This window comes from Akkermansia sp. AE01SA01 (assembly GCF_036417395.1).
Lineage (GTDB): Bacteria > Verrucomicrobiota > Verrucomicrobiia > Verrucomicrobiales > Akkermansiaceae > Akkermansia.
Genome location: NZ_CP143890.1, coordinates 806,079 through 921,421 on the forward strand (window position 1 = coordinate 806,079; position 115,343 = coordinate 921,421).

Here is a 115,343-nt window from a genome sequence, read left to right on the forward strand (position 1 = left end):
GCCGGAGCGGCGGCTTCCGGTTCCGGAGAGAAAGAGGAAACGGGCAGCGGCTTCTGCGCGGTAGCGCCTACGGTGGGGGCGCCTACGGTGGAATGGCCGATGAAGATGGCTCCCGCTTCAATCGCCAGGGAGGCGGCCTGAATGTCGCCCACAAGTTCCGCCGTGCTTTTCAGTTCCACGCGGTCCGTAACGGTGACGTTGCCGATGACCTTGCCGTGGATGATGACGGACTTGGTATTGATTTCCGCGCGGATGACGGCGTTCTGGCCGACGGAAAGGACGCCTTCGGAAGAAATGTCGCCTTCCACCGTACCGTCAATCAGCAGGTCGTCGGAGAAGCGCAGGGAGCCGACGACTTCCACGTCGGAATTCAGCACGTTGCGTGTCAATTGCTGGACGCGGGTGGTGGGAGCGTATGATTCGGGAGCGGAAACGGGGGGCGCGGCCGGTTCCGGAGCGTCCTGCCCTTTGGCGATGTCCATCCAGCTGGGGGAAGGTTCCGCGTTCTTATTGCCCTTGGGGGCGGGGACGGTAGTGAATGATCCAAACATGGTGTTTAAGAGGGGGGTAAGATTAGGTAGGAGCTCTTGAAACTCGTCGCATCCAATGTACATCACCGCCCCGGAGAAGTGAAACAATTTTCACCGGAAGGGATAAAAAAATGTGTCTGTTTTTTATCGTTGCGTTGCCCCCGCCGTTCCGGTAGTGTTTGGGCATTCTTCCGCAGGGGTTTCTTGCGGATATTCCCGGTTTGCAATGAGTGATTTATCTGAAAATACCCCGGTTACTTCCAGGATGAAGGAGGGGCGCGGGCGTCCAGGCGGAACGTCCGTGAGCCGCATTCTTTCCGTGATCTTTTTCCTGGCGGCGCTGGGCGTGTTTTTAGGAGGAGCCTTTTTCTGGCTCCGCAAGCATCAGGCGGCGAAGGATTCTTCTGAGGCGGCGCGGATTTGCGCCACGCCGGAAATGCTTTCCGGAAAGGTGAATATCGCCTTGAAGGATAAAGTGGATTACAGTTTCTGGCCTCCTCATTACGTTCCTCCCATGGAGCGGCAGGACTTGCTGCGCCAGTGCCTCCAGACGGCCCAGCAATACTTGAGCTCCGGCGACATGGTGCAGAAATCCTCTTTCGTGTGGAATTCCCTGGAAGCGCTGCCCCTCATGGTCAAACATTATGCCGTGACCAAGCCGGAAGTCATGCTGAGCCGTCCCGCAGGCCCTAAAAAATTTGTGCTGCTTGAAGTGGAGGGCTACCCCTGCGCCCAGCTTCTGGTTGCCTTTACCGATTCCCCCGACATGGAATTCTGCTTTTTCCAGGATGAAAAGGACGGGCTCTGGAAGCTGGACTGGCAGCAGTTCGCCCGCTACCAGCCGCAGAACTGGGAGGACTTTGTCCGCGGCAAGGGGGAAGAGATGGGGGAATTCCGGGTCTGGATGATCCGGGACCGCATGTCGGAATCCAGGGATGATTACGCGTACAGGCTGATCGCTCCCGGCATGAACGGCACGAATGACCGCAGCATTGCCCGTCCCATGGTGTACGTACCCAAGAAGTCGGACATGGGCAAGCGCCTGTTCATGCTGTTTAAAATGGATGAGGAAATGCTTAATTCACCGTACAAGGTGCTCAATGCAAACGATGACCGTGGCGCCCTCCGCGTCCGCGTCCTGCTTTCCCGCAGCAAGGAGCCCAACCGCAAGGGGGAATATTCCTTCACGCTGGTAAAACTGCTGGGGGAAGGGTGGTATGGACTTTCCGCGGCAAAATAGGCGGAAATGGAAGATCCGGGTGTCTGACAAATGGTGGCGCTTGTAAATGATCCCTCCTTCAGGGTATCAGGGTGAATTTGATTCTGTCGGAGTTGCTTTCTTTCGTCCCGTCCTTGAAGTATAGCGTCACCATGCAAATAACATATCCTCCGGGCCAGGTTTCAGGGTCGTCCGGCATCTTGGCGCCGTTCAGGTCATGCATGGTGACGCTGGCCACGGAACTGCTTTTGTCCGTCTTTTTGGCGGTTACGGCTTCGCCGACGATCGTCCAGTGGTACTCGACTCTTTCCAGATTCTTGTGCCTGTTGGTTTCATCCAGAGTGTAGCTGGCCCTGTAATCATATGTTTCACCCTTCACGGGATACGACGGGCCGCTGAGTGTGACGGACCAGGCAAAGACATTCGCGCTGCAGAGGGAGAACAGGAGGATTAAAATAGAGAAAGGTTTCATAGACTAACAAATTTATTATTTTCTAAAGGAATTGATTGTCAACTGTTTTTTTCTTGATTCCTATTTCTAGGAATCCCGGATTTTGTAGCGGGAAAACTGTTATTAATCCCTATTTTATGAAGTCAAAGATGCGATGTATTCTTTAATTTCTTCTCTTGTTTTTTTGTCGCTTGAATGAAGAAGTTCATGGAATATGCTTGTAACGTCAAATGATAAAATCAACATCTTGTCGTCTTTGTTGAATGTGGCGCAAACGAGTACGTATTTACCGTTCTCCTTCTCTCTGATCAGGCCGGTCCCCCGGTGTATTTGGCCTTCATGATTTTTCCTGATATAATCATCAATCAAACTTTTCATTTCCTCACAGGTTTTAACGTTCCTGTAATCCAGCGAGATTGGATTTTCCATATTCTTGACAGACTCCTTCAATTCTTCTGTCACCAGGTGAATGTCGGAGGCTGGAGTCTGGTCTGAATAAGATAAATTCATGAGGCTGCAGGAAATGCATGCCGTGATCAGTGTTTTTATGTGGAATCTTTTCATGGGTCTATTGTTTTTTGTTTTTCTTCTCTGAATTTTTATAACGTGCATGTTTTCATTGTTTTACGGAATGGATGGGCAGGAAAATGGATTGTTGATCATGCGCTCATGAAAACAGTGGTGCGGATGCCGGGAAGGGGGGGAATGCCGTTGAGGATTTTTTAAGGAGAAACATTACCGGAGCCTGTGGAAACGGGACGGATGTACGATGGGGCGGGGCCTGGGGCTGCGGGAACGGTAGCGGGGCCCCGGAGGAGGAAGCGGTCTTGCATGCCTGCGGGGCGCCGGCGGAAAGTACTCGCGGCGCACGTCCACGGGCCAGGAGTGGCCGCGGTAGTGCGGGCGGGGATTCCATGCCGGGACGAGGCACCCGCTGTGAATGCCGCTGATGAGGAAGATGGGCTTTCCTCCGGGAGAATAGGCGTAAATGGGGCGGCCGCATGGGTTGTAGCCCCAGATGGGGAAGCCTGCAGAATCGTACCGGATGAATATTCTGTCTCCGGCGGGAGTGCGCAGGACCTCTCCGGCATGGACTCCCGCGGCGGCCTGTCCGGCGGAAAAAGCGGCGAGGGCCAGCAGGGCGCTTCCGGCACAATAGGAGAGGATATGGCTTTTGGCTGATTTGTTTTTCATAAGACGTACAGGGTAGGAGCTTTTAATGGAAAGCGGATGAATCCGCCGTTTTTGTTTAAAATATGTTGGAGAAGGGTTTTCACAAGCGGCGGTAATCCCTTCTTGACCTGCCGGGGTGTGCCGGGGCAAAGTGGCCGCGTGACCAGATTCAGACCATGCATTGACCTTCACGACGGCAGGGTGAAGCAGATTGTAGGCGGTTCCCTGACACGGGATGAAGCGGGTTTGCGTACCAATTTTGTTTCCGACCGGGATGCGGCGTGGTATGCGGATCTCTACCGTCGGGACGGCCTGACGGGAGGTCATGTGATCAAACTGGGCCCCGGCAATGAGGAAGCCGCCCTCTCCGCCCTGGCCGCGTGGCCGGGGGGGCTCCAGGTGGGGGGTGGCATTGTTCCGGAAAATGCGGAACAATGGATTGAAGCGGGAGCCAGCCACGTCATCGTCACGTCCTGCCTGTTTAACGCGGAAGGAAAATTTTTGCAGGAAAGGCTGAAGGACCTTGTTTCCGCCGTCGGCGCGGAACGGCTGGTGCTGGATTTGAGCTGCCGCAGGGTTTCCGGCGGCTGGGCCGTAGCCATGAACAAATGGCAGACCCTGACGGAACTCCGGGTGACGGAAGCCACGCTGGACATGCTGGCGGAACATTGCGCGGAATTTCTCGTGCATGCCGCGGACGTGGAGGGACTGTGTTCCGGAATCGACCTGGAATTGGTGGAATTGCTCGGCGCATGGCGGCGCATTCCCATGACTTATGCGGGCGGAATCAGCCGGATACAGGACTTTAAAGAAATAGACGCCTTGAGCGGAGGCGCTCTGGACGCCACCGTGGGGAGCGCCCTGGATTTGTTTGGAGGCCGTTTGATCAGGTATGCGGACCTGGTGGAAAGGCAGCGGGGGGAAACGGAAGCGGAAAAGGCATGAAACTGGCCCTGAAAGTCATCCCCAACGCCAAAAAGAGCGAGGCCGCAGGCTGGGAGGAAGACCCGCGGACGGGTCGCACCCTGAAATTGCGCATTGCCGCTCCCCCCGTGGAAGGGAGGGCAAACAAGGCCGTCATTCTTTTTCTGGCCTCCTGGCTGGGCATTCCCAAAACCTCCGTCATCCTGCTGCGCGGAGAAACGGGGCGGCTGAAGGTGGTGGAACTGCCGGAGGAATGCGCGGAAAAGCTTTCCCGGCTGGTACTCTGAACGCGCCTTCCGGCCATGCGGGCAGCCCGTTCGGAGGGAATGTGTTCCCGTTTCTGCATAGAGGAGTTGCATTGCATGCGCATCATCACGTGTCAAACGTCAGACATGTCTTAGCAGGCCGTTGACGCAAACCGTAAAAATATTTAGAGTGCCCGCATGAGCGACGAAGAACAGAATCAGAACGCGGATGCCGGGGAAAAGGAAATCCTGGAACAGGCGGAAGGAGCGGCCGCAGAGGAACAGGAAGCTGTGTCTTCACTGGAAGAGGAACTGTTGAAATGGCGGGATTCCGCCATGCGCACCGCAGCGGAATACGACAACTACCGCAAGCGCATGGTGAAGGAAAAAGAAGAGTGCGCCAAGTTTGCCAACCAGCGCCTGCTGGAGGAACTCCTGCCCGTCATCGACAATTTTGAAATGGGCATGGCCGCCGCCAGCGCGGATGCCTCCTCCATGATCTACGTGGGCATGAGCATGGTGAAGAAGCAGTTGGACGAATTCCTCGCCTCCAACGGTGTGCAGGCTTTGGACCCGGTTGTGGGCAGCATGTTTGACCACGCCACGGAAGAAGCCATCCAGCGCGAGCCTTCCGACCAGCCGGAGGGAACCGTCCTGCGCGTTATCCGCAAAGGTTACACGTTGAAAGACAGACTTCTGCGCCCGGCAAACGTCGTGGTGGCCCATGCGCCGGAACCCGAGCCCGAAGTTTGACCGTTTTCCAACATTCACGCCACATGGCTAAAAAAGATTATTACGAAATCCTGGGCGTTTCCAAAAGCGCCACAGATGACGAGATTAAAAAGGCCTACCGCAAGCTGGCCCTGAAATACCACCCCGACCGCAACCCGGACGACCCCTCCGCGGAGGAAAAGTTCAAGGAGCTGGGGGAGGCTTATGAAGTGCTTTCCGATGCGGACAAGAGAGCTGCCTACGACCGCTTCGGCCACGCCGCCTTTGAACAGGGCGGAACCGGGGGCGGCGGCTATGCCGGAGGCGGCGGGTTCCAGGACCCGATGGATATCTTCGCCCAGATGTTCTCCGGAATGGGAGGCTTTGCGGACATGTTCGGGGGCGGCGCCCGCGGCGGCCAGAAGCGTTCCAGCAAAAGGCCCGGCTCCGACCTGCGTTATGACCTGGATATCACGCTGGAGGAAGCGGCCCGCGGCTGCACCAAGCAGCTGGAAATCGAACGCTTGGTAACCTGCAAAACCTGCCATGGCTCCGGAGCCAGGGAAGGAAAGGAAGCGTTCAAAACCTGCCCGACCTGCCAGGGGCGCGGCATCATCACCCAGCAGAGTGGATTTTTTGTTCAGCAGTCTACCTGCCCGACGTGCCACGGCACCGGGGAAATCATTTCCGACCCGTGTCCCGTCTGCCACGGAGAAGGCCGCGTGAGGGAGGACTCCCATATCACCATCCGCATTCCAGCGGGCGTCACTACGGGCAGCCAGCTCCGCATTGCCGGGGAAGGGGACGCCGGTGTCCACGGAGGCCCCACGGGGGACCTGCACGTATTCATCGACGTGAAGCCGCACGACATTTTCCAGCGTGAAGGCAACGACCTGAGTTGCACCGTTCCGGTGCCTCTGGCTCTTGCCGTCACCGGCGGCAAGCTGAAAGTCCCCACTCTGGACGGAGCCGCTACCATCAAGCTGCCGGAAGGCACGCAAAACGGCATGATCTTCCGCCTGCGCGGCAAGGGCGTCAAGGCCCTGCGCAGTTCTGAAGTCGGGGACATGCTGGTGGAGGTGGAAGTGGAAATCCCCACCCAGCTCAGCAAGGACCAGACGGACAAGCTGAACGCTTTTGCGTCCACTCTGGATGAAAAGCGCAACCAGCCCGCCTGCGTGGCGTTTGCCGACAAGGCCGCCCGTTACCTCAAGAACAAATAAAGGCCGGAACAACTTTCCTCGCACATGGCGCGCTTCTTTCTCCCCCCATCGGAATGGTCCGCTCCTGTCTGGGAGCTCCGCGGGGATGAAGCGCACCATGCCGCCAAGGTGCTCCGCCTGAGACAGGGAGACGCCTGTGTGGTCTTTGACGGCCGGGGGCGCGCCGCCCATGCCGTGGTGGCGGAAACCCCGCGCAGTTCCGGCGTACTTCTGACGCCTGGAGCGGAGTGTCCCCCCGCTCCGGCCCTGGCTTCCGTGACGCTTTGCCAGGCAATCCCCAAGGGCGCCAACATGGACCTCATCATCCAGAAGGCGGTGGAACTTGGCGTTTCCGCCATCGTCCCCCTCATCACGGACCGGACCATCGTACGCCTGAACGCCCGCGAGGCGGAGGCCAAAAGGCAGAAATGGCAGCGCATCGCCTTGGAGGCCTGCAAGCAGTGCGGGCAGAACACGCTCCCAGCCGTGGAGCTTCCCGTGCCATTTGCGGAATGGCTTGGCCGCGGTGCGCCGAACGATCTGAATGTGATTGCCTCCCTGGTACCCGGCGTGCGTCCCGTGCGGGACGTTTTGGAAGAAGCGCGCGGCCGTTCCGTAAAAAAAGTCTCCCTGCTGGTAGGGCCGGAAGGGGATTTCACGGAGCAGGAAACCGCGGCGGCCCTGGAGGCGGGATTCGTTCCCGTGACGCTCGGCCCCATCGTCCTGCGGGTGGAAACGGCCGCCTTTTTCGGTGTGGCCGCCATGCGGTACGCGCTGGATTGAGTCTTCCCCTACACATACTCCCATGTTCAAGAATCTGATTTTCGATTGGTCCGGTACGCTGGTGGACGATCTGGCGCTGACGCTGGACGCCTCCAACTACGTCTTTTCCCAGTACGGCAAGCCCTGCATGAACAGGGACGAATTCCGGGCGGAATTCCAGCTCCCCTATCCGGACTATTACGCGCGCGTCCTGCCCCAGGCGGACCTGAACGAACTGGAAGACCATTTCCGTTACGCCTTCCGCGTTTCCACCGCCACGGTGGAGGTGCTCCCCCACGCGCGGGAATTCCTGGAATTCTGCCGCGCGCGTGGCGTGCGCTGCTTCATCCTGACGAGTGTGGACGCCAAGGAATTTGACATCCAGTGCCGGGAACTGGGAATGATGGAATACTTTGAGGCCATTCATGCGGGCATCCGCCACAAGGACACCCACATCCATACCCTTCTGGGCCAGCATGGCCTCCATGCTCATGAAACCGCCTTCATCGGGGATATGCAGCACGACGTGGAGACTGCCCACCATGCCGGAATCACGTCCATTGCCGTTCTGACCGGCTACAATGACGCCGCCCAGCTTTCCCGCGTAAAGCCGGACATCATCGTTCCGGATCTGCTCGTCCTGCGCACCCTGATGCGCCGCTACGCCCTGCCGTCGGACACGCAGGACTCCATCAACATCCACGGCCTGGAACTGGACTCCTTCATCGGCGTGCCGGATGAGGAACGCGCCTCCATGCAGACGCTGAAGGCGGACATTACCTTTTACCCGGATGAAGCCCTGTCCGGATTGAACGATGATTTTTCAAAGACCGTCTGCTACGATTCCATCGCCCAGGCCCTGAGGACGGAAGCTTTGGCGCATCCCCGCAAGCTGGTGGAGACGCTGGCAGAGGATCTCGGCAACGTCTGCCTGGAACAATTCGGCGCGCGTCATGTGGTTGTCACGCTGCACAAATTCATCCTGCCGCGCACGGACAGCGTTTCCGTGACGGTGCATGCTTCCCGGCACCGTTAACGGAGTGTTCCCCTCTTTGGGGCATAAAAACCGTGCAAAATTGTTGAGCCTGACCTGCATCATGGCTGGATAAAACGGCATCCTTTTCCGCGTCGCGTACGGAGACTCCCCTCTTCTTCCGGCTGCGGCCTGCCGTCTTGCACAGCCCCGTACAGGCATTTCCCAGCGGCGGATGCCGGACGCAAGCTCTGGAAAATGCGGTCTCTTTTCTGAACAGGAATATGTCCGGAAAAAAGTCCGTGAAAAACGGGTGCGAGCGACAGGGCGCGCTTACTTTTCATCCTTTTTCATCGGCCGGGACAGAAAGCCCACCAGCTTGTCGTAATAAGCCTTGGACTTGTCGTAGTATGACTGCGGGTCGATGTCCAGCTTGGTGCGGAACAGGAGCCAGAGCTTGTGGAAGGTGTTGACGCGGTAGCGGATGTCGAAGATGCGGAAGCCGCCCGCCTTCATCTTGTCCAGAATGGTGTGGTAGATGAGCGACATGGCCTGAGCGGGGACGAGGGCCGCCTTGTCCTCCGGGCTGAGCCGGCTGTATTCCTCTTCCGCATCCCGGAAGAACTGTTCCGCCAGGTCCGCCTCATATTGCAGCAAATCCTTTAATTGAGAAGAATATACGCCGTTGCGCAAATTCTCCAGAGTATAGCCGAAGCGGTCCATGTCCTCCCTGGGAAGGTAAATGCGGTTGGATTTGTTGCAGTCTTCCGCCACGTCCCGGATGATATTCACCATCTGGAGGGCGTGCCCCAGGGCGATGGCATACGGGTAGGATTTCTCGCTCGCGCCCATGATGCGGGCGGACGTCAGTCCTACGCAGCACGCTACGCAGTACGTATAGTCCAGAAGTTCGTCACGGGTGAGGGGCTGCTGCTGGTGAATATCGGAACGGCAGCCTTCAATCAGGTGGAGCATGGGGGTGGTGTCCAGGTCCAGGTCCTGGATCAGGGCTACGATGTCTTCTTCAAGTTCCGACAGTTCCAGCCCCTGTTCACCGTTGATGACTTTGATCCAGCGGTTGAGGGCATTGTGGCGTTCCTGGGGCGTCATTCCGGGCTCGTCCACAATGTCGTCCACGGTGCGGCAGAAGGCGTAGAATTCCGCCATGTGGCGGCGTTCCTCTTCCGGAAGGTCAATGAGAGCGAAGGCCAGGTTGGATTTGGCCTTGCTGGTAATGGTCTGGGCTTGGGTCATGTCTTGACGGAAAAAACTGCCTGGCGGCGCATGGCGGGGATCAGGGAATGAGTCCCCAGTGGGAAGTAAAGGGCCACAGGCAGAAACTGGCGGGGCCTACGATGTTGTATTGGTGCACGGGGCCCCAGTAGCGGGAGTCGAAGGAATTTTCACGGGTGGAATTGTCCCCCAGCGCCACGTATTCCCGCAGGTAGGGGCGCTTTTTGTCCTTGGACAGGTGCACGGTGGTCCCTTCCGTAATATAAGCCCTGCCGTCCAGCAGGCTCAGCGGAGCGGGAAGCGCCACGTAGCCGCAGGGCTGGTAGGGGGGCTTGCCGGAGGCCACCCGCTGAATGGTCCATTCCGTGGCGGGTTCTCCGTTTACGATTAATTGGGAGTCCTTGATGCTCAGGGAATCCCCCGGTACGCCGCAGAGGCGCTTCACGTAGTGGGTGCCTCCTTCCTGTCCGGTGCTGCTGCCCTTGTTGGCGATGCCTTCAATGCCGCGCGTGTCGAACACGAAGACTTCTCCGCGCTCCGGCTTGCGGAAGTGGTAGGCCATCTTGTTCACCAGAATCAGGTCTCCGGCGTCAAAACGGGCGTTGACGATGGTATCTCCGGGCAGGTAGGTTCTGAAAGGCGTGTTGCGCTCAGCCTCGAACCGGGGCTCCTGATTGAGGAAGTAACGGCGCGTTTCCGCCTCCGCCGCCGGGATTTCAAGCGTGGAACCGTCGTCGAACTGCACGTTGGTAACGGTCAGCAGAAGATATTTGGTACCGGGCACGAAGCGGACGATCTTCTTCTCCTTCTGGGCCGTTTCATGGACATAGGAGCCGCCGTAAAGGACCATGTCCCCTATTTTCTTCATCATGGAGGGGGCTCCCTCCTGAGGAATGGCGCGGATACCGTTCAGAGAAGGCTGCATGGAGCCGGTCGGGATGCGGAAGGGCTGGACCACATAGCAGCGCAGTCCCAGGAAAATGGCCAGAATCACGAACAGAACCTCCACATTCTCCGCCAGGCCGGAGGGCAGCGCGCCGGGAATGGCTTCCAGCGTGGATTCCAGTTTGGCTGTGACGAACTCCGTCTGCTGCCTGTCACCGCGCAACAGGGCGGTTTTCAGCAAATCCCGGTTTTCCTGGAATTCCACCAGCCGTTCGGGCGGCAGGATGTCGCGATTGTAATTGATGTAGCGGCGCACCGCTTTCAGGGCCATGCAGCCCTTCCTGCGCCATTTGGGCGTGAACCAGGCCAGGGGATGGTCCAGTATAAACACCAGGATGGCATCCGCTACCGGAAAGTGATCGAAAAGGTAGGCTAGTATGGACTTGTGCGGACTGTTCATGAAGTGCTGGTGCCATGATGCCCCGTCCGGGGCCGTCATGGAAGAATAATTTACGCTACGGAAGTCCCATTTTTCCCGGATTGAGCAAATTTCCCGGGTCTAGGGCGGATTTTACGAGCTCGTGCAGGTGGAAGGCGCCTTCCCCCACGGCTTCCCGGAACCATTTGGCTTTCGCCAGGCCGATGCCGTGTTCTCCGGTGATGGAACCTCCGCAGGCCAGAACCCAGTGGAACAGCCTGTCCACGCAGGCGTCCGCCAGGGCCTTTTTTTCCGGGTCCGCGTAATCGTCCACCATGATATTGGTATGGATGTTGCCGTCCCCGGAATGGCCGAAACAGGCGATGTCCAGCCCCGTTTCCCGGTGCATGGACTCGCAGAACTCCACCAGCTCCACCAGGCGGGACCTGGGGATGACGATATCCTCGTTGAGCTTGGTCATGCCGGTGGCTTTCAGGCTGTAGGAAAACTCCCTGCGGAGCTGCCAGACGGCTTCCGCCTCCTCTTCCGTATCGGCTCTCAGAATATCCGTGGCGTTGCATTTTTCCAGCAGGGCGCACAGGGAATCCAGTTCTTCCTTCACGGCGGCCCGCCTGCCGTCCACTTCCACGATCAGGTGCCCGCGGCTGCCGGAAGGGAGGGAACTCTCCCCCAGATAGGCCCGGGCGGCCTGGAGAGTGAAGCTGTCCGTGATCTCCAGCGCGGAGGGAAGATGTCCGCCGGCCAGTATCCGCTGTACAGCGGCGGCGGCCAGCGGAAATTGGGGAAAGCTGACGCTCAGTGCGCTGAAGGTTTCCGGATGGGGAATGATTCTCAGGACGGCACGCGTGATGATGCCCAGCATCCCTTCCGAGCCGATGAAAAGGTCGCCGAGGTCGAAGCCCGTCTTGTTCTTATGGGTGCGTCCCCCGCATTCCACCACTTCCCCGCTGGCAAGCACCACGGTGAGCCCCAGCACGTAGGCTTTGGTGACTCCATATTTCAGGCACCGGGGACCTCCCGCATTGGTGGCTATGTTGCCGCCTATGCTGCATTCCTTCCTGGAAGCCGGGTCCGGCGGGTAAAACCAGCCCAGGGCGCGGACTTCGCGCTGGAGGTCCGCCGTGATCACGCCGGGCTCCACCACGGCCACGCCGTCTTCCGGAGCTATTTCCAGAATGCGGTTCATCCGTTCCAGCGACAGGCTGATGCCGCCGCGCACGGGCACGCACCCGCCCACGTAGCCCACGCCCCCGCCGCGCGCCGTGACCGGAATGTTCATGGAGGAGGCATAGCGCATCAGCAGGGAGACGTCTTCCGTGCTTTCCGGGAAAACGACCAGTTCCGGCAGCACGGACGCGTACCATTTATCCCCGGCGTGAAGAGCCAGGACTTCCGGGTCCGCGGAGGTTTTTCCGCGGCCCAGAATGCGGGAAATGTCCTCTTCCAAAGACATGAACTATTTCAGAATGGGCGTGGAGAAGCAGTCCGGGCGGTGGAAATCAGGTTCTCCGGAAAGATCGTCCGCGGTGGTCAGGAAAATCTGGTCCGGGGTCTCCAGAATGAACGTAGCCGCCAGCTTGCAGTCGCGGATGTCCACGCCCCGCAATTCATTCAGCGGAATTCTCGCCATGGCGCACCAGCCTTCGTCCGTCAGGATGCATTCGGTATCCACGGCCAGTGGAGCGGGAATGTCTTCATTCGCGCGGCGCACATCCGTAAAGGCGCAGGCCCACCAGGCTCCGTTGGGGGCGAGGTTGAATTCCCAGTAATTGGTCCCCTCACCGGAGGCAAGGAACCATTCGGCCAGGTCATACCGCCACAATTCCGGCTGAAACTGGCCGGGCCGGGCGTCCGGATGCACGGTGGCTTCCCTGTTGCGGGCGGCCAGGAACCAGAGGTACTGGCCGTCCGTGGCAAAGGCGAATTCCGCGCTTGGCTCCACATCGTAGCCGAACCAGTCATTGACGAGTTCCTGCCGGGGCAGGGAGACGAGCTGGTCAAAGCTCCCGTTGAAAGCCCATTGATGAATGATTGCTTGCATATCATCACCTTTGGACAGTTTGGCGATTTTATCAAGCCAGATCGTCTTATGGGCTTGGATATTGACGCGAATTCTTCATGATGGGGGCTGTCATGCATTTTCAAAGGACCTTGAACTTGGGTTCCGGCGGCCGGACGCCGGATTACCTGGCCGTATTCATCGGAGGATTTGGGGACGTGATGCTGGGCTGTCTGAGCCGGCTGGAGGCGGCCTTCCCCGGTTTTCTGCCTGCTACGGCGCATGCCACCGCCTATTACCACTGGGACGGCGGCGGATGGGGTGTATTCAGGGACAGGTGCGGACGGATTGCGAAAGACCTGGAACGGATGCGCCGGGAACTGCCGGACGTGCCCATGGTGCTGATAGGCCACAGTTACGGCGGCTCCTGCGCCGTGGAAGTCGCAAGGCGGCAGGCGCCGTGTCCCGCCCCTCTCTGCCTGCTGACCATTGACGCTGTAGCGCGGCGGCAGAAAAACAGCCGTCCGGAATCCGTGGACTGGTGGGGCAACTCCTATCTGGGTGAAGGCGGAGGCTTCATGGATGCCGTTCCCAGGATGGGAGGACGTTGGGGCCATTGCAGCGGGGCGGACGTGAACCTTTCCTTTTCAGGCTTCCGCGCGGATCGTGCAGGCCATCCCTACTGCCACCGCAGGCCGGGTCCCATGCTGTACGAATCCCCGTCCGAAGAGGAGCGCAGCCTGTATGAAGAAGCCGCCTTCTGGCTGAGGGGCGCGCTGGGGCGCTGACCTTCCGGAACTCGGGTTCCTACCGGTCCAGTTCGTCCCACTGCACCAGTTTGGAAAGAAGCTGGCTGATCAGGCGTTCCGTCTGCTTCCGGGCATCCTCTTCCGGCAGGTTGACCAGGTCGCCGTAGGCGGTGGACACCTGGAAATAGGACCAGCGCTGGTCCATGCCATAAAGCACCCTGTCTTTCATGTCCGTCATGGTGCGTTTCAGGTGGTCTTCCGTCATGTGCCCGTGGCCGATGAAAACGTAGTAATGCATGCTGTCCAGGATGGTGGGCTTCGCCTGGCCCGGAGTCACGTTCTGCTGGGACTTGAGCTTGGTCATGGCGATCATGCCGCGGCCTTCCACGGGAACTTGCACCGTGCTTCCCGTCAGGTTGAAATGTCCCTGCGCCGGAAGGCAGCGTTCCGGGCGGTGGATGGAATTGTTCAGGTCATGTCCGGACTTGACGATGGAAACCCGGCACAGGGCCGGAGCCTTTTCCGGGGCCGCGACGCTGATGGGCAACTGCTGGAGGTAGTCCGCTTTGGAAAACTCCGTATCCGCGGCAAGAATGCTGCGCTCGTCTTCCGACTCCTGGCGGCGCGTGCCGTGCCAGCCGTCCGGATTCAGTCCCGTGGGCAGTTCCATGCTGATGGAGGAGTCGAAAACCTCCCCCTTGCGGGGCATCAGGTAAATGCCGGCGAGCATGGCGGCCAGCAGAAAGGGAAGAAGCAGGATGTTGAGCGTTTGGTATTTCATGGCGCGGGGAAAACGCTTATTGGGCCTTGTTCATTTTGACGACTACCTTTTTGCGGCGGAATGGGTTCCAGATCATTTCCCCGGCCAGCAGGGAATGGACGCAGGCCAGCCCCAGCAGGCAGATGGGGAAAAAGAAAAGCAGGCCCGACCAGTCGTGCCAGGTTTTGGCCGCAAACCGGGCGTCTCCGTATTCCGCCATCACCACGATGCTGGCGATGCGCACGCCGTTGCCGATCACCGCCAGCGGAATGGCGCTGAGAAAAAGCACGCACTTTTTCCAGAACTTCAGGTCTGAGAGATAGGCCCATGCGGCGGAAAGCATGATCAGGGCCATCAGGGAGCGCATGCCGCTGCATCCGCCGGCTATGTTGAACGCATCCCAGTGTCCTTCCGTGGAGCGGATATTGGTGCCCTGGAGGTAGGTGTCCACCCCGAAAAGGCTGCCGCCCAGGTGGCCGAACTGCGTGGCGATGATTTGCAGCTCTACCGTGGCCTGCTGGAAGGAAGGTAGCGGAATGCACAGCCAGAAAAAGAGCAGCGGGAAGGCGCATATCCTGGCCGTCTGGGGGCCGGCTAGGTACCATGCGCCTCCCAGCAGGATCAGGGGCAGGGCGCCCATGGCCACGCGGGGCTGGCCTACGCGGAAGGAAAGCATCAGCAGGATGCAGGCCGGGACAAACAGCAGGAGCCCGCGCCAGTCGATGCGTTTGGGCGCGCGGATGATGCAGTGCCTGGCATGGTACAGCATGAAGGCGATGATGGGGATCACCAGCCAGCCGTGTTCATAATCCGTCTCCGGGTTCCATGCGGAAAAAAGCCACTGGAAGCCGTTCTGGTTGCCGCCGGGGCCGAATTCGGCAATGGCCAGGTAGGGCCACGCGAGGAGCAGGCCGCTCGAAACAAGGGCGGCGAGCATGGGGACGGTCAGAAATTTCTCATGCGCGGCGGGGTTGGAGGAATCCATCATGCAGAAAAATCAAATTGTGAGAATTAAGTATTGCGATTATCCGGTCCTGTGTTCAGAATGCGTCCGCTTTTCAGTTTCCGGTATGAAGATTATCAGCGGTACAGCACACAGAGAACTTGCGGAGCGCATTGCGCAAAGCGTAGGTATTCAGTTGACGGACGTCACGGTGAACACTTTCCCCGATGGAGAAAGTTTTGTAAAGATAAATGAAAACATCCGCGGCAGGGATGTTTTCCTCATTCAGCCCACCTGCCCGCCTACCAACCATAATATCATGGAATTGTGCGTGATGGTGGATGCCGCCCGCCGCGCCAGCGCCGGGCGCATCACGGCCGTGATCCCCTTCTTCGGGTATGCCCGCCAGGACCGCAAGGACCAGCCCCGCGTTCCCATCACCGCCAAGTTGGTGGCCAACCTGCTGACCGCCGCCGGAGTGGACCGCGTGCTGACCATGGACCTGCACGCCGCCCAGATCCAGGGCTTCTTCGACATTCCCGTGGACCATCTGTATGCCGCCCCCGTGCTGATCCGCCACTTGCGCGAACACTATGTAAAGGACCTCAACAACCTCGTCGTCGTTTCCCCGGACGTTGGCGGCGTGAAAATGGCCCGCGCGTATTCCGACGCCCTGGGCGCGGAACTGGCCATCGTCGCCAAGCACCGCTTCAACGCCACGCATGTGGAAGCCATGAACGTGATCGGCGAGGTGGAAGGGCGGGACGTCGTCCTGATTGACGACATGACGGAAACGGCCGGCACCCTGTGCGCCGCGGCCAACATCCTGAAGGAGCGCGGAGCCCAGCGCGTGTTTGCCTGCGTATCCCACGGCGTTCTGGGGGATATGGCCCGCGACCGCATTTCCGGCTCCTCCATCGAACGCGTGCTCACCTCCGACACCGTTCCCATGGCCCACGGCCCCAAGGTGGACTGCGTGAGCGTGGGCGATCTGCTGGGCCACGCCGTGCAGCGCATTCATGACGGAGAATCCGTATCATCATTGTTTGACATTTAGCAAATTTTAGTGCAGAGTCCTGCGCCCTGACCTGAGTATCGGTTTACACGGGTTCAGAAATCCCGGCGGGGCCTCTGCCTGAACCCGATTAGGAAACATTATCAATCAACACTCAATATTGCCTCTATAAGACATGGCTACATCCCATTCCCTCAAGGCCGAAGCGAGAGCCTGCGGCTCCGGTAATCTGAAGCAACTTCGCAGCCAGGGACTCGTTCCCGGCGTGGTGTACGGTCCCGGTTTTGACAATGTCAATATCCAGGTTGACGCCCGCGAATTTTCCCGCATGCTGGCTTCCGCCGTTTCCGAACATATTCTGGTCGCTCTGGACATCGACGGCAAGGTTGTGAAGGTCCTCCTCAAGGAAATCCAGCACAACCCCATCACGAATGCCTGCCTGCATGTTGACTTCCAGGCTGTGAAGGACTCCACCGTCATCCACTCCATCGTTCCCGTGATTCTGGAAGGCGACCCTGCCGGCGTAGCCCTGGGCGGCGTGCTTGACCAGACCATTCATGAACTGTCTGTCACCTGCCAGGTCAAGGATCTGCCTGAATCCATCAAGGCTGACGTTTCCGGCCTGAAAGTCGGAGAAAGCCTGAGCATCGCTGATCTCAAGCTCCCTGCCGGCGTGAACACGGAACTGGCAGGCGATGTGATCGTGGCCATCGTGGAAGCCCCGCGCATTTCTTCTGACGAAGCCGCTCCCGCCGCCGCGGAAGCTGCTGCTGAATAAACGGGCATCAATCCCACTTCCGGGCCCGGAGCCGTTTTTACGGCTCCGGGCTTTTTTTTGTCGCAAACACGGCGTCTTCTGGTAAAGTGCAGGATAAGTATCCGTTAAATCAATTTGAAAAAATCCTCAGATTTATGAACAAGTCTCTTTTACTGGCATTGTCGGCACTGGTTCCGTTCTCCATGGCGGATGAAGTAAAACTTAAGGATGGAACCGTTTACAAGGATTGCACAGTAGAGGTGGAAACTCCGGAATCCATCAGCGTCATGGTCGTGGTATCCGGGGGAATCAAGGAATCCAAGACCATCAAGAGAGAGCTGATTGAGACTATCACGAAGGCTTCCCCGGCTGAATTGGCCGCGGCCAAGATTGACAAAAACTATGCCAATCCGGAAATCATGAGCGCCAAGGAGCTGGAAGCAGCCCAGAAAGAGCTGGACGCCGTGATCAAGAAAAATCCCCAGGGAGAGGTCCACGATGCCGCCGTGAAGGCCCGGGCTACGATCGTGGTCCTGCTGGAAGAGAAGAAACTGGTGGAAGAAGCCAAGGCAGTGCAGGAAGCCAAGGAGGCGGCGGAAGTGACGGTCCGTACCAAATACGATCATGAGGCCGGCAAGCTCCTGAAACGGTTCAAGGCGCTGAATACTGCACGCAAGCCCTACCAGGCAATGGCCGTTTATGACCGCTTGCGGCAGAATTACCCCGGTTCCGCCGCCCTGGCGGAGGCTTATCCGGACGCTGTGAGAATTTCCGCGCAGGTCAACCGGACGCTGGATGTCATGATTGCCGCCAAGGAAAAATCCTTGGAAAAGGAACGCCAGATGCTGAGCCGGGAGGAGGAAAAGCGCCGCGCGAATGCCAAGCTCACACAGGAGCAGCGCTCCGCCTTGCTGGATGCCTTCCAGAAAAAGCAGGTTGCTCTCAGGGAACGCGAAAACCAGTTGACGGAAGTGCACCGCGCCCACCGCAAAAAGGTCAGGGAGCGCGGGGACAGATGGTTTGAACCCACCGCCGGTTCCCTGGAAGCCATGCGCGACATCAAGCTGGTGGCCTCTACGGATGCGGAACGCCTGAAGAATCAGGAAAAGGAAACCGGAGCGGGTTCTGCCGCCCTGAAAAAGGCCTGGGAGTTGTGCGACGAGAAAAAATTTGACGAGGCTGAAGAGGTTCTGGCGGACATCCGTTCCGCCCAGGTTCCCAGGGAATATTATGAGGAACTGCGGGAAACGGTGCGCGTGGGGCTCCAGGAACAGCGTGCCCGTGAGCGCGCGGAACGCGCGGAAGCCGCAAGAAAGATCCGTGAAGAACGGGACAAGAAGCGCCAGGAGGAGCGGGAAGCCGCCAAGGCTAAAAAGAAAAAATAATGCGCCGCTTGCGGAAAATGCCCGCAGTCCTGTGAATTTGACGCCGCATGGTCCCTCTGCCTGGGCCGTGCGGCTTTTTGCCGCACGGACGGAGTACAAACTTTCCGCATGCGGTATTTCCTGCTTTCTTCCGCCGCCTCTTCAGTATAGAAGAGGCACATGAGGAATGCTTCTTGCAAACGAGTCACGGGTGAAACGGACATCAGCCTGGAACTGAATCTGGATGGCACGGGATGCGCCGCCGTTGCCACGGGCCACGCATTTTTTGACCATATGCTGGATTTGCTGGCACGTCATTCCTTGATGGACATGACCCTGCAGGCCAGGGGAGACCTGGAGGTGGACGCCCATCACACGGTGGAGGATGTAGGCATTGTGCTGGGAGAATGCATCAAGAATGCCCTGGGGGACAAGAAGGGCATCGTGCGCTATGGCTGTTCCCATCTCCCCATGGACGAGACCCTTACGCGCGTGGTCATGGACCTGAGCAACCGCCCGTACGTGGTATTCCGCCTTCCGGAAGGCGGCCTTCCGGACGCACCCAACTTCCCGCTGACCCTTTGCGAGGAATTCTGCCGCGCCCTGGCGAACAACCTGCGCTGCAATCTGCATGTGGAAGTGCTTTACGGCAGGGACGGCCACCACATTGTGGAATCTGTCTTCAAGGGAATTGCTCATGCACTGCGGCAGGCCGCCGCCATTGATCCCAGGGCCGCCGGAATCCTCCCGTCAACCAAGGGCATGCTGTAAGCCATGAAACTCGGTGTGATTGATTACGGGGCGGGCAATCTCCGCAGTGTGCTGAATACGTTTGAAGCCGCCGGAGTGCACGGCCATCTGGTCCGCACGCCGGAGGAGGCGGAGGGCATTACACATCTGGTGCTGCCGGGCGTAGGCGCGTTCGGAGACTGCGCTGAAAAGCTCCGCCGCCAGGGGCTGGCCCCCTTGATCCGGGAGTGGATTGAGGCGGACAGGCCTTTTCTGGGCATTTGCGTAGGTTATCAGGTTCTCTTTGAGAGCGGGGAGGAAAATGAAGGAGTGCCCGGACTGGCCCTCTTCAAGGGCCGTGTGGTGCGTTTCCCTGAATCTGAGCTCAAGGTGCCCCACATGGGCTGGAACCGCCTTTCCCTGTCCCATCCGTCGGATTCCGTCTGGCAGGGCATGGGGGAAGATCCCTATTTCTATTTTGTGCATTCCTACCATCCCGTTCCGGAAGACGGTTCCCTGGTTGCGGCCTCCTGTACCTACGGAGTGCGTTTTGCAGCCGCCATCAGGCGCGGAAACCTGGTAGCCACGCAATTCCACCCGGAAAAAAGCCAGAAGCTGGGAGTGCAGCTGCTGAAAAACTTTGTTTCCCTGTAGGCCGTTTTTCCTGCCTTGACGGGTGAAAATCCGTCCGCCGGGGGAGAATATTCCCGCAGGGGTGCCGTTCCCGAATGAACACAATGGAGGGAATCTGGTCTTATATGGAGGCGCCATGAATAATACTTCCTCTTTTGGATGGGGGCTCCTTGCCTGCGTGTGCATGGCAATGGGATACCCGGCCCTTGCGAATAACAATCCTGCGAATATGTCCCAAGATGATTCCATTGCCGTGCAACTCCCCTCGCGGGGGCGCGGAAATTCCCGTGTGGCCTATCTGGACCGGTCTATTGACCAGTTGATCTACGATTTCATGGAGGAGGAGAAAATTCCAGGCATGACGCTCGCCATTGTCCAGGCTCCCTACATCCCCCGTATTGTGGGCTATGGCGTGTCCAATGCGGAAACCGGACTCCTTGCCTCCACAAATACCCTGTGGCCCGCGGCGGAAATATCCCAGGGGTATGCCGCCATCGCCGCCTTCCAGCTGGTGGAACAGGGCGGCATGGAAATCACGGACAAGGTATCCCGTTTTGTCAAGGACATGCCGGAAGCGTGGAAAAACGTTACGATTCTACAGCTTTTGCAGCATTCCTCCGGAATTCCGGATTACAGGAAGTCCTCCCAGTATGATGCGGCGCGTGATTATGACCCGGCGGAGCTTCTGTCCCTGGTCAGGCTGGCGGATCTGGAATTTCCCTCCGGAACGGACGTACGGCAGAGCGCCACCAATTTTCTTCTTCTTTCCATGGTTGTTGACGCTGTGGCCGGAATGCCCTATGAGGAATTCGTCAGGCAGCGCCAGTTCCTGCCGCTGGGATTGAACCATACCATGTTCGGCAAGGACCTGGGAGCCGTGGAGCAGGATAACGTACGCGAACACGGCAACAGGCATACTCTGTTCAAATCGCGCGAAGCTTATGTAAACCCTGCTGAAACGGCCTCCGGATATGCCGTGAAGGACGGGAAGATTATTCCGGTTCCTGCGCCCGCCCGTTCTTCCCTGCGCGGTTTTGCGGACATCTGGTCCACGCCGGAGGAAATCAGCTTCTGGGATGTCTGTCTGGCAGGCTCCATCCTGGTGAAGGATGAAAAGCACCGGGACATGATTTACAAGCCCGTCCGCCTGGACAACGGGAAAATAGTTCCGGCCATGGCCGGCTGGCAGTTCCCGCACCACAAGGGGCTGATGGACATCAAAGGCGGAATTCCGGGATTTTCCTCTTACATCTGCCGGTTCACAGACCCTGCGGAGCTGGTGTGCGTGACGCTGACCGCCAACAGGGAAGGGGTGGACCTGACCAATCTGGCTCGCCGCATTGCCGGCGCCCTGGACTCCGGGCTCGGTTCCAGCCATCTGAATGACGACTCTCTGTACCTTTACGAAAGCGTATTCGGGGTGGATGAAACGATGGACCGTATTGAAAAGATATTGTCTGCCCGCTCCATTCCCGTTTTTGCCAGGATTGACCATGGAAAAAATGCACGGGAAGCGGGGTTGGAAATGCCGCCCTCCCGGGTTGTCATCTTTGGCTCCCCCAAGGTAGGAACCAACCTGATGCTGAAAAATCCAGGCATTGCCACGGAATTGCCCCTGCACATCGCCGTGTGGGAAGACGGCAAGGGAAGCACCTGGATCAGCTTTCCCCATATGGAGAAAATCGCTAAAGCATACGGTGTGGAAGACATGCCCGCCATTGCCGCCATTCGCCAGCTGCTCCGGGACATTGCCTCCCGGGCAGCCAATATTTATTGAGAATCCGTCTTCCCGTTGTGAATACAGTAGTTATAAGAAAGGAACCGCCTCCTTTCACGGAGGCGGTTCCTTTTGAAAAAAAGCAAGGAGCGGATGCTTCGTCCGCATGGACTGGATTTAGCCGATCAGCTTGTAGTACTGAAGGTGAATCTGGGGATTCAGGCGAAGACGTTCGCGGATGGTCTTGATGGCGGAGGGGTCCGCCGTGAAGGTGTAGGTCACGTACTGGCCGGCGGCGAGATGGTGGGATTCATAGGCGAATTCACGGCGGCCTACGTTTTCGGTGGCGGTGATGTCGGCACCTTCTTCCTTCATCGTGGCGGCTACGGAATTGATCAGTTCTTCAACTGTGGTTTCCGTACCTTTCATGTTGAATACGATAAGAGCTTCGTAATTTCTCATGGTCTTGTTATAATTAGAAATGTGTCGTGCGAACGGTACGCACCTTGCGGGCAAATAAGGTGCAATGATTGCCATCAGAAAGCAAGCCTATTTTTTACCTTGTCTTCTGAACAGGCCGTTTCCTGCATGCCACCCCTGCGGATGAAATGCCGGGGCGGTGCGCAGAAAGAGAAAATTGACTTTTGGATATGGAAGGAATCTGGGGCAGGAAAAAGAATTGATGCCGCCGACGATTTTATTATTCTGGGCAGTCATGATTTTTTTACGAATTATTTTCCTATGCTGGGCAGTATGCGGAATTCATGCGGTGGCAGGTGTCCGGATAGTGGATGTGATGACCAAAAATGACGTGTTTTCCCAAGCTTTGGAGATGATTGGAACCCGAATCAAGGATTCCACGTCATGCAGGGAAGTAACGGAAGAACTGAGCAGGGAGGCTGACAAGCAGGAAAAACGGTGGAGGGAGGCATTCATGTCCGGCGCGCCGACACCGCAGGAGTGGTGCCAAATAGCTGAATTTGAAGCGGAGAATTTTAAAAAATCTTTGACGGACAAGGGGAAGAAGGACCAGGATAAGCTTGTCTCCCTGGCAAGGCTGGAAGAGGAAGGCGTTATTTCCCATCAAGAAGCGGAAAAGGCAATGGCTGCGCTGCGCAGGCTGTTGTTCGTGTCCAAAACGGCTGTGGATTCCCTGGATGACTTCATCGCCGGGGCTTCGTTGCCCCTGCCGGCTTCTCCGGATGGAGATTCCTATGAAAAGCTGGTAGCCTGGAAATTGGACCCTGATAATTCCCTCTCTTATCAAATGAATCATGATCCCATCTGCGGCGGTTGCGTGGAAAAGACGCTGGAATATTGCCTGAATGACCGGGTCATGGAATTTCTGTACGGAACATTGGTCCGTGCCTGCCGGGAGAGGCGTGCTCAATTAATCCGGGAGCATGCGGACAGGAGATTGGAGGAAGCGGAACGATTCTCCAGGCTGCCTCCCCTGACGCCGGAGCAATGGTGCTGGATCGTGAAACAGGAGCACGGACAGGAGTTTCTGGAACGTTCGCTGGCGGATATGATCGTCGCAGCCATCTTCATGATGGGTGAAAGGAAGGAGGGAGAGGACGGGACTCCCGTTATTGATGAAACAAGCCGGTATTACTGGATAGAGACTCCTGAAAAAATCGTCCGGTTGTGGAAGGAAAAGGCGCTCCGGGAAAGCGGACGTTAACGCGCCGAAGCCATCCGGACAGCCAGTTGGAAGGCATGGATGGTGCTGGACGGGTTGGCTTTTCCTGTGCCCGCCAGATTGAAGGCGGTGCCGTGGTCCGGGCTCAGGCGGGGGCTAGGAAGGCCCAGCGTGACGTTGACGGCGGTGTGGAAGTCCACCAGCTTCAGGGGAATCAGACCCTGGTCGTGGTAGGGAGCCAGCACGGCGTCATAAAGTCCTTCCGCCGCCTCCCGGTACACGCAATCGGGAACGGAAGGGCCTTCAAACAGGGCTTCCGGGCATAATTCCTTCAGCCGTTCCACGGCCGGAGAAATGATGGATTCATCCTCATTGCCGAAGGCGCCGTGTTCTCCCGCGTGGGGATTCAGGGCCGCCAGGGCGATGCGCGGCCTTGAAATGCCCTTGCGGCGGCAGAAATCTTTCAGCAGCATTCCGATGCGGACCAGCTCCCCCGTATTCAGCAAGGAGGGCACGCTTTGCAGGGAGGTGTGGATGGTCGCCAGGCCCACCGTCAATTTTTTCCCGGCCAGGCACATGGCGTAATTCTCCGTTTCCAGGCGTTCTGCAAAAAATTCCGTCTGTCCCGGCCAGCGGAAGCCCGCCACGTGCAGCGTTTCCTTGCATACGGGGGCGGTCACGACGGCGTCGATTACTCCTTCCCGGAGAGCTTGGGCCGCCTGTTCCAGATGTTCAAAGGCATAGTTGGCGGATTCCGGATTCGGCCTGCCCACGGGAACGTTTTCCCGGCGTCCGATGAGCCGGTATTCCGCTCCCGCCGGAAGTTCTCCGGAGGACAAGGCGGCGGCGACCACTTCCGGGCCTATGCCCGCCTGGTCGCCCAGCGTGTATCCAATGACCGGTTTCATGGGAAAATGGGACGGGATGGAGATTATTCGGGAACGGGAACAGCCTCCGGAATAGACTCTTCCTCCGCCGGGAAAGCGGACGGGGCCGGAACGGCAGCCGGCTGTGGGGGGGCGGAGCGTTTTCCCATCTTGATCACCTTGGTGGTCTTTTCCGGTTCGTCCGGATGGCGGAGTTCGAATTCCAGATGGGAGTTGGTTGACCAGTGATAGTAGATCGTGGCGCCCAGGGCGGCCAGGACCAGAATCAGAAGAATGGAACCGAAGAAGGAACGCATGGCATTACTGTGTGATGCGTGCTGTGGAAATTCAAGAAATTATCGAGACCGTGCGCGCGGGCTGGATAAAAGCCGCAGGCCGCTGCGTCCGCTTTCGCCACAAGGCGCGCATTTCCATGCAGGGGGAGGCTTGCCGTCGCAGTGTATGCAAGCTCCTGGCCCGGAGCATGGGCCGCAGGGAAGAAGTCCCGGGCGGCGTTTGTATGAGCGCGGGATCAGGAAAGGATTTTCACCGCCGTAAACAGGATGATGAGCAGAATGATGAAGCCGATGATTTTCCCGGCCAGGCTAGCGGGCGTTTTTCCATTTTCGCACCCGTGGCATCCGCCGCATTCCATGCCGCAGGGGCCGCAAGAACCGCAGGATGATTTTCCGTCTTCGTCCACATGGTCGGCAAGGAGCAGTTCCAGTTCACGGACGGTAGGTTCCACGCCGGAGACCACGATGCGGCCGTTGACGGCAAGAGCGGGTAGCGGGCTGCCGTCATGTTCCGGTCCGGCCTCCACCTGTTCCACCGGAATGTCCCGGTCCAGATTCTCCAGCGCCCGGAGGGCATTGGCGTGCAGGATGTTTCCCGGACAGTCCCGGCTGTGGAATAATTGAATGCAGGCCATGGTCTCTGGGGCGGCGTGGAGGAAGCCGTTTTTAGGGAAACGGCTTCCTCCAACAAATAGGATAGCCGTTGAAAGGTCAATGCGTTTTTCCGTGTCATGACATATAAGTGATGGACGGAAAATATTTTAGACTTTTCAAACAGTGGGGGAACGGGCACTATCCCGCCGGTCCTGCCATGAAAAAGTTATTTGCATTCCTTCTGACGCTGGCCTGCGCGTTCCAGTTTTCCGCCCAGGCGCAGGAGAAGCCCAGCTACATCGCCATTGAAGCCAATTCCGGCAAGCTTCTTTTCAGTTCCAACGCGGAAGCCAGAAGGCCCGTGGCCAGCCTATCCCAGGTGGCTACCGCCATGGTGACCCTGGACTGGGTGGCCCGCACGCGCCTGCCCCTGGATACGTTCATTACCGTTCCCCAGGAAGCGTTTGGCCTCCGCGCCGGGAATCCCATGGACCTTCAGCCTGGCGACCGCCTGACGTTGCGGGATGCCCTGTATTCCACCCTGCTGGGGGCGGACAATGTCTCCGCCCTGACGATAGCCTCCTTTGTGGGCCGTGACCTGGTGTCCCGCCGGGGCAGCGGCACTCCCATTGCCGCCTTTGTGTCGGAAATGAACAATCTGGCCCGTTCCCTCAGAATGACCAAGACGCGCTTCACCGCCCCCCACGGCCTGGATGCCGGCAATGCCGTTTCCACCTCCTGCGCCCTGGACATGGCCCTGCTGGGCATGTACAGCATGCAGAATCCCGCCTTCTGCTATATCGTCTCCCAGGCGAGCCGCCGCATCGGCGTCCAGTCCCAGACCAAGGGAACGACGATGTATGATATTTCCAACAACAACAAGATGATGAGCACTTCCGGCGTGGACGGCATCAAGGCGGGCTCCTCCCGCGCCGCCGGACAATGCCTGCTGCTCAGCGCCACGCGGAACGCCATCGCCCGCCGCAGCCCCCAGACCGGGACGGAAGTGATTTATCCCCAGCGCATGATCATTGCGGTGCTTGGGACCGGAGAACGCTATTCCCTGGCACGCCAGATGCTGAATACCGGCTGGCGCGTGTGGGAAAACTGGCAGGCCTCCGGGATGGACATGAAAGATCCCAAGGAGTTCGTGCAGCTCCCTGTGAAATCTGGTACAGAAAAGCGATAGGAAGTAGACGCCCCCGGAATTTTCTGCTATAAGGGGCACCGCATATGAATATTGGTGTTTTGAATAGCGGCGGGGATTGTCCCGGCCTGAACGCAGTTATTGAGGGCGTTGTCGGTGCGGCATCCCGCCGTGGATGGAATGTCGTGGGTTTTTACGATGGGTTTGAAGGCCTTCTCTCCGAAGAGGGCGATGACCGTTTTGAATGGCTGACCCCTGCCGGGTGCCGCGGTCTGCGTGCCAAGGGAGGCACCATTCTGGGGACCGTGAACAAGGGGAACTTCGCCATCAAGGTGGGCGTGGGGCAGAAGGGGGAAATCGAACCGTCCGTTCTGGAAAAGACGAAAGCTACCGTCAAGCGCCTGGGGCTGGACGCCCTGATCGTGGTGGGCGGCGACGGCTCCCAGTCCACGGCTCTTCTTCTCGCTGAAATCGGCCTGCCTGTCGTCGGCGTGCCGAAGACCATTGACAATGACCTGGGCGCTACGGACGTGACCTTCGGCTTCAACAGTGCCGTGGCCATCGTGTCCGAATCCCTGGACCGTTTGGAAACCACCGCCAACGCGCACCAGCGCATGATGGTGGTGGAAGTGATGGGCCGCCATGCCGGATGGATTGCCTTGGAAGGGGGCATCGCGGGCAGTGCGGATGTGATCCTTTTGCCGGAAATCCCGTTCTCCCTGGAGAATGTGGTAGAATGCATCAAGGCCCGCAAGGCCGCGGGACAGCGTGAAATTCTTGTGGTAGTTTCCGAAGGCGCGCGCCTGGCGGACGAACTGGTGCTTCTGAACGAGAAAACCCAGGGGGAAGTGCGTCTGGGGGGCATCGGCAAGGTGATCTCCAAAAAACTGGAGGAGGCGACGGGCATTGAAACCCGCTCCTGCGTCCTGGGACACATCCAGCGCGGCGGTTCTCCCTGCGCTTACGACCGCATTCTGGGCGTGCGCTTCGGCAGTTATGCCGTGGAGCTGGTGGAACGCAAAAAGTTCAGCTACATGGTTGCCCTCAAGGGAACGCAGATGGTTGCCGTTCCCATTGAAGAGGCCGTGAAGACCCTCAAGCTGGTTGACCCGGACTGCCAGATGGTGCGTACGGCTCGCGACCTGGGCGTTTGCTTCGGCGATTGACGCCGCATTTCCCTTGTCTTCTTGTCATTCTTCAACCGTATCCTGGGTTTCAGGATACGGTTATTTTTTGCGGAAGGGTGCCGTACTTGTTCGGCCCGGTTGTTCCTTTGATCAGCATCATGGCCAGGAACAGGATGGAAAGCTGGTCCATCAGGTTGGAGCACAGCGTCAGGTAGGGCAGGTATGGGGTGATGTCACCCGGAATCACGCGCAGCAGGATGATGAGCAGGACGGAGATGATGAAAATGCAGACGGGTATGAGGATGAATTTGCCGCTCAGGTTGCCGTCGTGCAGGCGGCGCATGGCCGCTGCGGCGTTGAACATTATATTGAATCCCGCCACGCCGATCAGCAGTTCCAGGGAAAGTGTGCTCAGGTCTCCGGACTGGTAGAAGAAATAAAAAGTGGGATTGACGCAGGCATGGGCCAGCAGGATCAGGGCGTCCTGAGGCTGGGCGATGTAAAGCAGGATTTCACGGGAAGGGGAAAAATACGGATGCAGGACCGTGCTGTCGTAGTCCACCATGTTATACCCCAGTGGCAGGAACAGGAAGAGGGAGAGAAGGAAAAAGGACCAGAATTCCGCTCTGGAAGCCCGTCCCGCCGCCGTAGTCAGCTTCCGCAGGCTGATGAGCCAGTAAAGATAAAAGGGCGTCAACGGCTGCGCGGCTTGTTCCTGCGCCAGCCCCTGTTCCGCAGCGGCCGGAGCGGCGGATGCCCGTACGGAGGCGTTTCCGCAGTATTTATTGTTTTCCGTTTTGCTTTCGCTCAAAGTCAGATAGAAAAAGAGCAGGCGTCCGAAGCCGAGGGGAAGCAGAAGGACGAGTGCCCAGAACCCGCTTCTGCCCGTATCGTGCAGGCGCCTGAACGTGACGGCCACGCAGGGAAGCACCAGCGCAACCCACAGGAGAATGGTCAGGGCATCTCCGTAAACGCTCACCCTCCTGTTGGGAATATGCAGCCAGTCCGTAATGATATAGCCCGCCAGGGCCGGAACCAGGGCCAGAAGAGGGAGTGCCATGAACCACCAGAATTCCGGGCGAGAGGCGCATCCCCTGAATTCTGCGTAATGAAGAAATCCTTTTTTCCAGTATTCAAGGGGGGAAGCTGAAGCTTGCGCAGGGAGGGATGCGGGGGTGGGGGTGGAAATGGAGACGTCCGGCATGGATGAGAGGGGATACTGCCGTTTTTGACCGCCGGAAGCTCCCGAACGCTCAATGCCGGACTTGCAAAGACACGGAAAGGGGAGGAAAACGCGCTGGGTCAGACCAGGACGACGGCCATCAGCAGCATGCCGGCGATGATGCCTATGATGGACATGTGGTGGTGGCCCCAGCGTTCCGCCATGGGCAGCAGTTCGTCAAAGGAAATGAAGACCATGATTCCGGCCACGGAGGCAAACAGGACGGAGAGCACCGTGGGCGTCAGGAAGTGGAACAGGAAGATCATGGCAATCGCCGCGCCGACAGGTTCAGCCAGGCCTGACAGGAAGGAGTAGAACACGGCTTTCTTCCGGCTTCCCGTGCCGTAGTAAAGAGGAACGGCCACGGCGATTCCTTCTGGAATGTTGTGCACGGCCACGGCCAAGGCGATGGACGTCCCCAGAGTCAGCGAGTCCAGCCCCGCGGCAAAGGTGGCGATGCCTTCCGGAAAGTTGTGGATGCCTATGGCCAGAGCGAACAGGACGCCGGACCTTTTGATTTTGGCGGAGGAGAATTCTCCGCTACCGTTGCCGTGGATGTCTTCCGGTCCGCGCGCTTCGTGCGGATTTTCGTCTTCCGGCACCAGGTAGTCAATCAGCGCCGCCACGGCGATTCCTCCGAAGAAGGAGGCAATCGCGATCCAGGACCCTGCCGTGTGGCCTTTAAATTCGATCAGGCGGTGCTGGGCCTCCCCCAGCAGTTCCACCAGGGAAATGTACACCATCACGCCGCCGGAGAAGCCCAGGGAGAAGGTGAGCGCCTTCGTGTCCGTCTTTTTCATGAAGAAGGCGATAAAGCCTCCTATGCCGGTGGCAAGTCCCGCCAGCGTTGTCAGCAGAAAGACGGTGAGAATGTGGTTGGTGGAAAGGTCCATGGAAGGAGCTGCGGGAACGGCGAAACGGTCCGGCGCTCCCGCAGCGGAAATATTACTTCTTGGCGGCGGGCGGAACGATGCATTTGACGGCCGGAATGGCTCCGGGCGGCAGAGGCGGCTGTTCTCCCGGCTTCAAGTTTTCCCGTTCCTTTTTGATGGTAGGCAGGTTGGCCAGGAGCCTGCTGCAAGCGCGGCCGTCGTCGCTGTCCGGAAGAAGGGAGATGGCGCTTTTCAGGGGCTCTTCCACTTCATTCACCCTGTTCTGCTGGATGAGAAGACGCGCCTTTGTCAGCAGAAGGGACTGCCTGATCTCCGGGAGAAGACCGTCCTTTTTCAGGGAATTGTCCAGGATGGCGATGGCTTTGCCGGGCTCTTTGGCAGCCAATGCGTAAAAATTGTTTTCCCTGAGGTTTTGCACCATTTCCGTGGACTGGGTTTTAAGCAGGTCTTTCCGTTCCAGGGCGGCACGGATGCCGGTAGTATCCTGCGGGTCCAGCGTGCCCAGTTCTTCCAGGGCCGGCTTGTAGAAAGTCCGGATGCTGGACTGCGGCACTGTCTTTAAAAGCTGGACAAGCGTGTCCCTGCGCTCCTGGCTGGAGAGCTTCCCTTCCAGTTTGTCCGTCAACTCCTGCTGGGCTTTAAGGGCCTTTTCCGCCTGGGCCGTGTCTTTCATGACCTGTTCCGGACTGCCGTATCCCACGACGGAGTGGACGGGCCTGCCCTGCGCGTCCGTGAAGACCAGGGACGGGAAGCCGGTGATGCCATAGGATTTCTTGTAGGAATCAAAAGATGCCCTGGTCTGTTCGTCCTGTTGTTTTTTACGTGGAAAATCCAATTCTACGGGGATAAAGGCACGCCCGATGGCCTCCTGGACTTGCGGAAGGGAAAAAGCCTGCGTCTTCTGCGAGATGCAGGCGCCGCACCAGTCCGATCCGGTGAATTCCAGCATGACTCCCTTCTTTTGGGCGGCGGCCTGCTGCATGGCTTCCGCAGGGTTGGTGCTCCACGTTTCGGAAGCTACGGCCGCACCGGCAATGAGCGCGGCCACGATAGGCAATGCGAATGTATTCATGATGTTGAAAGAACGTTACATGGGGGGCAGCGGGGAATGAGCCGGGGGCACCCAGATGGCGCCGGAAGAAGGGGCGTCGGAATTTCCCGTGTTGGTGGGCGTTTCAATCCGGGGCGGCCCTGCGGGCGGATCCAGGTCCTTCACCACCACTTTCTTTTTCTCCGGAGCGGGTGCGGGGGTGGGGGGCGCGGGAGAAGGAGAGGCATCCCTGCGGATGATGGGGTTCTCCAGGGCTGCGTCCGACTGGTTCATGGCTGTGATGTTCAGCGGGTCCCCATAAGCCAGCAGTTCCCGGATGTCGTCGGGAAGGTCCCCGGCAGCGATGGACGTGGTGCCCTGTTCATGCAGGATGCGTACGAATTCGTTTTCCACTCGCGTGATTTCCACGTTCAGGTAGGTTTTCCCAGAATGGATGGTTTTCAGAATGTCGAACTTGCGGCCGCGGGCCTTGGCCCTGGCCGCCTGGCGGTAACGGTCGTAATAGGAGCGGATTTCCCCGCGGATGCCGGCAACGCGCATTTTCTCCTTTTCGATGGATTTCAGGGTGTCTTCCAGATCGGTCGCGGTCTTTTCGGAAATATCCAGCAGGCTGAGAAGCTGTTCCTTGGGGGCGGTCCTGTTCCGTATATCCCTGAGCTGTTCCTGCTTTTTCAGAAGCAGGGCATGGCTGGCCTCCAGCGCTTCCCGCGTATCTTTCACCGGGTTCGGAAGATGGGAGAATTTTTCATAAACAATATAGCCCGCACCGATGACGATCAGGGCGAATAGGCCCAGGCACAGGTTCCAGAACAGAGCGTCGCCCTTGGCCTTTTTGATCTCTTCTTCCTGCTGGGCCGTATTTTCTTCCGCGGCGTGTTCCGCAACGACGTCCAGAGAGGTTTTCAGGCGTTTTTTCGGGGTGCGGGGCGCATCCTTTTCCCTCTTTGCTTCATCCCGTTCCGGTTTGGGGGCGAAGCGGACTTCGTCTTCCTGGGAAACGGAGGGATCGGGGGAGGAAGGTTCGTGAGAGGAGGAATCAGTCATGGAGAGGGCAGGGGTTGGGGTTAGTCCACCGGGTGGGATTGCTTGAAGTCGGCCAGTTTGGCGGCGTAGGCGTTATATTGGTATTGCAGGGCGTGGAACTCCTGCTTGCGGTGCGCCAGGGTCTTGCGCATGTCTTCAATGTCAAAGCACAGGTGTTCGAAGTCCCGGCGCTTGGAGGGCAGGATGTCCATATCCTTTACCGTGAATGGCGTTCGGATTTTTCCGGGATTGGAAAGCCGCTTCTGCAGATCGTAATTCACGCGTGCGTCGTGGGATTCCGCCTGCCTGATTTCCTGGTCCATTTGGGCCAGGGCTTCCTTCGTCTGCTGGAGCTGTGCGTGGAGCTGCTGGTGTTCCGTTGTGGACCCGCCCGTAATCAGGGAGGTCAGGGCCGTGTTCGTGCCGTTGTCGCACGCGGAGAGGGTCAGTACAAGCGCCAGTGCCGGAAAGGCTGGCCTGGTGAATCGCACGATATTGAACATGCCGGGGATTATGCCCTTGATCGGGGGGGAAAGTCAAACTGTTCATGCGCCTGCAAAACAATGATTTTGCTCGCATAAAACGCGCGTGCGGCTACAATGCCCCCGGCATGATGCAATTATCGGAGATAGGAGGCCATCTGACGGCCAGGACCGGGATTGATGATTTGATGGAGGATTTGTTCAAGGCCCTCCATTCCGGAGATCCCGGCCTGTGCCAGTTGAACGGGGGGAGCCCCGCCGTGATTCCGGAAGTGACGGAACTGTGGCGGCGCAGCATGATGGAACTGGTCCGGGACGGGCGGTTTGACGTGCTCGTGGGCCATTACGCCCATCCGGGGGGCGACCCTGCCTTTATTCGTGCCCTGGCCCGCTTTCTCAATGACCGCTGCGGCTGGAACCTGAAGCCGGAGAACATCGCCATCACCCAGGGCGGCCAGATGGCCTGCTTCACGCTTTTCAATATGCTTGCCGGCCCCTGTGCGGAAGGCGGCATCCGTGAAATTCTCTTTCCCCTTTGTCCCGATTATGTGGGCTACCAGTCCCAGTCCCTGTGCGGCGGCGTGATGTTCCGCGGCATCCGCCCTGGAATCCGCATGCTGGACGAGCATTTGTTCAAGTACGTGATCGACTTTGACCGTCTGGACGTCCGCCCGGAAACGGCTGCCGTCTGCATGTCCCGCCCCACGAATCCGACGGGCAACGTGGTGACGGACGAGGAGCTGGACCGCCTGCGGGCGTTGACTTCCCGCGCCGGAGTGCCGCTGATGATCGACAACGCGTACGGCGCGCCACTGCCCAATATCTGCTTTGTCCCGGTCAAGCCCGTTTGGGACGAGAACATGATCCTGACCATGAGCCTGTCCAAGATCGGACTGCCAGGCACGCGCACCGGAATCGTGATCGCCCGGCCGGACATCATCCGCGCCGTGGTCAGCATGGTTACGACTTCCTCCCTGTGCCCCAACAATCTGGGGCAGGCGCTGGTGACTCCCTATCTGGAGGATGGCACGCTGGAGCACGTGTGCCGTGAAACACTGACGCCGTTTTACCGGAGCAGGGCTGACTTCGCTCTGTCCCTGCTGCCGGAACTTTTCGGGGAAGAGATTCCCTGGCGCGTGCACAAAAGCGAAGGGGCCATGTTCCTGTGGCTGTGGTTTGAGGGTCTCCCCATCACCTGCCAGGAATTGTATGAACGCTGCAAGGCTCGCGGCTGTTTCGTGAATCCGGGCCATCATTTCTTCTTTGCCCTGCCGGAGGGCCGGGAGCCGTGGCCCCACAGGCATGAGTGCATACGCATCAGCTTCACTCAGACTGAAGAACTGCTGCGCAAGGGGCTTTCCATCGTGGCTGACGAAGTGAAGCGCGCCTATACCCATTCCTAACCCAATCCGAAATCGCAATCCATGAACAGCATGACCGGCTTTGGTAGAGCCGTTGCCCAGACAGACCGTTACAACATTCCAGTTGAAATATCCGGAGTAAACCGCAAGCAGACGGAAATAGCCGTCAACGTGCCGCGCAACTGCGCGGAGTGGGATGCCCCCGTGCGCTCCATCGTGCAGGGAAGCGTTTCCCGTGGCCGCGTAGGTGTTTCCATCTCCCTGGAACGGACGGAGGAAGCGGACGGCTCCCTCCAATTGGACGAAAGGAAGCTGGCCTCCCTAGTGGGGCTGCTGAACCGCGCCTCCGATCTGGCGGCCCGGCCCATGACGTTGCAGGCGTCCGACCTGCTGAGGCTGGACATCATCGCCTCCGAGGCGGAAACCGCGCTTTCCCCGGAGGAAGCATGGCCTGCGGTGGAAGAGGCCCTCAGGGCGGCCCTGAAAGATTTCCTCGCCATGCGCGCGGCGGAGGGCGCCAACCTGAAGGCGGATGTGCTCGGCAAGCTGGAAACCCTGGAAAAGTACCGGAACAAGATCGCGGAACACGCCCCTTCCGTTCCCGTCAGGCTGAGGGAAGCCATGCTCAAGCGCCTGGCGGAAGCGGACCTTTCCGTCTCTGCGGATGACGAGCGCATCATCCGGGAAGTGGCCCTGTTTGCGGACAAATGCGACATTTCCGAGGAGACCACGCGCCTTTCCTCCCACTTTGACCAATTCCGCACCCTGTGCGATTCTTCCGCCCCCGCCGGAAGGCCATTGGACTTCCTTTGCCAGGAGATTTTCCGGGAATTCAACACCATCGGTTCCAAGGCGAACGACTCCACGCTGTCCCATCTGGTGGTGGCCGCCAAGACGGAACTGGAAAAAATCAGGGAACAGGTTCAGAATATCGAATAACAGCCATGAAACAGCATTTGGGAACTTTGCTGGTGGTTTCCGGTCCCTCCGGTTCCGGAAAGACGACTTTATGCCGCCGGGCGACGGAAAACGGACTGTGCGTGTACAGCATTTCCTGCACGACCCGCCAGCCCAGGCCGGGAGAGGTGAACGGCGTGGACTACCACTTCCTGACTCCCTCCGAATTCGCCGCCAGGGTGGAGAAGGGGGATTTTCTGGAATACGCGGAGGTACACGGCAACCGCTACGGCACGCTGAAGGCGGACATTCTGGACCTTCTGGAACAGGGGAAAACCGTGGTGATGGATATTGACGTGCAGGGGGCTGCCCAGGTCCGCGCGTGCCGGGACGGCATTCTTCCCCGGTGTTATGCGGACGTTTACATTCATGTGCCGCAGCAGGAGTTGAAAAAGCGCCTTTGCGGACGGCAGACGGATGGTGATGAAACCATTTCCCTGCGTCTGCGGAACGCCGCGCAGGAAGACGCCTGCCTGCCGCAGTACCAGTACTGCCTGGTTTCCTCCGACCGGGAGGCGGATTACGCCGCTTTTTCCGCCCTGATCAAGTGCCAGTCCATGCGCGTGGGACTGATGCGGGAATAGGAATCCGGAATTCGGCCTTCTTTCCTTCTCCCTTTATTCTTTACCATAGAGAAGGGAGAAGGAAAGTTTTTCCGAATATATTTTACAGCAGCAATGCCTTTTATTGAAACAGGGACGGGTATTCCTTTAATTTCTGAACGGAAAGCTCAAAGCCCTGGTCCGCCGCTTTTTTCCACCATTCCTTTGCCTTGGAAAGGTCCGTTTCCACTCCTATTCCTTTTTCGTAGAAAACCCCGAGGGTATGCTGGGCCTCGGGAGCACCCTGCTGCGCTGACAGAGTAATCCATTTGGCGGCTTCCTTGAGATTTTGATTTACTCCTGTTCCTTTTAAATAACAGACGCCGAGGTTGTTCTGCGCCTGGGGGTTCCCCTGTTTGGCGGCGGCGGTATACCATCTCACGGCTTCTTCAATATCCTGTGGCACTCCTATGCCATCCTGATAAAAAAGTCCTAGGGTATATTGGGCTGAGGCCTGTCCCTGCTTGGCGGCCGGAATAAACCATTTGGCCGCCTCCTTGAAGTCCGCAGGAACGCCCAGCCCCTGAAGATAGCACTGGGCAAGATTCTCCTGAGCCAGGGCATTCCCCTGTTTGGCGGCAGCGGTAAACCATTTGACGGCTTCCCCGGGGTTCTGGTCCACGCCTATTCCCGCCATGCAGCAGGTGCCGAGCTGGTTTTGAGCCTGGGAGTCACCCAGTCTGGCGGCAGTGGTGAACCATTTGACGGCTTCCCCGGGATTTTGGTCCACGCCGTTCCCTTCAAGATAACAAAGGCCCAGATTGTTCTGGGCTTGCGTGTATCCCTGCTTGGCGGCAGCGGTGAACCATTTGACGGCTTCTTTGGGGTCCCGGTCCACGCCGGTTCCGCTTTCATAGCAGAAGGCCAGATTGTTTTGTGCCTGGGCGTTTCCCTGTTCCGCCGCCAGAAGGAACAATTTAATGGCTTTCTGCAGGTCCTGATTTACGCCTGTTCCCCGCATGTAACAGCCGCCGAGGACAGTCTGGGCTTTGGCATTCCCCTGTTCGGCAGACATGGAGAACCATTTGACGGCTGTTTTGAAGTCCTGAGGGACGCCTTGCCCATCCTGGTAAAGCACACCGAGGTTGTGTTGCGCGTCAGCGTTTCCCTGTGCGGCTCCCAGTGCGAACCATTTTGCGGCTTCCTGGAAGTCCTGGTTCACGCCTTTTCCCTGGTAATAGGCTATGCCGAGGCTGTATTGTGCGTCAGCATTTCCCTGCCGGGCAGCCATAGTAAACCATTTGACGGCTTCCCCGGAATTTTGGGCCGTGCCTTTCCCGTGCTCATAATAAGTGCCAACATTATATTGGTCCTCGGCGTTTCCTTGTTCCGCAGCCCGGATTAACCATTGGAGAGCCTCCTTGTCGTCCTGGTTGACGCCTATTCCTGTGGCATAGAAAACGGCAAGGTTTCTCTGTGCCTGGATATCTCCCTGCCGCGCGGCCTTGAGAGTCTTCTGGAAAGCCGGAGAGGTCCCCTTTGCGTTTGTTGAGGAATTTGCGGGGGGAGACGTCCCCTCTGTGGCGAGTACTGCAGGTACGGACAGGCCGCAGCCTGCCAGAAGAACCAGGACCGGCAGAAGTGAACCCTTGCCTGCATGGAGCGTTTTTTCCCCGCAAGGAGGAGAAGTTGAGAGAACAGAAGGATTGGGAGACATTATTTTATGAATATGAAAAGCTTGGAACAGTAAAAATATGTTAATATCAAGAAAGGAAAAGTAAATATATTTTGGATGATGAACGGCTCCGGGTGTTTTCTCGCGGCTGACCGTGGAGTAAGGATAACGGGAGTAGCGGAGAATTTCAGCAGTTTGATTTCCGTATATTTCGGAATAAAAATGTGCCGTATATTGCACATTCCTGTAATGGATGCCGGCAAAATTTCGTGTTTGCCATATCCGTTTCCGGTGCTGAATCTGCGGAGGAACGTTGGAAAAATAAAAGCCTTCAAGGGGATGAAGGCTTGAATGTTTTTGCCGGAATGGCCTTTTTCCTATTTGAGCGGGTACAGCCAGCCGATAGAGCAGGTGAAGATGACCCAGAGCAGGAGGTTGAGGGGGAGGCCGACTTTCACGAAGTCTTTGAATTTATAGCCGCCTGCGTTGTACACGTACGTGTTGGTCTGGTAGCCGATGGGGGTGGAGAAACTGGCGCTGGCGCCGAACATGACGGCCAGGATGAAGGGGAGGGGATTGGCGTCGAATTGCAGGGCCATTTCATAGGACAGGGGGCCCATGACGGCGGCCACGGCGTTGTTGGAGATCATTTCCGTCAGGATGGAGCACAGCAGGTACAGGCCGGAGATGGCGAACAGGCAGCCCAGAGGCCCCATGGTATCCACTACGCCGAAGGCGATGGCCTTGGCAAGCCCCGTCTTGCTCATGGCTTCCCCCACGCAGAGCATGCCCAGAATCAGGAAAATGATGCCCCAGTCCACGGACTGGTAGGCTTCCTTGGGCTTGATGCAGCCGGAGATGACGACGATCAGGGCGCCGATGAAGGCCAGGTAGAAGGGATTGAAGCGCGCGAAGAATTTGAAGAATTCCCCATACTGTTCAAAGGAGCCGAGCAGGCCGATGAAGATGAAGATGCCCATGGCCAGAATGGCCCAGCCCTGCTTGCTGCGGTTGTGGGCGTCCGCCGGACGCTGGCTGAGGGGAATGATGCGCTGTTTGGTGAGGATGCGGTTCATGCCTTCCTGCGGACCTTCCAGCAGCAGGGTGTCCCCGGCAATCAGCTTGGTGTCCGATCCCATGTCCGTGATGTTCCTGCCCTGCCTGTGAATGGCGAGTACGAAGATGTTGAACCGCTGGCGCAGTTTGAGTTCCGCGAGGGACTGCCCGGCGAATTCGGAGTTGTTGGCGATCATGCCTTCCACGATTTGCACGTCGCGCTGTTCCATGGTTTCCAGCCCGCGGCTGTCATCCCAGCCAAGGTCCACGCCTTTGGCCTCCCGGACCTGGTTGACCTTTCTGGCGTTGCACAGGAACAGCACGCGGTCTCCTTCCTCCAGCGTGATGTGCTGCAGTTCCTCCTGCATGGAGAAGCCTCTGCGGCGTACTTCCACGATTTTCGTCCCCAGCAGTTCGGATTGCATCAGGTCCACGGCGGTGGTTCCGATATGGGAGGAGCCGGCGGGAATCCGGACCTGGAGCAGGAAGTCGCGCTGGATGCCGCCGGGAAGCATGGTGGACAGGGTGGGGCGGGAAGGCAGCCATTTGCGGCCTGCCGTCCACAGGTAGAGCAGTCCCGCCGCCGCATAGATGAGGCCCATGGGAGCCACGGTGAACATCTGGATGCCTTCAAAGCCCAGCTTTTGAACCTGCCCCAGCACGACCACGTTCGTGGACGTGCCCACAACGGAGCAGGTGCCGCCCAGGATGGTGGCGTAGGAGAGGGGGATGAGCAGCTTGGAAGCGGCGATGTTGTGGTCGCGGCAGAAGGCCAGGACGATGGGCATCAGGATGACGACCACCGGTGTGTTGTTGACGAAGGGGGATACCGCGAACGCGCCCAGCGTGATGACCAGAAGGGCGGCGAATTCCCTGCCTTTGGCCACCTTGTTGAATAGCTTGGAGAGGTCTCCGATGAGGCCCGTGCGTTCCAGGGAGGCGCTCAGGATGAACATGCACACGACCGTCAGGGGGCCGCTGTTGGCAAAGCTGGACAACACGTCTCCCGTCGTCAGGATTCCCGTGAGCATCAGGACGGCGGTTCCGGCCAGGGCGGTGATTTCCACCGGGAGCCATTCCCTGATAAAGCTGATGAACAGGAAGACGAGAAGAATGCCTACAATCCATTGCTGGGTAGCGGCGGAATCCAGCCAGCCCATGATGGAGGCGAAGTCGATGTTGGGAAATGGCATGTCGTGGCGGGTGGTTTGACGGATAAGGAGCGCAACTCTCCTACTTTTACGGGGCCGTTCTGTCAAGCCGCAATAATTTTCCGGAAAGGGTTTGAAATGGGCCTTGTCCTTCCTTATGGTGAGTGCGCCGCATGGATTCTCCCATAGTAACAAGGTTTGCTCCCAGTCCTACTGGATTCTTGCATTTGGGGCATGCGCTGGCCGCATGGGAGGCCCGCTCCCTGGCGGACCGCTTTTCCGGCAGGTGCGTTTTGAGGATGGAGGATATTGACCAGACTCGCAGCCGTCCTGAGTTTGTGCAGGCCATTCTGGAGGACCTGGACTGGCTGAGAATCCGTTTTGACGGCCCGATGATGGTCCAGTCCTCGCGCTTTAGTTCCTACGACCATGCACTGCAGGTGTTGAAGGACCGCGGAGTGCTGTACCCCTGCTTCTGCACCCGCAGGGAAATTGCTGAGGAAGTGGCCGCCATGGGCGCCGCTCCGCAGGGCAGCGGGGCCGTGGATGTTTATCCCGGCACCTGCCTCAAGCTGGATAAGGCGCGGAGGAAGGAGCTGATGAAGTCCGGCAAGCCGTTTTCATGGCGGCTGGACTGCCGTGCCGCCGCCAGGATTACCGGTCCGCTTGTCTGGCGGGACATGCGTTTCGGAGAGCAGGTCTGCCGTCCGGAGGAACTCGGCGACGTGATTCTGGGGCGCAAGGATTGTCCGGCAAGTTATCATATTGCCGTGGTGGTGGATGACGCGGCCCAGGGGGTGACTCATGTGAGCCGTGGAGAGGATTTGCTCCCTGTAACCGGAATTCACCGCACGCTCCAGGCGCTGCTGGGGCTGCCCGTGCCGCAGTGGTACCACCACCGGCTGGTGAGGGACGCTTCCGGCAGGAGGCTGGCCAAGAGGGACCGGAGCATGAGCCTGCGGGAGATGCGCGCCGCAGGCATGCGCCCGGAAGATATTTTCCGCATGATGCGGGAAAGGTAGGGGCGTTTCAGGAGTTTTTTCCGTGTTTTCCCATGCAGCGCATGCAGGAATACGCCGCCGCCAGAGTCAGCAGCGCCAGGGAGGCCAAATGGACCAGCAGATTTCCCTGAATCAGAGGGACGAGGAAGGAGTGCGGAAGTTTTCCCATGGCCGCCAGCGCCTCGGGAAGAAAGATGAAAAAATTCTGGGAGGCCAGGCAAATGGCCGTGAAGACCAGGGCCGCGCCCAAGGTGAAGCGGATGGACGGAAGGAGAGACTCCAGCATGTCGCGTACGGAGCGTTTGCAAAACGGTGCGGAGCATGCCACTAGGCCGATGACGGCCAGGGGAGCCAGCAGGGCGGCGGAAGGAAGAATTTTCCATTTCATCCACACCGCGAGGGGTGACACGGAGATGAGGATGCCCGCACTTTTCGTGAAAAGAGCGGGAAGAGCAGCGGGGGATGAAAGAGGGCGGCGCATATCTGTCAATCCGGCCAGACATTGCCGGGGGTGCTGCCTTGAGTAATGACTACTTCCTGGCCGATTTTCAATGTGAAATTGGGCGTGACCTCCTGCTGGACTTCCACCAGTTCGTTCGTGTCCTTCAGCTTCACGCGCACACGGATCATTTTGGTGGCTTCCACCCGGCCGTCCACGATGGAGCCTGTAGCGGAGGCCAGCTTGGAGGTGCCCATGCCGATGATGCCGGGGGTCATGGCTTCTGCGGCGGTTCCCGCCATGTTGGCGAAGGTTCCGTCATCCGTAGAGGTAAGCACGTTGATTTCCTTGATGCGGACGACATTGCCCAGCTTGATCGTCGTCACCTTTCCGGTGGCGATTTCCAGAGTGCTTTTTTGCGTGCAGGAGAACAGTACAGGAAGAATGAGAAAAACGGGAACGAGTTTGAGAGGATTCATGATACGTCTTTTACTACGGTGGGGCGGAGCGGCGTTTTTCAGTTTCCGGGTAAAATTGTGTAGGTGGCCAGGTACAGGATCAAATGGACGGAGGAAAGGGCCAGGAGCCTGTTCATGCTCTTGTCCGCCGGCGTTTTGCGGATGAGCAGCATCAGGTAGCCCCCCAGCAGGATGGAGGGAATCCACATCCACCACAGGCGGGACAGGTCCAGATGCAGGGCCCGGCAGGAAGTGGGCAGCGTGATGTAGGCTGCCACGATGAACGCCTGGGCCATGGCGCGCGCCTTTCCTTCCCCCAGTCGTACCGCCAGGGTGCGCTTTCCGGTGGTCTGGTCTTCTTTCCTGTCCCGGATGTTGTTGACGGAGATCATGACGGCGCAGAGCAGGCCGCACTGGATTCCCAGAACGATTCCGGCGTTGTACACCGCCAGCGAGTCCACCAGCGTGCCGGGGACTACCGGGGCCGTGCCTATCTGCACCAGAATGGTGCCCAGGACGGCCACCAGCCCGAAGAAGAGGATAACGAATGCTTCTCCCAGTCCCTTGTATGCCAGAGGCCACGGGCCGCCCGTATAGCCGTAGGAGAAGTAGAGGGAGGGAATGCCGATGGCGACGATGGGCCACCCCCGCAGTTCAATGAGGGGAAGGGCCAGAAGGCATGCCGCCGCCAGGAACAAGCCGCCGAAGAGCATGACCGCCCTGTGGGACAACGCTCCGCTGGCCGTCATGCGGACGGGGCCGGTGCGGCGTTCCGTGTCCGCGTGTTTCGCGTGGTCAATGGCGTCGTTGAAGAAATTGCAGGCTATCTGGATGCACAGGCAGGAAGCGAAGGTCAGCAGCGCCAGACGCACGTCCCAGTGGCCCGTCAGTTTCTGCACGACCATGCAGCCCGCCCATACCGGAATCAGGGATGCGGTGAGCGTTTTTGGGCGTGCCGCCAGAAAAGCGGAAGTAATGATGTTCATGAAAGAGCGGGAAAGGAATCTCCGGTGTTATCTGAGAATGGGGCCGAGGTTGCGGAGGGTTTCCTTGAGGAGGGAGACATGCCACTGGCCGGGAGCCGCCTCCTGGTCCCCCAGGTAGCCGTATACCAGGCAGGAGCCCAATTGGGAGTAAAGCAGGCGGGAGACGGGGCCCATCGGTCCCATGCCCATCACGGCGATGGGGCCTTTCGGCTTTTTGAAAAGTTGCACTCCAGTCTGAATGTCGCCCGCGACGCAGGGGGTGAAGGCGAATTTGACGATGTCGGCCCTGTAGGCGCGGGCCTTCTTTTCCTGTTCACGCAGGTAGTCCACGCCCGGCGTGATTTGAAAGTCATGGGTGGAGCCGATGACGAGGATGCCGCGGTCGGCGGCTTCCATGACCAGTTCCCTGCCGTGGCGCATGGACTTGATTTCAATGTCGATGGCCGTGGCGCAAGGCATGTAGGCGCGGAGCAGGGAGAAGCGCTCTTCTTCCGGAATGCGGCGCAGGCCGCCTTCTTCATGGCAGCGGACGGTGACCAGCAAAGGCATTTCCGGCCTGAATTCCATGACCTGTTCCGGCGCAAGCTCCGGGGGCAGCGCGTCCACGCGCAGTTCCACCCAGTCGCACTGGTCTTTCAAATCCTTGCCTTTAAGCGTTTTCCAGACCTCCCAGGAGGTGATGGACGCCACTATTTTGGGCGGATAGGTTTGATGTTCACGTAAAATCTGCTGCATGCTTCCTACTATCCCAACAAAGAAAGGAAGGTCAATCTTCTATTAGTGACATTCATCCATTTGAAGGGCTTGCCGGAAGCGTTGCCGGGAATGAGCGGAATCCCGTTCTGAAGGAAAGGGAAGCGGCTGTTCTTATAGACGGAATGAACAATTTCCTCCAGAGGCGTTCCGGATGACGTCCGCATTCATGGAGCGGCGGAAGCTGACGCTGCGGGATATGTTCTCAGGGATGTCTTGTCCGGAGGCGGGAAGTCCGCCGGGACACTCCCGTCCACCGGTTTTCCGGCCAGCCAGTCCAGGGCGCGGAAAAGCAGGGTCTGGAATCCGGAGCATTGCACGCCCTTCAGATCCGGATCTCCGGGCCAGACATGCCCCAGCGTGGAGGTGTACACCCTTCCCTTGCCGTACCGTACCGTCCATTCGATCGGAAAATTGAGCCCCGTGGCGGGTTCCCGCGCGTAGGAGAGCACCTGCACCTGTTCGGCGGGGCCGCGCGTGTACCGGTACACTTCTATGTCCGCCGCCCTCCATTGGCGCGGCAGCCCCGCGTGCATGGTGTGGTCCCCCAGGCGCGTCACCAGCGCGTCAATCCGCGCTCCGTGGGAGGTAGGGCCCCCTTCCCCCGGCGGCAGGCGGAGCACGGCGCCGTCATCGGTGACGATCAGGGAGCTGCCGTAATCCCGGGGCCGCCATCCCAGCCCGATCATGCGGTTGTATTCCGGCCATTGGGGAAAGGCGTTATTGGCGGAGTGGAAGGCCAGCATTCCCCCTCCTTCCTTCAGATACTGCTCCAGAGATTTTTTGGCTTTTGATCCCCATTCGGGGCCCTGTGTTCCTCCATTCGTGTTTTGGATCACTACGTCGTAATTCCTGAATTCCGGATTCCATGCTTCGCGTTTCTCCTGCGGAGCGTCTGCGGGGAAAGTGCTGACGTCCACTGAATAGCCTCCGTGTTTTTCCAGCAGGTCGGTCAGGCAGGCCGTCGTGCGTTTCCAGTCGTGGTTGGAAAAGCCGTCCACGATCAGCACGCGTGTCTGCTCCCCTTTTGCCGGGGCAAAAGCCGTCAGGGCCGTCATGAGGATAACCAGGGGAAGAAACTTCCATTTCATCCGGGCAATCTATCCAGCGTGCGGCAAAAGTCAAACTCGCTTTCCTGCAAGAAATAGAAATGCCCCGGACCTTTCGGGAAGGTCCGGGGCGTGGTTCTCAAATGCCGCGGAGGCGGCTTGCAGGGAGGGATTAGTTTGTCCCTTCGTCGCAGAGGATCTTGACGAAGCCTTCCTCCTGAAGGCGCGTGGCGCCGCAGGCAAATTTGGCGCGGATTTGGAGCGCCTCTTCCATGTCGTCGCGCACGGAAAGCTTCACCTTGAAGTCGTTCCAGATGCCGAACTGGGCCTTGCTCTTGACCCAGGCAAGACAGGAACGGGTGCCGTTCTCCGCCTTCGGCAGGCGCTGTGTGCGGATGAACTTGAATCCCATGAAGGAGTCTATCTTGCCTTCCACCAGAGCCTTGACGTTGTTGAAGTCATAACTGCTGACCTCCGTTTCCCGCAACAGACTCATGATTTGGGAGCTGGTTACCGCGATGACCAGCTGGTCGCCGAATTGCGGAGCGTCCTGGTTCCAGGCCTCGTTTTCCTCAAAGAGCTGGAGCGCGGCACGCAGCTTGGCTACGGTGAGGTTGCTGTTGGCCTTGGTGCCGCTGTCCACATGGTCCACAGGAATCTGCTGGCTTTCCTTGAAGGGAACGGCGGTCATGCCGTCCTCGCCCACATAGTTCGTATCCAGGAAGCCGGAGATCATCACGTCGTCCATGCGGCGGCCTGCGGCGGCCTGGAGGCCCTCAATGGTCTTGCTGACCGGGAGGTCCATGTCGCCCAGGCGCGTGGCGTCGAATTCATCGTAGCCGATGGCTTTGGTGAAGGTGCGCGGACGCATGGAACGGCGTGTGGTGGGTGCCTCGTTCAGGACGGTCTGCCCTACGCGGGTCGTCTTTTCCGTGAAGTCCAGAACGCCAAACTGGTCCAGAAAGACCACCTTGCCGCTCAAGTCGCGCATGACGCTGACGTATTTGTCCAGCCGGGAGGCGTGCTGCTGAAGCAGGGTGCCCCATTTTTTGGTGTACTTGACCTGATAATTGTCTGTGATTGTTACTGCCATAATCGTAAATGAAATGATGTTTAAGTGCGGGAGCGGCATTTTGGATTGGCGTGTCCGGTGCGGACGGAGCGGTCCTGCCGCAGAGGGGCGCAGCCTGGTCCCCGTGCGGGGATTGCGCGGCCGGTCCCATCCTGCAAAACGGATATGGCCCATGCAAAAAAACAGCGCACCACGGCGGAATCGTGATGCACTGAAAAGGGAGGCGGGAATCTTCTGATTCCCTGAGGTTAGATGATGATCTGGTGGGGGCGCGTGGCGTGGTCCGGCCCGAACAGGGCCAGCATGCGGCCCGTCTGCCCCTTTTCCATGCGGTAGGAGTAGAAGCGCCTGGTGTCTGCGGCGGTATCCAGCCCGGAGTCATGGATCTGTTCTTCCAGCACTCCTTCATTGAGGAGCTGGTTCTTGATGGCTGTGGGAATGTCCTCCTCATAATGCGGAGGACGTACGCAGGGGGAAATGACGGCGATCAAGTTCGCGGGATCGACACCCAGGAATTTTTTCATGGACCTGATCGTGTTGGCGACGATGTTGCCTGCCGTTCCTGCCTTGCCGGAGTGGATCAGGGCGCGGTGGCAGTTTTCCTTGTCGTACAGCCAGACGGCGGCGCAGTCTGCCACGTAGATGGCGAGCACGCAGTCGGAAACTCCGGAGCACAGGAGGCCGTCCACGCCTTCCACGGGATAGTTGGAGCCGATGTCACCCACCAGCGCCACCCTGGTTCCATGCACCTGCTCTGCGCGGCGCAGGTCCTTCCACCGCCAGCCGAGAGTTTCCACCTCTGCCCTGTGGTACGGTTCCAGCCGTTCCAGGACGGTCTGGCGGTCTCCGGTTACGTCCACTCCCGGGATTCTTTCAATAAACTGGACGATTTCTCCGGGGTAGGACTGGATGGGTTTCAGGAATGCGGGCGTTTCCATCATAGTGGTTGGTAAATGTCGTTGGGCACATCTTGTCTTTTTGTATAACCTAGTCGAGCAAAATCGGAGCAAAATGTCACGGAGGCCTTCCGGTGACTGAGAAAAGGTTTTTTTCTGCGTTTCCGGGATGGTATGAGCAATTCATGTTGAGAAAACACCCTTCACTTTCAGCTTTTTTTACGGGCATGGCCGTCATGGTGCTTTCCCTGGCGCCCATGTGGGGGCAGGGAGCGGTTCCGGATGCCGGGCAGCTTTTGAAAAGGGTCCGCCAGGCGGCCACCTTACAGGAAAACAAGGATGTCAAGGGCCAGATACGCAAGCGCAGCGTGAAAGTGCCTTTCTCCATGAGCCTGCGCGGCAACCTGATTGTCTTCCAGTACCAGCAGGGCGGAGTCTGGAACAGGTTCGACCTGAAGTTCAAGGACCGCGGCCAGGAAATCCTGTCCTGGAAGGACGGCAGGGCAGGAGTTCTGCCTGTGACCCGGTATTCCGTGCCCATTGCGGGAACGGACGTGACGTATGAAGACCTTTCGATGCGCTACCTGTACTGGCCCGCCGCCAAGGTAGTGAAGGACGACGCGGCCAGCACGGTGAAGGGCAGGGATTGCTGGATCGTCCAGATTCCGAATCCCAATCCCAAGGTGGGGCAGTACGCCTGGGTACGCGTCTGGATTGACAAGGAAAACGGGGCCATGTGGCAGATAGACGGCATCGACGGCCGTGGAGAGCTGGCCAAAAGATTCATGATTGATTCCCTGATGAAGCTCAAGGACGGTTCCTGGTTCTTCAAGCGGATGAAGGTGGAGGTGAGAGACCCGTCCAATCCCAGGAAGACGATCTCCGTCAGCTACATTGACATGGAAAATCCGTAACAGGGCCCTGCGCCCTCTTTTCACAACCGTTCTTTATTGGAGTTCATGCCGCATTCATGGATGATTTAGGACGTGACAAGAAGACCCGATCGGCGTACACCGTGCAAAAACCTGTCATGAAGAAACGTTTATTCCTTACATGCGCCGTGATCATCGGTCTTTCCGCCTGTTCCTCCCATCAGGACCAGGCTGGCCGGACGACCGGAAATTCCGTTTCCGCCGGAACGGCGCTGGCTCCCGTCACCGCTCCGGGAAAAAAGCCGGACCGTCCCGTGGTGAAGCTGCCTGAAAAGTCCGTTCCCGTGCCGTCCGTGAGCCCATCTTACAATGATGTCCCCCTGGCTCCGCGCATTCCGGGCGTCACGGTGAACCGCGTGGCCGTTCCGGACAAGGTGGTGGCCCTGACTTTTGACGACGGCCCCCACGGAACGCTCACCCCCAGGGTATTGGATATCCTGCGCAACAATAACGTAAAAGGTACTTTCTTCGTGCAGGGCTGCAACGTGACGGCCCATCCCCAGGTAGTGCGCCGCATGGTCAATGAAGGCCATGAAGTGGGGAATCATACCTGGAACCATGCTTATCTGAGCAAGGTATCCCGCGAGAAGGCGGAAGACCAGCTTCAGCGGACCAATGAAGCCATCCGCAACGCCTGCGGCATGATCCCCGTGGTCATGCGCCCTCCGGGCGGTTATACGAATGCGGGAGTGGCCTCCTGGGCGCGGCAGCGCTTCGGGTTTACCACCATCATGTGGGACGTGGATACGAACGACTGGCGCAAGCCCGGTTCCGCCGTGGTGGCCGCCCGCGCCGTGAACGGGGCCAAGCCCGGCTCCATTATCCTGGTGCATGATATCCATGCTTCCACCGTAGCGGCCGTGGACGCCATCGTGAAGGGGCTGAAAAACCGGGGGTATGAGCTTGTGACCGTTTCCGAACTGCTGCGCCGCGGCCGCGCCGCTTCCCGCCAGGCTTCCCCGGTGCAGCCTCTGTCTCCTGCTGCTCCCATTTCTCCTGTCACACCGGGGATGGAGACCATTCCCAATCCCGTCCCTGCCGCTCCGGCTTCCGTTCCGGTGGAGACAATGGCTGGCATGTAAGGCTTGCCTGCCGCTTCCCTTTTCAACCCGGTCCCCTGAGGGAGACCGGGTTTTTTATTGCGGCGGCGCCGCGCTTTCCGGCATTTGGCGGGCGGAACCGGATCATCCGGCGGTACACGCACAGAAGGCTTGACCTGCTGATGAAATTCTCCAAAATCCCTTGCCGTATTACTCACACCCAATCCGGATTGAAATGTCTATGAATCTCCTGGCATCTGCCGATACTCTCCCCGCGGCCGGCGGCATGTCCGCGTCTCTCGCGTTTATTTACGATCTCTTCAACAACCCTCTGTTTATTTTCGTAGGCGGTCTGGTTCTGCTGGGCGTGTTTTTCTGGTACCTGGGTTCTGACCAGGACAAGGTCAAGCGCAATGCCGGGACCTTCTTTATCATCGGCATTGCGTCCTTTTCCCTCTTTTCCCTTTTCCAGCAGGGATTGAAATACGGCATTGACATTGCCGGGGGCGTTTCCTTCACGCTGAGCGTGGAACCGAACATTGGGGACGACGGCAAGCCGATTCCGCTGACTAACGAGGCCATGGAGCAGGCGTGCACCATCCTGACGGACCGCCTGAACAGCACCGGAGCCAACGACGTCATCATCCGCCCCAAGAAGAAGGATGATCTGAACCTGATTGAAGTCCAAATTCCCGCGGCGGACCCCGCCAAGCGCGAGGAAACCAAGTCCATCCTGACCAAGGTGGCCAAGCTCCAGATTCTGCCTGTCCACCCCCGCAACTATGAACTGGTGGCGGAAGGGCGCGTGCGCGTTCCCGGCTACAGGCTGTATGAATACACGTTCAAGAACGGAAAGGGAGAGGAAGTTACGGAAAAGCTTTTCCTGGAGAAACGTGAATCACTGACGGGCAAGGACATTGTCCATGCGGGCGTGGACCTTTCCCGCCCTACGGAAGTAGCTGTTACGCTGAGCAACGACGGCGCGGACAAGATGTACAACCTGACTTCCCGCATGGAGCTCAAACGTGACCGCATGGCCGTCGTTCTGGATGACGTGGTCAAGAGTGCGCCCACTGTAAACTCCGTTCTTTCCAAGAGCTTCGTGATTACCGGCCTGGACGGCCCCGGTGAGGCGGAAGCCCTGACGAAGGTCCTCTCCAACCCGCTGACCAACAAGCTCAACTTTGAATCCGCCAGTGAAATCTCCGCGTCGCTGGGCCATACGGCCCTGCTTCAGGGGGAATATGCCGGCATCACGGGCCTGATCCTGTGCTTTATCATGATGATCATCTACTACCGCTTTGCCGGTCTGGTGGCCATCGTGGGCCTGACGATCAACGCCCTGCTTCTGCTGGGCGCCATGTCCATCTTCGGCTTTGAACTGACTCTTCCGGGCATTGCGGGTATCGTGCTTACCCTGGGCGTGGCGGTGGACGCCAACGTGCTTATTTACGAACGCCTCCGGGAAGAAAAGGAAGCGGGACGCCCCTTCCGCGTGGCTATCCGCAATTCCTTCGACAAGGCCTTTTCCGCCATTTTCGACTCCAACATTACCTCCCTGATTACGGCCGTCATCCTGTACTGGATGGCTACGGGCACCATCAAAGGCTTTGCCGTTACCCTGACGGTGGGCGTCATTACTTCCATGATCGGGGCCATTCTCGTCACCCGCGTCCTGTTCTACTGGGCGGACACGATCGGCATCATGAAAGATGTCAAATTCCTGAACCTCTTCAAGAGCAAGAGCAACATCAACTTCATGGGCCAGCGCGGCTGGTCCTGCTCCATTTCCGCCATTCTGCTGGTCATCTGCATCGTGGTAGGGGCCATGAAGGGCAAGGACTGCCTGGGCATGGACTTCACCGGCGGTTCCTCCATTTCCTATCTGGTCAACAAGGGGGACATTTCCGTCAAGGAGGCGGAAGATGTCGTCAACAAGCTGGCCCTGACCCAGAAGGCTACCGTGCAGGAAGTGGCGGAATCCACGGACAGCAGCAAGGTGAACATCCTGGTCAACTTTTCCGACAATGCCCAGGACAAGGCGGAAATCAACTCCGCCCTGAAGAAATCCTTCCCGGTGCTGGACAACGCGCCGTTCAGTGAGGAAACCATCGGCCAGTCCATGGGGTACGACACGCTGATTACCTCCGCATGGGCCCTGTTCTTCGGTATTCTGGGCATCATGATCTACCTGACGGTGCGGTTTGAATGGACCTTTGCCATCGGGGCCGTGATCGCCCTGACGCACGACGTCCTGCTGGTGCTGGGCCTGGTGATCATCAGCGGCACGGAATTGAACGTGATTCACATCGGCGCCCTGCTGACGGTGGCGGGCTATTCCATCAACGACAAGATCATCGTGTTCGACCGCATTCGCGAATACATACGCTATGCTGACCCGAACGAAAGTGCAGAGCAAATCATGAATGACGCCATCAATCAAACGCTTTCCCGTACCTTGCTGACGTCCCTTTCCACGCTGGCCGTGCTGGTCTGCCTGTACTTTTTCGGCGGTCCTTCCATGGAAGACTTCGCCTGGACGATTTCCGCCGGTATCCTGATTGGTACGTATTCCTCCATCTTCATCGCTTCTCCGGCGGCGCTCCTCTTCTCCAGAAAGCATGGGCTGCATGCGGAAGTCAAGCAGGCCATGAAGGCCGGAGCCTGATCCGGTATCCTGGATCAGTTGAGTTTATGACGCCGGGGAAAGGCTGTGCCTTCCCCGGCTTTTTAATGTCCGGAAAGGAAGAAGCCGGATTCCGTAGGACATGGGAAAGAACTGGCATGGAAGGAGGACTCTCCCGGTACCTTCCCCGGTTCTGCCATTCCTTCTTTTCAACAACAGGCAGCGGGGTATTTCCCCGTGTTTTTCCGGCTAAAAAGAAACCCCGCCTGCCGTGAGGCAGACGGGGCCGTATCTCTGTTTTCTCTCTTTTGCTGTGCGGGTAGATTATTCGCCTTCTTCAGCCGGAGCCGGAGCGGGCGGAGGCGTGTCATTGCCGCGGGCTGCCTTTCTGGCTTCCCTGCGTGCGGCGCGGCGTGCTTCCAGAGCCTTGTCGGCATCAGCCTTGAGCTGCGTCATTTCAGCTTCATTCAGCTTGCCGTCCTTGTCGGCATCGTATTTTTCTTCGATCAGCATCCAGCCGGCCATCATGATGGGGGCTCGGTTGGGATCAAGCTGGGGACGGGGACCGTCAGGGCGGTTGCCGCGGGGGCCGCGGTCGCCGTCACCGCGGCGTCCTTCCGGAGCTCTGGGTGGACGGGGAGCTTCCGAGCGCGGACCTCCCTGGTGGCGCGGGCCGTCCGCCATTGGGCCGCGGGGACCGCGGCCACGGTCTCCGGCTTCAGGCCCTCTGGGGCCGCGGTTGTTCATCTTTCCCATTCGCTTGGCGGCTCCCGGGTGTTCCTTGGCCCATTCCTCCTGCATGGCTTTCTTTTCCTCGTCGGAGAGTTTGCCATCTCCGTCCTTGTCGAACTTTTTCAGCATTTCCGCCTTGCGGGCTTCCTGACGGGCTTTCATTTCCTCCATGCGCTTGGCGGCTTCCGGATTATCCTTGGCCCATTCCTCCCGCATGGCTTTTCTTTCCTCAGCGGAGAGCTTGCCGTCGCCGTCCTTGTCGAATTTCTTCAGGATGGCGGCCTTCTTGGCTTCCTGGTCCTTTTGCACATCGGCTTTCAGAACGGCTACTTCCTCATCGGAAAGCTTTCCGTCCTTGTCGGTGTCATACCGGGCCATGACAAGTTCTTCCCCGATGATCATCATGCCGGGATTGATCTGCCTGATCTGGAGTTCCCTCTGGCCAGGACGGGGGCCCTGGCGGCGGGGACCGTCGCCCCTGTGGCGCGGGGCCCCCCTCATTTCCGGTGCCGGCTGGCCGTCCGGAGCTCCGGGCATATCCGGAGCGGGCGCATCCTGGGCGAATGCCGAACACGCGGCGAAGGCTGCGGCTAATATCATTTGTTTGGTCATAATTTTTTGAGTGGTGAGGTTAATGCGTTTGGAGAGGGAATCCTTTCCGCACATCTTGCGGCGGTTCGGAATTACCTCCCTTTGTTATGATGAACACCCGAGTCCGGGTTTGGTTTCAAAATAAAAATATGGATGTTCCGTAGATCACGGTGGAAACCCGGTGGGACGGACCCCATGTGCCCACAAGGCGGCGGATAGATAAAATCACTGGCTGTGAATGAAAAACGACAAAAATAAGACCGAGCCTGTTGCAGGTGCGGTCTTGAATGTGTCATGGAAAGGAAATTATTCTCCGGAAATGAACCTGATGTACAGAAACCACCATCGGTCGCCTCCCAGAAGCCAGATAAAGGCGGCGCTGAGCAGGGCAGGGCCGAAGGGGAGGTTTTTACCGAAACCCAGGCGGGAGACGACAGCCTGGGCAATTCCCAGCAAAGAGCCGATAAAAAGGCAGAAAACGGCTCCCTGCCAGCCTCCCACGCAGCCGGCCATCATCAATATCCAGGCGTCCCCGGAGCCCATGGCCTCCCGCCTTGCGTGAATGTCCGTCAGGGCTCCTTCTACACTTTCCACGTTTTCCAGGGGAAAAACGTCTCCGTTTTCCAGCTCTATTCTGTCCCGGTACAAGATAACGTCGCCGGGGGACTGCTCCTCTCCGTCGATGACGACGGAACCGCCGGAAAGCACGGCCCTGTCCGCAGTGCGGTGAAAAAGCATGGACCAGTCATGGCGCTGGCCGTTGACCACAAGCTGCAATTCCTCATGGTCGGATTCCGGCTCTTTCAAGCTCCATGCGGCGGGAGTGTCGAAATGCTCCTTCCATGAACCGAAGAGCAGCTTGCCCAGTTCAATGACCAGTCTGATGATGGCATAGCCTGCGGCTCCGCCCAGGACGGCTCCTTGAAAAGCGTCTGTCCAGGTCATGATATCCTTGTCCGGCAGCAGGAAGGGGAAGAAGCAGCTGGCGCCCACGCCCGCAGCGGCGGCGGCCAGCGCCTGGGAGCGGTAAACGATGAGATGTTCCGCGTCAATGAAGATGATGACAATGGCCAGGGCGCTCCACACGCAGAGCAGAACGGCGGCGGCCAGGGACATATCCGCGTATTTCCAGGCCATGGCCGCGAAGATGAGCGCCGTCAGCAGTTCCACCAGCCAGTAGCGGAAGCTAATGGGTGTCCGGCAGCATGCGGATTTCCCCCTCAGGAACAGCCAGCTGAAGACCGGAATGTTCAGGTACCAGGGAATGGGTTCATCGCATTCCGGGCAGAAGGAGCGCGCCGGATCATTGATGGAAATGCCCAGCGGAACGCGGTAAATGACCACGTTCAGGAAAGAGCCTATGCACGCCCCGGCCATCCCGAAGACCAGGGGGATGAGCCATGCCGGAAACAGTTCAGGCATGGGGGGCGGGGGTGTAGGTCCTGCTGGGGGCCTCGTTGATGCGGTCGATCAGCAGGCGCAGCCTGCCGTAATTGCCGCGCCGGATGGGGAAGGCGATGCGCGGCAGTTTGTCCAGATGGGGTTCGTCCGCTTCGTCCGGCAGGGGGCCGGTCTGGACCATGCGGCCTCCGGGCAGGATCAGGTCTGCAAAATCCCGTTCCAGGTGTTCCACCCACTGGGCTGGAATGGGGGCGTTCAGGCGGATGGCGATCGTGTCCCCGATGAAGCGGTAGGAATGGAAAATGCGGTAGAACCGGTCGATGTGGTCGATGGCTTCCGCCGGATTCTTGGTGACGTGGATCAGATGCAGGTCGTCTTCCGAAATGAGGCCGGCGTCTACCAGCTCCACGCGGATGAAGGCCAGCCAGTTCAGCCAGAAGGTCTTGCCGGGGGAGTCCAGCAGGACGATGGGGTAAATGGTGGCTTTCCCGGTCTGGATCAGCGTGAGGGTCTCAAACACTTCGTCCATGGTGCCGAAGCCGCCGGGGAACGCTACCATGGCGTCGCTTTCCGCCACGAAGTTCAGCTTTCTGACGAAGAAGTAGTAAAAGTTGATCAACTTGTTGCTGTTGGCCACCACATGGTTGGAGGTCTGTTCATAGGGCAGCGTGATGTTCAGGCCGAAGGAGCGTTCCTCCCCGGCCCCTTCATTGGCCGCCTGCATGATGCCGGGACCTCCCCCCGTGATGACCATGTAGCCGTGTTCGTTGGCTTCCCGGGCGAATTCCCGCGCCGTTTCATAGGCCGGCTCATCGTGCCGGATGCGCGCGGAACCGAAGATGGATACCTTGCGGATGTGGCGGTACGGCGCGAACACGCAGTTGGCGCGGTACATCTCCCGCCCGGCGCGGATCAGGACGGTGAAATCGTGGTCGGAAGCGTCCGACTGCGCCATGTTGATGCCCGTTTTGATATATTCCTGCAAATAGCGGGGGTCATGCCGGGTAGAGGCGGTTTCCGAAAGTTTTTTTACGTCCCCTTCCAGGGCCTTGTAGCTGGTGTCCATGTGCAGGGTGGAGGGGCGCTTCTTGTCTTCCCCCGTAAAATCCCTGTTGTCCAGAAAATCAGGATGCTTCATTAGTTTGTGTGTGCGTTTACCCCGTCACTATGCCAGATGACACACGGTAAGTCACAGAAAAATTGCCGGCATGCGTGAAAAGAGTTGATTGTTGGAAGCAGATCGTTAAATTGCTCCCCGCACGAGCGTTCCCAAAACATGCCGTTGGTCCTTCAGGCGGGTCGCCCCGCCGTGTTCGTGTTGAGGGGAAACCCGGTACATTACATTATATTATGTCGGAAAACGAAACCACTACTGCAGAAGAAACGGCCGTTACCACGCTGGCCCGCTTTGAAGTCCCCAGCCGCCTGGAAAAGATTGAGGATCCGAACGATCCGAACCATCTGACCTTTGTGGCGGAACCGTTTGAAAACGGTTACGGACACACGCTTGGCAACTCCCTGCGCCGCGTTCTTCTGGGCTCCCTTGAAGGGGCTGCCATCACCTCCGTCCGCATCGCCGGCGCCCAGCATGAATTTTCCTCCCTTCCCGGGGTGGTGGAAGATGTCACGGAAATCGTGTTGAACCTGAAAAAAGTCAAGTTCAAGCACCATGGCAAGGAACCGCGCCTGCTTTCCCTGCGCGTGCACAAGCAGGGCGTCGTGACCGCCGCCGATATTGCCGACGATACCACTTACCAGGTCGTTAACCCCGACCAGATCATCTGCACCCTGGACCAGGACACCATGTTTGAATGCGAATTCCAGGTGCGCGTCGGCCGCGGCTTTGCCACCGGCGACGAAAACAAGGTGCCGGACATGCCCATCGGCGTGATTCCGATTGACTCCATTTTCTCCCCAGTTACCCGTGTGAAGTATTCCGTGCAGAATACCCGCGTGGGCCAGATGACCGACTATGACAAGCTGACCCTTGAAGTCTGGACGGACGGCCGCATCAGCCCGGCTGACGCCATGCTCCAGGCCTCCGCCATTCTGCGCCACCATCTGGACGTGTTCGTCAACTACGACGACAACCAGGTCAACTTCGAGGAAGCCCCCTCCGCCGTCCAGGACGAGGAAACGGCCCGCCTGCGCAAGCTGCTCAACATGAGCGTCAACGAAATCGAGCTTTCCGTACGCGCCGCCAACTGCCTCAACAACGCCAACATCACCACCGTCGGACAGCTTGCCATGAAGAGCGAAAGCGAAATGCTCAAGTACCGCAACTTTGGCAAGAAGTCCCTCAACGAGATCAAGGACAAGCTGCTGGAACTGGGCCTTTCCCTGGGCGTCCAGGTGGACCCCTCCCTGCTGACCGGCCCCGTGCCGCAGGCCAAGCCGCGCCTGGGCCTGGAAGAGGAAAGCCCCGTGGGCCTGGCGGACCTGATTGCCGCCAACATCGAAGACGACGACGACTAAATCTCACAAAACCAACACACATAGAAAAATATCATCATGAGACACGGTGTAAAAACCTCCAAGCTTCAGCGCAATGCCTCCCATCGCAGGGCTTTGCTCGCCAACCAGGCATGCAGCCTCATCCTCAATGGGCGGATCACCACCACCCTGGCCAAGGCCAAGGCTCTGCGCCCCTATGTGGAAAAGCTCATCACGCTTGCCAAGCGCGGTGACGTGCATTCCCGCCGCCAGGCCATCGCCACCATTCACAACACGACGGCCGTCAAGCGCCTGTTTGATGAAATCGCCCCCCTTTGCGCGGAACGCAAGGGCGGTTATACCCGCATCATCAAGCTTGGTCAGCGCATGACCGACTCCGCCCTCGTGGCCATGATCGAAATCATTGATCTGCCCCGCGAAACGGCTGAAACGGAAGAAGCTCCCGCGACGACGGAAGCCACTGCCTGAAGGTAGTTCTTTTGTTCCGCGTTTTAAAAAAGCGTTATATCCGGGATTTGACATCCTGGTGATTCTTCCCCCCGCAAACTTCCATTTGCGGGGGGAAGTGTTTTCTTGGGAAGGAGTGTTTTCCTTTTCATCCATCCATTCCGGAATAGAGGAATTCCAGGTAGATGCTGGCTGTGGCGCTGATCTTGTACAGGGTTGTTACTCACTGTTTCTGCTTTTTCCCTGAACTCCGGGCCTGTTTGATAAACTTTTCATCGTTTCCGGCATGGCGATTGCATGAGGGGAAAGAGGGGAAAGAGGGGAAAGAGGGGAAAGAGGGGAAAGAGGGGAAAGTAGCCGCTTATTTTCCCGTCTTGAGGGGAGGAGTACCGGAGCAATAGGACAAGATTCCAAATAATGGAGTACTTTTCCCGTTTTGGCTTCTGCAAGCATTGTTCGGAAGAGTTCAGGGACTCTTCCCATTAAGTGATTATTCCCATTTTACCGGGAAACTCCATGGACGCCGTGGTTGGAAAAATGGACATGTGCCATCGAATTCATAATCAGCAGTTTGCTGTAAAGTGAGATATTTCATCCAAACGTCCTGAGCCTCTCCGGAATGCTGGTAAAACCAGGTGGGCAGCTTACAGGCATCGTTGGTGTAGGGTCTATAAATCCAGAGCTCATTTTTCAGGTTGTAGATGGAACTGTTCAAGTCATTCCGCAATACCGTGGGTACTGGAACGGAATGTTTTTTTACAGCACCCAGTGAAATCTGGTCAGCCAAGGCAAATAGCGCTGCAAGACAGGATAGAAGCCCGTATGACCAGAACCAGAATCGTGCCGTCCGGGAGGCGTGCATGCAGGATCTGGCAAAGTAATACATTAAGACAAAAGATGCGGGAACGGCTCCTTTGTGCACCAAGTCATTGACCAGTCCCGATACGTGATATAACGGCAATAAAATCAACAAGGCAACGCTGATCCAGTAAAGAATGGATTTTTTGCCTGAAAGGTATCCGACGGATGCCGGAATAATGGCACAGGCAAAAACCAGAATGATATTCAGAGGCTGGTTATAAAACCAGGTCCACCCCATGCGTTCCGCTGATGCAGTGGTATCGTTATTTGCAAAGAATGCAAGGGCCGGAAAGGAAAATAGCAGGGAAATCCAGCATGCTGGAGAGGTCATGATGCTTTTTATCCTTTTTCGGACGCTATTCCAGGAAAGATGCAATCCGGGGAAAGGGAAAAGGATTCTGCCGCATAGGAGGGGCGTAGCCCCCACGGCGTCCAGAGGACTGGTGTATAATAATCCTGCAAAAATAACCACCAGCATTTGGTTGGATACGCGGGGATGCAACAGGCAGGCACTCCACAGGAAGGCCGGAATGGCATGCTGGAAGCCATAAAGGAGGTTTACGGTCATTCCCGATACCTTGTAGTCGTTGTGGCTTCCTCCCAAAATTTTTTCTGCGCTAATGGCTATAATATCCAAGCCGGACCAGAATATGAAAATCAACAGTATGAGCCAGATACTGTTTTTTTTCAAAGCGCTGAGGAACCATAGGAAACATAAGGCGATTCCGATAAACGACCAGACGGCCATCAGTTTTTGTCCCAGGAATTCACCTGTGAATTTACCGCAGAATGCTGCGGGCAGGAATGAAGAAAAATAGTAATTGAAAATCTTACCGTCCGGAAAAATGACTGGCCACGGCTTGTTGATAAGATCTCCCATCATCGCGTTTCGAAATGCAAAATCCCCGTTTTGGTACCAGAATCCTCCAATTCCGGCCAATAAAATCCATATGAAAAGTATGAGCATGGCTATTACCAGGGAGCGGTGATGTAATTTTTTCCCAAAGCATAGTTTACCCTGCGCGTGTTTCGTTTGGCTGTAAATAAGAAAGATCCCAAGACAGAGGAAAATCCCTGCAGGAAATGCTGAAACCCATCCACTTATGAATATAAGGGCAGGCAGTAGCATGTAAAGTACACTGGCAAAAACGAGCGTTTTATAGCGAAAACTCATGCAAGGATTATTGGAGTAAAGGGCTAAAAATATCGGATGGAAAGGCTTTAACGGATTCCAAATCCGTCCGAAATATCTTGAACGGGGAATTTCCCCGGAAAACAGGATATGGAAGACAGAGCCAACGACAGGCTCATGAATCACAGCCATTCCAAAAATAGTTACAATATTTTGGAAACAAAATATTTATATCTCTGATGAGATAAGCAGAATGGCAGAATGAAGTGTATTTTTTTGTTTCTTTCCGGCAACCATTATTGACGAAACATGGTAATCTTCTGTTCTCCGGTGGAATGGCCGCATCCATGAAAAGGCTTGTTTTCTACAAACTTTTTCCCCTTAACGTAAATGCTTCCCGGCGAATCAACCCTTGACTCCGGATTTGGAATCCGCTTCATTGCCTACATGAAGGTAAGGCACCAATTTATTTTTTGTGAAGAAGCGTGCGCTCAAATTATTTCCCATACCGCATATGCTGTAATGCATGAGTAAAAAATATGCTGTTGATGTACAGGCTGTTTTGGTGGAAGAGACGGAGAGGCATATGGTTTGGAAGTTGAAAACCGTTCCTGATGCGTGAATGGCGCATGGCCGGGATTTTTAACGGATAAGGTTTTTTGATCGCTCTTGCTTCTTTCCGTTGCGGGCGGTATACTAGTATCTCAACTATGGACGCAGTATTATTGTTTTCCGGACAGGGTGCCCAGAAGGTGGGCATGGGCAAAGATTTGTATGACAAGTATCCTACCGCCAAAGCCCTGATTGAGCAGGCCGACAAAGCCTTGGGGGAATCTCTCTCCACCGTCATGTTTGAAGGCCCCGGCGAAGAACTCACCCGCACCTGCAATTGCCAGCCGGCCCTGTATGTGCATGGCCTGGCCTGTCTGGCCGTTCTCAAGGAACTGGCGCCGTCCCTGAATCCCGTAGCCGCCGCCGGCCTCTCCCTAGGGGAATTCACGGCTCATGCCGCCGCCGGTACCTATTCCTTTGAAGAAGGGTTGCGCCTGGTTCAGAAACGCGGAGCTTTCATGGAGGAAGCCTGCAACGCCACCAAGGGCACCATGGCCGCGATGATCGGCGGTTCCGATGAGAACGTCATCAAACTGGCGCAGGAATGCGATGTGGACGTAGCCAACTTCAACTGTCCCGGCCAGACCGTCATTTCCGGTACGGAAGAAGGCGTGGACAAGGCCATTGCCGGAGCCAAGGGCGCCGGATGCAAGATCGCCAAAAAGCTCAACGTGGCGGGCGCCTATCACTCCCGCCTGATGCACAGCGCCATGGTGAAGCTGGCGGAAGAGCTCAAAAATGTTTCCTTCGGTACTCCGTCAATGCCCGTGTACTGCAATTATGAAGCGCGCGTGGTGGAAGGTCCCGACGATATCCGCAGCATGCTGGAACATCAGGTGTGCGGTTCCGTACGTTGGACGGCCTCCATGCAGAAGCTTGTGGACCAGGGCCACCGCCTCTTCATTGAGCTGGGGCCGGGCAAGACCCTGGCCGGCATGATGGGCCGCATCTGCAAGGATGCCACTGTTATTTCCATTGAAGACGTGCCCAGTCTGGAAGCCGCCGTTGCGGAACTGGGCAAGTAATGACCGGATTGTTGTTTTTAAACCGCCGGAGCCGTTGGAGGTTCCGGCGGTTTTTCTGTTTCAGGTTTTCCTCCATATTTCCTGCAACGGGGGAGCCGCTGCCGGAGAATGGGTTTTTGACGAGAGGCCGGGCCTGTTATTACTGTTTGCATGGAACATCCGGACGCCCGCATCAACTAGAAGACGGATGGAGGACGGGACGTTCTTCCCCTGAAAGGACTTGATTTTTATCCGGCTTTGCTGGATGGCGATGGAGGTATTCTCCGTGGGGAGCCCTCCTTGCGGTTATGGCCGTGAAAAACGGAATGCCGCAGGTCCTTCCGTGTCCAGGAACATATCCATGCGGACGGGTTGCGCTATTTCTCCATGGCCCGGTAACAGTTCAGTGATGCTCTACGGGGTAGGATATGCAATACATTCTGTTTCAGTAGAAAAAGAACGTTTGGGGTATGAAAATACCGGGGTGTTTTCAGCGGTCCGGGGTGTCTATGGGAATTTTTCTGATTCCTCCGGTGAGCAGGTGCATGTATGCCAGCATTTTGCCCATGAAAAACGCTATGGAAGGCAGGAACACCACTTCCATGTACTGGAAGTAGTTCTCCATCACGGAGTGAACAATACCGCAGGCCATGCTGAACAGGGCAATGGCGTAGAACAGGAAACTGCTTTTCGGAGGACGGCAGGCCAGCAGGGCGGCCGACGTCCGGGGGCGGGCCAGGCGCTCCTGGCGGCGGAATTCCGCCGTGAGGGGCATCCATGTCTGGCAATGTTCTTCACGGATCATGGTGTCCGGAGGAATTTTTTTGGAAGTGAGCAGAACATGAAGGTCGGCCAGGCTGACGGGGCCGACGACCTTGTCCTTGACGCGATAGTGATATAATGGGCAATGTTGGGAGGGCATTCTCCCTACATAAGGCATGAAAGGAATTCCGTCAAGAAACAAGAGCGGGAGAAATCCTGCGGGAAAGAGTTTTCATTTTTGAACGTCCCTGTTGACCGAACGGATATTTTCTGCATGATACAGAAAACTATCCTGTTATGAAATTGTTTTTCTGTTTGTGCGGTTTGCTTGTGGGGGCGTCTGTCTGTAGCATTTCTGCGGCGGCTGATAGTGAGGATCGCCAGGCTGTTCCGCCTGAGTGGGTGCAGATGCGGACCCAGGAACATGTTTTGGCGGAAATTAACCAGGTGGAAGGCTTCAATATGCCTGTGCATATTTTCTTTCTGAAGTGTACCGAAATGGGGCGTCCTGACATGAACCTGATGGAGCCAGGAAATGAAATGTTGCTGCGGTGCAGTATTTGGGTTCAAATGAAAGGGGTATGGCGCTGTATGCTCGGAGTTTGTTTCAAAAGTCCACAGGGAGATCTGGATTACAAGGCTTCCTATGCCGACGGGATGCTTTGTTTGAAAGCGGAAGGTTTCCTTTCAAAAAAGGGAGCAGATATTGCAGCGTGGATAGAAAGCGAGGAAGCTCTTCTTGCCTTGGATGACATTATTCGCATGCGTTTGGAAGAAAAAGGGGACAATCCCGCATCAAAGGAAGAGGATCGTCTGATTCCTGAAGAAAAGCTGCAGCTTGGGAACCGTGTTCATAGGAATACGGGAGAGGTGTTTTCAAAGAACTGATGGTGGGTAACGGAGAAATCCGCTTTATACCTTTCTTGATTTTTTTTGGGTGCATTTTTTTCATTTTGCTCCAGCCGCTGCGCCGGATTTCTGGATGCCTTCCTCAAATAAATCTAATGTTTTTCTTTTTGCAAAAATCACTATAAACTTTCTGAAATTATGCGAATTACGGAAAAGGTTTTCTATTTCCAAGAGCCAATGTTGACTAGGCGGCTACTTTCTGCATGATACGGAAAACTATCCTGTTATGAAATTGTTTTTCTGTTTGTGCGGCCTGCTTCTGGGAGTGCTTGTCTGTAGCCTTTCTGAGGCGGTTGATGGCGGGGACCGGAAGGCTGTTCCGCCCGAATGGGTGAAGATGCGTACGCAAGAACATGTCCTGGCGGAAATCAGCCAGGTAATGGGTGCGGGTATTCCCATGCGCATGTTCTTCCTGAAGTGTGATGCGGTGGGGCTGCCGGATATGAAGCCTTTCGTTCCGGGGAAAAAGATGAATGTCTGCTGTGTCATGTGGGGGCTGTTGGATGGCCGGTGGAGCAGGATGGCCACTTTTTCCCTGATTTGCCCCCAGGAGGAGTTGTGTTACGAAGCCTCCTGTGTTGATGGAATCCTGCATATAAGCGCGGAGGGAGTCGGCTCGGAAAATGGCGGGGATATTGCAGTCTGGAAGGCGAAAAGCGAATTCTGTTTGTTATTGCCCAATTATCTTCATGTTTTTCCGTCGGAAAAGGTGGAGTGATGTCCCGTTTGGCGCAGTGGGGCGAGCGGCCCCGACCACATTTCCAAACGTCAAGGTGTGCCGTACCCCGGCCCGCTGTTAAAGGAGTTCCTTCAGGGAACCTATTTTGACGCTTGCATGGGAAAAATCCGCCTGGGCCGTCACCCGGTTCGGGATGGAAATGACGGGCATGCCCGCACGGAAGGCCGCCGTGGTGCCGTTCTGGGAATCTTCCAGCACCAGGCACGCCGAAGGAGGAATTTCGAGGTTTTCCGCCGCTCTGAGGAACAGGGCGGGATCGGGCTTGACGGGCAGATTGTCGTCCCGGCAGACGACGGTTTTGAAATAAGGCATGATGTCCAGCTTGTTCAGCCAGCCGTCCACCCAGCGATGGGAGGAGCTGGAGGCTACGGCCATGGGAATTCCTTTTTCCGCCAGGCTGCGGATGAGTTCGCCGGCTCCGGGCAGCAGCCCGGCATGTTCCAGATCGCGTACGATTTCCTTCTGGCGGAGCGCATTGATTTCGTCCCAGTCGAATGTTCTTCCCGTCAGTTTTTCCAGATGGTCGCCGGGGTTCCAGTGCGTGTAACCGCTTCCCAGGCACTGGTTGAACAGGTCCAGAGGCAGGGGATGGCCGCAGGAGTCAAATACCCGCAGCCATGAAGCGTAAATGGCGTATTCCGTGTCTACCAGCAGACCGTCGAAGTCGAAAATCACGGCGCTTGCCCGGCGCAGCAGGTTCCGCGCCTTTTCTGCATTTGCAGGATCTTCCGGAATTTGGTCAGGAATGGTCATGGGCAGGCGTTTTTTCCAGGCCTTTCAGCATTTCCAGGAAGCCCCTGTGTGCCAGCCTGGTCTGGAACAAACGGATGGCGATGACGGTGTAAATGATGTTGGGCATCCAGGCGCCCAGCCAGGTGGGCAGGTACCCGGCCGATGCCAGGGTGGGGAAGAATTCATACAGGAACAGCATGGCTGCCGCCAGGAACAATGCAATGCCTATGCCGGACATCGTGGAGCGCCTCTGGAACGTGATGGCGGAGGGAATGGCGATGAACGTCAGAATGATGCAGGAAAACATGCGCGCAATTCTCACGTGCCACTCCGTTTCCAGGCTTCTGAGCTGCTTGGCGTTGGTGGAGCCCGCCTTGATGATTTCCTGCAGGGCCGGTGTTCCCTGGGTATCTACCCGGACATTGGGGGAGATGAGCTGCCAAGGAGTTTCGGAATAAGGTTTTTTCCGCGTTTGATACCCGTCTCCGGAGAATAGGGGAACCCCGTTCAGTTCCCTGGGCTGCTGCTGGGGATAGACTTTCTCAATGGCATGGAGGAAGGTCCACGTTCTGGAATGCGGGTCCCAGGAGGCTTCGTCCGCGAATAGCTCGTATTCCATTTTTCCTGGAGCTCCGAACTGTTCTACGCGCACCTGTCTGAACGGTTCGCCCGGGGAGTCTATGCCGGGAGGATCGCCGATGTACCAGATTCGGGATTCGTCGTCATTCTTGTAAATAATGCTTCGGGAGCTGTCATTTTTGTTCTGGCTCAGGGAGGAGAACATGAGTTTCCGGTACAGCGTGGAGTTCGGCGCCCAGTGGAACCCGAAGATACCGAAGTAAACGGCGGCAAAGACGGCGCCGATGATGACCGGGGAGTTGATCCGGAGGAGGGATCGGCCGGATTGCAGCATTCCAGTGATTTCCGAGGAGGAGGAAAGCTTGGTGAGTGCCCACAGCGTGCCCAGCAGCAGCGTGTAGGGCAGAATAAGGTTCAGGATCATGGGGAGCTGGCTCAGGTAAAAGCGGAAAGTGCCTTCCAGGGGGGATTCCAGATTCATCAGGTCTCCCACGTTGTCCGCGAAGTCTCCGATGATGTAGATCAGGGTCAGAATGGCCGTGCACATCATGAACGCGGTGAACCAGGTGCGCGCCACATACCTGTCCATGATGTCCGAGCAGTTGTAGAGGAACATGCCCGCGGCGGGGAGAAAGCAGCCGAGAAGGATCAGCCACGGACGCAGAAGCTGTGCAAGCGGATATTCGGAGGGCGTGCCGGGTATTTCCCACTGCATCTGGGACCACTCCCGCGGCATCAGGAACCAGGCCGCCACGCCTCCCAGCACAAGCAGGACAAGGAATGTGAACCATTGGCGGAGATGTTGTGCCGGGTTTGCCATGAAAAAGAAGTATGCGCCAAGAATGCCAGATCACGGAAGGGAAATAAAGCGTTATTTCCCTTCCGGAAATTGTGGAAAGCGGCTCAATTCCCTGCGGCGGCAGAGGAACCGGCGCCTGCTGGTGCGTTCATGGTGCGAGAACACGCCTCCGGAAATGCCGCATTTTGCGGGTTCCCGGGAATCTCCCGATAGAAGTTGGTGGTTGTCAACGTAGTCTGGATGGGATAAAAGTTTTCCCGTCAACAATTTTCCGGGTGCTTCCTTTTCCATGTTCAAGCGTCTTGTCCAACTATTTTTCCTGCTCGTGCTTGTTGCGGTGGCCGGGCTGGTGTGGTTTTCCTGGTATGCCTCCACCCCGCTGCTGGTTCCGGTGGGGGCGGCGGAAAGTTCCGCTTCCGGAGAGTCCATGATCATGGAGCCTGTGGAGACCGTTTCCGCCGATGGGACGGCGATTGCCGGCTATCTGGTGCGTCCCCGCCTGTCCGGCACTCTGACGCCGCGCCAGAACCGCGTGAGGGACGCCCTGAAACTGCGGGGCAACATGACGCATCTGGATGAAAAGCCGGAACTGGTGGTGATCTGCACTTCCTGGGATAATGGCGTGCAGGGGTCCCTTCCTCTGGCGGAAGGCCTGACCGGAGCCGGATATTCCTGCCTGGTCTGGAATCCCCGCGGCAGGGACAACGCACGGCAATATTGCACGTACGGATTGAAGGAATATGCGGATGTTACCGCCTTGCTTGACGCCGTGGCGGAGAAAACGGGAGGTTTGCCGCCTGTGGCCGCCGTGGGGCAGGGGTTCGGGGCGGCTGTGCTGTTGAAGGCCGCTTCCGAAGATCCCCGCATCCGCTGCATGGTGTCCATGGACTGCTTCCCCTCCCTGAAGACGGTGGCGATGCGGGAGATGGAGCAGGACTGGGGAAAAACCCTGTGCTATCCTGCTTTCTGGCTCATGGATGCCGGGGTGGCGTGGCGTGCTGATTTCAGCACGTTTGACGTGGCTCCGGTGGATTATGCCCTGAAGTTGGATTATCCGGCTATGGTCGTCTGTACCAACCAGTACTTTTTTTCCACTCTGGAAGATTCCCTGAGCATTTACGATTCCCTGAAGAACGACAAGAAGCAACTTTATGAATCCATCCGGGAAGGGGAGCCCTACGGAACGAAGGAACGGACCTTTCTCCATGTTATTGAAGGAAAGAAGGGGGAAAAATTTGAGAAAACGTATAAAGTCAACGTGTATGATGGGGATGACGAGCTGCAGGCTGGCATTGCGGAGTGGATTCATGACAATACCCGCATGCCCATGCCCAGGGTGCTGATGAATGAATCCTACCGTTTTCCCGTGACGGCTGCGGCGCCGTCCGGCAGATGAGCCGTGCTCCCCGTTTTGTTTCATGGTGCAGCATAGTGAATATCCCGTGAGTGAGTATCAGGACAACAGCGGAGAACTCCGCGAGAACCGCCGCAGGCGCAGCCGTTTCATTCTGCCTGCGCCGCGCCATTTGGCGGCTGTGGCCGTGGGAGGCGTTCTGGCGGCGCTGCTGGTGCATTATCTGGGGTTTGTCGTCCTGAGCTGGTTCGACCTGGGTATTCATGTCCACAAGACTGTCGCGGAGGAGCCGGCTTCAAAGCCGCTTCCTGAGAAAATCGTTCTGAAGGCGGACGACCGTCCGGCTCCGGACGTGACGGAAATTCCTGAAATGCCGGTGGTTGAGCAGATCAAGGAACTGCCCCCTCCGGAACTGCCCGATCTGGAGGACATGCTTCCGGAACAGGTGGTGATTGCACCGGGAGAAACCAGTTTTTCCGCTGATCCCGTTTCTCCCTCCCCTCCGGAATCTCTCTCCCCCCAAATGCCCCTGGTGGACATGAAATCCATTGCCCAGGGGCTTCCGGAGCTTTCCCCTCCGGAAGCGCTGAAGCCTTCCGCCAGTCCGGCGACCGTCAAGACGGCGGAGCCGGAGATGGTCAATCCGGATGAATGGTACAATAACAAGCTGAAGGGCGCAGGCGGCCAGGACGATTCCCATTTGCCGGACGGCAGCAAGTCCCTGGCCCAGCTGATGGCCCAGTCTAATCTGGGGAAGGACAGCGGGTACAGCAGGCTGGGGGCGGATCTCCTGTTTGAGTACAACAAGGCGGTGATGAAGAATTCCGCCCGTCTCAGCATGCTCCAGCTTGCGGGGCTGATGATGAAGAATCCGGACACGATTTTCATTGTGGAGGGGCATACGGACAGTTTCGGCTCCGAGGAATATAACGCCGTGCTTTCCCTCATGCGGGCGAACGCGGTGCGCCAGTGGCTGCTGGATAACGGCATTTCACTGACGCGGCCCAACGGGGAATGCAGATTGTACATCCGGGCTTGCGGGGCTTCCCGCCCGGTGGTGTCCACCAAGGGGGACCAGAATGCACAGGCTGCCAACCGGCGCGTGGAAATCCACATGCGCAAGCCGGGCGAGGAGATCCCCGCCGGCAGCCTTCCCGTCACCCATGCCGTGGACATGAATACACCCATCGCCCGCCAGGTGCGTGCAAGGATGGGGGCCAAGGCGAAGATTCCCGCCGCAGCGGAAGGCCGTCCCGCCGTTTCCTCTCCGCCCGCCCGTCCTGCTGCTCCTGCCGTGAAGCCTCCGGTAAGTTCCCCACCGCAGAAGGAACGGATTCCCGTGGCGGAGCCCGTGCCTGAAACCATCCCGTCCGCGGAACCGGTGGAGGAAGATATTCCCAATGCCGAACCGCTGGAAGATGACATTCCACTGGCGGAACCCGTGGTGAAAGCGTATGGCTCTGTGGGGATGAAGGGAGGACTGGCCTGACATGGAATTGATGCGTTTTCTTCCGGTCCGGGCACTTCCGCTGCCCGAAGAGTCCCGGTACCTTTTTTCGTTCGATTTTGACGATACCCTGTTCACCCTGGGCGGTCCTGCCGGGGAGCGCCGCAGTTTTTTCCGCCTCATGCGTGCGCTCCGGGCGCGCTATGGCGTGCTTTGGGGCATCAATACGGGGCGTGACCCGGTTTACCTGAGGGAGGGACTGATGGACATGTTTCAGGATGATCCGGAAGCGTTTGCCCCGGATTTTACCGTGACCATGGAACGCAACGTCCATCTGGCGGATGCGGAAGGCCGCCTGATGCCGGGTGTGTGCTGGAACGATGCATGTGCGGTTGCCCATGATTCCCTGTTCAGCCGGTATGGCCGTATACTGGAGGAGTTGATGGAGCATCTGGAAAAGCAGTTTTCCGGGCTGGAGCTCCAGAGGCAGCAGCATGACGCCTTTTCCCTGGTGGTGAACGATGCCCGGGGGCTGGATGCAGTCTCCGGAGTCATTCATGGGACGGTGGCCCCTTATGAGGAAATCGTCACTCAGAGGGCGGGGCCTTACCTGCGTTTCAGCCACCGGGATTACAACAAGGGAACGGCTCTGGCTTTTATAGCGTCCCGGTTCGGCATTCCCTATGCTCATACGGCCATTTTCGGTGACGGGCACAATGATCTGGACGCCATGAGGAATTTGCCGGAAGCGTTCCGGTGCTGCCCTTGCAATGCGGCGGAGGAAGTGAAGGCCATGACCGTTTCCGGTCATGGCTATATCAGTCCAAAAGCGCGGACTATGGGAGTTCTAGATGGCCTGGTGAGAGGGGTCCTGCCGCATTTCGGCATGCGGCAGGATGTCTTGAAGGCGGCGGAATGGAAACGGGGTGCGGATGAATCATTTTCCGAGTGAGCTTCCTTGCCGCGGATTGGAAGCGGCGCATTATATTGTGCAAGGGACGGGAAGAATCCTGTTGACAACGTCCTTTTCCCATGCAGGAATAATGTAAATCTTTATTTCTAATTCCATGCATGTTTCTTCGTTGGCCCGCAAGGCAGGCAGGGGCTCTGCCGTAGGATGGTTCCTGGTGCTGCTGTTGATTTGCGGCGTCGGAGCCGGGTATTATCTGTATCAGGACAATCAGGAAAAGAAAAGGGTGGCGCAGGAGTTGACTGCTGAACGCCAGGCAAAGGAAAAAGCCATGAAGGCCGCCGCTGAAAAACAGAGAAAGCAGCGGGAAAAGGAAATAAGGGAACGCCGGGAGAAGGAGCGGGAAGCCGCCGAACTGGCCAGGGAGGAAGCGAGGAAGAAGAAGGAGGCCCTGGAACAGGAGGCGGTGCAAAAGCTTCAGGAGCAGGCCAAGCGGGAGGAAGCGGAAAAGAGGAGAAGGGAAGAGCTGGAACGCCGTGAGCGGGAGGAACAGGAGCGCCAGCAGGAAGAACCCGCCGAGGAGGAAGAGCCGGAACCCGAGGGGCGCTTTCCGCAGCCTGTCAAGAATCCCATGCCGGATCTTTCCGTGTACGCCACCGTCTGCAAGGATGAAATACCGATGGATGCCGACAAGCCCCTGGAAACATGGTCATGGGACAAGGCTGAAAAATTGACAGGCATGGAGGAATTCCCTTCCGGAAGTACACCGTGGAAAAGAGGGACGGATGACAAGCGCATGGATGACTTGCTGGAAAGGTGCCGCTCCTGGAAGGACGACAAGCCTTCCACCCTGAAGGCCTGCCCGGCGGCAAAGGATTTTCCCGGAGCTCCGGAGGACGGCGCTCCGCTCGTGAGGCGCACGGTGGAGATAGATTCCAACATCACAGGATGGCACAGCACGGGTCTGTATGCCCCGCCGGGAGCGGAAATTTCATGTTCCCTGTCCGGGGCGCCCAAGGAGAGTTCTCTCGGAATCCGCATCGGGTGCCATACGGACAGCCTGCACAAGCTGGATGCCTGGAGAAGGGTTCCGGAAATAACGGTGCAGGTTCCGGCGGACCGGGGGCGCGTGAAGCTGGTGAATCCGATGGGCGGCCTGGTGTATGTGAATGTGGGCAAGCGTTCCAAGAGAGGCCGGACCTTCAAGGTGCAGATTTCCGGAGCTACTCCGGCGCCTCTCTTTATTCTGGGGGTGACTACTCCGGAACAATGGGCGGCGCAGTTGGAAAATTGCAAGGCCCCGTGGGGGGAAATCCGCATGCCGCGCCTGGTGATGACCATGCCGGTGGAGCAGTTGAAACGCTGCCCCGACGTTCAGAAGGTGGCGGAATTCCTGCAAAAAAACATGGCGCTCCAGGATTGGATCATGGGGTGGGATACCAAGCCGGACCGCCTTCATCATCCCATGCGCTTTGTCGTGGACAGACAGATTTCCGCAGGAGCCGGGCACTCCGGCTATCCCGCCATGGCGACGACCGACTGGACGAATTCGATCGCCAGCGGCGCCATCATCAATTCCGGAAGCTGGGGGCTTTGGCATGAACTGGGGCACAACCATCAGGCGCCTCCGTTCACGATGGAGGGGCAGACGGAAGTTTCCGTCAACATTTTTTCCATGCTCTGTGAAGTGATGGGGACGGGCAAGAATTACGAGTCCTGCTGGGGCGGGGGCATGGGGCCGTACGGCATGAGCTCCGAACTGAAGAAATATTTTACCGGAAGCCAGACTTACAAGGACGCGCCCAACAAGGTGCAGCTCTTCTTCTGGGTGGAGCTGATGTACCATCTGGGGTTTGACGCCTTCCGGCAGGTGGCCCTGCAATACCATGACAAGCCTTACGACAATGGCAAGTTAAGCGATGAAAAGAAATGGGAATGGGTGATGTCCGCCTTTTCCAAGGTGACGGGTAAGAACATGGGACCCTTCTTTGAAATCTGGCGCATACCCGTTTCCGAACACGCCAGGGCCAAAATGAAAAATCTGCCTGTCTGGCTGCCTTCCAGCGATTATCCCGCCTGTTATACGCGGGATGAATAGAAGAGGGGAAATTGCCTGGAAACGGGCTTCTCCCCGGTGTCATACTCGCGTCTGGACGGTTCCGGCGGCGCGGATTAGGATGCCGGGGTTGAATGAAATTGCTGAATGACTGGCTGGGCTTTTTCAAGCCCCTTCAGGTGAAGAACCTGCAAATTTTCTGGTCCGGGCAGGCATGTGCCCTGATCGGAATGTGGCTGCAGGTTACAGCCATGGGCATCCTGGTTTACAGCATTTCCGGCGGTTCCGCCACGGCGGTGGGTTTGCTGGCCGCCCTAAATGCGCTGCCCTTCTTTTTAGGGGGCATGCTGCTGGCCGGACTGGGCGACCGCTTTGACCGCCGCAAGCTGCTGATTGCCGTGCAATCCGTGCAATGGCTGGTGGCGGCGGTCCTGTTTCTTCTGACGTTTCTGGATGCCCTGCAATTGTGGCATTTGTATGCGGCGGGGCTGGTCATGGGCATCAACCAGACGGTGGGCTTTCCCACGCAGCAGGCGTTTGTGGGGGACCTGATCCCCCGGAAGCAGCTCCAGGAGGCGGTGGGGATGTATTCCCTGGTATTCAACACATGCAGGGCGGTGGGCCCGGCTTTGGCAGGCTATATCATTGCGGAATGGGGGGCGGCCACCGCTTTCGGCGGCAATGTCCTGGCCAGTCTTCCGCTGATCGGCTGCCTGGTTTCCCTGAAAGGCCATATTTCCGAAGCCGCCGCGCCGAAAAAGCAGCGCGGTTCCGGCAGAAAGGTTTCCGGTCTCAAGGCGGTATTGTCCACCCGCAGCCTGCTGTTCATCATGCTCAGCGCCCTGATCCAGAATATTTGCGGGCAGTCTCTCTACCAGATCGTTCCGGCCCTGATGCACGGAAATCCCCGCAATACCGGACTGATACTGGGAGCGGTGGGAGCTGGAGCCATGGTCAGCATCCTGCTGGTAATGCCCTTTGCGCGCAAAAGCGACAGGGTGGGGGCCAAGCTTTCTTCCGGAACCCTGTGGATGGGGAGCGCCCTTTGCGTGGCGGGCATCGTCAACGTGGTGGAGGTGCAGGCCCTGTGTTTCTTTTTTGCGGGCCTGGCTACCTCCACGCTGTTCGTTACCTCCTCTTCCGCCGTTCAGCTTCTGGCGCCTCCGGAAAGGAAATCCGCCATTCTGGGGCTTTTCAGCATCGTCACGATCGGAGTGCAGCCGTTGGCCGCCATGGGCTGGGGGGCCGTGGTGGATTCCCTGGGAGTCCAAGCGACGATCATCATGGCCGGAGGACTGGAAGCCCTGTTCTCCATCTGGATGCTCAGCGTGCCTTTCTGGCGCAATTTCAGGTTTACCCCGGATGACTGCCCGGAAGGAGCATGAAGGATTATGGGTTATCCCTTGTTATTGAAAAATGAATTGCCAACATTTTTTCGTTTTGTTAGATGTTGATAATGAAAGTTTGTTTCATGAAGTTCCTCGCTGCCGGAATAGCTTGCTGCGGACAGGTTTGGGCAGAGTTGCCGCTTCCAGAACCTGCGCCGCTACGGGGGCAGCAGGTTTGTTCCATTCCTACGGGGAAAGAGGAGGCGGAGGGGGCCACTTTTTCCCCTGATGGGAGCCGCCTGCTGGTTTGCGGGAAGGGCGTTCCTTCCTTGTGGGCCATTCCTTCGGGAAAGAAAGTTGCGGATCTGGCGCGTTCCCCTTTATGGGACGAGCCTTCCTTGTGGAACAGTTTTTCTTTTTCCGGAGATGGATCACGCATTCTGTCGGAAGCGGGCAGAGGACAGAACGGTTATTTTTATACGGTGTGGGATGCCGTGACGGGTACCCTTCTGGGAAAGACGCAGGGACTTTATAAAAGGCAAGCGGTTTCCCAGGATTTGCTGAGTCCGGACGGCTCCCTGTTTTTAGGGAGGGGAAGTGTAAAAGGCTGGACGGTACATGAGGTGACGGAGAAAGGCATCAGTTCGTCATTCCGTCCCGTATCGGAGAAGGGGAAGTTTCTCAAGTATTCTCCGGACGGAGGCAAGGCTGCGTTTTTTGACCAGGACGGGTATATAGCCGTGTGGGATTTGTTGCAGGGAAAAGAACTTTGGAAGAAGCCGGGAGGAAGAAAAGGCGCTTCCGTGGATGTCGTCCGGTTTAGTGAAGACAGTTCGGCAGTATTTGTAGCAGACCGGGAGGGAAAATGCGCGGAAATATATGATTTGAAGCATCATCGGATTTTGGAGAAAACCGGGGTGGCTGACCGGCAGACGACTTCTCTCTCGAGCCCCCTGTTCGGCATCGTCAAACCATTTTCCAGAATGTGCTTTGATCCCGAAAACAAGGTAATGCGGAAGGTGGATTTGCCCGTTTCCACCATGCGCAGCCAATTGAAAGAAGCTTCAGGAAAATTTGAAAATCCTTTTAAGGCGAAGAGGAGTGCGGACTTTGAATCAAATAATCCGCCGGATATTTTTTATGTGACCCGGGACGGGCGTTATGCCGTGATGGCGCAGTTTTCCGGATGCTCCATGTATAATTACGAACCGGCAGTGCTGATCTGGGATATTGGGAAAAAGAGGGCCTCCGGGGATGTCGTGTACTGGTTTCCCTTCATTTTATACATGGAGATTTCTCCGGGGGAAAAATATTTGCATTTCCATGGTGGAAACAGGGCGCCTGAAGGAGTTGTCTCTTTCGCCTCGGGGACGCCCATGAAAGCTCCGGGAAAAATCCTGGCTTTTTCCGCGGACGATTCCATGATCGCCTGGCTGGACGGCGAGAATGTGAGGGTTTGGAAAATATCCGGAAACGGAGAGTCTGGCAATTAATGCCCGGTTTCTTCCTCATGCTCGGAATAGCTGATGCCCAGCATGCAGATATCGTCCGCCTGGTTGGTGCAGCCCGTGAATTTGGCTACGCAGGTAAGGGCCTGATGCACGAAGTCCTTGGTGGTCTTGGCCGTGGAATTGTTGAAGTAATCAATCAGGCGTTCCACTCCCATTTCTTCGCCTTCAGCATTGGCGGCTTCCGTCAGGCCGTCCGTGTACATCAGGATGCGTGAACCCGGAAGGAGGGGAAACTGGGCGTTTTGGTAGGCGGCGTCATCCAGCAGGCCCATGGCGATGCCGCGGGGCAGGGGCATCTTGCGTGCGATTCCGTCCGGTCCCAGCACGATGGGATGCGGGTGGCCCGCCGTGGAGGCGGTCATGACGCCCGTTTCCAGGTCCAGGTAAATATAAACGGCGGAGGCGAACATGGTGGTGTTGGCCCTTTGCAGTATTTTGGAAAGCTGGTGGTTGAGGGAAGTGAGGAATGCGGCGGGATTGTCCGCCAAGTGGGAAAGCTGTTCCATCAGGCCCCGGAGCATGGAGGCGATCAGGGCGGCGCGGATGCCGTGCCCCATCACATCGCAGACAATGGCCCCTACGCCGGAGTCGCCTACGGGGAAGGCGTCGAACCAGTCGCCCGCCACCCCTTCGGAAGGGGTGAAGATGTGGTGGAAATCCGCCTTCCGGGTCACTCCGCGTTCCGTGCGGGAACGGGAGGGGAGCTCGTAGGGGAGCAGGGCGAACTGGATTTCACGGGCCAGGTCGATTTCCTTTTCCAGGGACTTGTTCCGTTCTTCCAGGATGCGGGCCGTTTCCCTCGCCTTGATCTCCGTCTTGACCAGTTTAGTGACGTCGCTGGAAATGCCCACGATTCCCTTGAGGTCCCCGTTGCGGCCATACCACGGGAATTTGCTGATCTGGCTCCAGGTATCGTCCCTGTGCAGCCATGTCTCATGATGGAGCCGGGCGCGGATGGGGCGGCCGGTCTTCATGATGTCCAGTTCCTCGTTCCGGGAAATGTCGGACATGGTCTTGTCAAAGAAATAGGCGTCCGTCCGTCCGGTCAGGTCCGCCGGAGTGGGGACGCCCAGCTTGTTGGCCGTGGCCGAGTTGGCCAGAACGAAGCGCGATTCCCGGTTCTTGAAATAAATGCTGTCCGGAATGTGTTCAATCAGAGTATGGAACAGGTCCCGGTCCTCCGCGGCGCGCAGTTCCGCCGTCTTGCGCCTGGTGATGTTGACCCAGACGCCTATGAGCATGACGGGACGGCGCTGCTTGTCCCGGCGCGCGATGCCGTTGACCCGGACCCAGCTCCAGCTTTTGGAGTTGAGCTTCTTCATCCGGATTTCGATGCGCATGGGCATGTGTGAATGCCCGTCTAGGTACCGGCGCACTTCCTGGGAGAAAAAGGCCTGGTCCTCCTCATGGATGGTGAGTTCCGGCTGGGTGAAAATATTGGGGGCCTTTTCCTTGCGGCTGGCCCCCATCATGGTCAGGCAGCGGTCCGTGTAGTGGATGACGCCCGTCTTGATATTCCAGATGTAGAATCCCTCTTCCGCCGCTGACAGGGCCATCTTGATCTTGTCCCAGGTGAACACCTTCTGGGCGGAATGTCTGTTGCGTGAGGGCGGCATATGCAGTTGCCGCTAATCTAACGACAAAACAGCCCCCTTGGCAAGAGACAAAATAAGGGAATCTTATCCCGGCCGGAAGGACGGCCCGGAAAAGGCATGCCGGGAGGTTTCCGGACGGCTTTCCTGAAATTTTCCGGGATCGTAAAACGTTGAACGTTGCGGAAAATGCTATTTCCGGTGTTCTTCCTCCTGGGACTGGAGGAATTGCAGTTCCTTTTTCAGAACACTGCCCACGCGGTGCTTGGCAAGGTACACCTGGGCGATGGTGACGCCAAGCTGCCTGCGGACCTTGGCCGCATCCCATTCCCTCAGCACGTAGTAGTCGAAAATCTGGAACTGCTTGGGGGACACCTTGGCCTTGACGCGTTCCAGCGCGGCCTGCAGAAGGTTGTTCTGCCATTCCCGCTCCCATACCTGGTCAAAGTTGTTCTTGCCTTCGTCCGGAATCTTGTCGATGGGGTGTTCCTGGGATTCGCCGGCGTCAGGATTCATCAGCATGGCCGTGTCCTTTTTCCGTTTGCGGAACTGGTCGTTGATGCGCCAGCGGGTCATGTTCCAGAGCCATAGCTTGAAAGAGCCCTGTTCCGGGTTGTAGATGTTCTTCTTGCTCTGCTTGGCGATGGAAAGAATGGTCTCCTGCACCACGTCCCAGGCTTCGTCCTCCCTTAATCCGGCCTTCAGCGCCACGGAGTAAATAAGCCGCCAGTATGTACGGTAAAATTCATCCCAGGTACGCTGGTCTTCCCAATTTTCCAGACGGGCAATCAGGCTTTTCCTGGTATGCTCCGCATACTGGGAAAGCGTATTCTCGTCAGGCTGGGACTCGTTCTTGGGTTGCAATGGGGGCACATTCATGTTTTATCATGAATTACGGATGAAAGTGAAGTGAAAGCCGAGTAATGGGAGCGGAATTTTCACGGCGGTGTTATTCATTCACTACGCTTTTGCGGTAAAAATTCTTTCAGGGAAACGGATATGGTCAGGAAAACGTCCAAAAGCAGGGGATCTTCGGTAATCGCGGCCCTGATTGTGCTGTGCGCCCTGATAGGCTACGGCCTGTCGGAATGGAAACTGCTTCCGGACACGATGGAGGCCGTACCCGCGTCCCGGCAGGCGGCGGAGGAGGGAATGGCGCCGGAAAAGATCACCCTTCCGGAGAAGGGGGAGCCCGTCAGGATGCTGACCATGAATACGGGCAACTATTTTGTGCCGGAAGACCCGCGAAGAAGCAATTTTCAAGTGAAGTACAAGCCCGTGGAGGCACGGGAGGCCATAGCGGAGCTCGTCAGGCAATCCGGTGCTGAAATCGTGGGCCTGTCCGAGATGGGCGGGGAAGCCGCCGTGCGCGACCTGCAAATGCGATTGAAAAGAAAGGGCGTGCAGCTGCCGCACAAGGTACTGGTCATGCGGGACGGTGAAGACCGTGGACTGGCCCTGTTGTCGAAGTACCCCATTGTCAGCAACCGTTCCGTGACGGATGTGCCCGTACCGGGAGAACCCAAACGGCGTAAAACGATGCTCCGCGGCATTCTGGACGCCACCGTAAAAATGCCGGATTCCCGCCAGTTCCGCCTGATAGGCGTTCATTTGAAATCCCGGCTGAGCCGCGACGGCTCCGCGGAGGAAACCCGAAGAAGGGAAGCTTATGCCCTGCGCGACTACCTGAACGGCGTCATGGCCTCCCAGGACGGCATGCCCCTGCTGTTATACGGGGACTTCAATGACGGCCCCGCGGACAGTTCCGTGCAGGTCATCCAGGGACCGGCGAAAACGGATTCCCGCCTGAACCGTCTAAAACCCCGGGATTCCCGAGGAGAAACGTGGACCATCTATTACGAAGACGGCGACACCTACCATTCCTTTGACCATATCTTCATCAACAATACCCTGAAAAAACGACTTGGCCGCAAGCCCCCCATGGGCGTCCTCGACACTCCCCCCTCCCGCCAGGCCAGCGACCACCGCGGCATATGGGTGGAGCTGCGGTGATGGTGTTAAACCGGGATGGTCCCGGATGGCTCCGGGATTTCCTTTTTGCTCCCCGGCAGCGGGATTGAACATCAATGAAGCCTTGTTGAACAGGCGTTGCGGAGATAAAATATTCCGAATTTCCTTTTCACATCCTTTTTACATGGTGGCAGGGATGGGCGGGGGGGCGCGTATCCGTTGCTTTGGTATCTGTTTTTCTCCAGAATGCCTTGATGGAGAGAGTCGGGCGGTTTGTTGCTTCAGATGCCCGATGTTTGCCTCCGCGGGAATGGTTACGGATACCGCCGGAGTTTTATTTGAACAGATATGTATTCGAGGTTCCCGATGCTCAAAAAATGATTGCCGTGATCGTTTGAAATGGGTAGCATGCCAAAAATCGTTGTTCAATCCTGCATGACCTGTATGAGAAATTTTTCCGCACATTCCAGAGCTGCACATTTTCGTTTTTCCGCAGGGGTCAAAGGGTTTACCCTGGTGGAATTGATCGTCGTCATTACCATCATGGTTGCCATGATGGCTCTTGCCGCCAGCATGCTGAGAGGCGGCGGCCGGGCGCAGGGACTCCAGTCCGCCGTTGAAATGGTGGACGGCATGGTGCAGGAGGCCCGGCTGGATGCCATGGGCAAGGGAACCTGGAGCCGCCTGATTATTGTCAGCACCCCCGACGACGCGAGCCGGAACATGCGCACCCTGGGCGTGATGTCCAAGAATACGCGCACAGGCAAGTGGCACCTTGTCAACCGCCTGCAGACGCTTCCCGCCGGATTTTATATCAGCCCCACCTACAGCACCCTGCTGGAAGGTTCGGGCAAGTCCAGGGCCAAAAGCACGTACAAGAGCTTTTCCAGCCGGGACGGGCAGGATACCGTCAATCTGCCCGGCAACGGCCTGACTGATATTTATTTCATTGAGTTTGACGAGGAGGGCCGCATGTCCCAGCCGAATGCTCCCACCCGCCTGGTAGTGGTTTCCGGCTCTGCCGGGGACGGCAAGGAGGAACGCCCCTCTCCCATGACGGACGGCAAGCCGGGGTTGGCCGGCGGCATCGTGATTTATCCCAAAGGCAATATAAGCCGCCTGAGGACGGATGAGCAGGTGATTCCCCAATAATTTTACAGGATTTTACTACCATGTTGACCAATCGTATGAAACAGGTTCGTTCCAAAGGGTTTACCCTGACAGAGGTGGTGCTTGCCATCGGCGTGGTCGGGGTGCTGATCGTGGTGTTTATGGCTATGTTCATCCCGGCCAGGAGAACGGTCCAGGCCGCCCTGACCATTCGTGAGGCGGACCGCATCGTCCATGCCCTGACGGCGGAGCTTGGAGAGCTCCGCAATTCGGAACGGGCGGCGGGCAATGCAAAGAAGTCTTCCCCCGGCAGGTATGTTTCCGCCTTTGACAAGGCTTTTTACTGGATGCAGTTTACGGCAAAGCCCGCCACCACTATTCTGGTGTACAATTACCGGGCGGATTTGTCCAAGCCCGTGCGCAAGGACGGCACGCCCCAGCCCTGGCTGGAGGACGGCGGCAGCATTCCCGGCAAGAATTCCGCCGTGGTTACGGGCGTATGCCTGGCGAACAACAAGGACCGCTGGAATGATTTCAAGGCCCTGGTAGGGCCCGTGTTCGCGGTGCGCATGACCCAGCTTGTGGTGGAGCGCATGGATTCCAACGCCTACGGCTACAAGCTGGCTCCCAAGTATGCCGTGATTTCCAACCCCTACAACCGCGGCCGGATCATTACGGACCCGTCCCAGTACGTGTACACGGCGGAGAAGGGGGGCGGCGGCCTGAATCTGCCCTGGGGGGCGGAAGTGCTGTACCAGGCGGAATTTTTCCAATTGCTGAATACGGACCCGGAACGTCTGCAGAACACGACATGGGAGAATCTGAAGACGCCCGTGTTCACGCGCAATCTTGCCTTCCGCCGTTAACCGCATCATCGAGATACTGAAAGAATCATGAAGACATTTGCCAAAATCAAATCCGGCGCGTTTACTCTGATTGAGCTGCTGGCGGCCATGACGATCACGACGATTCTTGTGCTTGTGATCGTGGCGCTGACGTCCCGCGGGGTGGATATCTGGAGATGGGTGCTTCAGGACGTGCGGACGACGACCCTCGCCCGTACGGCGATGGATACCATGACCAAGGATTTTGAGAGCATGCAGTTCCGCCCTGGAAACCCCTTTGAATGGATGCTCGTGCAGAGGGACAGCGATCTAGCCGGCCGCGGCGCCCGGACCGCCTCTTCCTCCCAGGCCAGGGGGCGCAGGCCTTCCACCGGGGAGTCCCGCGTCAATATGATGACCATGGGGCCGGAAGGCGCCAAGATTACGAATGCCTCCCAGTTGATTTTCTTTACCACGCCCACGGACCGCAATCCGGCCAAGTCCAGCATGGACATGAGGAACGACCGCATCATCGGCGACGTGAATTGCGTAGGTTACAAGCTGCTTTACCGCGACCAGATTCTGGACCGGGACGCCACGTCCGAGTCGGACGGGTTCCCCGTCTATGCCCTGTACCGCAATCTGGTCAATGCGGAGGATACCGTGCGGGAGCTTCTGGGCAAGGAGGACCTCTGGGCCGCCTATTCCCGCTTCCAGCAGGATGAAACCATTCCCGCCAATTTCCTGGTGGAGAATGTGGTGGAAATGACCCTCATTTTTGAGGTAGATTACCAGAAGAAGATCGGGAGTTCCGGCAGCAACAAGTCCGACAAGGATGCGACGCAGAGGGCATCCGTTCTGGTCCCCGTTATGACGACAGGCGCCAACCGCCTGGGGTCCTGTTCCCAGATGGACGTATACGGCAACCGGCTGGACGTGATCGGCAGCGGCATGGATATTGACGATTTAAAGTCGGGCCGCGTTACCGGAGTGACCATTTCCATGACGGTGGTGACGGATGAAGGCATGGCCCTGGTGGACCAGATACGCAAGGGGCGTCCCGCTCCCTCTCCGGAAGAGTTTTTCGAACGTTACACTCGATCTTTCACGCAGCGCGTTTCCCTTCCGCTGAGCCATTAGGCCCAAGTCCGGAACAGCAGGCGGACGCCTGTTTTCACGGTGTCCCGCCTTTTCCGGAGCGGCATTCCCTACCTTGTTGTTAACCCTGTTTCCGATCTATGCCGGGATTTGCAGATGTTGTGGGTAATTTGCCTCCGCTGCCGGAGCTGATTCTTTGGCGCGATCCCGTGGCCAGAAGCGCCGCGGAAGCCATGGCCGTGGATGAGGCCCTGCTGGAATGGGGGAAATTTCCCGTTCTGCGGATATACCGGTGGGGAGAACCTGCCGTGACGTTCGGCTATTTTGACGAGGAGAGCACAGCCAGGCGGATTTTCCCCGGAGAGGAATTGCATTTTGTCCGCCGCTGGACAGGCGGGGGCATTGTGGATCATCGGCAGGATATTCCCTTTACCCTGGCCATGCACCGCAGAGACGGGAAGGGGCGCCCTTCAAGCGCCACCTTGTACCGGTGGATTCATGGGGCGCTGGCCCGCGTGCTGAAGGATTGCGGCGTGGAGTGCGTGATGCTGGCCGGGGATGCGCCCGATGGCGGCCGCGCCTGTTTTTCCAGCCCTGTCACCAGCGACCTGATACTGCCTTCCGGAGAAAAACTGGCGGGCGGGGGCCAGAGACGGGTGCGTGACGGCGTTCTTCACCAGGGCAGCATTCAGAATTGCATTTTGCCTGACGGCTGGGATGTGATGCTTGCCTCCCGCCTGGCGGATACGCATGTGCTGCGTGCGGATTCCTTTCTTTTTCCCGGCATGGCCGCCCGCGTAGCGGAACTGCTCTCATCCAAGTATTCCACTGAAGAGTGGAGAAACGGCGTCCGTCACGGCCGTTCTGCGCATTCCTGATTAAATTCCATTGAATTGCAACCCCATGAGTTATTTACCTGATCCGGAACGTTATGCCGGTACCGCCTACCGCCGCTGCGGACGGTCCGGATTGCTGCTCCCCCCCGTATCGCTGGGACTGTGGCACAATTTCGGCGCAGAGTCCGATTATGAGAACGCGCGCCGTCTTGTTCACAGCGCTTTTGATTCCGGCATTACCTATTTTGACTTGGCGAATAATTACGGGCCACCGCCCGGTTACGCGGAAGAGTGCTTCGGGCGCATTTTCATGCAGGATTTGTCCCGTTACCGCGACGAATTGGTGATTGCCACCAAGGCGGGGCATTTGATGTGGGAGGGGCCGTACGGGGACTGGGGCTCCCGCAAGCACATGCTTGCCAGCCTGAATCAGTCCCTTTCCCGGATGAAGCTGGATTATGTGGATATTTTTTATGCGCACCGGCATGATCCGGAAACTCCGCTGGAAGAGACGGCGGGGGCTCTCGTCACGGCGGTCCAGTCCGGAAAGGCCCTGTATGCCGGCATTTCCAAATTCCCGGCGGAACAGACCAGGCAGATCTGCGCCATGCTCCGGGAAGCCCGCGTGCCATGCCTGGTGCACCAGCTCCGGTACAATATGTTCAACCGGGAGCCGGAGACAGGAGTTTTCGCCGCTATCCGCGAGGAAGGGCTCGGCTGCGTGGCATTTTCCCCTCTGGCGCAGGGGATGCTGACGGACCGTTACCTGGATGGCATTCCCGCGGATTCCCGGGCAGCAGGGGCTTCCGTCTTCCTGACGGGAGAGCGCGTGCAGCAGCATGGGGACAGAATCCGCCGCCTGGCTGCCCTGGCGCGGGATCGCGGCCAGAGCCTGGCGCAGATGGCCCTGGCCTGGGTGTTGAGGAATTCGGTCGTGACCACCGCCCTCATTGGAGCCAGCCGTTCCGCCCAGATCAGGGATTGCCTGGGTTCGTTGAAGAATACGCAGTTTTCTCCAGAGGAACTGGCTGTCATTGACAGCACGGCTGATTGACGGATGGGATGTCTCCGCCCGCGGCTTTTAGCTTTGCCTGCCGGGGGAGGTCAACAGAATGCTTCAGGGGGGCGGAATTTCCCCGGAAAACGCTTGGCAGAAGTACCCTCATGTCCAATGCGGCACGGCTTTTTGCCACATCAAGGGGCGGTAGCGGCGGGGATGCGCTACGTCCGGTTGCGCGTCCTGGAAGCAGAAGCGGCGGGAGATTGGAAAAGCAGCCTTCACATAGGCAAACCGCACTTTGGATTAATCCTTGCAGAACTTGCTTCTTCCTTGTTCACGCCCGGTTTCGCATCTGTCCTGGTCTTTCTGCAGGAAGGCGAATTTTCCGTCCCGGACAGCGGTTTTTTCTTGGAGTAAAGCCGGGGGAGTGCTATTTTCCTACCACTTTAATTTAAAGTGTACTGACAATGATAACCATCCAGGATTTATTTTGGCTCATCCCATCGGCTTCCGTGCTGGCCCTCGTTTTCGCGGGCGTGTTTTTTTACCGCATGAAGGCCCAGGATGAGGGGAACGAGGTCATGAGAATGATCGCCAAGCATGTTCGCAGCGGTGCGATGGCCTATCTACGGCAGCAATACAAGATTGTTGCCATTTTTTTCGTGCTGATCACGGTCGTTTTCGCCTTTCTGGCCTACTGCCTGCACATTCAGAATCCCTGGGTGCCTTTCGCATTTATTTCCGGCGGCTTTTTCTCCGGCCTTGCCGGGTATATCGGCATGAAGACGGCCACGTACGCTTCCGGCCGCGTGGCGAACGCCTGCCGCCATTCCCTGGATGCCGGCCTCCAGATCGCCTTCCGTTCCGGCGCCGTTCTCGGCCTGACCGTGGTGGGCCTCGCCATGCTGGACATCGGCGCCTGGTACTGGATTCTGGACTGGTTTTATGAGGACATGGAGCTTTCCACCCGCCTGGTGGTGATCACCACGACGATGCTGACCTTTGGCATGGGCGCCTCCCTCCAGGCCCTGTTCGCCCGCGTGGGCGGCGGTATTTTCACGAAGGCTGCGGACGTAGGCGCGGACCTGGTGGGCAAGGTGGAAGCGGGCATTCCTGAAGACGATCCCCGCAACCCCGCCACCATCGCGGATAACGTGGGCGACAACGTGGGCGATGTGGCCGGCATGGGCGCGGACCTTTACGAGTCCTACTGCGGTTCCATCCTGGCTTCCGCCGCCCTGGGCGCGGCGGCCTACATAGCCGTGCCGGACATGGCGATCAAGGCCGTTCTCACCCCCATGCTGATTGCCGCCCTCGGCACCATCCTTTCACTCCTGGGCGTGTATGCGGTGCGTGTGAAGCGCGGCGCTTCCCAGACGGAACTGATGGCCGCCCTGAACCGCGGCATCAACCTCAGCTCCTTCCTGATCGCCATTGCCTCCGCCTTCCTGCTCCAGCTCATCGGGTTGGACAACTGGGCCGGCATCTGGGGCGCGATCGTGACCGGCCTGGCGGTGGGCATCATCATCGGAAAGAGCACGGAGCATTACACCTCCCATGATTCCTATCCCTGCCGCAAGATAGCCCACAGCGCGAAGACCGGCCCCGCCACCGTCATCATTTCCGGCATCGGCATCGGCATGATTTCCACCTGCATTCCCGTGATTACGATCGTGGTGGGCACCGTCCTGGCCTACGGCATGGCCTCCGGGGACTGGCATTTTACCGGGGCCGAGATGAGCAAGGGCCTGTACGGCATCGGCATCGCCGCCGTGGGGATGCTTTCCACGCTGGGCCTGACGCTGGCGACGGACGCCTACGGTCCCATTTCCGATAACGCCGGGGGCAATGCGGAAATGAGCAAGCTGGACCCGGAAGTACGCCGCCGCACGGACGCCCTGGACGCCCTGGGCAACACGACGGCCGCCACGGGCAAGGGCTTTGCCATCGGCTCCGCCGCCTTGACCGCCCTGGCCCTGCTGGCTTCTTATATTGAAGAGCTGAAGATTTCCATCCTGCACTGGAGCGAGGCCACCGGAAATACCATGTACAAGATTAATGACGCCGTGAGCGTGGAGGTGTCCAAAATCACCACTTGCACCCTGTCCGAGTTCATGGGCTATTTCCAGGTGACCCTGATGAACCCGAAGGTGCTCATGGGCCTGTTCGTGGGCGCCATGATGTCCTTCCTGTTCTGCGGCCTGACCATGAACGCCGTGGGCCGCGCCGCTGAAAAGATGGTGAAGGAAGTGCGCCGCCAGTTCAAGGAAATCAAGGGCATCCTGACCGGGGAGGCGGAACCGGATTACGTGCGCTGCGTGGAGATTTCCACGGCGGGCGCCCAGCATGAGATGATCTGGCCGTCCGTGCTGGCGGTGATTACTCCCATTTGCATGGGGCTGGTGTTCGGCGTTCCCGGCGTGTTCGGCCTGCTGGCCGGCGGGCTGGCCTCCGGCTTCGTTCTGGCCGTGTTCATGGCGAATTCCGGCGGCGCGTGGGACAACGCCAAGAAGTACATTGAGCAGGGCCATGTGGGCGGCAAGGGCTCGGAAAGCCACAAGGCCGCCGTCATCGGCGACACGGTGGGCGACCCCTTCAAGGATACGTCCGGCCCCTCTCTGAATATCCTGATCAAGCTGATGAGCATGGTGGCCATTGTCACCGCCGGCGTCAACATCGCCGTTACCCTGTTCTAAGCCGGGTGCTTGCTGCATCATGATAACGGGAGTGCCGGGTAACCGCCGGCGCTCCCGTTTTTTATATGGGGGAAGTATCTGCAGTTCAGGGAAGAACGCTGTTTTTTTCTTGATTCGGTTTTCCTGCGGTTTAAAAGGGGAGTCATGAGAACTACCCTGCTTTTATTGCTGACGGCATGCCTTGCTTCCGCCTCTCCGGGAGAGGAAACGCTGAAATCACTTCTTCAGGAACGGGAACAAATCCTGGTCAGGATAGATGAGTTGATGAAGGATCGCTACAAGTCCGGATTGTGCCATTGGACGGAGACTGTTCTCTCCAGATTGCAGCTTCTGGAGTTCCGTCGCGACCATGCCGCTTCCCTCAAGGAGGGAATAGCCTTCCAAAAGGAAATTGTGGCTCTCCGTGAAGAGGAATACCGTGTGTTTCAGAAGTCACTGGAGGCGGATCCTTCCCTCCGGCTGGAGGCATACCGCTCACAGGAGGCAGGGCTTGCCGCCAAATGCCGCCTTTTGGAAATGGAAAGCCGTGCGGGGGGAGAGAAACAGTAGCCGGTGCATCCGGGGCGGAAACAGGCGTTCGGAGCCTGTGAAGATTCCGGCGGCCGGTTCTTCCGTTTTTTGACGTTCTCTTTTTCGCACTCTGTGGAAAGGGCTCTCTTTCATCGGCTGGCAAGAAGGGGGGGCTGGATTTTTTTCTGCCATTGACGAAAAGTTTTTTTGACAAGGGCGGGGGAGAGGAGTAATAAACGCGCAGATGCCATTCAGCACAGTACAGCCCTTTTTTAGCAATACCCGTTATTACGGCAACGGGTATTGGTGGCGCGTACCCATGTCCGGACGGGGGAATCCCGATGTGCAGTAGTGGCGTCCAGCTATGATAATTTTCTAGAACTGCTTTGATTCCTCCGAGAGTCAAAGCAGTTTTTTTATTTTCAACTTACACAATGATCCATCCATGCAACCACCATCCATCATCACCCTCCAACAACACAGCCGGCGCCTGAGCGCCGACCTGGAGACGCCCATCAGCCTGTTCCTGAGCCTCACCCGGGACCAAACCCCCGGTCTTCTGCTGGAAAGCGCGGAGGTGGACGGCAAGTGGGGCCGCTACAGCGTCATCGCCTGTGATTACCTGATGACCGTTTCCTGTGCGGACGCCCGGCTTTCCCTGACCGTCAGCGACGACCGGCTGGCCTCCTTGAAGGAGCTGGACGGCATGCCTTATCTGGACGGGCTGCGCGCCCTGATGCAGCGGCTGGAACTGGTGGGCGACGACAAGCGGCAGGCCCCCATCACGCGGGCCCTGTACGGCTACTTCGGGTATGAAACGGCCGCTCTTTTCCAGCCCAAGCTGGCGCAGACCATTCCTCCCTCTTCCGCGGAGTCCTGCCTGGTGCTGGCCGGCACCGTGATCGTGTTTGACCACCTGTACAACCGCCTTACCCAGATCAGCCTGGGCGAACACCGCGACCTTGCCCACGCTCCCCTGCATGAAACGGAAGAGCCCTCCATCGGGGAGGTCGCGCGCACGCCGGACCAGGCGGGCTACATGAAGGGCGTAGAGCATATCAAGGAGCTGCTGCACGACGGGGAGGCCATTCAGGTGGTGCTTTCCTCCCAGGCCTCCGCGGAGTTCCACGGGGACGCCTTCACGCTGTACCGCCGCATGCGCAGCATCAACCCTTCCCCGTACATGTTTTTCATGAGCCTGCCGGGCGTTACCCTGTTCGGTTCCTCCCCGGAACTGATGGTGCGCTGCACGGACGGCAAGCTCCAGCTTTCCCCCATTGCCGGAACGCGCAAGCGCGGCAGGGACGACGAGGAAGACGCCGCCCTGGCCGCCGACCTGCTCAAGGACCCCAAGGAGTGTTCCGAACACGTGATGCTGGTGGACCTGGGCCGCAACGACCTGGGGCGCGTCGCCAAACCCGGCTCCGTGAAGCTGGAAAGGCTGATGGAGATTGAACGTTTTTCCCACGTGATGCACATGACTTCCCGCGTGACCGCCCAGGTGAACGACGGACTGGACGCCATCGACATTCTCGGCGCGGCCTTCCCCGCCGGAACGGTGAGCGGCGCACCCAAGGTGCGCGCCATGGAAATCCTGGCGGAGGAGGAACCCCTGCCGCGCGGCCCGTATGCCGGGTGCATCGGCTGGCTGGGGCTGGACAAGAATGGCGTGCATATGGATTCCGGCATCACCATCCGCAGCATGTGGGTGAAGAATGGCCGCATCCACTGGCAGGCGGGCGCCGGCATCGTGTATGATTCCGATCCGGCCGCCGAATGGCAGGAGTGCATGAATAAAGGCAAGATTATTGACGTGATTTTGAAAGGAGAAGACCATGTTTCTGTTCATTGATAATTACGATTCCTTTTCGTGGAATCTGGTGCAGGCGTTTTATTCCCTGGGCCGCAAGCCCGTGGTGTATGCGAACGACGATCCGCGCATTCTGGACCTGGCAGCCAGCCCGGAACTGGAAGCCGTGTGCATTTCCCCCGGCCCCAGCCATCCGCGCAATGCCGGGCTGTGCCTGGAGTTCCTGAAGCGCCTTCCCGCCGCCGTTCCCGTGCTGGGCGTATGCCTGGGCCACCAGCTTCTGGGTTATTTTGCCGGGGCGGAGGTTTCCCGCGCTCCGTACGTGATGCACGGAAAGAGTTCGGACATTATCCACGACGGCGCCGGGCTGTTCACAGGACTTCCCAATCCCATGACCGTGGGCCGCTACCATTCCCTGGTGGTCCAGTCCAAGGAGGATGAACCGAATCCCCGGTTCACCGTCACTTCCCGCGGTCCGGAAGGGGAGGTTATGGCGCTGCGCTACAACGACCGCCCGTGGGTGGGCATCCAGTTCCATCCGGAGTCCATCCTGACGCCGGACGGTCTCCAGCTTCTGGGCAATTTTCCGGACAATGTCGTTCCCGCCGGTCAGAAGGAGAAGCGGATCAACCGCATTCTGGATACGCTGGCCGCCGGGCAGGACCTGACGGCGGACATGGCCGCCGCCGGTTTTGCGGATATCATGGACGGACGCATGACGCCGGCCCAGGCGGGCTGCTTCCTGATGGGCCTGCGCATGAAGGGGGAAACCCCGCTGGAAATGGCCCACGCCGTGGGCATTGCCCTGGGCCGCGCCAACCGCGTGGAAGGGCTGGAAGGCGACTGCATTGACGTAGTCGGCACGGGCGGCGACGGCCGCAGCTCCTTCAATTGCTCCACCGCCACGTCCCTGACGCTGGCGGGCATGGGCTACAAGGTGGTGAAGCACGGCAACCGCGCGGTGTCCTCCTCCTGCGGGTCCGCGGATGCTCTGGAAGGGCTGGGATTTCCGCTGGACGTGGCTCCGGAGGACGTGCAGCACCTGCTGGACGAACGCAATTTCGCTTTCCTGTTCGCGCCGAATTTTCATCCCGCCTTCCGCAACGTGGGGTCCATCCGCAGGGAACTGGGCATCCGCACCCTGTTCAACCTGCTGGGACCCCTGATCAATCCGGCGCGCCCCACCCACATTCTGCTGGGAGTGGCCCGTCCGGAACTGGTGGAACTGCTGGCGGAAACCCTCAGCCAGTCCCATATCCGCAGGGCGGCCGTGGTGTACGGCGCCGGAGGGTATGACGAGGTGACGCCGCTGGGGCCCACCAAGATGATGATCGTGCACAACGGGAAGCTGACGCCCATGACGCTGGACCCCGCCGATTACGGCATCCAGCCCTGTGATCCCGGGGAGCTGGCCGTCCATTCCAAGGCGGAGGCGGTGGCCGTGCTGAAGGATATTCTGGCGGGCAGGGGGCCCCGCGCCATGATGGACATGGTGATTCTGAATGTGGGCGTGGCCATGTTCCTGCTGGAGGACCACATGGACCTGGCCGTCTGCATGGCGAAGGCCCGTGAGGCCGTGTGCGCCGGCGTAGGAAGGAGAACGCTCCATGTTGCTTGACCGGTTCAGGGAAGCCAAGGCGGAGGAAATCGCCCTGCTCACGGACCTGGCGTCCCGCCGGGAACTGCCGCGCCCCTGGAAGGGGCGCAGGCCGGATTTCCTGAAGGCGATTGCGGAGACGCCTGACGGGCAGCCCGTGGCCGTGATTGCGGAATTCAAGCAGGCGTCTCCGTCGCGCGGCGTCATTGCCCAGGGATTGAAGCCGGAAGATGTGGCGGAACAGTATGCCGCCGCCGGGGCCTCCTGCATTTCCGTGCTGACGGAGGAACGGTTTTTTGGCGGCCGCATCGGGTATCTGGAACGCATGCACCGCACCGGGGTTCCCATGCTCCGCAAGGATTTCATTTTCCACCAGCTTCAGGTGATGGAGACGGCTTCCACCCCGGCTTCCGCCCTGCTGCTTATCGTGCGCCTGACGCCGGATGCACGGGAACTCCGTGTTTTGCGGGAACAGGCGGAAGCCTACGGCATGCAGGCCGTGGTGGAGATTTTTGACGAGGAGGACCTGGCGCTTGCCCGGGAATCCGGCGCGCGCATCATCCAGGTGAACGCCCGTGACCTGGATACGCTGGAAACGGACAGACAGGCCTGCCTGGACCTGGGGAAGCTCCGCCGCGGCGGGGAAGTATGGATAGCCGCCAGCGCCATGAGCGCCGGGGAGCATCTCAGGGAAGCCGCGGAAGCGGGCTTCCAGGCCGTATTGATGGGCACAGCCCTGATGGACGGCGGAAAGCCGGGTGAAAAACTGGCTGCAATTTTAGAAGAAACAAGATGAAGAAACATTCATTCGCAATCAAGGTGTGCGGGATTACCCGCCAGAGTGACCTGTCAACCGCCATGGGAATGGGGGCCCACTTCTGCGGGTTCGTGTTCCATCCCAAAAGCCCGCGCTATATTGCGCCGGAACGCGCCGCCGCGCTGGATTCCGCGCTGATCCGCCGCGTGGGCGTGTTCGTGAACCAGGATGCGGAGCAGATCATGGACATCATGAAGACGGCCCGGCTGGAATTCGCCCAGCTCCACGGCAACCAGTCCCTGGATTGCGCGCGCCGGATCGGCGCGGGAAAAGTCATCCGGGTTCTGTGGCCGGACAGTTACGATTCCCTGGACGCCATGCAAAGGGAGATGGATCTCTGGGCGGACAGCTGTTCCTGGTTCCTGCTGGATGCCGGCAGGCAGGGCGGCGGCCACGGAACCGCGCTGGATTGGAAGGCGCTGGCTTCCCTGCAGGCCCCCCGCCCCTGGTTCCTGGCCGGCGGCCTTTCCTCCGCTTCCCTGAACAGGGCGCTGGAACAGTGCACCCCGAACGGCATTGACCTGAATTCCGGCGTGGAGGCCATTCCCGGCCAGAAAAGCCCGCAAAAGCTGCTGGCGGCGCTCAAGCCCCTCATTTCCTACACACCTTACCACATCGCATGAATAACAAAGAAGGATACTTCGGCAATTTCGGCGGCCGTTTCGTTCCGGAGGCATTGCGCCCCCCCCTGATGGAACTGGAACAGGCCATGGACACCATCATGCAGTCCCCGGCGTACCGGGATGCATTGCAGGATCTGCTGGTCAACTACGCGGGCAGGGAAACGCCCCTGACGTTCTGCCCCCACCTCTCGGAGAAACTTGGCTTCCGCCTGTGGCTGAAGCGTGAGGACCTGCTGCATACGGGCGCCCACAAGATCAACAATGCCCTGGGCCAGGCCCTCCTTGCCCGGATGATGGGGAAGACGCGCCTCATCGCGGAGACCGGGGCGGGCCAGCACGGCGTGGCTACGGCCACGGCGGCGGCGCGCCTGAAGATGGATTGCACCGTCTTCATGGGGGCGGAGGATGTGGAGCGCCAGTCCATGAATGTGATGCGCATGAAGCTGCTGGGTGCGGAGGTAGTTCCCGTGGACAGCGGTTCCCGCACGCTGAAGGACGCCATTAACGCGGCCCTGCGTTACTGGATTTCCCATCAGGCGGATACTCTGTACTGTTTTGGTACGGCGGCAGGCCCCCATCCGTTCCCCACACTGGTCAGGCAGCTCCAGTCCGTCATCGGCCGGGAGGCGCGCGCGCAAATGCTGGAGCGCACCGGAAGGCTGCCGGACGTGGTAGTGGCGTGCGTGGGAGGCGGCTCCAACGCCATCGGAATGCTCCACCCCTTTGTGGAGGATGAGGATGTGCGCCTCGTAGGCGTGGAGGCCGGCGGCACGGGCGAGCCCGGCTGCTACAATTCCGCCCCCATCAACCTGGGGAGCCCCGGCGTGCTGCACGGCCATGTGACCATGCTTTTGCAGGACGGGGACGGCCAGATACAGCCTTCCCATTCCATTTCCGCCGGCCTGGATTATCCCGGCGTGGGGCCGGAGCATTCCCATCTGGCGGAAATCGGCCGCGTGCATTACGGCATGGTTTGCGACGCTTCCGCCCTGAATGCCTTCCAGGCGCTTACGAGGGGGGAAGGCATCATTCCGGCGCTGGAATCCTCCCATGCCGTGGCGTGGGTGCTGGACCACGCGGAAGAACTGCCCAAAGGGGGCGACGTGCTGGTCAATCTCTCCGGCCGCGGAGACAAGGACCTGGGAATCGTTAAAAAATATCTGAACATTTAATTGCCGCCTTTTCATGAACAATACGCAGAAATCACCGTTGCAGGAAGCCGTGGAACAGGCCCATGCCAAGGGGCGCCGCGCCGTCATTCCATTCATCACCGCCGGCTTTCCGGACATGGATTCCTTCTGGACCCATCTGGAGCGCATTGACGCGGCCGGGGCGGACATCATCGAGATAGGCGTTCCGTTTTCCGACCCGGTAGCGGACGGCCCCGTTATTGAAGACGCCTCCCGGGACGCGCTGGCCCGCGGGGTCAGCCTGAAATGGATTCTGGACGGCCTGAAGGCCCGCAAGGGGCAGTTCTCCGCCAAGCTGGCATTGATGGGTTACGTGAATCCCTTTTATCAATACGGCCTGGAAAATCTGGCACGGGACGCGGCGGAAGCGGGCGTTTACGGTTTCATCGTGCCGGACATGCCGCTGGAGGAATCCGGCATGTTCAGGAAGGTCTTTGCCCCTTATGGCCTGACACTCGTGACACTGGTGGCTCCCAACACCTCCGTGGAACGCATGAAAGAGTACAAGCCCTGTACGGAAGGATTCGTTTACGTGGTGTCCGTCCTCGGCACCACGGGAGGGAAGACGGATCTGGAGCAGAGTGTGGCGGAGACCATGCGCCGTGCCCGTTCCGTGTTTGACGTTCCGCTGGCGCTGGGCTTCGGCCTCCAGACGCCGGACCAGCTTGAGGCCCTGCCGGAAGACGCCCGTCCGGATGCCGCCGTGCTGGGAAGCGCCCTGCTCAAGCACATTGCCGCAGGGGGGGATGCGGGAGAATTCCTGCTGCCGTGGACCAGGTAAGCCGCTGACACGCCTGGTTTTGACTGGTTTCCATTCCGGGGCCTTGGGCGGGAGAAAACCGCACAAGGCCCCGTTTTTATGGTACAGCGGAAGGGGAGGAAATGAACGGTAAAAAAGTTTGTCATACTTAGACAAAAGTCAATATATGATTAACGTGATAAAAGTGAACTAATTGATTGGTATTTTAGTGCTGGAAATATTTGTTAGATAGAGGGTGTATTTACGTTTTCCTGATTTTTTTTTGGAGAACTTTTTTTTGGCAGGGAAGTTTTCTTTTGACGGAAAAATGAGATTTCCGTATTTATGACGATAAGCTATACGATTTGCCTCGTTTAAGGCCGTTGTTTAACTCCCATGAAATATAGAAAACATACATCACATGAAATTGAAACTGCCTCTGCGTTTGCTGGCCGCACTGGTGACTTCCTTTGCCGGAGTTACCGTCGGAACCGTTACTATAACCGCTCTTGCCGGGATTGCCGTTACCGTGTCGCTTTCTCCGGCGCTTGGAGCGGATATCACATTTGACGGCACCCAGATAACGGTTCCTTCCGGAGGTTCAGTGACTTATGACGCAGGAAACGTAACTGCATCCACAACTCTCCAATTTTCCGGAGCGGGCACGGCCACCATCACGAATTTGAATGGAGACGCCGCGGACGCCGTTCTGAGGGTGAACCGCGTAGCCAGTGGCGCCGCCAGTCTTTCTTCATTGATTTTGAATGGTCCGGGTACGTTCAACGGTGTGATTTCCATGTATTCCAACACGACAGGCGGTACCCGGAATAATATTCTGGAACTCAACCATGCCCTGGCGGCGCAGAACGCCACCATCAGGCTGGGCGGCTACAGCTATGCGGCGGGGGCTTCCGTGCTGCAGGCGAATGTGGACACCAGCATCAGCAAGCTGGAACATGACAATGTGGCCGCCCTGATCACCGGGGAAGGCACTACCCTGACCATTACCGGAGATTCCTCTTCCTACGGCGGCAGTTTCGGCGGTTCCATCACGGTGGATTATGTGGGGGGAGGGATTTTTACGCTGGGCAACTCCAACAAGAATACGGCTTTGACGCCCGCCGCGTCTCCGGACGCCACCCTTAAAATCAGCAGCGGCACGCTTTCCCTGTATTCCGGGAACGTCAACTGGACACAGAAACTCGTCATGGGGGACAATACGGTGCTGACCGTAGAGGACGGACCGCCCGTCAGCGGGTACTATAGCTACGATGCCAATTCCATCAACGGCAACGGTTTTACGTTCTCCGGGGAAGCCACGTTCGGAAGCGGCGTCAACATGACGACCGAGTACGGCAAGAATATCAAGTTCACGGGGGTGCTCACGGCGGCCGACGGCTTTACGATCAGCGGCTCAGACAGTGAGTACACGTATTATACCCTGTCCAACACGGAGAACCAACTGGGGGGGACCATCTCCATCACCCGGAATTCCACCTCCCTGGGCATCAACGCCTCCGGTTCCCTGGGAACCGCGGCCGTCACCACTACTTCCGGCAGCCAGTACATTACGTATTACGGTACGGCGGGAGATGCGGTTGACGTCATTGACAATTCCATGACCGGAGCGGGCAACTTCGTGGCACAGTCCGGCTGGGTGCATCTCACGGAGAATGTGGCGCTCACGGGAACTTATACGGTCAATTCCGGGGCGGTCCTTTCCAAGGCGGGAACCGTCAACGCCGTGCTTGCCGGAGGCAGGCTGGACGCGGGCAATGGCAATCTGACGGTAACGGGAATAAGCGGCAGCGGCATGATCTCAGCTTCCTCCGGAACCATGAATTTCCAGAATGCCCTTACTGTGGGAGAGGGCATGGGCATTCTCGCCAACGGCACGGGGAGCATCACGGGGAGCGTTACCGTGGACGGCGGCCGCCTGTATTACACGTCCATGAACAATGTTTCTTCCGTTCTGCAGAGCATAACGTTTACGTCCGGCCTGATCGACTTTTCCCTTTTCCAGGAATTCCAGGACCTGTACGGTTCGGACGCTCTGATAGGTCAAACTTATGATCTGGGTGTCAACCTGGGCAATGGGTTCACGCTGGCGGACATTGATGAATCACTGTACACCATCAGCAATTCCTCCGGAAAAACCATCATCACGTTTACGGGCTCCGGCGCTTACGATACGGTGTGGGATCCCGCCTGGGGACTGGGGAGCGCTCCCTCTTCCGCGGCCGGCACTCTTGCGGACCAGCAGACCATGGCCCTGTACGGCATCCGCGGTTCTTCCATGCAGGACGGCTTCGGTTCTGTGAATGTCGTGACGGGAACGGGAGACGGCCTGACGGGCGTGATTCTGGCCGGCGGCTATTACAATACCAGCGCCACTGCCGAGGGAACGGCCATCACCACAGGTATCTGGACGGATGTAAGGAACGGTGATTACAACATCATCATCGGCGGCAGCTATGCCAACAACTGGGGCGGTACCGGCGCGTGGAACGTGACCGGGGACATCCATACCCAGATTCAGGGGGATTCGGTCGTGAACTGGGTGGTGGGCGGCAACTATAAGGACGGACTGAACGCAACCGTCACGGGGGACGTTTACGTGTCCGTGGACGGCAATGCCGTGATCAAGGGGTCCCTGGTGGGCGGTGGCACGGCGGCCCACAATTCCATCAACACCATTGACGGCAGCACCTACGTCGTCGTGCGCAGCATGCAGAGCGAGACGGACGAAACCATCACCCTCAATTCCGTGGCCAGGGGCTTCATCATCGGCGGCAGCGCGTATGAAACCAATGCCGCTTCCGGGGGAGCTATCTCCGGAAGCACCAATGTGACGATTGACCTGGGAAATGCATCCGGCAATTTCGTCAAGAGTATTGTGGGCGGTTCCCATGCGGGGGGCACCGGCACCAGCACGACCCGGGCCTTTTCCATCGCCGAGGATACGAATGTGAGCATCATCGCCTCTCCGGGAGCCGTTTTCACGGGTAATATTTATGGCGGCTCCTATGCCGGGGGCGGCGGTGCGGGGAACGCAACGGTAGGCGGCAATTCCACGCTGACCCTGGACGGCGGCACGTATGAAGGAGCCCTTTACGCCGGAGGCGGAGGCGCCAAGTCCGTCGTCAGCGGAAATGCCTCCCTTGTCGTGAAGAAGGCCGTGTTCCGGGCAGGAAGCACGCTGAACGTCACGGAAGGGGCGGTCAGGGGAACGTCTTCCCTGCTGCTGGGCGGTTACGGAAGCACCTCGGACCACGCCATTTCCTTCTCCAATACGGTCGTTGCCGGGTTTGACATCGTCAAAATGTTCCAGGATTCCTTCTTTACGGGGAACCTGAACATGGACGGAGGCACGCTGGCGCTGGCCGGCGGCGCGGGGACATCCGTCCAGATGAACGGGAACTTCTCCCTGTCCGCGGAAGGGGAATTGAAACTGGATCTGTCCGAATTCGGCGTCCTGACGAATGGCATGACTGTTCTGAGCACCACCGGGCTGAGCAATATTACTTCCATCCAGGCATCCTTTGCGGATGGCGTGGGAGGAACCATCTCCCTTTCACAGAATGGACGGGAACTGATTTACACTGAAATTCCCATGCTGTTGTGGGCCGGCGGAGCCAGCGGAGCCTGGGGTGCGGAGAATATCTGGACGGATGGGGGAACTCCCGCCACTTATACGGCGGGACATGCCGTATCCTTCACGGACCAGGCGGGGGTGCCCGTCTCCAGCGTGCAGCTGGATTCTGAAGTTTCCCCCCTCTCCGTACTGGTCCGGAATTCCACGACCCGCTATGAGTTTGCAGGAACCGGAGCCCTGACCAACACTTCCGTAGTCAAGGAAGGAACGGGTACCCTGGTGATCGGTTCCGCCTCCGTCCTGGGAACGGGAACCACGGTTTCCGTGGAACAGGGCATTCTGGCGTTCAGTTATGATACGGACGTGCCCGCTTCAGGCATTACGTGGGGAGCGGGTTCCTTCCTGGGAGCGGCCAATGGAGCGACGGTTACGGTGAATCTGGGTACTGTGACCAACCCGGCGTTCTCTCTTTCTCCGGATGCGGGCTCCTTCATCAATTTGGTGGCACCTTCCGCAATCACCTTTGCCAACAATATTACGGGGGCCGGCACCGTTTTGAAAACCGGAGCAGGATTGCTGAGACTGTCGGGAGCCAATTCCGGACATATTGTGGTGCAGGAAGGTAATCTCCAGGTGGGGGACAATACGGCCTCCATCAACTGGGGATCAGCCGGTTCCTCCGTCACGCTCCAGGGCGGCACGATGCTGAACATCAGCGGCAGAAGCAATTCCCACCATGTGATCGGTTCCGACCTGGTGCTGGGTACTTCAGCCTCGGATGCCGTCTCCCTGAGATGGAATGACGCTTCCCAGGCAAACGCCGCCAATTATCAATACAATTTTACCGGAAACGTTACCGTCAACGGGAATGTGACCGTTACCGGCATAGCGGGCTGGGCCAAGGAAATGGGCTTTACCGGTACGCTGACGGGGGACGGAACACTCACGTACAAGCGCGGCGAAGGAGACGGCAGGTATAACGCCAATGGGAAAATGATCATTAACGGAGATGCTTCAGGCTTCACCGGAACGGTCGTTGCAGACGCCACGCACGGCTATAGCGCGGGCCTGGATTTGTATTCTTCCATGACCCAGGGTTCCGTCGCGCTTACTTCCGGGGACAATACCACCGGGTTCGCTTTCATGCGGGTGCTGGGAGATATTGAAATTGCCTCCCTGGACGGCACCGCCAACTCCCAGGTGGGCGCGGTGGGGGGCGCCCGTACGCTTACGGTGGGCTCCGGCACGTACAACGGCTCCATTGTAGATAAGGGCGTAGCCATTGCCTACGGAGCTACCGCCATTTCCTATGACCAGAACGGGGTGCTTTCCCTGACCAAGGTCAGTGACGGAACGCTCACGCTGGGCGGGACGGTAGGATATACGGGCCTTACCGATGTCCAGGGCGGCACGCTGGCCTTCACCGGGACAAGCGCCGTGGCCCTGGGCAACATCACCATGGCCGCGGGTACCAGAATGAGCACCGCGGGCGCCCTGAATGTGACGACCGGTTCCAGCCTGACTCTGGATATCAGTTCCGCCATCACGGCGGGAGGAGCGTTCGGCTCCGGGACCTTCACCCTGACCCTGAACGGGCTGGAAGGAATTACGGAGGCCGGGGAATACACACTGATTAGCGCCGCAAGCGGTCTTGACGCCGTGAACGCCATTTTCAACTGGAGCGGTTATATCGGGGATGAAACGCTGATTTATGCGCTCCAGCAGACGGGCACCGCCCTGAAACTGGTGGTGACTTCCGCCGGAGAAGTATGGATCTGGCAGGGGACCCCCGGATTGGATTGGAGCGATTCCACCACCGGGGAACAGTGGGGAATTTCCGGTTCTTCGGAAACGGCCGCAGGAAAGAGCCTCGTCTTCAATAATACCGGGGCCGGAACCGTCACGATTTCCGGTCCGGTGACTCCGGCTTCCATCACCGTGAACAACGCCGCCGGGAGCGATTATGAATTCGTGTCCGACGGCACCGGGAAGATTGCGGACGGCACCTTGACCAAGCGCGGCGAAGGAAAATTGACCCTGAACCTGGACAATACGGGCTGGACGGGGGATATTTCCATCCAACAGGGGGAACTGGTGGCGCAGGTTGCCAATTCCCTGGGTTCCGGCGGCATCACTATCGCCGGAGGCACGCTGACGCTGGCGACGGCGGATGTCCAGGCGGGGATGGGGATGATTTCCCTCCAGAGCGGAGCCCTGAATCTGGCCTCCGGCGATTTTGCCACGGCATTCACCAGCTCCACCATGGAGTGGACGGGAGGCGCCCTGATGCTGGGTGATGATGTGACGGCGACCATCGCCAAGGAACTGGCCCATGAAAAAACCGTGGAGCTAGCAGCAGGTTCCGTATTGACCGTCAGCGGCACGAATGACAATGCGGCACTGACACTGAATGCGTCCGGAACCGGTACCGTTTCCGTGGGGCTGGGCACGAGTTATGGCCTGAATGTACTGAATATGAGTACGGAATTCCAGGGCACCCTGGCGGTTACGGCGGGCTACTTCCAGCTCAACAATGTGACCATGGGGGCGGATGCCGTGCTGAAGCTGGCGGATTCCAACGTCCGCACGGAATGGAACGGCACGGCGGGGGGAACCTTTGCCAACGATATTGTGTTTACGGGCAACCAGGTATTCGCCACCACTGATTTCACCCTGAGCGGCGATCTGAGCGGCACGGCGTTTTCCACGCAGGGAGTGGGCAATATCACGCTGACGGGCGGCGTCGATCTGGACGGCCAGCTCAAGGTACACCGCGGCACGGTGACGGTGAACAGCTCCGCGGTGGCGAAGCTGGGCGACAGCATCGACATTCAGAATAATTCCACGCTGGCCTTCGCCCGCGACTTTTCCTATGCGGGAGTAATCAGCGGAACGGCGGGCAGCACGCTGGCCGTCAATGGAGGAACATTGGAACTCACCGGGGCGAATACCTTCCTGGGCTCCCTGGCGATTGCCGGCGGAGCCACGGCGCGCCTGGGGGACGGCGGTACATGGGCCGGGGCCATATCCGGCGCGGGCTCCCTGGTGATCGACACCACGGGGAATGTGACGCTGACTGGAGGCAATACCTCCTTCTCCGGATCAACGACACTTTCCGGCACGGGCACCGTGACCCTGACGGACGCCGATTCCCTGGGATCCGGCAGAGTAACCGTCAACAACGGCGCTCTGGACCTGGCTTCCCAGAATGCGGCCAACGTCATCCTGATCACGAAGGGCAATCTGCTGAATGCCGGGAACAAAACCGCGGGGAATGTGGAGATAGCCGCTTCCGCCGGAACGCAGGGTTCGCTGAACACCATCAGCCTGGGCGGCTTGTCCGGCAGCTTGGTGCAGTCCATCGTCATGGAGGATTTCACGCGCCTGACGGGGATCAGCGGTCCCCTGGACATGACTGGGAAGACAGTCACCCTGAAGCTGGACAGCGGCAGCCTGACGACGGGCGGCAACACGGGAACGGGCGTCATTGACGCGGACAGCCTCACGCTTTCCTCCGCCACCACGACGATCAACCTGAGTAACCAGGCAGTGCTGGACCTGCTTGCCGCCAACCGGGAATCCATTGACGGCGTAGGGCTGGTGCTGACCACGGGAACCCTGTCCGTGGATAATTACAGGCAGATATCCTTCTCCCCGCTGCTGGCCTCCCTGGGCTATGCCGTCACGGAGGTGCTGGGAGCGGACGGAACGCTGATGGTCAGCGGCAATACGGACCTGACTTATCTGGTGGATACGACGCCCACTTCGGACAATCCCTACATCGACAATTACGCGACGCTGGACCCCTACAAAGGCCGTCGGCATCAACGGCGCCACGCTCCATGTGAGCCTGGAGGGCGCTCCGGACGCTTCCCGGAACGGGGACGGCTTGAAGGTCAGCAACCTGATCGGCAGCAACGCCTCCCTGGTGGTGACGAATACGGCGGCGGATGCCGCGTCAAACCACGCCGTGGTGGACTTGGTCCAGAATATTGACGCTGGAAGCAACAGCTATGGAGGCACCATCAGCGGGGATCACGTGGACTTTATCAAGAAAGGAGCGGAAACGCTGACGGTGGAGGGCAATTTCACGGGGAACGATTCCATGCTGAGTTCCACGGAAGGGGAAATCGTGCTGAACGGCGCGGCCAACAGCCTTTCCACGCTGAACCTGGCCGGAGGAGACATCACGCTGGGCGGCCGGAATGACGGCGCCTCCCGCACGACGACGGTGGAAACCCTGTCTTCCGGAACGGGCGGCGGTACGCTGGACCTGGGACGCGGAGCGCAGCTGGTTGTCACCGGACAGGCGGCGGGAAGCCATGTGACGGACGTCACTATTTCCGGAGACGGCACATTGACCCTGGGCGGGACGGGTACGGATTCCTCCCTGACGCTGGGGAACGGTTCCTCCCTGGACGGCGTTCTGCTGGACATTCGCGAGGGTTCCGCCCTTTCAACGGCCGCCGGCTCCACGAACAATGTTTCCGGCCTGGCGGGCGGCGGCGCGCTGAAGCTGGGCGGTGCGGAAATGACGGTCAATTCCAGTGCGTCCCATTCCTTCACGGGAACCCTGGACGGCGCTTCCGGCACGCTTAATTTCAAATCAGGCAACGGAAGCGTGCAGACCATCCAGGGAGCGGGCAATGCCGGCTATAACCTGAATGTCAGCGACGGCGGTTCGCTGACCCTGGCCGGGGCTTCCGCGGGAAGCGGAGACCCGGCGACGGCTTCCTACAAGGGCATTACCGTGAACGGCGGAACGCTCAATATAGGCAGCACGGACGTGCCCAAGACCCAGTTGACGCTCGGTACGGACGGCCTGCGCGTAACGGGGAACAGCACGGTGACCATCACCACGTCCTCCACGACGGTGGACGGCTTGGGCGCTCCCTTCGTGACCTCCAGCGGCAGCATTGTGCTGGGGGACGGAACGGGGGAAGTCACGCTGGTCATGAGCAATCTGGATACGCTGGTTTCCGGAGACACTTCCACGCTGAACCTGGAATTGTTTAAGACGACGGGCGGAGCCCTGGTCTCCCTGGGGGACAACGTCACTCTGCAGGACATGATCCTCAGCTCGCTGTACGACAATCTGGAGCTGACCACCAATGACAGCATGACGGCCATCATCGTCACCGGCGAGGCGCGCACGGAGAACATCTTCCGCGACTCCGCCCTGACGAGGAATGCCGGAACCGGATCCGACATTCTCTGGAATTCCCGGTACAACATGCCGGAAGGCTCCACGCTGCGCGACCTGTACACATCCGTACTGGTTTCCCAGAACAGCGGGGATTATTCCGGAGCGGCCCGCAAGCTGGCCGCCGCCGCGGGCTCCACCGTCACCAGCCTGGGCATCGCGCAGCGGGATTCCCTGCGGGACCAGATGCTGTGGGTCCGCAACCGCGTGGCACAGATGGGGGTCAACCCCGCCTACGTCAATGAAGACATGCCCTACTTCCACATGTGGATGCAGGGCACGGGTTCCTATGCCAAGCTGGACACCAAGGGGGATGAAAGCGGCTACAAGCTCACCACCTGGGGAGGCACCGTGGGCATGGACGTGGATTTTAGCGACTCCTTCACGCTGGGGGCGGCGTTCACGGCCAACTACGGCAGCCTGTCAGCCAGCGCGGCCGATACCGCGGACGGCGACCTGGACAGCTACTACGTGAACCTCTTTGCCCGCTACCAGTCCCGCAACTGGTCTCACCTGCTGGTGCTTACGGGAGGCTGGAACGACGCCAAGCTCACCCGCACGGTGGATTATGGCACGGGCAGCTACCAGGGGTACGGCAGTACGACGGGCGCGGGCTTCGGGGCCATGTATGAACTGGCGTACGACATTCCGCTGAATGAGGACAAGAGCGTGGTGCTCCAGCCCCTGTTCAACGCCTCCATCGTCACGACGCGCATGGACGGCTACCGTGAAAGCGGTTCCGCCGGAAATGCCGGGCTGCGCGTGGAAGACCAGGAATTGACCACGGGCGCCCTGGCCGTGGGCGCCAGGCTCTCCGGCCTGGTGGGTTCCAACATCTTCGGCCGCGAGGCGCTGGGCGAGGTGCGTGTCAACGTCTCTCAGGACATGGGCGACCGCCGCGGGCAGGCCAATGTGGGCTTCCTGGCCGATCCGGGCTACACGCGCCCGGTGTACGGAGCCAAGGTGGGCTCCACGGCGTTCCAGGCCGGAGTGGGCCTGAGCGTTCCGGTAGGGTACCAGGGAGTGATCTTCATGGAGGGGAACGCGGACATCCGCAGCGGTTCCAGCTCCCTGAACGGAAGCATCGGCTACCGCTACAATTTCTAGGGTGGTATTCAGAAAAGGAGAATCGGCAGAATTCTCCCATGGCTGGCAGGGCCGTCCCGGAGGAACCGGGGCGGCCCTGACTTGATCAGCGGGCAGCCTGTGCAGGCCTGCCTGGAGCAAGGGAAATCCCTATTTCCTCCATTCCCATTCGATGGGGGTTTCCAGATCCGGATGCAGAGCCCGGCGGACCGGACAGGTCATGGCGGCTTTTTCCAGCATGGAGCGCAGCGGATGGCTGCCGTCCAGGGGCATGACGGCTTTCAGTTCAATTTTTTCAATGCCTTTTTCAGATTCCACGGCATGGGCCAGGATGCGCATCCCCCTCAAGTCAACTTCTTTTCTGGCCGCAATTACGGAAAGCAGGCTCATCATGCAGGAAGAGAGCGTAGCCCCCAGCAGCATGCCGGGAGTGGGGTATTTTTCCCTGCCTCCGTAACTGGCGGACAGGTCTGTAAATGTTTTTTCCTCAGAGCGGGCGTACGTGGTTTCACAGCGGAATTGCCCCACGTTTTCCGTGCGGGAAGTATATTTATCATCAGTCATAATGGTATGACAGGAAATGCCGGGTGCGGACTCATCCGCAGTTTGTCAGTTTTGTCCCTGAATTATTAGGGAAGAAAACAGGGAAGGGGTGAGAATGCGGCCTGTTACGGTGATTACGGTATCTCTCTGAGGCATGCTTCGTGTTCCGGACGGCCATAGCTCCGTGCCGGAAGAATTGCGGACGGGAAGGGCGGCAATCCTGCCGCTCCCGGCGGGCGAGGTTGTAAAAAAACAGGGAAAACGCCGGGTTACCGCGGTTTATGTTTCCGGAGCCTGGGGACTTGGTAGCGGAAGGTTCCCGCTTTTCGAGGCCCGGAATTGTTGCGGAGCGGAGGCCGGAGCGCAATATCGCTGAAAATCCGTAAGGCCGCAGAATCGGCATTTCCAGACTGCGGCATACCGGGTATTATCCCAGAATGCGGCGGATCGGTTTCGCGTAAAGTTCCGGTTCCAGTAGGAAGGAGTCATGCCCCTTGGTGGAAATGATGGTATGGAATTCCGCGGGAATGCCGGCTTTTTCCATTTGGTTCGCAAAGTCCTGTTGTTCCGCCGGACGGAAGCAGCAGTCCGTATCAATGGAAAAGATGAGGGCGGGAATTGTTTCCCGGCGGAATCCTTCCAGCGCGGCGGAAAACGTACCTTCCGGCGTGTGGTCACGGATATCGAATTCCGCCCACATGTCCGCAATGCGTAGGTAGGAGTTGGCGTCAAAGCGTTCCGCAAATTTGGTGCCCTGGTGCAGCATGTAGCTTTGCGTGCTGCGGGTGGGCTTCAGCCACGCAAGCATGCCGGACTGGCCGCCCACTTCCTTTCTGGCGCGCTGTTCCAGCCCTTCCTGGTAAACGAAGGATTTGTGGCCGATGATGCGGGCGAAGGCCAGCCCTTTTTTGGGGAAAGGGCCCGGATAATAGTCTCCGCCCCGGAAATCCGGGTCCAGTTCAATGGCCAGGATTTGTTCAAACAGGGAGAGGCGGTGTTCGATGGAGGCCCTGTAGCCGGAACCGATGGAAATAAAGCTTTTGACGCGTTCCGGGAACTGGCAGGCAAGGCTCAGGGCAATCAGGCCGCCCACGGACGGACCGACCAGATGCACACGTTCAATCCCCAGGCTGTCCAGCAGCAGCGCCTGCAAGCGGGCCTGGTCCGCCACTTCCACATGCGGGAAGCGGGAGCCGTAGGGCAGGTTGTCCACGGGGCTGGGGCTGGCGGGGCCGGTCGTGCCGTAGCAGCCCCCCAGGTAGTTGGCGCAGATGATGCAGAAGCGGTCCGTGTCCAGAGGTTTTCCGGGGCCGATGATGCTGTTCCACCAGCCTTCATGGTTTTCCGGTTTCCAGAGGGCGCCGATGCCCGGCACGTCCGGGTTATAGCCGTAGGCGTGCTGGCTGCCGGAAAGGGCATGGAACAGCAGGATGACGTTGTCCTTTTCCGGCGACGGGGTTCCGTACTGCTCATAGGCGATGCGCACTTTCTCCACCACGGCGCCGTTCCTCAGGGGGAAGGAGCCGGGAAGGTCCAGGAATCTGGTTTGGACGTAGGGAAGCTGCATGGGCATGTAGGAAGGAGTTCGGTCACCAAAAAAAGACCGGCACCCGGCGGGCGGCGGTCTTTTTTAAATCTGTGTTGGGCCAGGGTTTACTTGACGCCCTTCTTGGAAAGACGCGTACCTGCCGTGGCGCCCTGGCGGGCCTTGAATTTGGGATTGCTCTTGCAAATCACATACAGCGTGCCCTTGCGCTTCACGATTTGGCAGTCTGCGTGGCGGCGCTTCATAGAGGCTAAGGAAGAAAGAACTTTCATGGTGTATAACTCCGGTTTGGTGTTCGGTTCGGGAGACGGAATATACCGTTTGGTTAAGAATTGTAAAGTCATTTCTTTACCGAAAGGAAAATTGTTGCGGGCCGCTCCCGGGAGCGCCGGGAAAAAGGAGTCTTCTTCAGCGGAGGAATGGGCTGCCTTTTCCTCTCCGGGAACCAGGTGTCAGGAAGCAGGAAATGGCGGAAAAAGAGCCGTTTTTTCGTAACGGCGCGCCGGAAAGTCGTGATGAAGCCCGGAGCTATTGAATAAAGGGTTTGTGGACCGGCGCGGATTTGTATAACATTCACTCCGGTTTTCTTATGGCGAGCTCTCTTTCATCCGATCCTCCCCCTTCCTCCCGGAAGGCGTTTGTCCATTATGCGGGGATGAAGGGATTCCTGCTGATGGAGGGGCTGCTGAAGCTTGTGGGCATGAAGACGCTGTTCCGCCTGGGGCGCGTGGCCGGCGGCGCGGCATGGCATTTGCTGCCACAGCGCCGGAAGATTGTGGAAAGGAATCTGCGCATCGCCCTGAATCCGGCCTTGCGCGGCAGGGAGCTGAAGAAGCTGGGCAAGGAGAATTTCAAGAGGACGATCGCCAATTTCCTGTGTTCCGCCAAGACGGCCATTCTGACGGATGACCAGTTGAAAAAGTGCGTGGAAATCACGGGGCACGAGGCCTTTGCCCGGCCTGTGCTGGAAGGGCGCGGGCAGGTGTGCGCCATTGCCCATTCCGGAAATTGGGAGGCGCTGGCGAGAATACGCGTGTTTTATCCGGAGATTGAGCGTTACGGCTCCATGTACCGCCAGTTTGACAATCCTCTGATGGAGGAATATATGTACAGGCGCCGCACGGAGCGGGGCACGCAGATGTTTTCCAAGGAGGGCGGCATCAAGGCGCCCATGAAGATGCTCAAGGAAGGGGGCGCGCTGGGCGTTCTGAGCGACCAGTTCGTCTGGGAAGGGGTGTATGTGCCCTTCTTCGGCAAGGTGACCGGAACGACGCCGCTGCCCGCCCTGCTGCGCAAGCGGACCGGGGCGGACATGGTGGCGATTGCCGTGCGTACGGACAAGCCGGGCCACTGGATCGCGGATATGGGCAATGTGATGGATTTTTCCGGTTCCGACGGTTCCCTGGCCGGGGATACTGTGGAGGTGAACAGGCATTTGGAAAAGTTGATCGGCAAGTCCGTTCTGGACGTGTTCTGGATGCACCACCGCTGGAAGTCCATCGACCGTTTTGCTCCCAGGGATGAAAAGACGTTCAGGCTTTTGGAGAAGATGGAACTGAAGCCGTACCGCATTTTGGTGGCCGTTCCCAGGGCTCTGGATGAAGCCTTGCTGACCGTTCCATTGATCAGGGCGCTGAAGGGCGCCAGGCCGGACATGCAGGTGAGCGTCATCTGCCCGTCCGACCAGGCGGGCGTTTGGAAAACATTTGAGGAAGTGGCCCATGTCCTGCCGCATGATTCCCTGAAGCAGCTCCGGGAAGCATTGGCCGCGGATGAGTTTTACAATGAAGGCCCCCTGGATCTGGGCGTCATGCTGGACCAGGATATGGAAACCCTCAAGGCTCTGGCACCGTATGGCCCCATGATGTTTTCCGGCCTGGATACTCATCCCGGATGCCGGAAGTACAAGTTCCGGGTAAAAGCTCCCGTGCTGAAAGCGGCTCCTCCCGTCCACCGTGTCCGGCCCTATTTGCAGCTGGGGGATTTGCATGGCCTGGACATCTGGAACCCTTCCATGTTTACCGCGAAAAAGGCGGATGCCGGGGAGGGCGCCCCCGTTCTGGTCGCTCCGTTTTCCACGCTGGGGACTGCCAGTGAATGGGGGGAGGAGCAATGGGAGGAGCTGGTGCGCTCCCTGCCGGACAGGCCGGTGTTGGTCGCCCTGGAGGAAGACCGCGCGCGGGCTTCCGCCCTGGCGGAACGGCTGCAGGTGGAGATGAAGGCCGGGGCGCCGGAAGACCTGTTCCCCGTCATGGATGCGGCGGCGGCGGCCATTGCCGTGGACGGTGTTATTCCCTCTCTCTGCTCCTGCCGCGGCCTTCCGACGGTGACTCTGTTTTCCACCAGGCTTCCGGACGTGTGCCGTCCGCTGGGGCAGTTCCACCGCTCCCTGTACAGCCACCGGTGCTGTTCCCCGTGTTTCCTGAGGGAATGCGACCGCGGCACCCCCTGCAACCGCAGCATTTCCGTACAGGAAGTGCTGAACGCTCTGGCCGAAATTTCCGGGAAGTCTTGACCGTCAGTCATGTCCGTGCTAAAGGAAGTGAAGGGTTTTCCGCCTTTCCCCCCTCTGCCTGACTCCTGCCGACCATGAGCCGGTTTTCCCTCACCAAGTATTATATGGATTGCGTGACTTCCTCCGGGAAAGTCATTCTTTGTTATGCCTCTGACCTGGCATTCGCGAACATGCAGTTGAGGCAGTCGTCCGTTCTGGTGAATGCACCAGAGGAAACTTATGCTAGGCAGAGTTTTTTCCGCGGGAGATTGCCGGAGTTCGTGAACGGAGGGTGGAACTGGCATTGCCCTGCTCTGGGCGCGCGCGGCAGATGGACGGGCGGAGGTTCTCCGGTTCCGGAGGCTGTCCTCTATGAGCAGGCGGGTGGAAGAAAAGTCGTTTGGCAATGCCTGGTGCCCCGTGCGCAGGTTTGTTTTTCCCTGCATGGAAAGCGTGAAACGGGAAATGGCTATGTGGAATGCCTGACCATGAACGTGGAACCGTGGAAGCTGCCCGTGGATGTGCTGCACTGGGGGCGTTTTCACGGCGATGGAGGTGAAGCGCTTACCTGGATTTCATGGGAAGGGGAACATCCCCTGTCTCTTCTGCTTGAGGGCGGCAGGCAGATCCTGCCGGCTCCGGAGCTTCGCGCTGCCGCCGACGGTTCCCGCATTGCATTCGGCGGTTCGTTTGCCGGAAACAGCCTTGAGTTTTCTCAGGGAAAAGTGCTGCGAACGGGAGATATTTCCCGCACGGCCCTGCGCTATTTCCCCGGAGCGGCCAAACGGCTGGTGCCACAGTCCATTCTCCACCTTCGAGAAACCAAATGGGCGGGGGGTGCCCTGTTCCTCCACGGGGGCGCTGCCTGCCCCGGATTTTCCATTCACGAAGTTGTCCATTTTCATCCCCCATGCGTATGATCCAATTTTTTAAAAAGCTGCTGTCCGGGCGGTGCTTCTACGCATTCGTCTTCTGCGTTTTCATTCCCTGCCTGCTTTGGAGCGGTGCACGGGCGTGGGAGCCGTTCATGAAGCTGGAGCCCATCCATTCCACGGCGGCGGGCATGACCGCAGTTTTGGCCGGGGCCATTCTGATGGGAGGTTCCATGATGGCCCTGAAAAAACAGGGAGGCGGTCTTCCCATGAATGCCTTTCCTCCCCCCCGGTTCGTCTCCTCCGGATTTTACGGATTAGTTCCCCATCCGATTTACGTGGGATTCTGCCTGGCCTGTGCGGGCATCTCTCTGTGGACGGGATCGGCCGCCGGGCTGTATGTGATGACTCCGCTGGCCGTCATGGGGTGCCTCGCCATTGTCTGGGGCTATGAGCGGCTGGATTTGATCCGCCGCTTTGGAACATCCGCTCCGCCTACGCTGGCGGGACTGCCGCCGAATACGGATGAGCCGGCTGGATGGCACAGAAGGTGTACGGGCCTTGTCTTGATAGGGGCGTTCTGGGCTGCCGCGTATTATGGCGGAGCCTTGACGCGCGTGACGGAAGGCGCTCCGGATTGCCGCGTGTTCGGAGAATCCGGGAACGTGGTTTCAGAAAGCGCCGTCTGGGTTTACCAGAGCATTTACATCATCGTTCCTCTTGTCCTTCTGTTTTTTTCCAATACCTGCCGGAGGCTGAGGCGCATGGAGGTGATGGTGTACGGCTGTTTTGGCCTGGGGCTGTTTTTGTTCCTGATGATCCCTTTTTCCTGCCCCCTTAAGGAGTTCCAGCCGGAGACGCTGGCCGGGCATGCCCTGCTGCTGGACCGCCGGGAATTGCCTGACTGTTGCGTGGCTTTTCCTTCCTTTCACGTGCTGTGGGCCTTGATTACCGCCTTCTTCCTGTGGCGTGACGTTTCACGACCGGCCGGAATTGCCGCCTTTTTCTGGGCCGCCGCCCTGGCCTGGAGTTGCGTTGCCACGGGGATGCACGGCTGGCTGGATGTTCTCGGCGCCCTGGGGGTCTTTCTTCTGGTTGCCGGATATCGCCGCACGGCCGCTTTTTTGCTGAAGCTTGCCGAACGCCTTGCCAATTCCTGGACCAGCTGGAGGTTTGGCCCCTACCGCATCATCAATCATGCCGTATACGTATTTCTTGCCGCCTTTTTCGGGTATGTTCTTTCTACAGCCCTGGCCGGAGAAGCCTACGGAGGTGCCGTTGCTGTCGTGGCGCTGTGCTCTCTGGCCGGAGCCGGGCTGTGGGCACAAATCGTCGAAGGGTCTTCCAGGCTGTTGAGGCCTTTTGGTTATTACGGCTCTGTTCTCGGGGGATTGGCTGGAGTAGCTCTCGCCGCCGTTTTGCAGCCCCTCATGTCTCCAGGGGTGCCCTTCAACGGCTGGGTCCTGTTCGGAGCCATGGCCGTGTCCTCCCCGTGGGTCCAGGCCATCGGGCGGCTGCGCTGCCTTGTCCAGGGATGCTGCCACGGACATCCCGTCTCTCCTGAACACGCCCCATGGGGCATTGTCCATGAAAATCCGGCCTCACGCGTATGCAGATTGACGGAATGGAGGGGAATTCCGCTTCATCCCACACCGCTGTATTCCATCGGCTTTAATCTGCTTTCCGGCTGGATTCTGGTGCGCCTGTGGTATGGCGGGATGCCTGCCGGGCTGCTGATTGGGCTTTATTTCATGCTCTCCGGGCTTTCCCGGTTCGTGGAAGAAGCTTACCGCGGAGAGCCTCAGACCCTTCGCCATGCGGGGCTTTCCGACTATCAGTGGCTCTCTATCGGATTCGCGGTACTGGCCTTTGTTTTCTGGAACATTCCCTCTTCCATGATTCCCGTTCCGGCACCGGAATGGCAAGTTTCCTCCCTGCTTCCGGGAGTATTGCTGGGATTTCTTTATGCGTTCTGCATGAGTACGGATTTTCCCGACTCCAACAAGAGGTTTGCGCGGCTTACTTCGTGAGGGGGGGAGAGATGAAGAAAAACTTCCTCCTTGAGTAATAAGATGGTTTTCTTTTCCATTCCTGACGCGGAAACAGCGGCGGCATGCTACCGTGATTTGATGCTGTCTTCCAACCGCCTGAACAAGCTGATGCTGGATATTCTGGATGCCGGATATCCTGCCGCACCCGGGATGCTTGTGGAATATCATTTCCTGTTGAAGCGGGTCAACGATCTTTTATTTGAATTCAATGTACTGGAGCTGGAGGGGGAACAACGGGATTTTTTTCTGAAAAGGCGCCCTGAATTAAAGGGGCTGTTTGATGATCAGGCCAGGAACGAGGTGATGGACCGCGTTTATCTCCATGATGAAGATGGTGGGCGTCCGGACATTAAGGATGCCTTCCTTCTTGAACTTACGGCAATGAGGAAGCCTTACAGTTCCCTTCTGGATGATTTTTCCGGGTTGCCGTTAAACCGTGAGCAGGAGGAATGGCTGGCATTCAGTGGACAGGTCTCCATCAGGATTTCAAGAATGGAGTTTTTTTTGCGTCGCATGGCTGGAATATGCGGAAGGGCTTCCGTGGAAGGCTTGAAGAAGCATTGGGAATGGGTCAGGAATCATGAAAAGGAAATGGTGTGTGTGGCGCGCAAGTGCGAGGAAATGTTTTCCTCCCTTTCTCCGGAAGATCCACTGGTTGAACTGTTTGTAGTAATTGACGCAAGATTGTGATTCCATTATGTGGATTTTTGTGAACAGTGCATGGCGCTCCTTTCCTGTCCGGGGTGGGAGAATGATGGGGACAGAACGCTTTTGGAGGAGATGAAAGCGTATGGTTCCCGTTATACGGCGGCCTTGCGTTGCGATGTGTTTGCGGCAGATGATGCGGATACGCATCTGGAGGAAGTAAAACGTTCGGGGAAGATCGTCTTTCCGCACGGATTGATGCCGTGCCGCCGTGATTTTACACAGAAATGATTTTAATGCACGCAGTCCGGGAACCCTTCCCGGCGGAAAACATGGCGGGCCTGTTCCGTCAGTTCCGCGGACGGTTCCGGAACGTCCTTCAAGGTGTACTCCAGATTCAGTTCATCCCACTTGAAGCGTCCCATCTGGTGGAAGGGGAGCACGTCCACGCGTTCCACGTTGCCCAGGCGCGCCGCATGGCGGGAGAGCTCCGCGATGTCTTCCATGTTGTCCGTGAGGCCGGGAACCAGCACGTACCGGAGCCAGACGGGTTTGCGGAGGGCGGCCAGGCGTTCCGCAAATTGCAGGGTAGGGCGCAGTTCCCCTCCTGTCAGGGCCTTGTACTGTTCCGGGTTCCATGCCTTGATGTCCAGCAGGACCAGGTCCGTGTCCGCCAGCATGTCTTCATCCGCATTCCGTCCCAGGTGGCCGGAGGTGTCCAGGCAGGTGTGCAGGCCCAGGCCTTTGCATCCCTTCAGCACGGCTTTGGAAAAGTCCGGTTGAAAAAGGGGATCGCCTCCGGATAGGGTGACGCCTCCGCCCGCCGCCAGCAGGAAATCCCGGTAACGGGCTATTTCTTCCAGAACGTCCGCCGCGCTTCTGTTCCGGCCCCGGCGCACGCAGGAGGCGTCCGGGTTGTGGCAATAGCGGCAGCGCAGGCTGCACCCGGACAGGAAGAGGACGAAGCGGATGCCGGGGCCGTCCACCGTGCCGCAGGATTCCACGGAATGGACCAGACCAGCGGCGGCGGATTCACCACCCGGGACCGGGTTCTGGGGAAAGGGCTGAGGCATCCGCTTCCTGGCTGGGTTAACGGGTGTGGAAGGTTCGGTTGAGAACCTCCTCCTGCTGTTCGCGGGTGAGCTTGATGAAGTTCACGGCATAGCCGGAAACGCGGATGGTCAGCTGCGGGTATTTTTCCGGGTGATCCATGGCGTCCAGCAGGGTTTCCCGTTCCAGCACGTTCACGTTGATGTGGTGCCCGGTGGCGGCAAAATAGGCGTTCAGCAGGGAGACGAGTTTGGCGCGGCGTTCCCCTTCTTCCTTGCCCAGGGCCTGCGGCACGATGGAGAAGGTGTAGGAAATGCCGTCCAGGGAGTCGTCATAGGACAGTTTGGCGACGGAAAGCATGGAGGCCACGGCTCCGTTTCTGTCCCTGCCGTGCATCGGGTTGGCCCCGGGCGCGAAGGGTTCCCCGGCGCGGCGGCCGTCCGGCGTATTGCCCGTCTTCTTGCCGTAAACCACGTTGGAGGTAATGGTCAGGATGGACTGGGTGGGGAGGGAGCCGCGGTAGGTGTGGAGCTTGCGCAGCTTTTCCATGAACCCGGTGACCAGGCCGCAGGCAATCTCGTCCACGCGCGGGTCATTGTTACCGTAGCACGGGAATTCCCCTTCCGTCCTGAAATCCACAATGAGGCCGTCTTCATTGCGGATGGCCTTCACCGTGGCGTACTTGATGGCGGACAGGGAGTCCGCGGCCACGGAGAGCCCGGCGATGCCCGTAGCCATCGTACGCAGGATTTCCGGATCATGCAGCGCCATTTCAATGCGTTCATAGCAGTACTTGTCGTGCATGTAGTGAATGATGTTCAGGGCGTCAATGTAGGTCTTGGCAAGCCAGTCCTGCATCTTGTCGTACAGGGCCATCACTTCATCATACTTCAGAATTTCCTCCGTATAGCGCGGGGAGGGCGGGGCTACCTGCTTGCCCTTGAGTTCATCCATGCCGCCGTTCAGGGCATAGAGCAGGCACTTGGCGAGGTTGGCGCGCGCGCCGAAGAACTGCATCTGCTTGCCGATGCGCATGGCGGATACGCAGCATGCAATGCCGTAGTCGTCACCCCAGTGCGTGCGCATCAGGTCGTCGTTTTCATATTGGACGGAAGACGTCTCAATGGAGACCCTGGCGCAGAAGCTCTTAAAGGCTTCCGGCAGGTTCCCGGCCCATAGTACGGTCAGGTTCGGTTCCGGAGCCGGACCCAGGTTGTACAGCGTCTGGAGCATGCGGAAGGAGCTGCGGGTGACCAGGGTGCGGCCGTCTTCCCCCATGCCGCCGATGGATTCCGTCACCCAGGTGGGGTCTCCGGAAAAAAGGTTGTTGTAGTCGGGCGTGCGGATGAAGCGGACGATGCGCAGCTTCATCACGAACTGGTCCATGATTTCCTGCGCTTCCTCCTCCGTAAGGAGGCCCTGTTCCAGATCCCGGGTGAAGTAGATGTCAAAGAAGGTGGAGACGCGGCCCAGGGACATGGCGGCTCCGTTCTGTTCCTTCACGGCGGCCAGGTAGCCCAGGTAGGTCCACTGGACGGCTTCACGGGCATTTGCGGCGGGGCGGGCAAGGTCGCAGCCGTAGGAGGCGCCCATTCGGGCGAGTTCCTCCAGGGCGCGGATTTGTTCGCTCATTTCCTCGCGCAGGCGGATAACCTCGTCCGTGAGGGGCCTGTTTTCATAACTTTTCAGGTCCTTGCGGCGTTCGGCGGCCAGTTTGTCCGTGCCGTACAGGGCCACGCGGCGGTAGTCCCCGATGATGCGCCCGCGGCCGTAGGCGTCCGGAAGCCCGGTGATGATGCCGGCGGAACGGGCGGCGCGAATGTCTGACGTGTAGGCGTCAAAGACGCCCTCGTTATGCGTCTTGCGTATCTTGTTGAAAATGTCCGCGGTCTTTTCGCACATCTTGAACCCGTAGGCTTCCAGGGCCTGCTGGGCCATGCGCAGGCCGCCGAAGGGCATCAGGGCGCGTTTCAGGGGCGCGTCCGTCTGGAGGCCCACGACCACCTCCAGCTCCTTGTCAATGTAGCCTGGCTTGTGGGAGACGATGGAGGAAACCACTTCCTCGTCCGCGTCCAGCACGCCGCCGTTGTCCGTTTCCCGTTTCAGCAGGACTTTCAGTTCCTCCCAGAGCTGAAGCGTGCGCCGGGATGGTCCGGAAAGAAAATCTTCATTGCCGGAATAAGGCGTGTAATTGTTCTGGATGAAATCCCGTACGTCGATGGACTCCGTCCATGCTCCGGGCTTGAATCCCTGCCATTCCTGCGGGAGGGCGGGGGATGCCTTCAAGTCTTTTGCCATGCTGATCATAAATAGGATATGGTGTGGAAAAACGGAGAGAACGGCCCCGGCCTCCGAAAGGCCGGAAACGGCGAAACTCCGCGCCGCTTGATTATACCCGGAATTTGCAGGGGCAACAAGGCCAATTCTTCCGGGCCCGGCCTGTTTCAGGCATCCGGCTGCTGGGATGTTGCCCAGGAAGGAAAGATGTGCTGGGAAAGGAACTGAGTTTGCTTCTGAAAAAATGGACGGCAGGTACAAGGGAGGTTCCGTGGTCCGGTAAAATGGGAATGGAACGGTGAGGGTCCCGGTATCCCGCGGCAGGACCATCCGTCCAAGCAGTGGTCTTTTCCATCCGGGAAAGGGCACCGTCGCATGTGGTCTTGATGCGCGGGAGGATTTCCTTACACTGGTTTCAATTCCCCCGTTCCGTCATGAATTTCCTGATGTATACGTTTACCGTGCTGCTGGGCGCCTTTCTGGCATTCCCCGCATCTTCCGCTCCGGAGCGCGCACTGCCTTCCACCCTGAAGCCGGAACCCCACCAGCGGGATCCGTATGACTGGAATGCCCGTCATGAAGCGGTCAGGAAGCGGAACCAGTCCGTCAAGCCGGAATACGTGATGATAGGGGACAGCATCACCCATCATTGGGGCGGGGAGCCCTCCGGGGACAGCAGGAAGGCGGGCGAGGCGTCCTGGGAGCAACTGTTCGGATCCCATGCGGTGACCAACATGGGCTTTGGTTTTGATTATGTGGACAATGCCTATTACCGCGTGCAGAACGGGGAACTGGATGGCATCTCCCCGCGGGTCATCATCGTGCTGCTGGGAACCAACAACCTGGGCCACCGGAAAGATACGCCGCAGGCATGTGCGGATAATATCGAGGCGTTCCTGCGCCTGGTGCGCCAGAAATGCCCCTCCTCCAAAATCCTGCTGCTGGGCGTTCTGCCCAGGAAAGAGAAAAACCTGGCCGGCCCGGTGAAGGAGACGAACAAACTGCTGGCGAAGCTGCAGAATGGAAAAAACATCTTTTTTGCCGATCCGGGGAAGGCACTCCTTTCCGCGGACGGCGTTTCTCCAAAGAATGAATTCATGAAAGATGTGGTGCATCCCAATTCCAGGGGGTACGAGGTGCTGGAAAAGGAACTGGCCGCCCTGCTGAAAAAAATGGATGCGAGGTTCCGCGGCGGAAAACCCGCCGGGAAGCAGGCCTGACAGCGGTCTTTTTCCAGTGGTCTTTTTTAATAAGGATCAATTTGGGCTTGAAGGACAGGCTTGTTCCATAAGAATATACTATTTTTAGTCTGAATATCCGATTTATGAAAAACCTGTTGTTTGCCTTGCTTGCCGGCTCTGTCTGCTGCTGTTATGCCCAGCAGACCGCCGCTCCGGCTCCGGAGCCTGAAGTTGTAGCTACGCCGCCGTCCGATGCCGGGCGCGGCCTCATCCGCGTGAATTCCCGTGAAATCCGCCATTATTCCGGCACCCGCAAGGAGCCGGATTACTTGGTCAGCAAAGATAACGGGAAAACATGGGAAATGAAGACGGCCCCCTCCGGCTACCCGCCCAACTACGGAGGCATTCCCAAGGAATCCCCGGCGATTGCACGCAACCCCCTCACCAAGGAATTCATCCGCGTGCAGCCCATCGGAGGATTTATCTTCCTTTCCAAGGGAGGCCTGGACGGCAAGTGGTTTGCCGTCACGAACGACGGCAAGCTGGAGGAGGACTGGAAGAACCCGGAGAAGCAGAAAAATCTGAAAAAACTGGGCGGCATCATGCGCACGCCCACCTTTGTCAACAAGGGAAAGAGGGTGATTGTGCCGTTCCATAACATGGGCGGGGGCACCAAGTTCCATATTTCCGACGACGGCGGCCTGACCTGGCGCGTGTCCAAGAATGGCGTTACCTCCCCCAGGCATGAGGCCAAGCCGCCCCACCAGGGCGTCAGATGGTTCAACAATGCCGTAGAAGCCACGGTGCTGGAAATGAAGGACGGCACCCTGTGGGCGCTTGCACGCACTTCCCAGGACCAGGCGTGGCAGGCTTTTTCAAAGGACCATGGGGAAACATGGAGCAAGCCCGAACCGTCCCGCTTTTTCGGCACCCTGACTATGAATACGCTGGGACGCCTGGATGACGGCACCATCGTTTCCCTGTGGACCAACACGATGGCCCTGCCTGAAAACGCCACGGCAGGCAACGGCACATGGGAGGATGTATTCACCAACCGTGATTCCCACCACATCGCCATGTCCGGCGATGAAGGAAAGACCTGGTACGGGTTCCGGGAAATTATTTTGGACGAGCATCGCAATCATCCGGGATACGCCACTCTTGACGGTCCGGAAGACCGAGGAAAGCACCAGAGCGAAATGGTGCAGCTGGATAAGAACCGCATTCTGGTTTCCCTGGGCCAGCACAAGAATCATCGCCGCCTGATGATCGTGGACCGCCGCTGGGTGGCCGCCAAAACGCGTTCCTCCCAGACGGGCAGGGATCTGGATTCCCAATGGACCATTCATACTTATATCCCGCAGAAGAAGGGGCATTGCAGCTACAACCGCAAGCCATCCGCCGAATTGGTGCCGGACCCCGCGGGCGGTTCCAAAAAGGTTCTTCAAATCAAGCGTTTGAATGATCCGGAACTGGTGAATGAAAAGTCCAATGTGGATTATCAGAACGGGGGCGCTACCTGGAATTTCCCGAACGGAACCACGGGACTGGTCAAGTTCCGCTTCCGTGTGGCGGACGGGGAGCAGGCGCAGGATTCCGGCCTTCAGGTGTCCCTGACGGACCGTTTGTTCAACGCCTGCGACACCACGACGAAGGATTATGCCCTGTTTACGTTCCCTATCAAGCTGAAACCCGCCCCCCATCTGTTGCTGGGCATGAAAAAGGTGCCCGTCACGCCGGGAGCATGGCATGAGGTTTCCATCCTGTTTCAGGGAAGCCAGGCCACCGTCTCTATGGATGGCGCCAAGGCGGGAACGCTGAAGATGGCCAACCAGTCTCCCAACGGAGCCAGCTACATCCATTTCATCAGTACGGGTTCCAAGCCTGATTCCGGGGTGCTCCTGGATACGGTAAGCGCCCGTGTGAAGTGATCCGCCGGGAAGCCGTTGAGGGGATTCCTCCGGGGCTGGCCGTTCCACAGAATTTGGAGACTGTCAAAGATGCGGGAGAATGGCTTTTCCGCGGCGCTTTGGAAATGATCCGGCTGCGTCCAGAAATTTTCCGTAGAACGGCGAAGGCAGGGGAAGAGCCCTTTCCAAGTTGAATGGAAAGGTTTTCAATGGAGGACCTGGCGGATAGAAGGGGAAGCGCTCAGCTCCGGCAGGCTTTTCAGCACCGTGTGGATGTGTTCGTTTTCCTGACTGCCTATTTGCTGGAGGGCGGTGCGGCCATATCTGTCGCGCAGGGACGCCTTGGCGTTCCGGTCCAGCAGGAGCC

General features: G+C 58.4%; 100 protein-coding genes (2 of these 100 cut by a window edge). 57 read left to right on the plus strand and 43 right to left on the minus strand.

The genetic code is table 11. The features are described 5' to 3' along the window. Positions 1–551: the 5' portion of a polymer-forming cytoskeletal protein gene (locus V3C19_RS03275; RefSeq protein WP_238623766.1), read on the minus strand. It extends 34 nt beyond the left edge of the window; the window shows 551 of its 585 coding nt (coding positions 1–551); its start codon is at positions 549–551; the stop codon falls past the left edge of the window. A 205-nt stretch (positions 552–756) separates the two neighbouring features. Here V3C19_RS03275 and V3C19_RS03280 point away from each other — a divergent pair, with 205 nt between their 5' ends. After that, a complete protein-coding gene (locus V3C19_RS03280) occupies positions 757–1,770 on the plus strand; it encodes a hypothetical protein (RefSeq protein ID WP_295933699.1) in 1,014 nt (337 codons plus the stop codon). Between the two features lie 58 nt (positions 1,771–1,828). Here V3C19_RS03280 and V3C19_RS03285 read toward each other — a convergent pair whose 3' ends face one another. The 3 genes from V3C19_RS03285 to V3C19_RS03295 form a co-directional block, all read right to left on the minus strand. Further along, complete coding sequence (locus V3C19_RS03285) at positions 1,829–2,221, minus strand: hypothetical protein (RefSeq protein WP_130083026.1); 393 nt, start codon at positions 2,219–2,221, stop codon at positions 1,829–1,831. A gap of 114 nt (positions 2,222–2,335) precedes the next feature. Continuing rightward, positions 2,336–2,764, minus strand: a complete 429-nt coding sequence (locus V3C19_RS03290; protein ID WP_295933702.1) for a hypothetical protein — start codon at positions 2,762–2,764, stop codon at positions 2,336–2,338. Positions 2,765–2,935: 171 nt separating this feature from the next. Continuing rightward, entirely contained in the window at positions 2,936–3,394 is a 459-nt protein-coding gene (locus V3C19_RS03295) for a hypothetical protein (protein WP_295933704.1), read from the minus strand. Positions 3,395–3,532: 138 nt separating this feature from the next. On the opposite strand from V3C19_RS03295, the gene hisA reads away from it, so the two are divergent. From hisA to V3C19_RS03325, 6 genes are all read left to right on the plus strand, one after another. Then, positions 3,533–4,318, plus strand: coding sequence for a phosphoribosylformimino-5-aminoimidazole carboxamide ribotide isomerase (hisA, locus tag V3C19_RS03300; protein WP_295874047.1), 786 nt, complete (start codon positions 3,533–3,535; stop codon positions 4,316–4,318). Beyond that, positions 4,315–4,584: a DUF167 domain-containing protein gene (locus V3C19_RS03305; RefSeq protein WP_130083022.1), complete on the plus strand. Its 270-nt coding sequence runs from the start codon at positions 4,315–4,317 to the stop codon at positions 4,582–4,584. The genes hisA and V3C19_RS03305 overlap by 4 nt, the downstream gene beginning before the upstream one ends. A gap of 156 nt (positions 4,585–4,740) precedes the next feature. After that, entirely contained in the window at positions 4,741–5,295 is a 555-nt protein-coding gene (locus V3C19_RS03310; RefSeq protein ID WP_067571326.1) for a nucleotide exchange factor GrpE, read from the plus strand. A 23-nt stretch (positions 5,296–5,318) separates the two neighbouring features. Then, positions 5,319–6,476, plus strand: coding sequence for a molecular chaperone DnaJ (gene dnaJ / locus V3C19_RS03315; protein WP_067571328.1), 1,158 nt, complete (start codon positions 5,319–5,321; stop codon positions 6,474–6,476). Between the two features lie 24 nt (positions 6,477–6,500). Beyond that, positions 6,501–7,238 (plus strand): 16S rRNA (uracil(1498)-N(3))-methyltransferase, encoded by a 738-nt coding sequence (locus tag V3C19_RS03320; protein ID WP_295933707.1) that lies wholly within the window; start codon positions 6,501–6,503, stop codon positions 7,236–7,238. 22 nt (positions 7,239–7,260) lie between these two features. Next, positions 7,261–8,253, plus strand: coding sequence for an HAD hydrolase-like protein (locus tag V3C19_RS03325; protein WP_130083020.1), 993 nt, complete (start codon positions 7,261–7,263; stop codon positions 8,251–8,253). Positions 8,254–8,523: 270 nt separating this feature from the next. On the opposite strand, the gene V3C19_RS03330 is transcribed toward V3C19_RS03325, so the two are convergent. Genes V3C19_RS03330 through V3C19_RS03345 form a run of 4 tightly spaced genes read right to left on the minus strand, consistent with a single transcriptional unit; the run spans position 8,524 to position 12,788 of the window. Next, a complete protein-coding gene (locus V3C19_RS03330) occupies positions 8,524–9,444 on the minus strand; it encodes a phytoene/squalene synthase family protein (RefSeq protein ID WP_295933712.1) in 921 nt (306 codons plus the stop codon). Between the two features lie 40 nt (positions 9,445–9,484). Continuing rightward, positions 9,485–10,807 (minus strand): signal peptidase I, encoded by a 1,323-nt coding sequence (lepB, locus tag V3C19_RS03335; protein WP_295933714.1) that lies wholly within the window; start codon positions 10,805–10,807, stop codon positions 9,485–9,487. A 16-nt stretch (positions 10,808–10,823) separates the two neighbouring features. Further along, complete coding sequence (locus tag V3C19_RS03340; protein WP_295933717.1) at positions 10,824–12,200, minus strand: FAD-linked oxidase C-terminal domain-containing protein; 1,377 nt, start codon at positions 12,198–12,200, stop codon at positions 10,824–10,826. Positions 12,201–12,203: 3 nt separating this feature from the next. Further along, entirely contained in the window at positions 12,204–12,788 is a 585-nt protein-coding gene (locus V3C19_RS03345) for a DOMON-like domain-containing protein (RefSeq protein ID WP_295933719.1), read from the minus strand. Positions 12,789–12,898: 110 nt separating this feature from the next. On the opposite strand from V3C19_RS03345, the gene V3C19_RS03350 reads away from it, so the two are divergent. Then, positions 12,899–13,534 carry a hypothetical protein gene (locus tag V3C19_RS03350; protein ID WP_130083015.1) on the plus strand — a complete coding sequence of 212 codons (636 nt, stop codon included), beginning with the start codon at positions 12,899–12,901 and terminating at the stop codon, positions 13,532–13,534. A gap of 19 nt (positions 13,535–13,553) precedes the next feature. Here the strand turns inward: V3C19_RS03350 and V3C19_RS03355 are convergent, their stop codons facing one another. Further along, entirely contained in the window at positions 13,554–14,276 is a 723-nt protein-coding gene (locus V3C19_RS03355; RefSeq protein WP_130083014.1) for an exosortase-associated EpsI family protein, read from the minus strand. Between the two features lie 16 nt (positions 14,277–14,292). After that, the gene (locus V3C19_RS03360; RefSeq protein ID WP_295933721.1) at positions 14,293–15,243 is read right to left on the minus strand and encodes an exosortase/archaeosortase family protein; all 951 of its coding nucleotides are present in this window, start codon (positions 15,241–15,243) and stop codon (positions 14,293–14,295) included. An 82-nt stretch (positions 15,244–15,325) separates the two neighbouring features. Here V3C19_RS03360 and V3C19_RS03365 point away from each other — a divergent pair, with 82 nt between their 5' ends. The 6 genes from V3C19_RS03365 to V3C19_RS03390 all read left to right on the plus strand — a co-directional run bounded on the left by V3C19_RS03365 (position 15,326) and on the right by V3C19_RS03390 (position 21,473). Further along, positions 15,326–16,255: a ribose-phosphate pyrophosphokinase gene (locus V3C19_RS03365; RefSeq protein ID WP_067571348.1), complete on the plus strand. Its 930-nt coding sequence runs from the start codon at positions 15,326–15,328 to the stop codon at positions 16,253–16,255. A 133-nt stretch (positions 16,256–16,388) separates the two neighbouring features. Beyond that, positions 16,389–16,991: a 50S ribosomal protein L25 gene (locus V3C19_RS03370; protein WP_130083012.1), complete on the plus strand. Its 603-nt coding sequence runs from the start codon at positions 16,389–16,391 to the stop codon at positions 16,989–16,991. A gap of 134 nt (positions 16,992–17,125) precedes the next feature. Beyond that, positions 17,126–18,355, plus strand: coding sequence for a hypothetical protein (locus tag V3C19_RS03375; protein ID WP_295933725.1), 1,230 nt, complete (start codon positions 17,126–17,128; stop codon positions 18,353–18,355). A gap of 159 nt (positions 18,356–18,514) precedes the next feature. Further along, on the plus strand, positions 18,515–19,105 hold the full coding sequence (gene hisB / locus V3C19_RS03380) for an imidazoleglycerol-phosphate dehydratase HisB (protein WP_295874027.1): 591 nt from the start codon (positions 18,515–18,517) through the stop codon (positions 19,103–19,105). A 3-nt stretch (positions 19,106–19,108) separates the two neighbouring features. After that, a complete protein-coding gene (gene hisH, locus V3C19_RS03385; protein WP_130083009.1) occupies positions 19,109–19,717 on the plus strand; it encodes an imidazole glycerol phosphate synthase subunit HisH in 609 nt (202 codons plus the stop codon). A gap of 208 nt (positions 19,718–19,925) precedes the next feature. Then, positions 19,926–21,473 (plus strand): serine hydrolase, encoded by a 1,548-nt coding sequence (locus tag V3C19_RS03390; protein WP_295933731.1) that lies wholly within the window; start codon positions 19,926–19,928, stop codon positions 21,471–21,473. 117 nt (positions 21,474–21,590) lie between these two features. On the opposite strand, the gene rpsF is transcribed toward V3C19_RS03390, so the two are convergent. Further along, positions 21,591–21,875, minus strand: coding sequence for a 30S ribosomal protein S6 (rpsF, locus tag V3C19_RS03395; protein WP_161981202.1), 285 nt, complete (start codon positions 21,873–21,875; stop codon positions 21,591–21,593). A 370-nt stretch (positions 21,876–22,245) separates the two neighbouring features. On the opposite strand from rpsF, the gene V3C19_RS03400 reads away from it, so the two are divergent. Beyond that, the gene (locus tag V3C19_RS03400; RefSeq protein ID WP_295933734.1) at positions 22,246–23,097 is read left to right on the plus strand and encodes a hypothetical protein; all 852 of its coding nucleotides are present in this window, start codon (positions 22,246–22,248) and stop codon (positions 23,095–23,097) included. On the opposite strand, the gene pdxA is transcribed toward V3C19_RS03400, so the two are convergent. The 3 genes from pdxA to V3C19_RS03415 form a co-directional block, all read right to left on the minus strand. Further along, on the minus strand, positions 23,094–23,963 hold the full coding sequence (gene pdxA, locus V3C19_RS03405; protein ID WP_295933736.1) for a 4-hydroxythreonine-4-phosphate dehydrogenase PdxA: 870 nt from the start codon (positions 23,961–23,963) through the stop codon (positions 23,094–23,096). The genes V3C19_RS03400 and pdxA overlap by 4 nt on opposite strands. A gap of 23 nt (positions 23,964–23,986) precedes the next feature. Further along, positions 23,987–24,238: a hypothetical protein gene (locus tag V3C19_RS03410; RefSeq protein ID WP_130083004.1), complete on the minus strand. Its 252-nt coding sequence runs from the start codon at positions 24,236–24,238 to the stop codon at positions 23,987–23,989. A gap of 215 nt (positions 24,239–24,453) precedes the next feature. Next, positions 24,454–24,852, minus strand: a complete 399-nt coding sequence (locus V3C19_RS03415) for a hypothetical protein (RefSeq protein ID WP_295933739.1) — start codon at positions 24,850–24,852, stop codon at positions 24,454–24,456. Between the two features lie 176 nt (positions 24,853–25,028). On the opposite strand from V3C19_RS03415, the gene V3C19_RS03420 reads away from it, so the two are divergent. Together V3C19_RS03420 and V3C19_RS03425 are read left to right on the plus strand one after the other, a co-directional pair. Further along, positions 25,029–26,000 (plus strand): serine hydrolase, encoded by a 972-nt coding sequence (locus V3C19_RS03420; RefSeq protein ID WP_161981201.1) that lies wholly within the window; start codon positions 25,029–25,031, stop codon positions 25,998–26,000. A 44-nt stretch (positions 26,001–26,044) separates the two neighbouring features. Next, on the plus strand, positions 26,045–27,124 hold the full coding sequence (locus V3C19_RS03425; RefSeq protein WP_130083001.1) for an ATP-dependent 6-phosphofructokinase: 1,080 nt from the start codon (positions 26,045–26,047) through the stop codon (positions 27,122–27,124). Between the two features lie 49 nt (positions 27,125–27,173). Here the strand turns inward: V3C19_RS03425 and V3C19_RS03430 are convergent, their stop codons facing one another. The 5 genes from V3C19_RS03430 to V3C19_RS03450 form a co-directional block, all read right to left on the minus strand. Further along, the gene (locus V3C19_RS03430; protein ID WP_330937152.1) at positions 27,174–28,145 is read right to left on the minus strand and encodes a DUF805 domain-containing protein; all 972 of its coding nucleotides are present in this window, start codon (positions 28,143–28,145) and stop codon (positions 27,174–27,176) included. A gap of 242 nt (positions 28,146–28,387) precedes the next feature. Next, positions 28,388–29,200, minus strand: a complete 813-nt coding sequence (gene zupT / locus V3C19_RS03435) for a zinc transporter ZupT (protein WP_130082999.1) — start codon at positions 29,198–29,200, stop codon at positions 28,388–28,390. Positions 29,201–29,252: 52 nt separating this feature from the next. After that, on the minus strand, positions 29,253–30,272 hold the full coding sequence (locus V3C19_RS03440) for a thioredoxin family protein (protein WP_130082998.1): 1,020 nt from the start codon (positions 30,270–30,272) through the stop codon (positions 29,253–29,255). Positions 30,273–30,287: 15 nt separating this feature from the next. Then, complete coding sequence (locus tag V3C19_RS03445; protein WP_130082997.1) at positions 30,288–31,295, minus strand: hypothetical protein; 1,008 nt, start codon at positions 31,293–31,295, stop codon at positions 30,288–30,290. A 20-nt stretch (positions 31,296–31,315) separates the two neighbouring features. Next, positions 31,316–31,777 (minus strand): hypothetical protein, encoded by a 462-nt coding sequence (locus tag V3C19_RS03450; protein WP_130082996.1) that lies wholly within the window; start codon positions 31,775–31,777, stop codon positions 31,316–31,318. A 107-nt stretch (positions 31,778–31,884) separates the two neighbouring features. On the opposite strand from V3C19_RS03450, the gene V3C19_RS03455 reads away from it, so the two are divergent. From V3C19_RS03455 to gmk, 3 genes are read left to right on the plus strand one after another with little or no spacing between them, the layout of a single operon-like run. Next, the gene (locus tag V3C19_RS03455; protein WP_161981200.1) at positions 31,885–33,159 is read left to right on the plus strand and encodes a valine--pyruvate transaminase; all 1,275 of its coding nucleotides are present in this window, start codon (positions 31,885–31,887) and stop codon (positions 33,157–33,159) included. A 21-nt stretch (positions 33,160–33,180) separates the two neighbouring features. Next, on the plus strand, positions 33,181–34,056 hold the full coding sequence (locus tag V3C19_RS03460; protein ID WP_130082994.1) for a YicC/YloC family endoribonuclease: 876 nt from the start codon (positions 33,181–33,183) through the stop codon (positions 34,054–34,056). A 5-nt stretch (positions 34,057–34,061) separates the two neighbouring features. Continuing rightward, positions 34,062–34,658, plus strand: coding sequence for a guanylate kinase (gene gmk / locus V3C19_RS03465; RefSeq protein WP_238623765.1), 597 nt, complete (start codon positions 34,062–34,064; stop codon positions 34,656–34,658). Positions 34,659–34,758: 100 nt separating this feature from the next. Here the strand turns inward: gmk and V3C19_RS03470 are convergent, their stop codons facing one another. Beyond that, a complete protein-coding gene (locus V3C19_RS03470; RefSeq protein ID WP_130082993.1) occupies positions 34,759–36,333 on the minus strand; it encodes an SEL1-like repeat protein in 1,575 nt (524 codons plus the stop codon). 335 nt (positions 36,334–36,668) lie between these two features. Then, positions 36,669–38,540: an SLC13 family permease gene (locus V3C19_RS03475; protein ID WP_130082992.1), complete on the minus strand. Its 1,872-nt coding sequence runs from the start codon at positions 38,538–38,540 to the stop codon at positions 36,669–36,671. Positions 38,541–38,719: 179 nt separating this feature from the next. On the opposite strand from V3C19_RS03475, the gene gluQRS reads away from it, so the two are divergent. Further along, positions 38,720–39,520, plus strand: a complete 801-nt coding sequence (gene gluQRS / locus V3C19_RS03480; protein WP_330937153.1) for a tRNA glutamyl-Q(34) synthetase GluQRS — start codon at positions 38,720–38,722, stop codon at positions 39,518–39,520. A gap of 7 nt (positions 39,521–39,527) precedes the next feature. On the opposite strand, the gene V3C19_RS03485 is transcribed toward gluQRS, so the two are convergent. The 7 genes from V3C19_RS03485 to V3C19_RS03515 all read right to left on the minus strand — a co-directional run bounded on the left by V3C19_RS03485 (position 39,528) and on the right by V3C19_RS03515 (position 45,197). Continuing rightward, a complete protein-coding gene (locus tag V3C19_RS03485; protein ID WP_130082990.1) occupies positions 39,528–39,887 on the minus strand; it encodes a hypothetical protein in 360 nt (119 codons plus the stop codon). A gap of 98 nt (positions 39,888–39,985) precedes the next feature. Further along, positions 39,986–40,417, minus strand: a complete 432-nt coding sequence (locus V3C19_RS03490) for a hypothetical protein (RefSeq protein ID WP_130082989.1) — start codon at positions 40,415–40,417, stop codon at positions 39,986–39,988. Positions 40,418–40,455: 38 nt separating this feature from the next. Then, positions 40,456–41,382 (minus strand): 1,4-dihydroxy-2-naphthoate octaprenyltransferase, encoded by a 927-nt coding sequence (menA, locus tag V3C19_RS03495; RefSeq protein ID WP_130082988.1) that lies wholly within the window; start codon positions 41,380–41,382, stop codon positions 40,456–40,458. 27 nt (positions 41,383–41,409) lie between these two features. Further along, positions 41,410–42,117 (minus strand): type I 3-dehydroquinate dehydratase, encoded by a 708-nt coding sequence (locus tag V3C19_RS03500; RefSeq protein WP_130082987.1) that lies wholly within the window; start codon positions 42,115–42,117, stop codon positions 41,410–41,412. A 185-nt stretch (positions 42,118–42,302) separates the two neighbouring features. Then, a complete protein-coding gene (locus V3C19_RS03505; RefSeq protein WP_130082986.1) occupies positions 42,303–43,226 on the minus strand; it encodes a ThuA domain-containing protein in 924 nt (307 codons plus the stop codon). Between the two features lie 130 nt (positions 43,227–43,356). Further along, on the minus strand, positions 43,357–44,277 hold the full coding sequence (locus V3C19_RS03510; protein WP_130082985.1) for a phage capsid protein: 921 nt from the start codon (positions 44,275–44,277) through the stop codon (positions 43,357–43,359). 227 nt (positions 44,278–44,504) lie between these two features. Beyond that, positions 44,505–45,197: a polyphenol oxidase family protein gene (locus V3C19_RS03515; protein WP_130082984.1), complete on the minus strand. Its 693-nt coding sequence runs from the start codon at positions 45,195–45,197 to the stop codon at positions 44,505–44,507. A 140-nt stretch (positions 45,198–45,337) separates the two neighbouring features. On the opposite strand from V3C19_RS03515, the gene V3C19_RS03520 reads away from it, so the two are divergent. The 3 genes from V3C19_RS03520 to secD all read left to right on the plus strand — a co-directional run bounded on the left by V3C19_RS03520 (position 45,338) and on the right by secD (position 49,792). Further along, positions 45,338–46,066, plus strand: a complete 729-nt coding sequence (locus V3C19_RS03520; protein ID WP_130082983.1) for an outer membrane lipoprotein-sorting protein — start codon at positions 45,338–45,340, stop codon at positions 46,064–46,066. 116 nt (positions 46,067–46,182) lie between these two features. Next, complete coding sequence (locus tag V3C19_RS03525) at positions 46,183–47,166, plus strand: polysaccharide deacetylase family protein (RefSeq protein WP_295933750.1); 984 nt, start codon at positions 46,183–46,185, stop codon at positions 47,164–47,166. A gap of 193 nt (positions 47,167–47,359) precedes the next feature. Then, a complete protein-coding gene (gene secD, locus V3C19_RS03530; RefSeq protein ID WP_295933752.1) occupies positions 47,360–49,792 on the plus strand; it encodes a protein translocase subunit SecD in 2,433 nt (810 codons plus the stop codon). A gap of 282 nt (positions 49,793–50,074) precedes the next feature. Here secD and V3C19_RS03535 read toward each other — a convergent pair whose 3' ends face one another. From V3C19_RS03535 to V3C19_RS03545, 3 genes are all read right to left on the minus strand, one after another. Continuing rightward, a complete protein-coding gene (locus tag V3C19_RS03535; RefSeq protein WP_161981198.1) occupies positions 50,075–51,082 on the minus strand; it encodes an EF-hand domain-containing protein in 1,008 nt (335 codons plus the stop codon). Positions 51,083–51,379: 297 nt separating this feature from the next. Further along, on the minus strand, positions 51,380–52,495 hold the full coding sequence (locus tag V3C19_RS03540; protein ID WP_130082979.1) for an A24 family peptidase: 1,116 nt from the start codon (positions 52,493–52,495) through the stop codon (positions 51,380–51,382). After that, positions 52,488–53,612 (minus strand): TIGR00730 family Rossman fold protein, encoded by a 1,125-nt coding sequence (locus V3C19_RS03545; RefSeq protein ID WP_130082978.1) that lies wholly within the window; start codon positions 53,610–53,612, stop codon positions 52,488–52,490. Before V3C19_RS03545 ends, V3C19_RS03540 begins: the two co-directional genes overlap by 8 nt. Positions 53,613–53,824: 212 nt before the next feature. On the opposite strand from V3C19_RS03545, the gene V3C19_RS03550 reads away from it, so the two are divergent. Further along, positions 53,825–54,949, plus strand: coding sequence for a DNA-directed RNA polymerase subunit alpha (locus tag V3C19_RS03550; protein WP_067571418.1), 1,125 nt, complete (start codon positions 53,825–53,827; stop codon positions 54,947–54,949). A 36-nt stretch (positions 54,950–54,985) separates the two neighbouring features. Beyond that, positions 54,986–55,396 (plus strand): 50S ribosomal protein L17, encoded by a 411-nt coding sequence (rplQ, locus tag V3C19_RS03555; RefSeq protein WP_067571420.1) that lies wholly within the window; start codon positions 54,986–54,988, stop codon positions 55,394–55,396. Between the two features lie 469 nt (positions 55,397–55,865). On the opposite strand, the gene V3C19_RS03560 is transcribed toward rplQ, so the two are convergent. Further along, positions 55,866–57,560 carry a hypothetical protein gene (locus V3C19_RS03560; protein WP_295933762.1) on the minus strand — a complete coding sequence of 565 codons (1,695 nt, stop codon included), beginning with the start codon at positions 57,558–57,560 and terminating at the stop codon, positions 55,866–55,868. 518 nt (positions 57,561–58,078) lie between these two features. Here V3C19_RS03560 and fabD point away from each other — a divergent pair. After that, positions 58,079–59,005: an ACP S-malonyltransferase gene (gene fabD / locus V3C19_RS03565; protein ID WP_130082976.1), complete on the plus strand. Its 927-nt coding sequence runs from the start codon at positions 58,079–58,081 to the stop codon at positions 59,003–59,005. Positions 59,006–59,474: 469 nt separating this feature from the next. Here the strand turns inward: fabD and V3C19_RS03570 are convergent, their stop codons facing one another. Further along, entirely contained in the window at positions 59,475–59,906 is a 432-nt protein-coding gene (locus V3C19_RS03570; protein ID WP_161981197.1) for a DUF4339 domain-containing protein, read from the minus strand. 137 nt (positions 59,907–60,043) lie between these two features. Between V3C19_RS03570 and V3C19_RS03575 the strand changes: the two genes are divergently transcribed. Both V3C19_RS03575 and V3C19_RS03580 read left to right on the plus strand, forming a co-directional pair. Next, entirely contained in the window at positions 60,044–60,634 is a 591-nt protein-coding gene (locus tag V3C19_RS03575) for a hypothetical protein (RefSeq protein WP_130082974.1), read from the plus strand. 247 nt (positions 60,635–60,881) lie between these two features. Continuing rightward, the gene (locus tag V3C19_RS03580; protein WP_130082973.1) at positions 60,882–61,373 is read left to right on the plus strand and encodes a hypothetical protein; all 492 of its coding nucleotides are present in this window, start codon (positions 60,882–60,884) and stop codon (positions 61,371–61,373) included. A gap of 78 nt (positions 61,374–61,451) precedes the next feature. On the opposite strand, the gene V3C19_RS03585 is transcribed toward V3C19_RS03580, so the two are convergent. Next, positions 61,452–62,147 carry an HAD-IA family hydrolase gene (locus V3C19_RS03585; RefSeq protein WP_130082972.1) on the minus strand — a complete coding sequence of 232 codons (696 nt, stop codon included), beginning with the start codon at positions 62,145–62,147 and terminating at the stop codon, positions 61,452–61,454. After that, positions 62,134–63,525 carry an LptF/LptG family permease gene (locus V3C19_RS03590; protein ID WP_295933766.1) on the minus strand — a complete coding sequence of 464 codons (1,392 nt, stop codon included), beginning with the start codon at positions 63,523–63,525 and terminating at the stop codon, positions 62,134–62,136. Before V3C19_RS03590 ends, V3C19_RS03585 begins: the two co-directional genes overlap by 14 nt. Positions 63,526–63,793: 268 nt before the next feature. On the opposite strand from V3C19_RS03590, the gene V3C19_RS03595 reads away from it, so the two are divergent. The 6 genes from V3C19_RS03595 (at position 63,794) to V3C19_RS03620 (ending at position 72,092) form a co-directional block, all read left to right on the plus strand. Then, positions 63,794–64,900, plus strand: coding sequence for an alpha/beta hydrolase (locus V3C19_RS03595; protein ID WP_295933769.1), 1,107 nt, complete (start codon positions 63,794–63,796; stop codon positions 64,898–64,900). A gap of 46 nt (positions 64,901–64,946) precedes the next feature. Further along, a complete protein-coding gene (locus V3C19_RS03600; RefSeq protein ID WP_295933772.1) occupies positions 64,947–66,347 on the plus strand; it encodes an OmpA family protein in 1,401 nt (466 codons plus the stop codon). Position 66,348: 1 nt separating this feature from the next. Then, the gene (locus tag V3C19_RS03605; protein ID WP_295933776.1) at positions 66,349–67,257 is read left to right on the plus strand and encodes an HAD hydrolase family protein; all 909 of its coding nucleotides are present in this window, start codon (positions 66,349–66,351) and stop codon (positions 67,255–67,257) included. 115 nt (positions 67,258–67,372) lie between these two features. Continuing rightward, positions 67,373–69,313 (plus strand): M60 family metallopeptidase, encoded by a 1,941-nt coding sequence (locus tag V3C19_RS03610; protein ID WP_295933779.1) that lies wholly within the window; start codon positions 67,373–67,375, stop codon positions 69,311–69,313. A gap of 92 nt (positions 69,314–69,405) precedes the next feature. Continuing rightward, positions 69,406–70,656 (plus strand): MFS transporter, encoded by a 1,251-nt coding sequence (locus V3C19_RS03615; RefSeq protein ID WP_295933783.1) that lies wholly within the window; start codon positions 69,406–69,408, stop codon positions 70,654–70,656. A gap of 86 nt (positions 70,657–70,742) precedes the next feature. Beyond that, positions 70,743–72,092: a WD40 repeat domain-containing protein gene (locus tag V3C19_RS03620; protein ID WP_295933786.1), complete on the plus strand. Its 1,350-nt coding sequence runs from the start codon at positions 70,743–70,745 to the stop codon at positions 72,090–72,092. Here the strand turns inward: V3C19_RS03620 and V3C19_RS03625 are convergent. After that, positions 72,089–73,726, minus strand: coding sequence for a SpoIIE family protein phosphatase (locus tag V3C19_RS03625; protein WP_215437770.1), 1,638 nt, complete (start codon positions 73,724–73,726; stop codon positions 72,089–72,091). The two genes, V3C19_RS03620 and V3C19_RS03625, sit on opposite strands and share 4 nt — an antisense overlap. Before the next feature lie 168 nt (positions 73,727–73,894). Further along, entirely contained in the window at positions 73,895–74,581 is a 687-nt protein-coding gene (locus V3C19_RS03630; RefSeq protein ID WP_067571446.1) for a sigma-70 family RNA polymerase sigma factor, read from the minus strand. 120 nt (positions 74,582–74,701) lie between these two features. Between V3C19_RS03630 and V3C19_RS03635 the strand changes: the two genes are divergently transcribed. The 16 genes from V3C19_RS03635 to V3C19_RS03710 all read left to right on the plus strand — a co-directional run bounded on the left by V3C19_RS03635 (position 74,702) and on the right by V3C19_RS03710 (position 100,428). Next, entirely contained in the window at positions 74,702–75,715 is a 1,014-nt protein-coding gene (locus V3C19_RS03635; protein WP_295873989.1) for an endonuclease/exonuclease/phosphatase family protein, read from the plus strand. A 393-nt stretch (positions 75,716–76,108) separates the two neighbouring features. After that, positions 76,109–76,825: a prepilin-type N-terminal cleavage/methylation domain-containing protein gene (locus tag V3C19_RS03640; RefSeq protein ID WP_161981195.1), complete on the plus strand. Its 717-nt coding sequence runs from the start codon at positions 76,109–76,111 to the stop codon at positions 76,823–76,825. 20 nt (positions 76,826–76,845) lie between these two features. Further along, the gene (locus V3C19_RS03645; protein WP_130082961.1) at positions 76,846–77,649 is read left to right on the plus strand and encodes a prepilin-type N-terminal cleavage/methylation domain-containing protein; all 804 of its coding nucleotides are present in this window, start codon (positions 76,846–76,848) and stop codon (positions 77,647–77,649) included. Positions 77,650–77,676: 27 nt separating this feature from the next. Continuing rightward, positions 77,677–78,747 (plus strand): prepilin-type N-terminal cleavage/methylation domain-containing protein, encoded by a 1,071-nt coding sequence (locus V3C19_RS03650; RefSeq protein ID WP_130082960.1) that lies wholly within the window; start codon positions 77,677–77,679, stop codon positions 78,745–78,747. Positions 78,748–78,866: 119 nt separating this feature from the next. Continuing rightward, on the plus strand, positions 78,867–79,583 hold the full coding sequence (locus V3C19_RS03655; protein WP_161981194.1) for a hypothetical protein: 717 nt from the start codon (positions 78,867–78,869) through the stop codon (positions 79,581–79,583). Positions 79,584–79,608: 25 nt separating this feature from the next. Next, positions 79,609–80,595 carry an aldo/keto reductase gene (locus V3C19_RS03660; RefSeq protein WP_130082958.1) on the plus strand — a complete coding sequence of 329 codons (987 nt, stop codon included), beginning with the start codon at positions 79,609–79,611 and terminating at the stop codon, positions 80,593–80,595. Positions 80,596–81,008: 413 nt separating this feature from the next. Continuing rightward, on the plus strand, positions 81,009–83,237 hold the full coding sequence (locus tag V3C19_RS03665) for a sodium-translocating pyrophosphatase (RefSeq protein ID WP_149876186.1): 2,229 nt from the start codon (positions 81,009–81,011) through the stop codon (positions 83,235–83,237). A 144-nt stretch (positions 83,238–83,381) separates the two neighbouring features. Continuing rightward, on the plus strand, positions 83,382–83,786 hold the full coding sequence (locus V3C19_RS03670) for a hypothetical protein (RefSeq protein WP_130082956.1): 405 nt from the start codon (positions 83,382–83,384) through the stop codon (positions 83,784–83,786). A gap of 406 nt (positions 83,787–84,192) precedes the next feature. After that, complete coding sequence (locus tag V3C19_RS03675) at positions 84,193–85,599, plus strand: anthranilate synthase component I family protein (protein ID WP_295873981.1); 1,407 nt, start codon at positions 84,193–84,195, stop codon at positions 85,597–85,599. Next, on the plus strand, positions 85,583–87,175 hold the full coding sequence (gene trpD / locus V3C19_RS03680; RefSeq protein ID WP_130082955.1) for an anthranilate phosphoribosyltransferase: 1,593 nt from the start codon (positions 85,583–85,585) through the stop codon (positions 87,173–87,175). The genes V3C19_RS03675 and trpD overlap by 17 nt, the downstream gene beginning before the upstream one ends. Beyond that, positions 87,165–87,950, plus strand: coding sequence for an indole-3-glycerol-phosphate synthase (locus V3C19_RS03685; protein ID WP_295873975.1), 786 nt, complete (start codon positions 87,165–87,167; stop codon positions 87,948–87,950). Before trpD ends, V3C19_RS03685 begins: the two co-directional genes overlap by 11 nt. Continuing rightward, positions 87,947–88,594, plus strand: a complete 648-nt coding sequence (locus V3C19_RS03690) for a phosphoribosylanthranilate isomerase (protein ID WP_130082953.1) — start codon at positions 87,947–87,949, stop codon at positions 88,592–88,594. The genes V3C19_RS03685 and V3C19_RS03690 overlap by 4 nt, the downstream gene beginning before the upstream one ends. After that, positions 88,591–89,766 (plus strand): tryptophan synthase subunit beta, encoded by a 1,176-nt coding sequence (gene trpB / locus V3C19_RS03695; protein ID WP_130082952.1) that lies wholly within the window; start codon positions 88,591–88,593, stop codon positions 89,764–89,766. Before V3C19_RS03690 ends, trpB begins: the two co-directional genes overlap by 4 nt. Positions 89,767–89,779: 13 nt before the next feature. Continuing rightward, positions 89,780–90,565, plus strand: a complete 786-nt coding sequence (gene trpA / locus V3C19_RS03700; protein ID WP_130082951.1) for a tryptophan synthase subunit alpha — start codon at positions 89,780–89,782, stop codon at positions 90,563–90,565. A 379-nt stretch (positions 90,566–90,944) separates the two neighbouring features. Then, a complete protein-coding gene (locus V3C19_RS03705; RefSeq protein WP_302389373.1) occupies positions 90,945–98,114 on the plus strand; it encodes an autotransporter-associated beta strand repeat-containing protein in 7,170 nt (2,389 codons plus the stop codon). 1,477 nt (positions 98,115–99,591) lie between these two features. Then, a complete protein-coding gene (locus V3C19_RS03710; RefSeq protein WP_302389391.1) occupies positions 99,592–100,428 on the plus strand; it encodes an autotransporter outer membrane beta-barrel domain-containing protein in 837 nt (278 codons plus the stop codon). Positions 100,429–100,557: 129 nt separating this feature from the next. Here V3C19_RS03710 and V3C19_RS03715 read toward each other — a convergent pair whose 3' ends face one another. The 3 genes from V3C19_RS03715 to ykgO all read right to left on the minus strand — a co-directional run bounded on the left by V3C19_RS03715 (position 100,558) and on the right by ykgO (position 102,768). Then, positions 100,558–100,971, minus strand: coding sequence for an OsmC family protein (locus tag V3C19_RS03715; protein ID WP_067571486.1), 414 nt, complete (start codon positions 100,969–100,971; stop codon positions 100,558–100,560). 406 nt (positions 100,972–101,377) lie between these two features. Beyond that, positions 101,378–102,517, minus strand: coding sequence for a homoserine O-acetyltransferase (gene metX / locus V3C19_RS03720; protein ID WP_295873961.1), 1,140 nt, complete (start codon positions 102,515–102,517; stop codon positions 101,378–101,380). 86 nt (positions 102,518–102,603) lie between these two features. Further along, entirely contained in the window at positions 102,604–102,768 is a 165-nt protein-coding gene (ykgO, locus tag V3C19_RS03725) for a type B 50S ribosomal protein L36 (protein ID WP_065529996.1), read from the minus strand. A gap of 317 nt (positions 102,769–103,085) precedes the next feature. On the opposite strand from ykgO, the gene V3C19_RS03730 reads away from it, so the two are divergent. The 4 genes from V3C19_RS03730 to V3C19_RS03745 all read left to right on the plus strand — a co-directional run bounded on the left by V3C19_RS03730 (position 103,086) and on the right by V3C19_RS03745 (position 108,603). Further along, on the plus strand, positions 103,086–105,011 hold the full coding sequence (locus tag V3C19_RS03730; RefSeq protein WP_295933798.1) for a glycosyltransferase family 9 protein: 1,926 nt from the start codon (positions 103,086–103,088) through the stop codon (positions 105,009–105,011). 74 nt (positions 105,012–105,085) lie between these two features. Then, complete coding sequence (locus V3C19_RS03735) at positions 105,086–105,910, plus strand: hypothetical protein (protein WP_295933802.1); 825 nt, start codon at positions 105,086–105,088, stop codon at positions 105,908–105,910. Continuing rightward, positions 105,907–107,892 (plus strand): prolipoprotein diacylglyceryl transferase family protein, encoded by a 1,986-nt coding sequence (locus tag V3C19_RS03740; RefSeq protein WP_330937154.1) that lies wholly within the window; start codon positions 105,907–105,909, stop codon positions 107,890–107,892. Before V3C19_RS03735 ends, V3C19_RS03740 begins: the two co-directional genes overlap by 4 nt. A gap of 42 nt (positions 107,893–107,934) precedes the next feature. Continuing rightward, on the plus strand, positions 107,935–108,603 hold the full coding sequence (locus V3C19_RS03745) for a hypothetical protein (RefSeq protein ID WP_295933807.1): 669 nt from the start codon (positions 107,935–107,937) through the stop codon (positions 108,601–108,603). 248 nt (positions 108,604–108,851) lie between these two features. Here the strand turns inward: V3C19_RS03745 and pflA are convergent, their stop codons facing one another. Together pflA and pflB are read right to left on the minus strand one after the other, a co-directional pair. Further along, the gene (pflA, locus tag V3C19_RS03750) at positions 108,852–109,631 is read right to left on the minus strand and encodes a pyruvate formate-lyase-activating protein (RefSeq protein ID WP_295873945.1); all 780 of its coding nucleotides are present in this window, start codon (positions 109,629–109,631) and stop codon (positions 108,852–108,854) included. A 16-nt stretch (positions 109,632–109,647) separates the two neighbouring features. Beyond that, positions 109,648–111,915 (minus strand): formate C-acetyltransferase, encoded by a 2,268-nt coding sequence (pflB, locus tag V3C19_RS03755; protein ID WP_130082943.1) that lies wholly within the window; start codon positions 111,913–111,915, stop codon positions 109,648–109,650. 404 nt (positions 111,916–112,319) lie between these two features. On the opposite strand from pflB, the gene V3C19_RS03760 reads away from it, so the two are divergent. Then, on the plus strand, positions 112,320–113,105 hold the full coding sequence (locus V3C19_RS03760; protein WP_295933810.1) for a GDSL-type esterase/lipase family protein: 786 nt from the start codon (positions 112,320–112,322) through the stop codon (positions 113,103–113,105). Between the two features lie 104 nt (positions 113,106–113,209). Continuing rightward, positions 113,210–114,997 (plus strand): sialidase family protein, encoded by a 1,788-nt coding sequence (locus V3C19_RS03765; protein WP_295873939.1) that lies wholly within the window; start codon positions 113,210–113,212, stop codon positions 114,995–114,997. A gap of 185 nt (positions 114,998–115,182) precedes the next feature. Here V3C19_RS03765 and V3C19_RS03770 read toward each other — a convergent pair whose 3' ends face one another. Next, positions 115,183–115,343: the 3' portion of an ankyrin repeat domain-containing protein gene (locus tag V3C19_RS03770; RefSeq protein WP_161981190.1), read on the minus strand. 1,192 nt of this gene lie beyond the right edge of the window; only the last 161 of its 1,353 coding nucleotides appear in the window; its start codon lies beyond the right edge, outside the window; its stop codon occupies positions 115,183–115,185.

Excerpts from the sequence above, each read along its gene's own strand:
- rpsF (WP_161981202.1), bottom strand. The coding sequence starts at position 21,875 with ATGAGAAATTACGAAGCTCTTATCGTATTCAACATGAAAGGTACGGAA.
- V3C19_RS03550 (WP_067571418.1), top strand. The coding sequence starts at position 53,825 with ATGTCGGAAAACGAAACCACTACTGCAGAAGAAACGGCCGTTACCACG.
- V3C19_RS03445 (WP_130082997.1), bottom strand. The coding sequence starts at position 31,295 with ATGACTGATTCCTCCTCTCACGAACCTTCCTCCCCCGATCCCTCCGTT.
- V3C19_RS03620 (WP_295933786.1), top strand. The coding sequence starts at position 70,743 with ATGAAGTTCCTCGCTGCCGGAATAGCTTGCTGCGGACAGGTTTGGGCA.
- V3C19_RS03355 (WP_130083014.1), bottom strand. The coding sequence starts at position 14,276 with ATGAAATACCAAACGCTCAACATCCTGCTTCTTCCCTTTCTGCTGGCC.
- V3C19_RS03610 (WP_295933779.1), top strand. The coding sequence starts at position 67,373 with ATGCATGTTTCTTCGTTGGCCCGCAAGGCAGGCAGGGGCTCTGCCGTA.
- V3C19_RS03320 (WP_295933707.1), top strand. The coding sequence starts at position 6,501 with ATGGCGCGCTTCTTTCTCCCCCCATCGGAATGGTCCGCTCCTGTCTGG.
- pflB (WP_130082943.1), bottom strand. The coding sequence starts at position 111,915 with ATGATCAGCATGGCAAAAGACTTGAAGGCATCCCCCGCCCTCCCGCAG.
- trpA (WP_130082951.1), top strand. The coding sequence starts at position 89,780 with ATGAACAATACGCAGAAATCACCGTTGCAGGAAGCCGTGGAACAGGCC.
- V3C19_RS03760 (WP_295933810.1), top strand. The coding sequence starts at position 112,320 with ATGAATTTCCTGATGTATACGTTTACCGTGCTGCTGGGCGCCTTTCTG.
- V3C19_RS03340 (WP_295933717.1), bottom strand. The coding sequence starts at position 12,200 with ATGTCTTTGGAAGAGGACATTTCCCGCATTCTGGGCCGCGGAAAAACC.
- zupT (WP_130082999.1), bottom strand. The coding sequence starts at position 29,200 with ATGGACCTTTCCACCAACCACATTCTCACCGTCTTTCTGCTGACAACG.
- V3C19_RS03740 (WP_330937154.1), top strand. The coding sequence starts at position 105,907 with ATGATCCAATTTTTTAAAAAGCTGCTGTCCGGGCGGTGCTTCTACGCA.
- V3C19_RS03715 (WP_067571486.1), bottom strand. The coding sequence starts at position 100,971 with ATGACTGATGATAAATATACTTCCCGCACGGAAAACGTGGGGCAATTC.
- V3C19_RS03560 (WP_295933762.1), bottom strand. The coding sequence starts at position 57,560 with ATGGCTGTGATTCATGAGCCTGTCGTTGGCTCTGTCTTCCATATCCTG.
- V3C19_RS03370 (WP_130083012.1), top strand. The coding sequence starts at position 16,389 with ATGGCTACATCCCATTCCCTCAAGGCCGAAGCGAGAGCCTGCGGCTCC.
- V3C19_RS03745 (WP_295933807.1), top strand. The coding sequence starts at position 107,935 with ATGGTTTTCTTTTCCATTCCTGACGCGGAAACAGCGGCGGCATGCTAC.
- V3C19_RS03665 (WP_149876186.1), top strand. The coding sequence starts at position 81,009 with ATGATAACCATCCAGGATTTATTTTGGCTCATCCCATCGGCTTCCGTG.
- V3C19_RS03675 (WP_295873981.1), top strand. The coding sequence starts at position 84,193 with ATGCAACCACCATCCATCATCACCCTCCAACAACACAGCCGGCGCCTG.
- trpB (WP_130082952.1), top strand. The coding sequence starts at position 88,591 with ATGAATAACAAAGAAGGATACTTCGGCAATTTCGGCGGCCGTTTCGTT.
- V3C19_RS03685 (WP_295873975.1), top strand. The coding sequence starts at position 87,165 with ATGTTGCTTGACCGGTTCAGGGAAGCCAAGGCGGAGGAAATCGCCCTG.
- V3C19_RS03475 (WP_130082992.1), bottom strand. The coding sequence starts at position 38,540 with ATGCCATTTCCCAACATCGACTTCGCCTCCATCATGGGCTGGCTGGAT.
- V3C19_RS03580 (WP_130082973.1), top strand. The coding sequence starts at position 60,882 with ATGAAATTGTTTTTCTGTTTGTGCGGCCTGCTTCTGGGAGTGCTTGTC.
- V3C19_RS03590 (WP_295933766.1), bottom strand. The coding sequence starts at position 63,525 with ATGGCAAACCCGGCACAACATCTCCGCCAATGGTTCACATTCCTTGTC.
- V3C19_RS03705 (WP_302389373.1), top strand. The coding sequence starts at position 90,945 with ATGAAATTGAAACTGCCTCTGCGTTTGCTGGCCGCACTGGTGACTTCC.
- V3C19_RS03280 (WP_295933699.1), top strand. The coding sequence starts at position 757 with ATGAGTGATTTATCTGAAAATACCCCGGTTACTTCCAGGATGAAGGAG.
- V3C19_RS03460 (WP_130082994.1), top strand. The coding sequence starts at position 33,181 with ATGAACAGCATGACCGGCTTTGGTAGAGCCGTTGCCCAGACAGACCGT.
- V3C19_RS03605 (WP_295933776.1), top strand. The coding sequence starts at position 66,349 with ATGGAATTGATGCGTTTTCTTCCGGTCCGGGCACTTCCGCTGCCCGAA.
- metX (WP_295873961.1), bottom strand. The coding sequence starts at position 102,517 with ATGCAGCTTCCCTACGTCCAAACCAGATTCCTGGACCTTCCCGGCTCC.
- V3C19_RS03660 (WP_130082958.1), top strand. The coding sequence starts at position 79,609 with ATGAGTTATTTACCTGATCCGGAACGTTATGCCGGTACCGCCTACCGC.
- V3C19_RS03400 (WP_295933734.1), top strand. The coding sequence starts at position 22,246 with ATGATTGGAACCCGAATCAAGGATTCCACGTCATGCAGGGAAGTAACG.
- V3C19_RS03545 (WP_130082978.1), bottom strand. The coding sequence starts at position 53,612 with ATGAAGCATCCTGATTTTCTGGACAACAGGGATTTTACGGGGGAAGAC.
- V3C19_RS03295 (WP_295933704.1), bottom strand. The coding sequence starts at position 3,394 with ATGAAAAACAAATCAGCCAAAAGCCATATCCTCTCCTATTGTGCCGGA.
- secD (WP_295933752.1), top strand. The coding sequence starts at position 47,360 with ATGTCTATGAATCTCCTGGCATCTGCCGATACTCTCCCCGCGGCCGGC.
- lepB (WP_295933714.1), bottom strand. The coding sequence starts at position 10,807 with ATGACGGCCCCGGACGGGGCATCATGGCACCAGCACTTCATGAACAGT.
- V3C19_RS03650 (WP_130082960.1), top strand. The coding sequence starts at position 77,677 with ATGAAGACATTTGCCAAAATCAAATCCGGCGCGTTTACTCTGATTGAG.
- V3C19_RS03765 (WP_295873939.1), top strand. The coding sequence starts at position 113,210 with ATGAAAAACCTGTTGTTTGCCTTGCTTGCCGGCTCTGTCTGCTGCTGT.
- trpD (WP_130082955.1), top strand. The coding sequence starts at position 85,583 with ATGTTTCTGTTCATTGATAATTACGATTCCTTTTCGTGGAATCTGGTG.
- V3C19_RS03670 (WP_130082956.1), top strand. The coding sequence starts at position 83,382 with ATGAGAACTACCCTGCTTTTATTGCTGACGGCATGCCTTGCTTCCGCC.
- V3C19_RS03635 (WP_295873989.1), top strand. The coding sequence starts at position 74,702 with ATGGTCAGGAAAACGTCCAAAAGCAGGGGATCTTCGGTAATCGCGGCC.
- V3C19_RS03310 (WP_067571326.1), top strand. The coding sequence starts at position 4,741 with ATGAGCGACGAAGAACAGAATCAGAACGCGGATGCCGGGGAAAAGGAA.
- V3C19_RS03520 (WP_130082983.1), top strand. The coding sequence starts at position 45,338 with ATGTTGAGAAAACACCCTTCACTTTCAGCTTTTTTTACGGGCATGGCC.
- V3C19_RS03730 (WP_295933798.1), top strand. The coding sequence starts at position 103,086 with ATGGCGAGCTCTCTTTCATCCGATCCTCCCCCTTCCTCCCGGAAGGCG.
- V3C19_RS03415 (WP_295933739.1), bottom strand. The coding sequence starts at position 24,852 with ATGGCCTGCATTCAATTATTCCACAGCCGGGACTGTCCGGGAAACATC.
- V3C19_RS03575 (WP_130082974.1), top strand. The coding sequence starts at position 60,044 with ATGAAATTGTTTTTCTGTTTGTGCGGTTTGCTTGTGGGGGCGTCTGTC.
- dnaJ (WP_067571328.1), top strand. The coding sequence starts at position 5,319 with ATGGCTAAAAAAGATTATTACGAAATCCTGGGCGTTTCCAAAAGCGCC.
- V3C19_RS03490 (WP_130082989.1), bottom strand. The coding sequence starts at position 40,417 with ATGAATCCTCTCAAACTCGTTCCCGTTTTTCTCATTCTTCCTGTACTG.
- V3C19_RS03360 (WP_295933721.1), bottom strand. The coding sequence starts at position 15,243 with ATGATGGATTCCTCCAACCCCGCCGCGCATGAGAAATTTCTGACCGTC.
- V3C19_RS03630 (WP_067571446.1), bottom strand. The coding sequence starts at position 74,581 with ATGAATGTGCCCCCATTGCAACCCAAGAACGAGTCCCAGCCTGACGAG.
- V3C19_RS03735 (WP_295933802.1), top strand. The coding sequence starts at position 105,086 with ATGAGCCGGTTTTCCCTCACCAAGTATTATATGGATTGCGTGACTTCC.
- hisH (WP_130083009.1), top strand. The coding sequence starts at position 19,109 with ATGAAACTCGGTGTGATTGATTACGGGGCGGGCAATCTCCGCAGTGTG.
- V3C19_RS03365 (WP_067571348.1), top strand. The coding sequence starts at position 15,326 with ATGAAGATTATCAGCGGTACAGCACACAGAGAACTTGCGGAGCGCATT.
- V3C19_RS03540 (WP_130082979.1), bottom strand. The coding sequence starts at position 52,495 with ATGCCTGAACTGTTTCCGGCATGGCTCATCCCCCTGGTCTTCGGGATG.
- V3C19_RS03410 (WP_130083004.1), bottom strand. The coding sequence starts at position 24,238 with ATGCGTTCCTTCTTCGGTTCCATTCTTCTGATTCTGGTCCTGGCCGCC.
- V3C19_RS03430 (WP_330937152.1), bottom strand. The coding sequence starts at position 28,145 with ATGGCACTCCCTCTTCTGGCCCTGGTTCCGGCCCTGGCGGGCTATATC.
- V3C19_RS03510 (WP_130082985.1), bottom strand. The coding sequence starts at position 44,277 with ATGGCAGTAACAATCACAGACAATTATCAGGTCAAGTACACCAAAAAA.
- V3C19_RS03625 (WP_215437770.1), bottom strand. The coding sequence starts at position 73,726 with ATGCCGCCCTCACGCAACAGACATTCCGCCCAGAAGGTGTTCACCTGG.
- V3C19_RS03645 (WP_130082961.1), top strand. The coding sequence starts at position 76,846 with ATGTTGACCAATCGTATGAAACAGGTTCGTTCCAAAGGGTTTACCCTG.
- V3C19_RS03390 (WP_295933731.1), top strand. The coding sequence starts at position 19,926 with ATGTCCCAAGATGATTCCATTGCCGTGCAACTCCCCTCGCGGGGGCGC.
- V3C19_RS03305 (WP_130083022.1), top strand. The coding sequence starts at position 4,315 with ATGAAACTGGCCCTGAAAGTCATCCCCAACGCCAAAAAGAGCGAGGCC.
- rplQ (WP_067571420.1), top strand. The coding sequence starts at position 54,986 with ATGAGACACGGTGTAAAAACCTCCAAGCTTCAGCGCAATGCCTCCCAT.
- fabD (WP_130082976.1), top strand. The coding sequence starts at position 58,079 with ATGGACGCAGTATTATTGTTTTCCGGACAGGGTGCCCAGAAGGTGGGC.
- V3C19_RS03325 (WP_130083020.1), top strand. The coding sequence starts at position 7,261 with ATGTTCAAGAATCTGATTTTCGATTGGTCCGGTACGCTGGTGGACGAT.
- V3C19_RS03485 (WP_130082990.1), bottom strand. The coding sequence starts at position 39,887 with ATGAAATGGAAAATTCTTCCTTCCGCCGCCCTGCTGGCTCCCCTGGCC.
- V3C19_RS03615 (WP_295933783.1), top strand. The coding sequence starts at position 69,406 with ATGAAATTGCTGAATGACTGGCTGGGCTTTTTCAAGCCCCTTCAGGTG.
- ykgO (WP_065529996.1), bottom strand. The coding sequence starts at position 102,768 with ATGAAAGTTCTTTCTTCCTTAGCCTCTATGAAGCGCCGCCACGCAGAC.
- V3C19_RS03505 (WP_130082986.1), bottom strand. The coding sequence starts at position 43,226 with ATGAAATGGAAGTTTCTTCCCCTGGTTATCCTCATGACGGCCCTGACG.
- gmk (WP_238623765.1), top strand. The coding sequence starts at position 34,062 with ATGAAACAGCATTTGGGAACTTTGCTGGTGGTTTCCGGTCCCTCCGGT.
- V3C19_RS03330 (WP_295933712.1), bottom strand. The coding sequence starts at position 9,444 with ATGACCCAAGCCCAGACCATTACCAGCAAGGCCAAATCCAACCTGGCC.
- V3C19_RS03525 (WP_295933750.1), top strand. The coding sequence starts at position 46,183 with ATGAAGAAACGTTTATTCCTTACATGCGCCGTGATCATCGGTCTTTCC.
- V3C19_RS03290 (WP_295933702.1), bottom strand. The coding sequence starts at position 2,764 with ATGAAAAGATTCCACATAAAAACACTGATCACGGCATGCATTTCCTGC.
- V3C19_RS03455 (WP_161981200.1), top strand. The coding sequence starts at position 31,885 with ATGATGCAATTATCGGAGATAGGAGGCCATCTGACGGCCAGGACCGGG.
- V3C19_RS03450 (WP_130082996.1), bottom strand. The coding sequence starts at position 31,777 with ATGTTCAATATCGTGCGATTCACCAGGCCAGCCTTTCCGGCACTGGCG.
- V3C19_RS03640 (WP_161981195.1), top strand. The coding sequence starts at position 76,109 with ATGACCTGTATGAGAAATTTTTCCGCACATTCCAGAGCTGCACATTTT.
- pdxA (WP_295933736.1), bottom strand. The coding sequence starts at position 23,963 with ATGAAACCGGTCATTGGATACACGCTGGGCGACCAGGCGGGCATAGGC.
- V3C19_RS03425 (WP_130083001.1), top strand. The coding sequence starts at position 26,045 with ATGAATATTGGTGTTTTGAATAGCGGCGGGGATTGTCCCGGCCTGAAC.
- V3C19_RS03500 (WP_130082987.1), bottom strand. The coding sequence starts at position 42,117 with ATGCAGCAGATTTTACGTGAACATCAAACCTATCCGCCCAAAATAGTG.
- V3C19_RS03570 (WP_161981197.1), bottom strand. The coding sequence starts at position 59,906 with ATGCCCTCCCAACATTGCCCATTATATCACTATCGCGTCAAGGACAAG.
- V3C19_RS03420 (WP_161981201.1), top strand. The coding sequence starts at position 25,029 with ATGAAAAAGTTATTTGCATTCCTTCTGACGCTGGCCTGCGCGTTCCAG.
- V3C19_RS03585 (WP_130082972.1), bottom strand. The coding sequence starts at position 62,147 with ATGACCATTCCTGACCAAATTCCGGAAGATCCTGCAAATGCAGAAAAG.
- V3C19_RS03440 (WP_130082998.1), bottom strand. The coding sequence starts at position 30,272 with ATGAATACATTCGCATTGCCTATCGTGGCCGCGCTCATTGCCGGTGCG.
- V3C19_RS03345 (WP_295933719.1), bottom strand. The coding sequence starts at position 12,788 with ATGCAAGCAATCATTCATCAATGGGCTTTCAACGGGAGCTTTGACCAG.
- hisB (WP_295874027.1), top strand. The coding sequence starts at position 18,515 with ATGAGGAATGCTTCTTGCAAACGAGTCACGGGTGAAACGGACATCAGC.
- V3C19_RS03375 (WP_295933725.1), top strand. The coding sequence starts at position 17,126 with ATGAACAAGTCTCTTTTACTGGCATTGTCGGCACTGGTTCCGTTCTCC.
- V3C19_RS03285 (WP_130083026.1), bottom strand. The coding sequence starts at position 2,221 with ATGAAACCTTTCTCTATTTTAATCCTCCTGTTCTCCCTCTGCAGCGCG.
- V3C19_RS03690 (WP_130082953.1), top strand. The coding sequence starts at position 87,947 with ATGAAGAAACATTCATTCGCAATCAAGGTGTGCGGGATTACCCGCCAG.
- V3C19_RS03515 (WP_130082984.1), bottom strand. The coding sequence starts at position 45,197 with ATGATGGAAACGCCCGCATTCCTGAAACCCATCCAGTCCTACCCCGGA.
- V3C19_RS03595 (WP_295933769.1), top strand. The coding sequence starts at position 63,794 with ATGTTCAAGCGTCTTGTCCAACTATTTTTCCTGCTCGTGCTTGTTGCG.
- menA (WP_130082988.1), bottom strand. The coding sequence starts at position 41,382 with ATGAACATCATTACTTCCGCTTTTCTGGCGGCACGCCCAAAAACGCTC.
- V3C19_RS03535 (WP_161981198.1), bottom strand. The coding sequence starts at position 51,082 with ATGATATTAGCCGCAGCCTTCGCCGCGTGTTCGGCATTCGCCCAGGAT.
- V3C19_RS03710 (WP_302389391.1), top strand. The coding sequence starts at position 99,592 with ATGCAGGGCACGGGTTCCTATGCCAAGCTGGACACCAAGGGGGATGAA.
- V3C19_RS03470 (WP_130082993.1), bottom strand. The coding sequence starts at position 36,333 with ATGTCTCCCAATCCTTCTGTTCTCTCAACTTCTCCTCCTTGCGGGGAA.
- pflA (WP_295873945.1), bottom strand. The coding sequence starts at position 109,631 with ATGCCTCAGCCCTTTCCCCAGAACCCGGTCCCGGGTGGTGAATCCGCC.